Source organism: Escherichia sp. KTE172, assembly GCF_000408845.1.
Classification (GTDB): Bacteria; Pseudomonadota; Gammaproteobacteria; order Enterobacterales; family Enterobacteriaceae; genus Escherichia; species Escherichia coli.
In genome coordinates this window covers 1,707,804-1,810,425 of sequence record NZ_KE137316.1, presented here as the reverse complement: position 1 = coordinate 1,810,425, position 102,622 = coordinate 1,707,804, and the positions used below count along the sequence as shown (strand labels likewise).

Genomic DNA, 102,622 nt, shown 5'->3' with positions numbered 1-102,622 from the left:
CCGATGCATCCGTAGCTCAGCTGGATAGAGTACTCGGCTACGAACCGAGCGGTCGGAGGTTCGAATCCTCCCGGATGCACCATATTCTCCGTAACTTTCAGCAATGAAAGTATGGAAGAGATGGTGGTAATAACCACCAGCACCTGGGTGGATAACGTTGCGCCAGCAACGGCCTGAAGGGCGAACGCCAGTGAGTCATCCTCCCGGATGCCCATATTCTCCAAAAAATTTCCTTCAAAAATATCTCATTTCTAAATAACTACTTTATCCATTTCCTGAATTTTCTTCTCCTTCTCCATCAGCGACAAAATCAAGCAATTACGCTAAAGTAGCGTCATATTTTTCGACTTGCGAGAAGACCATGTACGAGCGTTATGCAGGTTTAATTTTTGATATGGATGGCACAATCCTGGATACGGAGCCTACACACCGTAAAGCGTGGCGCGAAGTATTAGGGCACTACGGTCTTCAGTACGATGTTCAGGCGATGATTGCGCTTAATGGCTCGCCCACCTGGCGTATTGCTCAGGCGATTATTGAGCTGAATCAGGCCGATCTCGACCCGCATGCGTTAGCGCGTGAAAAAACAGAAGCAGTAAGAAGTATGCTGCTGGATAGTGTCGAGCCGCTTCCTCTTGTCGAAGTGGTGAAAAGTTGGCATGGTCGTCGCCCAATGGCTGTAGGAACGGGGAGTGAAAGCGCCATCGCTGAGGCATTGCTGGCGCACCTGGGGTTACGCCATTATTTTGACGCCGTCGTCGCTGCCGATCACGTCAAACATCATAAACCTGCGCCAGACACATTTTTGTTGTGCGCGCAGCGTATGGGCGTGCAACCGACGCAGTGTGTGGTCTTTGAAGATGCCGATTTCGGTATTCAGGCGGCCCGTGCAGCAGGTATGGACGCCGTGGATGTTCGCTTGCTGTGAGTGAAGCGTTATCGCTTTTCTCGTTGTTTGCCAGTAGTTTTCTCAGCGCTACACTATTACCCGGCAACTCCGAAGTCGTGCTGGTGGCAATGTTGCTTTCCGGGATCAGTCATCCCTGGGTTTTAGTTTTAACAGCAACAATGGGTAATAGCCTTGGAGGGTTAACTAACGTTATCCTTGGGCGTTTCTTTCCATTGCGTAAAACATCGCGCTGGCAAGAGAAAGCTACCGGCTGGCTGAAACGCTATGGTGCAGTCACGCTATTATTAAGCTGGATGCCCGTGGTTGGCGATTTACTGTGTCTGTTAGCGGGATGGATGCGCATCTCCTGGGGGCCAGTAATCTTTTTTTTGTGCCTTGGTAAAGCGTTACGCTATGTTGCAGTTGCAGCAGCGACCGTTCAGGGCATGATGTGGTGGCACTAATTGTAGGCCTGCACATATGGTCACCATTACAGTTATGCTAATTAAAACGATTTTGACAGGCGGGAGGTCAATTTGATCCCGGACGTATCACAGGCGCTGGCCTGGCTGGAAAAACATCCTCAGGCGTTAAAGGGGATACAGCGTGGGCTGGAGCGCGAAACTTTGCGTGTTAATGCTGATGGCACACTGGCAACAACAGGTCATCCTGAAGCATTAGGTTCCGCACTGACGCACAAATGGATTACTACCGATTTTGCGGAAGCATTGCTGGAATTCATTACACCAGTGGATGGTGATATTGAACATATGCTGACCTTTATGCGCGATCTGCATCGTTATACGGCGCGCAATATGGGCGATGAGCGGATGTGGCCGTTAAGTATGCCATGCTACATCGCAGAAGGTCAGGACATCGAACTGGCACAGTACGGCACTTCTAACACCGGTCGCTTTAAAACGCTGTACCGTGAAGGGCTAAAAAATCGCTACGGCGCGCTGATGCAAACCATTTCCGGCGTGCACTACAATTTCTCTTTGCCAATGGCATTCTGGCAAGCGAAGTGCGGTGATATCTCGGGCGCTGATGCCAAAGAGAAAATTTCTGCGGGCTATTTCCGCGTTATCCGCAATTACTATCGTTTCGGTTGGGTCATCCCTTATCTGTTTGGTGCCTCTCCGGCGATTTGTTCTTCTTTCCTGCAAGGAAAACCAACATCGCTGCCGTTTGAGAAAACCGAGTGCGGTATGTATTACCTGCCGTATGCGACCTCTCTTCGCTTGAGCGATCTTGGCTATACCAATAAATCGCAAAGCAATCTTGGTATTACCTTCAACGATCTTTACGAGTACGTAGCGGGCCTTAAACAGGCAATCAAAACGCCATCGGAAGAGTACGCCAAGATTGGCATTGAGAAAGATGGTAAGAGGCTGCAAATCAACAGCAACGTGCTGCAGATTGAAAACGAACTGTACGCGCCGATTCGTCCAAAACGCGTTACCCGCAGCGGCGAGTCACCTTCTGATGCGCTGTTACGTGGCGGCATTGAATATATTGAAGTGCGTTCGCTGGACATCAACCCATTCTCGCCGATTGGTGTAGATGAACAGCAGGTGCGATTCCTCGACCTGTTTATGGTCTGGTGTGCGCTGGCTGATGCACCGGAAATGAGCAGTAAAGAACTTGCCTGTACACGCGTTAACTGGAACCGGGTGATCCTCGAAGGTCGCAAACCGGACCTGACGCTGGGTATCGGCTGCGAAACCGCGCAGTTCCCGTTACCGCAGGTGGGTAAAGATTTGTTCCGCGATCTGAAACGCGTCGCGCAAACGCTGGATAGCATTAACGGCGGCGAAGCGTATCAGAAAGTGTGTGATGAACTGGTCGCCTGCTTCGATAATCCCGATCTGACTTTCTCTGCCCGTATCTTAAGGTCTATGATTGATACTGGTATTGGCGGAACAGGCAAAGCGTTTGCTGAAGCGTACCGTAATCTGCTGCGTGAAGAGCCGTTGGAAATTCTGCGCGAAGAGGATTTTGTAGCCGAGCGCGAGGCGTCTGAACGCCGTCAGCAGGAAATGGAAGCCGCTGATACCGAACCGTTTGCGGTGTGGCTGGAAAAACACGCCTGACAGAAAAGAAAAAGGCCACTCGTGAGTGGCCAAAATTTCATCTCTGAATTCAGGGATGATGATAACAAATGCGCGTCTTTCATATACTCAGACTCGCCTGGGAAGAAAGAGTTCAGAAAATTTTTAAAAAAATTACCGGAGGTGGCTAAATGCCGTTGTTAGATAGCTTCACAGTCGATCATACCCGGATGGAAGCGCCTGCAGTTCGGGTGGCGAAAACAATGAACACCCCGCATGGCGACGCAATCACCGTGTTCGATCTGCGCTTCTGCGTGCCGAACAAAGAAGTGATGCCAGAAAGAGGGATCCATACCCTGGAGCACCTGTTTGCTGGTTTTATGCGTAACCATCTTAACGGTAATGGTGTAGAGATTATCGATATCTCGCCAATGGGCTGCCGCACCGGTTTTTATATGAGTCTGATTGGTACGCCAGATGAGCAGCGTGTCGCTGATGCCTGGAAAGCGGCAATGGAAGACGTGCTGAAAGTGCAGGATCAGAATCAGATCCCGGAACTGAACGTCTACCAGTGTGGCACTTACCAGATGCACTCGTTGCAGGAAGCACAGGATATTGCGCGTAGCATTCTGGAACGTGACGTACGCATCAACAGCAACGAAGAACTGGCGCTGCCGAAAGAGAAGTTGCAGGAACTGCACATCTAGTCAGTAAACTATCTTCACAATTAATTGAAAAAAGCCAGTTCAAATGAACTGGCTTAGTTGTACTTAGTGCGCACCACCTCCGCCGCCACCTGCGCCAAATGGCGGTTTAGCAAACCACACCAGCCCCAGCAAGACGAGGAATATCCCGGCAGACATCCAGAAGATCTCATTGGCGGAAATAATCAGCCCCTGATTGGTGATCTGCTGGGCAATCCAGCCTGATGCCTGCTGTTGCGTCATTCCCAGTCCTTCCAGTTGACTGTACATCGCCTGGGCATTCGGGTTGAACGGGTTTACCGACTCGGTTAACTGTGCGTGGTGCATCGACTCGCGGTTGGTCCACATGGTGGTGGTGATGGATGTGCCGATAGACCCCGCCAGCGTTCGCGTAAAGTTAGAGAGGCTCGATGCCGCCGCCAGTCGTTCCGGTGGCAAACCAGACAGCGTAATGGTGGTCAGCGGCATAAAGAAGCAGGCCACCGCAAAACCCTGGATAAACTGCGGCCAGGCCGACGCGCCAAAATCCATACCTGGTTCAAAGGTATAGGCACGCCAGTAGAAGCAGACGGCATACATAATAAAGCTGAAGGTTACCAGCCGCCGCATATCCAGTTTATGCGCGAAGCGGCCGATAATCGGCGACAGGATCACCGGAATAATCCCTACCGGCGCAGAGGCCAAACCTGCCCAGGTCGCCGTGTAACCGTAGACCTCCTGCAACAACTGCGGCAGCAGAACAATCGCGCCGAAGTAGAGCATATACGCGAGGCTGATACACAAGCAGCCGATGGTGAAGTTGCGCGACTTAAACAACGACAGATCGACTATCGGGTTATCGTCGGTCAGCTCCCAGACAATCAGGAAGCAGATAGCCACCACTGCCACCACGGTAAGGATGATAATTTCCTGTGATGAGAACCAGTCCAGCTCTTTACCGCGGTCGAGCATAATCTGCAGGCTGCCTATACCAATAACCAGCAGTGCCAGCCCCACGGCATCAATCCGCCGCCGTTCGGTGCGGGTTTCGCGTCCGCGCAGGGTTTGCAGTGTCATCAACACCACCGCCACGCCAATTGGCACGTTGATGAAGAATATCCAGCCCCAGTGGTAATTATCGCTGATATAACCGCCGAGGATCGGGCCGCAAATTGGCGCGACAATCACCGTCATTGACCACAACGCCAGCGCGATCGAGCGTTTGGCTGGCGGGTAGTTATTCAGCAATAGACTTTGCGAAAGCGGGATCAACGGTCCGGCGACAATCCCCTGAATCACGCGGAAGAAGATCAGCATATTCAGGCTGCTGGAGACACCACACGCCCACGACGCAATAGCAAAGGCGATGGTTGACCAGAGGAATAGTTTCACTTCCCCGACGCGCTTTGCCAGCCAGCCGGTAAGCGGGATCGAGATGGCATTCGCCACCCCGAAAGAAGTGATTACCCACGTTCCCTGGCTGAGCGATGAGCCCAGATTCCCGGCGATAGTGGGGATCGCCACGTTAGCAATGGTGGAGTCCAGCACCTGCATGAATGTCGCCAGTGACAGCGCAATCGTCATAATGACCAGTTGCGCGCCTTCCAGCGGTTTTTGCTGTTGCATCACACGCACCTCTGGATTAGCCAGCGTTAGCTTTTACGATATCGTCGATCAGTTTATTGACAGGTGCCAGGCTGATTTCACGCGCGGTGCTTACCGCTACCGGTGTGGAACGTACTTTATTTGCCAGTACCTGACCGTCACGGTTAGTGGTATTGACGCTCACCAGCGTGGATAAACCGATACGCAGCGGGTATTGCTCGAGCTGTTTCTGGTCCAGTTCAATACGAACAGGCAGACGCTGAACGACTTTGATCCAGTTACCGGTCGCATTTTGCGCCGGAAGCAGTGAGAACGCGCTACCTGTGCCCATATCCAGACCAACCACTTTACCGGTGTATTTCACATCATCGCCGTAAATATCGGTGGTGATAGTGACCGGCTGACCGATACGCATATTGGCAATCTGCGTCTCTTTAAAGTTGGCATCCACCCACATATTGGTGGCTGGAACGACCGCCATCAGCGGCGTCGTTGGGCTAATTTGTGCCCCAGGCTGTACCGCGCGGCGGGAGACATAACCGGTCATCGGACTGACAATACGAGTACGCTCCAGCGCCAGCCAGGCGTTACGTACTTCGGTGGCAGCCTGTTGCACGGCAGGCTGATCTTCCAGTTTAGTCCCCAGAATCATCGCCTGATTGGCATTGTATTGTTGAATAGCGACGTCCAGTTGTGCCTGGGCACTGGTAACGGCGTCGCGGGCGTGTTGCAGCTCTTCGCGACCAATCAGGTTGGCATTGCCCAGCGGCACACGGCGGTTGTAGTCGCTTTGTGCTTTCGCGAGGGCGATTTTTTGCACCTCAATATTCGCCTGCAACTGTTTGCTGTTAATCATCAGCTGGTGGGTTTGGCGAACGCTGGAAGCCAGTGCAGTTTTGGCTTTTTCAAACGCCTGGCGAGCATCTGTCGGGTCGAGGGTGACCAGCACATCGCCTTCTTTTACAAAGTCGGTGTTATCGGCCCAGACTTTCGTCACGCTGCCAGACACCTGAGACATAATTTGAATCTGATTCCCTGCCACGTATGCGTCATCGGTTTCTTCGAAATGACGCAGTACCAAAAACCAATAAATCCCTATCGCTACGGCAATAATTATAAAGAGCAAGGTGAGAAGGAGGAGCAGACGCTTACGTTTGCCGCTCTTCTTTACCGGTTGCTGCGGGGTTTGAGTCTCCGCATTTGCGCTCATATTGTTCTCCACGATCTTCTTAACTCATCGGCTGAGCCGACCTGCTTGCCAAAAAGGCCAGCATGTTGCGATGCTGGCCAGTCATTTTTTCTTTTATAAATCTGGATTTTTGAGCGAGATGACGCGTTAGCTCATCGCTTCGAGAACCACACCGTCTTGTTCCATCTGGTCGAGACGGGAGAGCAATTTGCGGGTGATTTGCTCGAGCTGATCTTTTTCTGTTGTACTGAGCGCGGACCAGAGTTGATGCAGGCAGTTATGCTGCGGTGGTAAAACCTCGCGCAAAAACTCGTGACCTTTTTCCGTTAATTGCAGATGCAGGCAGCGGCGATCGTTATCGCTTTCACGACGTTCGATCCAACCGCGTTTTTCCAGTTCATCGGCAATACGCGTCGCGTTGGTACGGGATGATCCAAGAGCACAACTCAATTCAGAAGGCTGAATACTGTGGTTTTCCTGAGACTCCAGCGTAATCAACGCCATAAACAACGTCTCGTTAATCCCCTGAGCCTTCAGCATTTTATTGCGGTTCTCCAGCAGCTTGCTTTGCATGTGCATGCAAAGACGGGTCAGAAGGATCTCCTGATAAGGAAAATCTTCGTGGCGGCTGGCGCGAAATTTTAGCATTTGTTCAATGGGCGTAAACGAACTATCCATTTGGGTATGACCTCATTAATTTCAGCCGATATAGTAACGACAGTGACAAATAAAGTAAATGTATTGTTTTAGAAAAATGATTCTTGTGGGTTATATAATCGCCATCACTTTCCAGGCGAGCCCGTAGGCCAGCGCACTAAGCAGTGTTGGGATGATAATGCTGCGTGTTTTATAGAAACTGGCACCCAGTACCGCGAAGCCGACCAGCGTGGGCACGAAACGGCGTGTATCGTGCATCACTTCTGGTGCGGTAGAGACAACCAGCAGAGCGCATATCGAGGCGATGCCAATGGTGTCGAGCAATATGCCTATCGCGCCACGTTTGGTTGGGCGGGCATTACCCACACGCAGGCGCAGCGGCAAATAGCGGAAGCAATAATTCGCCGCGCCAACCAGTAACCCAAGCAGCAGAACCTCATAGCTCATCGGGCGCTCCTTGCCAGAATGCCTGGATTAACGCAGTGAGGCAGCCACAGACAATGCCTGCCAGAATGGCGACGGGAATAGAAAATAGCGTTACGCCTGCAAGGGCACTAACTAACGCTGCGGTAACGCAAAGAGATTGTTTGCGCTGGAAAGAGGCGAGCAGGAAACTCATAAAGAGTGCCGGAAGCATAAAACCTAATGCTGCTTCAACGGCGGGATATCCTTGCAGCAAGCCGCTGCCGGAGAATGCCCCTATTACCGTACCAAATACCCACGATGACCATGAACTGAAGGCAATGCCGATCATCCAGTTCTCGCTCCAGCGGCGATTATTGCGTACCAGTTTTGCGGTTGCGGCGGCAAAAACCTCATCCGTCAGGCCAAATGCCCACAGGGCGGTTTTCGATTTTTGCAGACGCTGAATAATACGGCTACGCAGTGACGGGCCATACAAAACATGGCGAACATCCATTGCCATGACGGTCAGTGCAGCAACCCACAAACTACTCCCGGCTGCCAGCATCGCGGTAATGACGAACTGGCTCGCGCCTGCATAAATGATGCAGGAGAAAAAAACGCTTTCGAGAGGAGAGAATCCCAGACGGGTCGCATTCAGACCGAACGCAAAGGCCACCGGAATATAACTAATAACAATCGGTAAACTGTCTTTGCATCCTTCCATGAAGGTCGCCGAACCAGGAGCAGGCTGTGGAGTAGGGCTTTCCATAGAGTGTACGCTTAACGATTGTTAATATTATAAATAGACTGAATGAATATCTTAACCTTATCAGACTGATGGGCTTCTTAACACCCTTATAAGTGTAAAGCCACGAAAACGGTTGCTGATTGCTTAATTTGCGGCTTCCTGACGATGAAAACCTCGCCACCAGACCAGTAAGTTAACCAGGGCAATCGTCGCGCCAGCCAGACAAACGCCAGCCCAACCGCCATGTTGCCAGGCTGAGGCTGAAATTAGCGAACCGGCGGCACCGCCAATAAAGTAGCTGGTCATGTAACCTGCGGTCAGGCGATTACGCGCATCAGGATGTATTCGATAAATTACCGTCTGGTTAGTGATATGCACGCCCTGCACGGTGAGGTCCAGCACCAGGATGCCGATAATCAGCGCCAGTACGGAAGTGTGACCAAACCAGATTGCCAGCCATGAAAGTAACAGCAGAAGCAGACCGAAAGTTGTTGTGTGGTGCGATTTGCCCTTGTCGGCAAAACCGCCCGCCGGACGAGCGCCCAACGCTCCGGCAGCTCCCGCAAGTCCAAACAGACCAATTACACCATCGCTGTAGTTAAAAGGTGGAGCGGCAAGCAAAAAGGCCATTGAGGTCCAGAGAATGCTGAAGTTGGCAAAGGTCAGGCAGCCCAGCAACGCGCGGGTGCGCAGAATTTTATCGCTGATAAACATGCTGAAAACGGAACCAAGCAACTGTGGGTAGTTGAGGTGGGTTTCTGATTTCATTTGTGGCAGACCACGCCATAATGCCAGCGCCATCAGTGCCATTAACACCGAGGCAACCCAAAAGACGGTGCGCCAGCCGCCGAGGTTTGCCAGCAACCCGGCAACGGTTCGTGCCAGCAAGATCCCCAACAGCAGCCCGCTCATAATGGTGCCGACCACTTTGCCGCGTTTGTCTGGTGAAGCCAGCGTCGCTGCCAGCGGAACCAGAATTTGTGCCACGACCGAGAATAAACCGGTCAATGCCGTACCGAGGATCATCATCGCCAGCGACTGACTGCTGGCAGTAATTAACATGCCGCCTGCCGCCAGTAAGGTCATCGAGACAATCAGGCGGCGACGTTCAAACATATCACCGAGGGGAACAAGAAACAGCAGACCTGCGGCATAGCCCAACTGCGCGGCGGTAACAATAAAGCCCGCCGAACTGGCGGAAAGGGAAAAGTTACGCGCGATGGTGTCGAGTAATGGCTGGGCGTAATAGTTACTGGCTACCGCCAGACCGGTGGCGATAGACATCAGCACGATCAGCGCCGGGCTAAGCTCATGGTTTGTTTTAGTCATTATTTTTGTTCATCAGGTGATGATTAAGCTGGGAATCAATAATAGCGGATGTTTATGAATGTGGGGCGAAAGATAGATTGTTAAAATGTGCGGGTAATGGGGAGAGGGTATTTGAAGGTGAAATATGCCACTAAGGCAAATGTTACGTTCACTTCCAGATTATAGCTACTTTGTCACTATTTTGCTGGTGAACGTGCCAGGGTGGCTCAGTCGCCACCACCCTGGCGACCCAGGCTTTTGGCACAAAATCGCCGCTACGCGGTACATTCGACTTATTTCTTACGGCTATCGGGTACGGGCGCGAGGTAACATCCCTGTAAGACGCGCCCTCGCCGCGCATCCCTGCGCGTCGCCCCGGCCTTCAGAAAACGTCTCATCGATTTTCAGCGGGATTAAAACCATCGCTGCAATTGTTTTACTCACATGAGCATTATCTGCGCGGTTATCAATATTTACTTCTGCGCTGCCAGCGCCTCATTCACCCAGCCATCGAACTGCTGCTGGTGGGCTTTGATCCAGCCATCAACGTGGCCCTGAATATCGCCTTCTGAGGCTTTGCCGTCATGCATAATGGCGTTCTGGGCGTTAATATCTGCCACTGGTAACTGCATAATGGCAAACAGTTTCGCTGCTGCCGGGTTTTTCTCGGCCCAGGCTTTGTTGGCAACGATATGCATGGTACTGACCGGGAAGCCGTAATTCGCGCCATTCGGCAGTTTGGTATCGGCATTTTTATCGCCCGGCAGTGCGGAGAACGGCACCTGCAACCAGACCACATCTTTCCCCGGTTTCAGTTCGTTACTCACCCAGTACGGCGTCCAGGTGTAGTAAAACACCGGCTTACCCTCTTTGTAACGACTGATGGTGTCAGCCATCATCGCTGCGTAGTTCCCCTGATTATGCGTCACGGTATTGGTCAGTCCATACGCGGCAAGCTGGTGGTTGATCGCACCTTCGCAGCCCCAGCCTGGGTTACAGCCGGTTAAATCCGCTTTACCGTCGCCGTTGGTATCGAACAGTTTGGCGATCTTCGGATCTTTAAGTTGCGCGATGTTGGTGATTTTGTACTGGTCGGCAGTTTTCTTATCGATCAGGTAACCCTGTGCCGCGCCGTTAACAAATACTCCTTCACGATAAAATTTCTTATCGCCACCGGCAGCTTCGTACATGTTGTCATGCAGTGGCGTCCAGTTCACGGCGGTGAAGGTTGCATCGCCGGAAGCAAGCGAGGTGTAGCCAACGTTGTAATCCACTTCGCTGGGTTTATTGACGGTATAACCTAATTTCTCCAGCGCACGACTGACCAGCAGTGTCTGGAAGGTTTCTTCGGTGATGGTGCTTTGAACTGGATTAACTGTAATGCCTTTGCCCGGCAGGTCGGCAGCAAAAGTTTGTGTAGAGATAAGCGTGGCAAACGCTGTCGCAAAAAGTACGCTATGTCGCATTGTTATTCCTTTTTTTGGCAGGGTGATATGCCCGGCGTTACCGGGCAAGTGCAGAGTTACTTAATGAATGGGCGGGTCAGCAAACCAACAGGGCCAGTGGTGTACCAGCGACGGTTGCCGCGACTGCGTGAGTCGCGCCCAACGGCCTGCGTCAGGCGGTCGAGGATAATGGCGAGGATCACAATCCCGACGCCGCCAACGGTGGCAAGCCCCATATCCAGACGACCGATACCGCGAAGCACCATCTGACCCAGCCCGCCGACGGCAATCATCGAGGCGATGACCACCATAGAAAGGGCCAGCATCAGCGTCTGGTTAACGCCCGCCATAATGGTCGGCATCGCCAGCGGTAACTGAACTTTGAACAGCATCTGGCGCGGGCTGGCACCGAATGAGCGCGAGGCTTCAATCAGATCCGCCGGAACCTGGTTAATTCCCAGAATCGTCAGACGGATAATCGGCGGCAGCGCAAAGATGATCGTCACCACCACGCCCGGCACGTTACCGATACCAAACAGCATGACGATTGGCACCAGGTAGACAAACGCTGGCGTGGTCTGCATGGCATCAAGCAGTGGACGAATAATTTTCGCCGCTCGTGGACTTCTCGCCAGCCAGATCCCCAACGGCAAACCGATGACGATACAGAACAGCAGGGCGGTTAGCACCAGCGCCAGAGTAACCATTGCCTGTGACCAGGCACCGATTGCGCCGATGGCAATCAGCGAAACCAGCGTCGCCACGCCCATTCCGACACCGGAAATTTGCCAGGCGATGAGAGCGAAAACGATAATCGCCACCGGAGCGGGCATACCCAGCAGCAATTGCTGGAAACCGTTGAGGATGTAATCAACCGGAACGCGCACGCCCTGGAAGACGGGACGGAAATGGGTAACGACCCAGTCGATCCCTTCAGTGACCCAACTGTCGAGCGGGATCAGCGTTTTATGGAACGGATCGAGAATATTAAAATGCTCGACGTTTGGCGCTGGCGTACTGGTCAGCCAGTCAGCACCACCGCCGTCAGTCGGTGCAGTCGCCGGTGTACCCCAGGCGTCTGCGGACTGTGCGGCACTGTCCGCCGCTGGCGTGGTATCCCACGGATTATTTTGATCAGCCATTATTTACCCCCTCACGATCTAAAGCGCGCAGCAGCATTCCTTTCGAAATGATGCCGACATACTGTTGGTCCTCGTCGACCACGGGCACCGCACAGGGGGCCTGTCCGACATGAGAGAGCAACTCGCTAAGAGGCGTTTGTGCATCGACCGCTAACGGCGCATCAATCAGCGCCGCATCAAGACCTTGCTGCTGCGTTAACGCGGCTTTAAGCGAATCGATAGACACAGCGCCGACAAACTTATTACCGCGTTCGATGACGTAGCCATATTCGCGATCTTCATCCTGCAATAATTTCAGTGCCGAACGCGGGCCGAAGCCGGGGGTTTTACGAATTAAGCCGTTCGGTGTACGACGGGCAATATCTTTCGCACTGAACACCTGGCTAATATCGACGCCACGGAAGAAGGTACGGACATAATCATTCGCCGGATTATTAAGAATTTCATCCGGTGTACCAACCTGCACCACTTCACCATTTTGCATAATGGCAATTCGGTCGCCAATACGCATGGCTTCATCGAGATCGTGGGAAATAAAGACAATGGTGCGCTGATGTTTCGCCTGTAATTTTACCAGCTCATCCTGCATCTCGGTGCGAATTAATGGATCGAGCGCCGAGAAGGCTTCGTCCATTAATAATATATCCGGATTAATCGCTAACGCGCGGGCTAATCCCACACGTTGACGCATCCCGCCAGAGAGTTCATCCGGGTAGCTGTGGGCATAATTTTCCAGCCCGACCTGACGCAGTGCATCAAGGGCTTTTTCCCGGCGTTCTTCGGCATTAATTCCGGCCAATTCCATACCGAACGCAGTATTGTCCAGCACGGTCATATGCGGCATTAAGGCAAAGGACTGGAAGACCATCGCAATCTTTTTTCTGCGCACCTCACGGAGTTCGGCGTCGGATATTTTGGCAATATCCACACCATCAATCAGCACTTGCCCGCGGGTGGGTTCAATCAGGCGATTGAGAAGGCGTACCATTGTGGATTTACCCGAACCGGATAATCCCATGATGACAAATATCTCGCCTTCTTCAATGGCCAGACTGGCGTCTTTTACGCCAAGCGATAGCCCAGTTTTTTCCAGAATTTGTTCTTTTGAAAGTCCTTGTTCGATATATTTGAAAGCTCGCTGTGGATGCTCACCAAATATTTTATAAAGATTTTTAATTTCTAATTTAATTGCCATGCAATAGAAAGATTCCTGTTATTTGTTTATGTCGATACATTACCCAATGGAAATAGTCACTTTTTTCTACCCTAACATACTGAGAATCTGAGGCAACCCCTGATGGCAAATGTGGCATGAATATTGATGTGAGCAAATCGCCGGAATTTCCCATGATATAAGGGCTGAGAGCAAATCGAGAAAAGTTGATATTTTTTGTCAAAGATAGCAAAAAAACGCCTGAATATTGTGGTTTCAGGCGAATAATGCAACAGAGTATCAGTGTAGATCACCACAAATTATTTGCGTGATATAAAGCTATTTGGCGGGAATTATTTCCCTGCTGCGGGTAGTGATATTTTTGAAAAATAACACCCTCAGAAATTCCAGTCTTCATCTTCTGTTTCGACCGCTTTTCCCATCACATATGAAGAGCCTGAACCGGAAAAGAAATCATGATTTTCATCGGCATTCGGCGAAAGCGCGGCGAGGATTGCCGGATTCACTTCCGCCATTTCTGCGGGAAATAACGGTTCGTAGCCCAGATTCATCAACGCCTTATTGGCGTTGTAACAGAGAAACGCTTTCACATCGTCAGCCCACGGGGTTTCGGCGTACAGCTCATCGGTGTATTGCAACTCGTTGTCATAAAGTTCCAGCAACAAATCGAAGGCGAAACTCTTCAACTCTTCACGTTGTGCCTGGGAGATCTTTTCCTGGCTTTTCTGATATTTATAGCCGATGTAGTAACCGTGGACTGCTTCATCGCGGATAATCAGACGGATCAGGTCTGCGGTATTGGTCAGCTTTCCGCGGCTGGAAAAATACATCGGTAGCCAGAAACCGGAATAGAACAAAAAAGATTCAAGAAACACACTGGCGATTTTCTTTTTCAGCGGATTATCACCGCGATAATGTTGCTGAATAATCTGAGCTTTTCGCTGCAACGGCGCGTTTTCTTCACTCCAGGCGTAGGCGGCATCGACATCTTTGGTCTGGCACAGCGTCGAGAAAATCGAACTGTAAGAGCGGGCATGAACCGCTTCCATAAAGCTGATATTCGATAATACCGCCTCTTCATGAGGCGTGAGCGCATCGGGCATCAGCGAAGGCGCGCCGATAACATTTTGCAGCGTGTCGAGCAGCGTCAGGCCAGTAAAAACGCGCATCGTCAGTTGTTGTTCTACGACACTTAATGTCTGCCATGCAGGAATATCGTTCGACAGCGGCACCTTTTCTGGTAGCCAGAAATTGCTGGTCAGGCGATTCCACACCTCCAGATCTTTATCGTCAGATATCTTGTTCCAGTTGATGGCGCTGATACGTGAGAGTTTCATAGATATTCCTTAAAGTGCACAGGAGACGCAGCCTTCAATTTCAGTGCCTTCCAGCGCCATCTGACGCAGGCGGATGTAGTAGAGCGTTTTGATACCCTTGCGCCAGGCGTAAATCTGCGCTTTGTTGATATCGCGAGTGGTGGCGGTATCGGGGAAAAACAGCGTCAGCGACAGCCCCTGATCGACATGGCGAGTCGCTTCCGCGTAGGTGTCGATGATCTTTTCTGCGCCGATTTCGTAAGCGTCCTGATACAGCGCCAGATTTTCGTTAGTCATAAACGGGGCAGGGTAGTAAACGCGCCCTGTTTTGCCCTCTTTGCGTATCTCTACTTTCGCCACAATTGGATGAATACTCGACGTAGCATGGTTGATATAAGAGATAGAACCGGTGGGCGGCACCGCCTGAAGATTCTGGTTGTAAATGCCGTAGCGCATCACGTCGTCGCGCAGCTGCGCCCACATCTCACGGGTAGGTAACGTAATACCGCTACGGGTAAACAGTTCGCCAACTTTCGCCGTTTTCGGCTGCCAGTTCCCTTGCAGATATTGGCTAAAATATTCACCACTGGCATAGCGTGACTGTTTGAACCCGGCGAAGGTTTCACCGCGTTCGCGCGCCAGCAACATCGAGGTACGCAGTGCGTGCCAGGTGATGGTATAGAAATAGAGATTGGTGAAATCCAGTGCTTCCGGCGAACCATAAGCGATGCCTTCTCGCGCCAGATAGCCGTGTAAATTCATCTGCCCCAGTCCGATGGCGTGTGAGGCGGCATTTCCGGCTTCGATGGACGGCACGCTGCGGATATGACTCATATCTGACACCGCCGTTAAACCGCGCACGGCAGTCTCTACCGTGCGGGCAAAGTCGGGGGAATCCATGGTGTGGGCAATATTCAACGAACCTAAATTGCAGGAAATATCATGGCCTGTGCGGGCATAGTCGAGATTCTCGTCATACTCTGAGGCGCTGTTAACCTGCAAAATTTCTGAGCAGAGATTGCTCATATTTATGCGCCCGGCGATAGGGTTAGCACGGTTAACCGTGTCTTCATACATGATGTAGGGATAGCCGGACTCAAACTGGATTTCTGCCAGTCGCTGGAAGAAATCACGGGCGTTGAGGTATTTTTTGCGGATGCGTTCATTGGCAACCAGTTCGGCATAGTGTTCACTGATGGCGATATCAGCAAACGGCTTGCCATAAACCCGCTCAACGTCATAAGGCGAAAACAGTGCCATCTGCGCATTCTCTTTTGCCAGATGGAAAGTGATATCCGGGATCACCACGCCCAGCGACAGTGTTTTAATGCGGATTTTCTCGTCGGCATTTTCCCGTTTCGTATCGAGAAAACGCAGAATATCGGGATGATGGGCATGTAAATAGACTGCGCCAGCACCCTGACGCGCGCCGAGCTGGTTGGCATAGGAAAATGCGTCTTCCAGCATTTTCATCACCGGAATCACGCCAGATGATTGATTTTCAATACGTTTAATTGGCGCGCCCGCTTCTCGCAGATTCGACAGCAAAAATGCTACGCCGCCGCCGCGTTTCGACAGTTGCAGTGCGGAATTTACCGCCCGACCAATCGACTCCATATTGTCTTCAATACGCAGCAAAAAACAGGAAACCAGTTCGCCGCGCTGCTGCTTACCGCAGTTGAGGAATGTTGGCGTGGCTGGCTGAAAGCGTCCTGACAGCATCTCATCGGTCAGTTGCGTCGCCAGAGTTTCATCGCCTTGTGCCAGCGTCAGCGCCACCATCGTGACTCGATCGGCAAAATCTTCCAGATAACGCTTACCGTCGAATGTCTTCAACGTATAGCTGGTGTAAAACTTCCATGCTCCGAGGAATGTCTGGAAACGAAAACCGCTGGCGTGCGCGTGGGCAAACAGCGTAATGACAAAATCGCGAGAGTAGCGGTTGAGGACGTTTTCATCATAGTAACCTTCGTTGACCAGCCAGTTCAGGCGCTGCTGCTGGCTACTGAAGGTCACACTGTTCGGACGCACATGTGTCGCCATAAAGGCGTCAACGGCCTGGCGATCTTTATCGAACTGAATGCGACCTGCGCTATCGTAAAGGTTAAGCATCGCATTCAGCGCGTGGTAATCCATCGTTTCCTGCGTCAGGCGTTCTACGGTTGTCGTTGCCAAAATTCGGTTACTCCTTTACGAACGTTTTCGATATCGCTTTGCGTACCCATGAGTTCAAAGCGGTACAGCCACGGCACGCCGCATTTCCGGGCTATCACATCTCCGGCGCGGCCATACGCCTCACCAAAGTTGCGATTACCCGAAGCAATAACGCCGCGCAGCAACACCCGGTTGTGCTCGTCGTTTAAAAAGCGAATGACCTGTCGTGGCACTGCGCCAGCCGTACCGCCGCCGCCGTAAGAGGGCACGATCAGGATGTAAGGCTCGTCTACCTGAATCCGTTCCCGCTCATTGAGCGGGATGCGCACCGCGGGCAGTCCTAAACGTTCGATAAAACGCTGCGTATTTTCGGAGCTACTGGAAAAGTAGACGAGCTGGCTCATGCACTGGCCGCGTGTGGCGCTGGATGCAGACGATTGATCATGTCCGGGCGGAAACCAGACCAGCTAAGATCGCCAGCAATCACTACCGGCAACTGACGAAAGCCCTGAGCACGCAACGCTTCCGCCGCTTCAGGAACGTGATCGACATTAATCATTTCAAAATCAAAGCCCCGGTTTTCCATCGCCCGTTTGGTGGCGTGGCACTGAACGCAATCGTTACGAGTGTAAATAGTAATGCGCATGATTCGTATTTCCGTTTAAAATGAAGATACGGCGCGATGATACGCGTCGGGTTGTCTCTCTGTTGATACAGAGATACTAGATGTAGTTGAAAAAAGATTCAACCATACAAGATATGGGAATTTTAGATTGATTACGCCACCGATGAATGGCTCAACGGGGTAGGGGATTTTGTGTTTTTTTGCCGGGTGAATACCCGGCATCAAGAAGTTACATCCGCATGGAAACGGCCAGACGGTTAAAACAATTCATCAGCCCGATGGCAAACGTTAAGTCGCTGATCTCTGCTGCGCTGAAATGCTCAAGCAAAGGCTGATAAACCTCGTCTTCCGCATGGGTTCTGGCAATTTCGGTTACCGATTCCGCCCATGCCAGCGCCGCCCGCTCGCGTTCATCAAAATGATGGCTTACGCGCCAACCTGCCAGGGCGTCCAGTTTGTGCTGTGGCACGCCGGATTTGCGCAATGCTTTGCTGTGCATCTCCAGACAAAATGCGCAGCCGTTGATTTGCGAGACGCGCAAATAAACTAACTCCATCAACGTGGTATCCAGCGTGCTATTTTCCAGTGCCGTTTTGGCCTGCACTAGTGCGTTATACACTGCCGGGCTAAGTTCGTAGTAAGGCTGACGTAATGTAGTCATACAGTTTCTCCTCTTATTAACGCCCGCAATGTAGCACTATAATGGACTGCTAAAGAGAGCCATAAATTACCTAAAAAAGCAGACCATATGCCGCGCTATCAGGATATCGCCCGTCAGTTAAAAACGGCTATTGAGCAAGGGGAACTGAAACCCGGCGCAAGGCTGCCTTCAAGTCGTACCTGGTCGCAGGAGCTGGGGGTGTCTCGATCCACTGTCGAAAATGCGTATGCTGAGCTGGTGGCGCAAGGATGGCTGATCAGGCGGGGACAGGCTGGCACATTTGTCAGTGAGCGGATATATCCGCAACAATCTACTGTACAAGTTGTAGCTTTTGCCGGTGAAAGTCAGCAACCGTTGCCATTTCAAATGGGATTACCCGCACTCGATCTCTTTCCGCGAGAGCTGTGGGCGCGGGTGATGGGGCGTCGCCTTCGTACCCAGACGCGCTTTGATTTGGCGTTAGGCGATGTCTGCGGTGAGGTGGCGTTGCGCGAGGCAATAGTTGATTACTTACGCGTTTCACGTGGGATTGATTGTCAGCCAGAGCAGGTCTTTATCACTCACGGTTATGCGGCCTCAATAGCTTTAATTCTGCACGCGCTGGCGAAACCGGGAAACGGGATGTGGATAGAAGATCCCGGCTTTCCACTGATTCGCCCGATTGTCACTCGCCATGATGTGGAAATTTTGCCTGTGCCGGTTGATGACAATGGACTGGATATCACATGCGGAATACAAAATTATCCTGATGCGCGTTTTGCCCTGATAACACCAGCACACCAAAGTCCGCTGGGTGTGGCGCTCTCTTTAGCGCGCAGGCATCAGATACTGGAATGGGCAGATCGTAGTCAGGCATGGATTATTGAAGATGATTATGACAGTGAGTTTCGCTATCACGGTAAGCCGTTACCGGCGTTAAAAAGTCTCGACGCACCGCAGCGGGTAATTTATGCCGGAACATTCAGCAAAGCGCTATTTCCTGCATTGCGCTGTGCGTGGCTGGTGTTGCCGGTGAAGCAAATTGCACAATTCCGCCACCAGGCGTCACTGGCTCCATGTGCGGTACCTGTTCTATGGCAGAACACACTGGCAGACTTTCTTCGCGAGGGGCATTTCTGGCGGCATCTGAAGAAAATGCGTCAGCATTATGCTCAACGTCGGCAATGGATTGAGCAAGCGTTGACGCAGCAAGGATTTCAGGTTGTGCCGCAGAAAGGTGGTATCCAGATGGTGATCAGAATGATAGGCGATGATATTGCCCATGCGCGTAAAGCCAATGCTGCAGGCCTTGCGGTGCAGGCACTTAGCGACTGGCGTATCCGTTCAAGTGGGGAAGGTGGATTACTGCTCTCGTTTACTAATATCGTTAACGAAGGTATGGCGCGACAGGTAGCACAACAATTACGTAAAGCCTTAAGCTAAAAAACCCCGAAGCCAGGCTTCGGGGTCAAAGACGCGTATTTATTATCATTTTTGCACTACGATTTGCGCATGCTTAACAGTGCGCCGATAAAAATACCTACCGCAGCTGCTGTACCCACGCTACACCAGGGTCTTTCACGAACAAAAGAATCCGCGCAGCCAACGGCATCGCGTGCGGCTTGCTGGACGCGAGTACGACCATGCATTCGCGCCCTGGTTTCTTTCAGTAGAGCCTGCGCTTTACTGCGAGCGGCTTCTGCTTCCCCTTTGGCGTCGCTGCCCCAGGACTTCAACACAGACTCGAGGCTGTCAGCTAATTGATTGACATCATTCTGGATATCCTGCACGCCATCATCAACGTCGTTGCGGTTCGGTCGGTTAAACATATGATCCCCCATTAGAATTCGATGTAATTTTCAGTGTAGACCATAATTTTCTTAACTGAGGTTCATCGCGGCTTTATGGACTTTTCTGAAAGCGTTGTGAATGCGCAATCAGGTAAGGTAGGCCCGCGGTTGATAATAACGAGGATCAAATATGTATTTACGACCAGACGAGGTGGCGCGCGTACTTGAAAAAGTCGGTTTTACTGTCGATGTGGTAACCCAGAAAGCTTATGGTTACCGCCGTGGGGAAAATTATGTCTATGTTAATCGCGAAGCGCGAATGGGACGTACCGCCCTGGTGATTCATCCAACATTAAAAGAACGTAGTTCAACACTGGCTGAACCCGCTTCCGATATTAAAACTTGCGATCATTATCAACAATTTCCGCTCTATTTAGCGGGTGAACGTCATGAGCATTACGGTATCCCGCATGGCTTTAGTTCGCGTGTTGCGCTTGAACGTTATTTGAATGGTTTATTTGGCGAAGCCAGTTAAAGACGCGACTGGCGATGCCAGTCGCGAAAAGAAGGGTCAGGCTTTTACCTGCTGGTAACGGCTAACTTTAAACAGTCGGCGGCAATAATCGAGGAAGTAGCCATAAACCGCCCCCATCAACATCGAAACAACGATGTTTGAACTGACCGCCGCCATAATCTGATGCCAGTCTGCGCCCACCACTAACAAGATCGCCACATACACCGGTGACTGGAACGTCACATAAGCCATGATATCCGCCAGATTTTTTATCCAGCCCGACGGGCTAACTTTGCGTGCTGCGCGCATAAACAGATCGCGGTACATACCGTATGGCCATGCAATTAAGATGTTCACCGGAATCGCTACCAATCTGGAATAAAAAGACTGTTCGAAGCTCATTCCGGAGAGGAAAACTTCAATACACATGTTCACGACAGAACAGTAAACAACCATCGCGAACGTATCTGCAACTGCATGACGCAAGCGTGACTGCGGTGAGAACATGCTAATGCTCCTTAATAAAAGCGTAATGGGATGTGAATGGAGATGAAAGCAGTGGATCTCATTGCCATCTGCATTTTCGCATAGCGTATATCGCTGGCTATGACTAATCAATTAGTGAAAAATTTTTATTTAAACTGTTTTTGTAGATAAAATATTCCGTAACGGCGCGTTTTTTGTACATTGTGGATTTTTACATGCCGATATGGTTTATTTTCAATTGAATCAATTAGATATGATCCTGCCTTTAATTACACTAATGAAAGTTTGGGGGTGAGGTAACGCTATAAGCGTAGAGAATTCGGTGTATGTCGTGACCGGGTCATTTTCAGCATTTTTTATGCCAGAAAATGTACATTGACAGCAGAAAGCACCAGTGAGGGGTGTTTTCATTTATTCGGTTAAATTGCATTTTTATTCACTTTGGTTTTGTCAGGCTTGCGGAATTAGCGAGCAGAGAGCGCCGCTCTGTTCACCAATAACCGAAATTACTCATCAAAATGGCTAATATATAATCTTGAAATTATTCTGAGAGTTTCAGAAAATAACAGCTGAAATAATCTCGTGCAGGACTGTAAATAGATTAAATTTTGTGGAAATATAATAAGTGATCGCTTACACTACGCGACGAAATACTTTTTTGTTTTGGCGTTAAAAGGTTTTCTTTATTATGTCCGTAATGTTACAAAGTTTAAATAACATTCGCACTCTCCGTGCGATGGCTCGCGAATTCTCCATTGACGTTCTTGAAGAAATGCTCGAAAAATTCAGGGTTGTCACTAAAGAAAGACGTGAAGAAGAAGAACAGCAGCAGCGTGAACTGGCTGAGCGTCAGGAAAAAATTAGCACCTGGCTGGAGCTGATGAAAGCTGACGGAATTAACCCGGAAGAGTTATTGGGTAATAGCTCTGCTGCTGCACCACGCGCTGGTAAAAAACGCCAGCCGCGTCCGGCGAAATATAAATTCACTGATGTTAACGGTGAAACTAAAACCTGGACCGGTCAGGGCCGTACACCGAAGCCAATCGCTCAGGCGCTGGCAGAAGGTAAATCTCTCGACGATTTCCTGATCTAATTACTGAGGCCGGATGCCGCCGCTATGGCGCGTCCGGCGTCGCTTCTCAAGCTCGTTGGTTCCACGGCATCTTATCTAACAACCTTGCCATCCCACAAAAACCGCTAATTCCTGCAAACAGTAACCCGGCACCAACAAAGCCGCTTAATAAGAAGAAACCGCTATTTACGGTATAGCCCAGTATAACGCCGATTAATATTAAACCACCCGCAGCGATCTGCACCTGGCGCATTAACGGCAAGGGTTGAGATTTATTTACCGCTACTGGTAATCCTGCTTTTTTCCAGCCATCAATCCCATCTTCGAGTAAAAAGATTTCTGCGGGGGCGGCAATCGCTGCTAATTTATCGGCGTTATTACTGGTGCGTTTACCTGCCTGGCAGTGGAATATAATTTGCTCGCGACGTAATTTAGCCGGAAGACCTGACTGTTCCAGCACGGATAATGGAGCCAGATCTGCTTCAGGAATATGTTCACGAAGATATTCATCAGCGTCACGAATATCGATTAACTTTGCGCCGCGTGCGATTAATTCTTGTGCATCATGCGGCGAAATGGTTGTCAAAGCCATAGTGACTCCTTACGGACAATAGACATTTTTCAGGGTGGCGATAATGGCATTTACCGCCTCATTTTTAATGGAATATAGAATGCGTTGGGCATCCCGTTGGCTGTCGATAAGCCCTTCGTCCCGCATACGAGCGAGATGCTGTGATGTCGCAGAGGCACTCAGTCCGGTAATGCGCGTCAGCTCTCCCGCGCTGGTGCCGGGGGAACCGCTAAGCATGCACAGAATCAGCAACCGTTTAGGGTGGCTCATTGCTTTCAATAAGGCCGCTGCCTGTTCGGCACTGGCCTGTAATTGCGCGAGTTCAGTCATAGTTATTTAAGCATTTTCTAAATTAAGTAAACTCTAAACTAAAAATATAACATATGCCAGCATCAGCAGCGTAAATGAGAGTAAAAGCGTAAGCTGAAACTGGCAGGCTCCGCTAAAATTACTACGCTTAAGAGATAAAATCTCTTTTTAAACAATGAGTAATTTTCTTATAGGGAGTACATATGGGTTTCTGGAGAATCGTCATCACCATCATTCTGCCGCCGCTCGGCGTGCTGCTCGGTAAAGGGTTCGGTTGGGCGTTCATTATTAATATTCTGCTGACACTGCTTGGATATATCCCCGGTTTGATTCACGCTTTCTGGGTGCAAACCCGCGATTAAACCTGTCCTCACCCCCGCGGCGTTAACGCGCCGCGTTCCTCTGCTACACTTTCTGAGTGTTTCCGTTAACGAATGAGGTAGCTATGGGTCTGTTCAATTTTGTGAAAGATGCCGGAGAAAAACTCTGGGACGCGGTTACAGGTCAGCACGATAAAGACGATCAGGCGAAGAAGGTGCAGGAGCATCTGAACAAAACCGGTATACCTGATGCCGATAAAGTGAACATTCAAATCGCCGACGGCAAAGCGACGGTCACGGGTGATGGCCTGAGTCAGGAGGCGAAGGAGAAAATCCTTGTTGCGGTGGGGAATATTTCCGGTATTGCCAGTGTCGATGATCAGGTGAAAACGGCGACACCAGCCGCTGCCAGCCAGTTTTATACCGTTAAGTCTGGCGACACTCTGAGTGCCATTTCCAAACAGGTCTACGGTAACGCCAATCTGTACAATAAAATCTTCGAAGCGAATAAACCGATGCTCAAAAGCCCGGATAAAATTTACCCGGGGCAAGTGTTGCGTATTCCTGAAGAGTAGTTAATTGCCAGCCATCGCCTGCTGGATAATGGGAATTGGCGTCAGTAAATGCTGGCGCATTAACTCACTGGCGCGCGCGGTATCTCGCGCCAGTACCGCCGCTGTCAGGGTCTGGTGCTGATCGTGTTTATCCTCCAGCATCTCCACCGAAAGCACTGTTCGCCGCAGCCAGATAAATCGATAGCGCGCCGCCAGATCAAACAACCGTTCACGCATTTGCAGCAAATAGTGAGAACCACAGCCCGCCACAATTGCCGTATGAAACGCCTGATGACGCAGATCCCACTCATCAAGCATTTTCTCACTGGCGTCACAGGCCTCCAGCTTACTGAGCAGATGCGCTTTTGCGAGAACGTCTGCCTCCCATTCATCGCCACCGCGGGCAATCGCCAGACTGACCAGCATCGCTTCCATATTGGCGCGGGCGTCGAAAATATCGAGCAGCTCCTGCTCTGACATAGACGCCACCCGATACCCTTTTTGATTCACCACCGTGACCAGCCGTTCCGCCACCAGTTGCGAAAGAGCTTCCCGTAACGGCCCAACGCCAAGTGCATAACGCGATGTAAGCAAACTCATCCGTAATTTTTCATCCGGTTGAAAATTACCGCGAATAATATCGTTCTTCAGCCAGCGATAGCCATCCAGAGACGTAATGGTCATGGTGTGACTCCTGATCATTATCAGCGCGTATTATGAACGGGTGTTTTTTGCCACAATACCAGCTTTTTCCAGCGAGCCATAATTGGCACGGTACAGATAATCCCTATCGCTAATAAGCCGGTGGAGATCACTTCTAACTGTTGCGCCGGGCGGAATAGCATCACTACCAACACAAAGGTAATAAAGCCGATGACCAGCCAGGTGAGCCACGGATAAAGCCACATCCGCAGGCGAATTTCGCTTCCTTCTGCTCGCAGAATTTTGCGCATCCGCAATTGTGAAACGGCGATGACTAAATAAACCAGCAGGGCGATAGCGCCGGAGCTGTCGATCAGAAATTTAAACACTTTCGCAGGCGCGTAATAATTCACCACCACCGTTAAAAATGCCGCACCGGTCGAGAGTAATACCGCCACATACGGGGTTTTACTGCGGTTGATTTTACCCATTACCGCGGGAGCATCACCGCGACGGCTTAAGGAGTAGAGCATTCTGGAAGCGGTATACAGCGCCGAGTTCAGGCAACTGGTTACGGAAAGTAATATCACGCAGTCCATGATTAATTTCGCATGGGGAATATTGAGCAACTCCAGAACCGAGCGATAAGATCCAACGGCTTTCAGCCCCGGCATATTCCACGGTATTAATGCCACGACGACAAAAATAGAGCACAAATAGAAGATAGAAATACGCCAGATAACCGAGTTGGTGGCGCGGACAATATGTTTTTCCGGCGTGTCAGATTCCGCGGCGGCAATGGTGACAATTTCTGCGCCCATAAACGAGAACATGGTGATCAACATCGCGGTTAATACTGCGCCGAAGCCGTTGGGCATAAAGCCGCCGCTATCCCACAATCTTGAGATCCCGCTCACTTCGGCATAAGGGTAAAAACCGCTAATTGCGACTGCACCAAGGAAAATAAAGGCCAGGATAGCGATGACTTTGCACAGCGCCAGCCAGAACTCAAATTCGCCGTAGTTTTTAACGCTTAATAAATTACTGCCAGTTAAGGCGAGGGTAATGACGAGGGAAAATAACCAGATGGGAATGCCTGGAACCCACGAGTGCAGGATCATGGCGGCGATGTTGGCTTCCAGCGGGATAACCAGTACCCAAAACCACCAGTACAACCAGCCGATGGTATAGCCCGCCCAACGACCAATAGCTTTATCTGCATAGGTGGAAAACGAACCCGTGTCGGGCGTGGCAACCGCCATTTCCGCCAACATCCGCATAATCATAACCACCAGTAATCCGGCGAACAGATAGGCCAGTAATACCGCCGGGCCCGCTTCGGCGATGGCGACGCTGGAACCGACAAACAGACTTGCGCCGATAACACCGGCAATAGACAACATGGTGACGTGGCGTGACTTCAGCCCGCCGCCTAACTCATGTGGTTGCGATGATTGCCCCATCCTGAATCCTCTCGAAAGTGTGTCACTTGGGAGAGCGCCCCGACATTTCCCGCGTCGGGTCACGCGTGTAATTGAGACGGTCAACAAAATCTTAAAAACGAAAGCGGGATGGTTTTCTCCTTCTCCCTCAGGGATAGGGCCGGGGGAGGGGTTAGTCGCGTTTTTTACCCCTCACCCTAACCCTCTCCCCAGAGGGGCGAGGGGACTGTCCGCAGTCGTTTTTAACTTTGTCGTTCGCCTCATCGTTATTATTTTTTACTGCATCGTTATCATTCCCTTAGCAACGGTTAACTCTTACGAACGGACATGACTACTGCTTCGCCTCTGCAAAACACTGGCTGATGATCTCCAGACCCTGACGGATCTGAGCGTCTTCAATGGTGAGCGGTACAAGGATGCGCAGCACGTTGTAATACGGGCCGCAGGAGAGAAGAATCAAGCCCTTATCGCGAGCACGCGCCACGATCTCGGCGGTGAGTTTTGCGTCTGGTTTGCTGTGATCGCCATCTTCAAACAGCTCGATGGCAATCATCGCTCCCAGCCCGCGTACGTCGCCGATCTCAGTATGTTTTTCGGCTATCGCCAGCAATCCGTCTTTCAGTTTCTGCCCCAGATCGTTGGCTTTTTGCAGCAGATTTTCCTGCTCAAACACCTTCAACACTTCCAGCGCAGCCACGCAGGCAATCGGGTTACCCGCATAGGTGCCGCCCAGACCGCCTGGAGCGACGGCATCCATCACTTCCGCGCGCCCGGTGACGCCCGCCAGCGGGAAGCCGCCTGCGATCGATTTCGCAAAGGTGGTAAGATCCGGCGCAACGCCCATCTGCTCCATCGCAAACAGCGTGCCGGTACGCCCCGCGCCGCTCTGCACTTCATCGGCAATCAGCATGATCCCGTGCTCGTCACACAACGCGCGTAAACGCTGCATAAAGGCTGGCGTCGCGGCGTAGAAACCGCCTTCACCCTGAACCGGCTCAATCACGATGGCGGCGATATCTTCCGGCGCGGCGTCATTTTTGAAGATCCGGTGGATGCTGGCGATAGCGTCATCCTCGCTTATGCCGTGCAGTGGACACGGATAAAGTGCGCGATAAACATGCCCTGGCATCAGGCCCATGCCCGCAGAGTAAGGATTCACCTTGCCGGTCAGCGCCAGCGTGTAATGCGTGCGCCCGTGATACGCGCCGCTAAAGGCGATGGTCCCGCTGCGTTTGGTGGCGGCGCGGGCGATTTTCACCGCGTTCTCCACCGCTTCAGAACCGGTCGTTACCAGCAGCGTTTTTTTGGCAAAATCGCCCGGCACCTTCTGATTCATTATTTCGCACAGCTCCAGATACGGCTCGTAGGCCAGCACCTGGAAGCAGGTGTGCGACAGCTTTTTCAACTGCGCTTCCACCGCCGCAACCACTTTCGGATGCAGGTGCCCGGTATTGAGCACTGCAATGCCGCCCGCGAAATCAAGATACTCACGGCCTTCAACGTCCCACACCCGGCAGTTTTCCGCGCGATCAGCGAAAATGGGGTGAATTTGCCCAACGCCACGAGGAACTGCCTGACTGCGGCGCTGCATTAATTCTTTATTGCTGCTCATTCGCGTTCTCCAGTTAAAGACCGATGCACATATATTTGATTTCTAAGTAATCTTCGATGCCATACTTCGAACCTTCACGACCCAGACCCGAGGCTTTAATGCCGCCGAACGGGGCCACTTCATTGGAAATAATGCCAGTATTAATGCCGACGATGCCGTACTCCAGCGCCTCGCCCACGCGGAAGACGCGGCTTAAATCACGGGCGTAGAAATAGGCGGCAAGGCCAAACTCGGTGTCATTGGCCTGCGCAATCACATCGGCTTCATCTTTAAAGCGGAATAGCGGGGCAAGGGGGCCGAACGTCTCTTCTTTCGACACTTTGGCGTTGGCCGGAACGTCCACCAGAATGGTCGGCTGGAAGAAGTTGCCGCCGCGGTCATCCGCTTTACCGCCGCAAACCACACGCGCACCTCTCTCCAGCGCATCGGCAATATGCTCTTCCACTTTTGCTACCGCTTTTTCATCGATCAGCGGCCCGATGGTGACGCCATTCTCCAGCCCGTCGCCGATGTGCAGTTTGCTCACCGCCTGCTGTAATTTTTCGGCAAAGCGGTCATACACGCCGTCCTGCACGTATAAACGGTTGGCGCAGACGCAGGTTTGCCCGGCGTTGCGGAATTTCGAGGCCAGCGCGCCTTCCACGGCTTTGTCGAGGTCGGCATCCTCAAAGACGATAAATGGCGCGTTGCCGCCCAGCTCCAGCGACACTTTTTTAATATCTTTCGCGCACTGTTCCATTAACTGGCGACCAATTTCGGTCGAGCCGGTAAACGACAGCTTGCGCACCAGCGGATTGCTGGTCAGTTCGTTACCGACCGCGCCCGCCGAACCGGTGACCACGTTAAATACGCCAGCCGGAACGCCTGCGCGAATCGCCAGTTCCGCCAGCGCCAGCGCAGAGAACGGCGTCTGACTGGCAGGTTTCAGCACCATCGTGCAGCCTGCCGCCAGCGCCGGACCGGCTTTACGGGTAATCATCGCCGCCGGGAAGTTCCACGGCGTGATGGCGGCGGTAACGCCAATCGGCTGTTTGATAACAATCAGGCGTTTGTCGGCCTGATGACCGGGAATGGTGTCGCCATAAATACGTTTGCCTTCTTCGGCAAACCACTCAATAAAAGAGGCAGCGTAGCTGATTTCGCCTTTCGCTTCGGCCAGTGGTTTGCCCTGTTCGAGGGTCATCAGGCGCGCTAAATCGTCCTGATGCTCCATCATCAAATTGAACCAGTTGCGCAGAATGTTGGCGCGTTCTTTGGCGGTGAGCGCACGCCAGGCGGGCAGGGCGCGGTTGGCGGCGTCGATAGCGGCGCGGGTTTCATCAGCGCCCATTTTCGGCACGCTACCCAGCTTGTCGCCGTTCGCCGGATTGGTGACGTCGATGACCTCGCCATTGTTGGCGTCCAGCCATTCCCCGTTAATCAACGCCTGCTGGCGGAATAAGTTACTGTCGTTAAGTTTCATTGTTACGTCCTGTTTTCAAAGGTTATTGATTAAATGCGGCGTGTAAGGCATCCACACTACGTGCCGCTCGCAGCGTGCGTCCGGGGTTACTCTGGCTTGCCAACAGCGTTTGTACCTTGCTGACAATATGCGCACCAATAGGAATTGCTGATGTCGCTGCCGGGGAGGGCGCATTGCAGGTGTGGATCGTGCGTGGGGTGGTGACAAACAGAAAATCGTCAATCAGCTTGCCGTCCGGCGATACTGCCTGCGCCCGCACACCGGCGGGCCAGGGCTGGAGATCGCTTAACGAAAGCCGGGGACAATACTTTTGCACCAGCCGCAGATAGCCGCTTTTGCACAGCGAGTTTTTCATCTCGCCCAGTCCTGAGCGTAGATGGTTTTGCAGCACCCGGCGAATCCCCGACGAGCCCAAAATTTCCAGCGTGTCGCTAAATGAGAAGTCGCGCTTGCGATAGCCTTCGCGTTTGAAAGCCAGCACCGCGTTTGGCCCGACGGTCACGCTGCCGTCGATCATGCGGGTGAGATGCACGCCCAAAAATGGCATCGCGGGGTCGGGAATGGGGTAAATCAGGTGGTTAACAATCTGGTTATGCTCCGGCGCAAGGCGGAAATACTCGCCGCGGAACGGGCAGATAATAAAGCCCGGCTCGAGGCCGAGCATTTTCACCAGCCGGTCAGCCATCAGCCCGGAACAGCTAATCAGCGTCGATGCTTCATATTCGCCGCCTTGTCGGGTACGTATCACCACACCGTTTTTATGCTCACTAAGGCCGCTGACTTCGGCGTTATAGATAATCTCACCGCCTCTGGCCTGGAAGATTTTTGCCATTGCCGCTGTCACTTCGCGGTAGCTGACAATGCCGCTGGACGGCACAAAAATACCGCCGAGCCCGGTGATATTCGGTTCGCGCTCTCGCAGTTCCTCAGCGTTTAACCACTCGCGCTCGATCCCGTTAGCCGCCGTGCGTTCCCACAACGCGCGCATCCGTTCCATTTCGAGTTCAGAGGTGGCGACCAGCATCTTTCCGCAGTTGTCATAGCGAATGCCGTTTTGATCGCAAAAGGCTTTGGTGGCGCGGTTTCCCGCCAGGCAAAACTGTGCCTTCAGGCTACCGGGCGTGTAATAGACCCCGGCATGGATCACGCCACTGTTGTGGCCCGTCTGGTGACAGGCCGGGCCGGACTCTTTTTCCAGCAACGCAATGCGGGCATCCGGATAAACATCAATCAGTTGCATGGCGGTCGACATGCCGATGATGCCGCCGCCAATAATCACAAAATCATACATCCGCTCAATTCCTTTGCGCTTACTGATGCGTCTGGTAGTGGTGAGTGGCGTAAGCGAAATAGCCACGCTGGCGCATCAGTTCACGGCGCAGATCCGGGTGCGGAGTAAAGCGGTCGCGACCGTGCAGCCAGAACAGGTTGTTTATCAACAGGAATTTGCCAACGGGAACAGGTACAGAAAGAATGCCTTTGCTGGTTTCAATGGCATCGGATAGCTCGCTCAACCACACGCCTTCTTCAAAATCTTTTGGCTGGACGAACTGGTCGATATAGCGCATCACCGGGCGACCCTGTTGATCAACGTCGAACACTGGATGGAAAACATCTTTGCTGACGTTTTTGCTCGGCGGCGCGGCAAAGCGCATCGGGCGACGCGCCAGTGGATGGCGGAAATAGTGGTCCAGATGTTCCCAGTCATCGAGATGCAGCAGCAACGAATTTCCACCCTGCATGTTCTGCTCATCGATTTTCATCATCAGCACGTAATCGGTGATCTCTTCGACATACGTGCCGTCGTTGTGCAGTTCCATCACGCGGTGCGGCTGGCGCAGATAGCTGTCTGAGTTATCGACATTTTTCACTACAAAACGCGCGTAATACTGACCGCTCATCGCATCGAAATTGGAGCGACCAATCAGATGCGCCACCGCCGTCGCCAGCTTCACCATCTCATCCGCTTGCTTCACATCATCGACACCCACCGCATTGATCAACAACGCACCTTCAGCGCGGTTTAGCAGGGTCTTTAACAGCAACGGTTGCAGCTGATTCGCACACAGATCGTCAAGAATTTTTCCTACCCGAAAACGCAGAAACGATTTGTACTCCAGCGCCTGTACGGGCCATTCGGCAACCTGCTCGAGAAACTGTTTGGTCGTCTGTTCAGTGAAGGTGAGTTCCAGCAGACGCGGGGATTGCGCCGACGGGATGAGAGTGAATCCGCTATAGTCCTGGCCTGAATCGACAGCGTTATTTTGTACGGCGGTCAGTGCATTCATCAGAAGCGATCCTCTTATGAGATGTAGGGTGACATGGCGATGCTCATTTCGTAGCCATAATCTAAAAATATCTACATTTCTGAAAAATGCGCACAAAAGCGACATATTGTTTTCTTATTGTGATCAAAGACAACAAATTAGTAACATTTAATGTGGGGTATTAAGGCAAAGTGAGACAGGAAATGAATAACTAAAGCAACAGGTTAGGGGGAGCTACCATCAGAGAACAGATTATCTGGTCGATAAAAAACAGTAAATGGCTTCACTGCAAAATGACCGTTAGTAAACTAAACATATTATCTGCCCCGTTTTAGCGGGGCAGATATAACATTAAATTACAAATAGAAATAGTTCGGCGGTTCTCCTGTTTTCCCTAAAAGAAGAGCGCTGCGCCCAGGAATATTGATATTTAGAGCTCCACCTCTAAGCGTAAATACTTTACCAGGGGGAATACTTTTGCGTGTATTATTATTAATAATGGTAACGCTATTACTCCCCATGTTTTTATATATTCCTGGTTGCAATTTGTTAGGCCAGGTACCTTCAACTTCTTCGTTTCCTTTATTTATTATAACTAGTCCATCATGAGGAGAGTGATTAATGTTCACAGAATCCCCACGACTAAAGGCCAGAACATTTTTAGTTGCAAATACACCCTCAAATGCGCTCCATATTCCTTCTTTATCTATATATAATGCGTGGAATTCATTGTAGAGCTGCTGATAGGTAGAGCAACCTTTATTAAGCCACGCTTCACCGCCGACACGAGTGGACCCATCATCATTTTTAATCTCAGTCGTTGATTTTAATACCTGACCATCCCAGTAAACTAAAGGCCTGCTGAACGGGAGAGCGGCCATATATGCCATTGCTAATTGTTCATCTTGCTGATGGTTAAATAAAAAGTCATTGAAAAGATTACCATTGTTAGGGAAATCGTGGTTGATGTTAATCAATATCCGTCTTTCTGATGGGATGCTTGAGATTGTGGAGCCCGGTTTTGATGCAAGGGCTTGGAGATCTCCACCGAATGAAAAGGCTTTTATCGTCTTCATGAGCAATGAAAAATCAATGGCGCTTAAATCATCTCTTTCATAAAGCAGCGATGACATTTGTTGTTCATCTAACGGACAAGTTACCAGGTATTCCATGTAATTCATAACAGCTTTTTTTTGATATTTTGGATTAAATAAATTTGTATTGTGCAACCGCTCATTATAATTTTTAAGCGGTGGGGTTATCGACCTCTCTATTTGTTCATGTTTTGAGTGTTTTGCTGCATCATAACGTAAACCTCGTACGCCATATTTTCGCATTTCACGAACGTATTGATTTTGCAACATAATAACCTGGTCACTTTTGGGGGTTGTTTTAGGCATTCCATTTAAACGCTTTTCTTTTAATGCATGGAGGTTTTCCCATTCATCCTTAGAAATATTATCTTTACTTGCTTCGAAGTCTTTTGCAGTGAGATGTATATCTTCTGGATGGATTTGGTCACGTTCTTTTGTTACTGGATCTATAATAAAGGGAATCAAGACCTGACCTTGCCAATAGCCAGGGATACCACTTTCTATATCTTTACTGATCTTCGCTCGTATATCGGCAGAGGGATAATCCAGATCATTTTTACCACTACCCCCGATTCCCATAAAGTTAAATGTATAATCAGGGATGATATCGATACCAAATTTTTTGGCATCTTTAACCAATGCGATAAAATCCTGCAAATCTCCCATTGGATTATGGATAGTACAAAGATCTTCGGGTTGATAAGCGTGAAACCAGTAACCTTTTTCTTCTTCGGGAGTTTCTGGTCCGTCGGCGCGGAAAGTGGTTACGGGAGGGATTTGTATATACCCATAATGACAACGTGCAAACTCAGATATATTTTTCCTGATTTGTTGATAGGTGGCATTAAAAGCATGAAGAATCGCTTCGCCAGGTTTTTTGGGGGTGATGATTTCACATTGTGATTTCTGAACAGCAGTAAGAGATTTACGCTCAAGTGTTTGCCGTAGATGTTCTGGATTGATTAATATTTTAAATGTTTCTTGCTGGCCGGTAGGTGACGTTACGTTAATATTATATACATCAGCTGCCAGTTCATAGTCAGGAATGTTAATAGCATATGCAACATACTTATCTTTTGGGGACGGTTTGTCAGATATAATGTGAGTAAAATGTTCAGCTGGACCATACTGATGAACACCGCTGTTATCACCTCTTTCAACCATTGTATCTCGTTGATAAACCCATGTTTTTCCTTCTCCTATCCTGTCTGGCGCTGTAATGCTACGCTGTGCTGCTTTATTCAACTCTCGGTAAGTTGTATCTGGAAAAAGGGAAATTTTATAATTGTTTTTTAACAGATCATTAATAACTTTTTCTGCGTGAAAAGTTGATATAATTTCTCTGTCTTTTAAATCCTGAGGATAAACTCCACAAGAATTAATAATATTTGTTATACAGTTTAGATATTCTAATGTATTTAATTTGGAATTTAGATCCCCGTCAGTAATGTTCCATGATAACAATGTGGGGTTGTCGATAGGTAAATTTCTTGGTCCTGGTTTTATAGAAAACATAATAAAGTTCCTCTAATGGTAGAGTAATATGGTGTATACGGAAACATAAAAATGTTTAATTGTTGTGAAAGTAATTGCAAACAGATGTCCTACTTTTATCCAATATTTATATGGAAAAGGATAATGCTTAAATCTGTTTTTTTAATTATCGATGTGGTCTGGAGAGGCAACTGTCAAAAATCGCTCATACGAAACTAATGATTAGCAGAATAAGATCTATGAAAGAATATATTGCTATATGAAGTTTATTTTTATGGGGTGAAAAGTAACAGATATCATAATGATGCGAAAACTCTTCAGTTAATGTAATAAAGTTATATTATTAGATACAAAATCATTACAAACTATCATTGAATCGATGGTAACTATAAATAGTGCTAAGTATTAGCATTTGCTTGTTGACTGAGAGTATCGACTTTGTGAATGGAATCGGTGTCGGGTTTTATGTCGCAGGTAATGACGACCCAGGATGAATGAGAACGTATAAAAATCTGTTATTTACATCATAAGATCATCATGTTTATTGCGTGGTATATAAGTATTGTTATTGCATACTCAAGGCCCTTTAGCTCAGTGGTTAGAGCAGACGACTCATAATCGTCCGGTCGCTGGTTCAAGTCCAGCAAGGGCCACCAAATCATTATTCACGTATCAGGAAGAGTTAAGGTTACAAGGGGGACTCGATGGCGGTCAATATTTCACGACTAACGCCATTTTAAAGAAGCAGTGCGGTAGGTAGTTTCGAATGAGGGCTGGTGTTTTGGTACGTGGCACGCCACTGCAATGTATTTATCCATCAGTACTCATTCAAAAGTACCTGGAAAAAATGCCCGCTATGCCAAGCGGGCAAATTGCTTACATGTGGAATTAAGTAATTAACGATAAAGCCAGAGTATTATCATTTATCATGCCTCTTCATTTAATCAGGTTAATTACTCAAATCACTGAACTATTCTCTGTTCGCTCACTGATGATAAGTGAAGTGTCACAACCACGATTTGTATGTGGACCAATGCTGTAGAGTAAGGATGAAATGTCTCTGCCACGCCTTAAACATCTACTACTGACTAGGGAAGGTGCGAATAAGCGGGGAAATTCTTCTCGGCTGACTCAGTCATTTCATTTCTTCATGTTTGAGCCGATTTTTTCTCCCGTAAATGCCTTGAATCAGCCTATTTAGACCGTTTCTTCGCCATTTAAGGCGTTATCCCCAGTTTTTAGTGAGATCTCTCCCACTGACGTATCATTTGGTCCGCCCGAAACAGGTTGGCCAGCGTGAATAACATCGCCAGTTGGTTATCGTTTTTCAGCAACCCCTTGTATCTGGCTTTCACGAAGCCGAACTGTCGCTTGATGATGCGAAATGGGTGCTCCACCTTGGCCCGGATGCTGGCTTTCATGGATTCGATGTTGATGGCCGTTTTGTTCTTGCGTGGATGCTGTTTCAAGGTTCTTACCTTGCCGGGGCGCTCGGCGATCAGCCAGTCCACATCCACCTCGGCCAGCTCCTCGCGCTGTGGCGCCCCTTGGTAGCCGGCATCGGCTGAGACAAATTGCTCCTCTCCATGCAGCAGATTACCCAGCTGATTGAGGTCATGCTCGTTGGCCGCGGTGGTGACCAGGCTGTGGGTCAGGCCACTCTTGGCATCGACACCAATGTGGGCCTTCATGCCAAAGTGCCACTGATTGCCTTTCTTGGTCTGATGCATCTCCGGATCGCGTTGCTGCTCTTTGTTCTTGGTCGAGCTGGGTGCCTCAATGATGGTGGCATCGACCAAGGTGCCTTGAGTCATCATGACGCCTGCTTCGGCCAGCCAGCGATTGATGGTCTTGAACAATTGGCGGGCCAGTTGATGCTGCTCCAGCAGGTGGCGGAAATTCATGATGGTGGTGCGGTCAGGCAAGGCGCTATCCAGGGATAACCGGGCAAACAGACGCATGGAGGCGATTTCGTACAGAGCATCTTCCATCGCGCCATCGCTCAGGTTGTACCAATGCTGCATGCAGTGAATGCGTAGCATGGTTTCCAGCGGATAAGGTCGCCGGCCATTACCAGCCTTGGGGTAAAACGGCTCGATGACTTCCACCATGTTTTGCCATGGCAGAATCTGCTCCATGCGGGACAAGAAAATCTCTTTTCTGGTCTGACGGCGCTTACTGCTGAATTCACTGTCGGCGAAGGTAAGTTGATGACTCATGATGAACCCTGTTCCATGGCTCCAGATGACAAACATGATCTCATATCAGGGACTTGTTCGCACCTTCCCTAGAACCGCCGTCGAATGCAGAAGAGTCTTGTGAGCATTACAGGAGTCTGGCTTTGGTCATTAATCAACGCTATTTAGATATAAATTTCTAACACTCAAAAAACGATTCTCACGAATAAATTATAACGGGTGGTTTTTATCATACAGTGAAATAACCTTTTGCTTATTAAATTTAACATTCTTGTGCTAAATTAATTAAAAGTACCATGTATAGCATATGAAGCTGTTAATGCCAGCAATTGTCTCAAATGAGCGATTTTTTATAGTGACAAACAATAATAACATTAAAAATAGCCATGTAGACATTAACTGAGGAAAAGACAATGTTAGTTAGTAAAAGCAACGAAATTAACACTAGCACATTTATAAATAGTGGAAATTGTAATGAAAGAAAATCTTCTAAATCCATGGAGTTACTAGCTTATAGTATTATAAAATTAATTTGTAAAGAAGCTGCCTCAGGGACGTATAACGGTGCTCTTGAAATTTTACAAAAAATGATGTCTGAATGTAAATATCATGAAGGCAATGCTTTTGTCATTATGGGAGCCGGAGAACAATTAAAACGTATTAAATATGATGCTAATGAAAATAAATTAAAAGTATACAACGTACACTTTGATAATAATCAAGAGTTAGTTGCTGATGGTGAGCCTGACGTAGTATTTTTAAAAAAAACGGTGTGGGAAGACCTTCTCGTTAAACTAAAGCTGGAGAACAAAGAAAATGCGGTTTCTGAAATTAACCTGTCATCTAATAAAAATAATGTTGATCAGTTTATTGAATGCGCTAAGAGAAATGAACAGACCCTATTCGGCAATATAAGAAAAAGTGATTTTCATGTTGCTTCACTTCAGCCAGGTAGAACGCGTAGTGTTATTTCAGAAACGCCGCCAAATGACTGTATGGAATCACATAATTTATATGAAAACCACACAGATAAGGTTTCAACTGTAACTAAAAATTCTCAGCAAGTTAAAGGTCACTATGGAGATAAGTTGAAAGAAATGCAGTTGTTCCTCAACCAGATGAGCAATGCACTTCAACAGGATTCATCTTTGTTAGAGTCAAAGGAACACACCATAGATATTCAAGAAAAAACGAATAAGTTTGTGCAGCATTTTCAGCGGGTATTATTTGATAAAAATGGAAGGTCATCAGAGTTTCTACTTAATTTTTATGAGTGTTGCTATAAGTTTTTACCAAGAGCGCAGCCTCAAGATAAAATCGATAGCTATAATTCAGCACTGCAAGCTTTTTCCATCTTTTGTTCATCTACGTTGACACATAATAATGTAGGGTTTAATTTCAAATTATTTCCAGAAGTCAAGTTGTCTGGAGGAGAGCTTGAAACGGTATTCAAATACAAAAATGGCAATTTTGTCTGGGAGATAGCCAGAATTAAAATTGCTCTCCCAAAAGAAGAGGGTAGTTTATATAATTTACGTGGATTGGATTTTAAGGGATGCTTCTTTTCTGGACAGAACTTCAGTAACTATGATATTCAATATGTGAACTGGGGAACGTCATTGTTTGATGTTGATACTCCGTGTATTTTTAATGTGCCTGATGACAATAAGAGTTATGATAAATTATTAAAATCCGTCAGCGAAAATGGTTTAAATGGAGTCTTGACTGATCGTAATAATAAAATAAAACTAATCACGGGCGTGGCACCATTCGATGGTATTTCATCTATGGATGATGACTTTGATGATAGTTCCTCTGAGGAAAATTCCCCTGAGGATAGTCCCATTGAGAATCGTCCCCTTGTATAAAGTTCTAAAAGCAGTTTTCAATGATAAATAAACTGCAGGTTTTACAAAGAGATAATAACGTAGATTGAAACAATATGTATTATTGATTGATTAAACGGGATTATTTTTTACACTACAACCATTTTGCTGCTACTACCAAAGAAAAAGGGGCTACGCTTTCACGTAACCCCTTGATCTGCGCTGTGATTTACTGAGTTTAAATTGGTGCTGTAATTGGTTGAAATATTTCATCTAATGTCTGATTCAACTTTCCTTAGCTGCCTGAAAGTTTTTTGATCTTACCCAGCAACAACAGCGTTATGGTGCACCATGCCTGACTGATGAACTGCGTGCTCAGGGTTACCACTTCAACGTAAAACCGTGGCAGCAGGGCCGGACTGAACAAACGGCTCAGGACATTATCGGTAGGTGACACACTGGTTGTCTGCAAACTGAACCTACTGGGGCGCAGTATGCGGCATCTTGCCGTGCTGTTGGAGGAGCTGTGCGAACGTGGTATTAACTTTCGTGCTCTGACTCTACCAATATTTGCCCAACAATGAGGGGACGAAAGCTGTAAAAGTAAAACAATCTGCAATCTCAATGTTATTGTGTGATTTTTATGTGAGCAGAAGATATTCATCAGAAACGATTATGTAAATCATTTTATTTTTCCGATGGCTTCAATGTCGAAAGAAAAGAATACGCCGTATTTCCTGAAAAGATTGACTTTTTTATCCAATCATCCTTCAGCACAATGTCTTAAAAAAATGCCTCATTCTTATGCGGAATATCATCATTTCATCATGATGTCTTTGATGAGCGGTGAACACAATACACTTGCGCTGTCTCTTCAGGATGAATCCCCTGGTCTGGTGCCTGTGGGCTGATGTTGCAGCAAAGCTAAGGTCGCTTAAACGCTACTCAGTATTCACTTTTCAGAGGATGAAATTTATGAACAGGACCAGTCCCTATTATTTTCGCCGCTCAGTACTTTCCTTATTGATATCTGCCTTAATATATGCCCAGCCCGGGATGGCGGCCTTCACTACTAATGTTATTGGTGTGGTAAACGATGAGACTGTAGATGGCAACCAACGAGTAGATGAACGAGGTACAACAAATAACACACATATTATCAACCATGGCCGGCAGGAGGTCTATGGTGGGATATCTAATAGTAGTATTATTGAAACTGGTGGCGAGCAACTAGTATCAATCCATGCCGATATTAACGGGCAAGCTAATAATACAACCATTAATGGAGGCAGACAGTCAATTGAGTACGGAGGAATTTCTACTGGCACGATAATCGAAAGTGGCAATCAATATGTTTATAAAGGTGGTACCAGCAATGACACGACAATTAAGGGCGGTACTTCACGCATAGAGGGGGGGACTGCAAATGGAACAATCATTGATGGTGGAGGCCAGTCAGTATCAACTCAGGGGCATGTTGACGGTACGACGATAAATAAGTCTGGTTATCAGGACATCACGCAAGGAAGTCTGGCGACGAACACAACCATAAATGGTGGGCGACAGTATGTTGAACAGAGCACAGTAGAAACAACCGCCATTAAAAATGGCGGTGAGCAAAGAGTATATGAGAGCCGTGCGCTGGACACGACGATTGAAGGCGGAACTCAGTCTCTGAATAGTAAGTCAACGGCAAAAAATACGCAGATCTATTCTGGTGGTACGCAAATTGTTGATAACACGAGCTCCTCGGATGTTATTGAAGTTTATTCCGGCGGCGTGCTTGATGTTAGAGGTGGTACGGCAACTAATATTACTCAGCACGATGGAGCCGCTTTAAAAGTAACGACTTACGATTTGACGGTGAGCGGTACGAATAGTGAAGGGGCATTCTCCATCCACAATAACGTGGCAGAGAATGTGTTGCTGGAAAACGGTGGTCATTTAGACATAAACGCATATGGTTCGGCAAATAAGACGATTATTAAAGATAAAGGAACAATGTCAGTTTTAACGAATGCTAAAGCTGATGCGACCCGAATAGATAATGGCGGCGTTATGGATGTTGCCGGAAACGCGACAAATACCATAATTAATGGTGGCACACAGAATATTAATAATCATGGTATTGCCACGGGCACCAATATCAACAGTGGAACGCAAAATATCAAGAGCGGCGGGAAAGCTGACACGACAAATATATCCTCTGGGAGCCGGCAGGTTGTTGAGAAAGATGGTACGGCAACTGGCAGCAATATTAGCGCCGGAGGCTCGCTGATTGTCTATACCGGCGGTATTGCACATGGGGTTAACCAGGAGACGGGCAGTGCTTTAGTTGCCAACACGGGCGCAGGGACTGATATCGAAGGATACAACAAGCTCTCTCACTTCACTATTACCGGAGGAGAGGCTAATTATGTTGTGCTGGAAAATACCGGCGAACTGACGGTAATGGCTAAAACCTCGGCGAAAAATACTACCATTGATGCTGGCGGTAAGCTGATTGTCCAGAAGGAGGCTAAAACAGATAGCACCAGACTTAATAATGGTGGCGTTCTGGAGGTTCAGGACGGTGGTGAGGCTAAGCATGTTGAGCAACAATCCGGCGGCGCATTAATTGCTTCCACGACCTCCGGAACACTTATCGAAGGAACCAACAGTTATGGTGATGCTTTCTACATCAGGAATTCAGAAGCTAAAAATGTAGTGCTGGAAAACGCTGGCTCATTAACAGTCGTCACTGGTTCCCGGGCAGTTGACACGATTATTAATGCCAACGGCAAAATGGATGTTTATGGAAAAGATGTTGGTACTGTACTTAATAGTGCTGGTACCCAAACAATATATGCCAGTGCCACTTCTGAAAAAGCAAATATCAAAGGTGGCAAGCAAACGGTATATGGTTTAGCCACTGAGGCAAATATCGAAAGTGGTGAACAAATTGTTGATGGTGGGTCAACAGACAAAACGCACATCAATGGCGGTACGCAAACCGTTCAGAATTATGGTAAGGCGATCAATACCGATATCGTCTCAGGCCTACAACAAATTATGGTAAACGGGACAGCGGAAGGTTCCATTATTAATGGCGGTTCACAGGTAGTTAATGAGGGCGGTCTGGCTGAAAACTCGGTGCTTAATGAAGGCGGCACTCTCGATGTGCGGGAGAAAGGCAGCGCAACGGGGATACAGCAAAGTAGCCAGGGCGCGTTGGTTGCAACCACCAGAGCGACGCGGGTCACAGGGACACGCGCTGATGGCGTCGCGTTCAGCATTGAGCAGGATGCGGCGAACAATATCCTGCTGGCAAATGGCGGCGTGTTAACCGTGGAGTCAGACACCACTTCCGCCAAAACACAGGTCAATGCGGGCGGGCGGGAGATCGTCAAAACAAAAGCCACTGCGACAGGCACGACGCTCACCGGCGGCGAACAAATCGTCGAGGGGGTGGCGAATGAGACAACGATTAACGACGGCGGAATACAAACAGTTTCGGCTAACGGTGAGGCAGTAAAAACAACGATTAATGAAGGCGGTACGCTGACAGTCAACGATAATGGCAAAGCGACAGATATCATCCAGAACAGCGGTGCCGCTCTCCAGACGAGCACGGCTAACGGTATTGAAATCAGCGGTACTCACCAGTACGGCACCTTTTCCATTGCCGGAAATTTAGCGACCAATGTGCTGCTGGAAAATGGCGGTAATTTATTGGTATTAGCAGGTACCGAAGCTCGCGATTCCACGGTTGGCAACGGTGGGGCAATGCAAAACCTGGGTCAGGACTTCGCCACAAAGGTTAATTCCGGTGGGCAATATACCCTCGGTCGGTCAAAAGATGAGTTTCAGGCTCTGGCCCGGGCAGAAGATCTACTGATCGCTGGCGGGACGGCAATCGTCTACGCAGGTACGCTGGCGGATGCATCGGTCAGTGGCGCGACAGGAAGCCTGTCGTTAATGACGCCACGGGATAATGTTACGCCAGTTAAACTTGAAGGGGTGGTCCGGATTACCGATAGCGCGACATTAACTATCGGAAATGGCGTCGATACGACGCTTGCCGACCTGACGGCTGCCAGTCGGGGCAGTGTCTGGCTTAACAGCAATAATTCCTGTGCAGGCACCAGCAACTGCGAATATAGAGTAAACAGTTTACTCCTCAACGACGGTGATGTTTATTTATCAGCACAAACAGCAGCGCCTGCCACAACTAACGGTATCTACAATACGCTGACCACCAGTGAACTTTCCGGCAGCGGTAATTTCTACCTGCATACCAACGTTGCAGACTCCCGGGGCGATCAACTGGTCGTCAACAACAACGCCACTGGCAATTTTAAAATCTTTGTTCAGGATACCGGCGTCAGCCCTCAGTCTGACGACGCGATGACGCTGGTGAAAACAGGGGGAGGGGATGCTTCGTTTACGCTGGGTAATACCGGCGGTTTCGTTGATCTTGGGACCTATGAGTATGTCCTGAAAAGCGACGGCAACAGCAACTGGAACCTGACCAATGATGTCAAACCCAACCCGGACCCCAACCCAAATCCGAAACCGGATCCAAAACCAGACCCAAAACCGGATCCGAAACCAGACCCGACTCCCGCTCCAACGCCGACACCCGTCCCGGAGAATCGCATCACGCCTTCTACAGCAGCCGTACTCAATATGGCAGCAACATTACCGTTGGTCTTTGATGCTGAGCTAAACAGTATTCGCGAGCGGTTGAACATAATGAAAGCGAGTCCACACAACAATAATGTCTGGGGGACGACGTATAACACCCGTAATAATGTCACCACCGATGCGGGTGCCGGGTTTGAGCAGACGCTGACCGGAATGACGGTGGGGATCGATAGCCGTAATGATATTCCTGAGGGGATTGCGACGCTGGGCGCTTTTATGGGTTATTCCCATTCACATATTGGTTTTGATCGTGGAGGACATGGCAGTGTGGGCAGTTATTCTCTGGGGGGCTATGCCAGCTGGGAACATGAAAGTGGTTTCTATCTGGACGGTATCGTGAAGCTGAACCGCTTTGAAAGTAACGTAGCCGGTAAAATGAGCAGCGGTGGAGCCGCCAACGGCAGTTATCGCAGCAACGGGCTGGGCGGTCACATTGAAACCGGGATGCGATTTACGGATGGTAACTGGAACCTGACGCCGTATGCATCGTTAACGGGGTTCACCGCTGATAACCCCGAATATCATTTATCCAATGGCATGGAATCGAAATCAGTCGATACCCGCAGTATATATCGTGAACTGGGCGCAACGCTGAGTTACAACATGCGTCTGGGGAACGGTATGGAAATTGAGCCGTGGCTGAAGGCGGCTGTGCGCAAAGAATTTGTCGATGATAACCGGGTGAAGGTGAATAATGACGGTAATTTCGTCAATGATTTGTCGGGCAGACGTGGAATATACCAGGCAGGTATTAAAGCCTCATTCAGCAGTACGTTAAGCGGACATCTCGGGGTGGGGTATAGCCATGGTGCCGGTGTGGAATCCCCGTGGAACGCGGTGGCTGGTGTGAACTGGTCGTTCTGACCATCAACGAAAAAGCCCACATCTGTGGGCTTTCATATCACCAGGAGCCGCGGCTCCTTTGCGTATCCTTTTATGTCTCCTCACCGTCTGGTCGGTGTCTTGCTGAGACTGCTAACTTCCTGTTTTTGTTGGTGTTGTCCTTGCACCGTCCAATCATGATTGGCTGGCGTCCTTGTAATTGGTGGGGTAGGTGATTGGGTTTGTTGAGGATTTTGATTTTTTGCGCGAAGGGGAAGGCGCAAAAAGAGTGGTGATGAAGTTGATATGGAAGGGATTTTAATATCCGATTGATTTTTAAGTTGATTGTTGGGGGCTGGGTTTTGCGTGTTGGTTGAGGCTTTGGTGGACGTTATATGCTTGTCGTTCGTTTCCAGAAGTGAGCGTTTCTGTCGAATAATTCACTCTCTTTAAATTTCCGGGCGGAAAAACATGCTTATCTAATACACACTAACAACCGAAGGCGATACCGGTATCGAAGACGCTATAAAGCAACACCCTTCGTGGTTGTCTTACATGCCAGAAACTACACCTAAGCCGATTGCAGAATATCAAGGAGATACTTATTGCTGTGATCTAAAGGCAGTATCAGAAGCAATTCGCTTAAGTGGTAGGCCGATGATGCCAGGTCAATATCTATTTCATGGCGGAAAGTGGCCCGCTGAATATAAATACGGCGCTATGTTTGAAACCACTCGGCCATTGTCAACAACATTATGTCCCAATATCGCGATGGGAGTTCCACAGTGGCATGATAGGGCATATCGTAATAATGCAATTGAACTATTTGTACTTCGGGTTAGTGAACCACATTCAAAAGTTTTTTCTTTAACAGTGAAGATATAGATACAGGACACGAGAAATAACTGGTTTTTGAGCAAGGGGTAATAATAACACTGACAAGCTTCGAGGATATTCAAAAAATTTCTGTTGCCGAATTTGCTCTTAGTCGCTCAGTACAAAACACCAAAGACGTACCTGTACGAGTTTTAGCTATCGAAATATCCTGATTTCAAAATATTGGTCAGGGGATGGGGCTACGAAATACAGCTCGGCTTTTTTTCATTGCCCCGTTCTCTTCACAATGCTTAACAGTTTTGTTTACAACTGTCATAAAAATTAAAAATGCAAATATAATAATTGTATCTTTAATAAAGTATAATTAAATGCCCGAAGGATTAAATGAATTGATTAATTACCTCCTTATCAGGATTACTTTTCAATGGATTGTACGTTATCAGTTTTTCAGGGTCTAGTATCCACATATCTCGCGGACCATAATTAGTAAGCCTCCGGCCAGATAAATATATGTTCGGTTCACTATCCATCCTGTTCTTCCACAGAACACCAAGTTTTTGACTTGATAAATGTTCATAGATTTTTAGGATTTGGGGCGCGCCTCCAATTGATGAGTTTTTAAATTCATAAGAACTTTCATTAACTTTGTAAAACATGTCTCGAATAACTTCAAATGGTTCTCATTCAAATTTAACAGTATTTTTCATGCCTTTTTCTAAATTATCCAGCTTCCCTCTTGATTTTAATTTTTCACGAAGCATAGCATTAGCTACAATTACATGTTCTTCATCACCAGTAAATACAACAGGTGATCCATATATTTCACGTGCAGGATCCGCACGAAAAGAGTTGGTACTCTTTTGGTAGGTGATGTGCCAAATCATGAATTTTTTTCTTATCCATGAATATCCCCCGAATATGAATTTTGCATCGGGTATATCCATGTCACCTATGGCATCGTGAATTTGCTCTCTCAGTCGTTCAAAAATTTTAAGAATATGGGTTTTGAGTTCTTTAATATCTTGGGCTCGTGAGGAGCAACGATCATATATATCAATTGCTGATGCCACTTGATGCATCAAAGGATATGCCCAACTAGTATCACCTGCGAAACATATGAAAGCATCTGAACGAGGCAGAGTTATTATCTTCTGCCCACAATCCATTTTCATACCACCATTTAATCTACTATCTGATACTACAATCAATTCTTTGCAATTTCTTAAAGTTCTTACCCAAGCTGCGGCTATAGTCATCTCAAGATCCTTAATTAATTGATTTTGTAGTCTACTCCAGTTGTTAAACATAACACAATGCTTGGTTAGATTCTCACTCAGGACAGGCTTTCACCCCAAATGCTTGCCTGACTCGTACCAGATTGTGGTGCAAGATTGCGATCTGACCGCGGCTGTGTGAAAACGTTTTTGAGTGCAGAAATGGCCTAAAACAGAGCTGAAAATATCTTCCCTACGTAAAATTCGACTCTGATAATCAGCTGATTGATTCCAGATTTTGCATAACCTCATACATTTTAGTATTTGGTGAGTGTTTTCACACAGCCTGCGCTCATAAGGGACAACCATACTCAAATCTCCCACATTGCAGGAGATTTGAGTATGAACACGTCACCGTGGAACAAAGACCGTATCATCGGCCAAAAAAGACCACTTCAGATATCTCATATCTGGGGGACCCGAATCCGGCTTGAACTGGAAGGCAAAACGCGCGATTTAGCTCTGTTCAATATGGCCCTGGACAGTAAGCTTCGAGGCTGTGATCTGGTCAAACTCAAAGTATCTGATGTGGCATATGGTCGCTTGGTTTCAAGCAGAGCAACGGTGTTGCAACAGAAAACCGGTAGCCCTGTGCAATTTGAGATAACCAAAGGAACAAGAGAAGCTATTGCTGCATTGATAAAGCTTGATTATTTGCACAATAAAGACTTCTTGTTCCGGTCTCGTATCGGAACTAATCAGCACATATCAACCCTACAATACAACCGAATCTTTCATGGGTGGGCAGGAAAGCTTGGTCTCGAAGATTCGCTTTACAGCACACGTTCCATGAGAAGAACAAAACCCTACTTTATCTACAAGAAAACTAAGAATCTTCGGGTGATCCAACTTCTGTTGGGCCATAAGAAACTGGAAAGCACAGTCCGTTATCTGGGTATTGAAGTAGATGATGCATTAGAGATCTTTGAATCGATTGAAGTCTAAGGTTTTCAGGGCTGCAACAGCAGCCCTGTGCCAGAAACGGACGGTGGGCCTCGAGTGGAAAAATAACGATTAATATTGCAGCTTGTTGTCCGAGTCTTGTATTTTTATCAAATTCTAAATGAATAAGGCATCTACTAAACTCAACGCGCTGGCACTAGCGGTAAGGGCAATTCGTATTCTGGCCTCCTTATACTGAACATTAGGAATCTGAGCTATGTGTATGGGATGGTGCAATCTGAGGTGAGCTGAAAAAGTCAGTGCAGCCTCGTTGTCCAGATTTTAAAAAAAGCGTGAGAAGCCTGAATCAAGATTGAAACCTAACAGTAGCCGACAACCTACATGGAGAAAATTTTATGGCAGTAGAAAATCGAGAAAGACTTAACGAAATCCTTCGTGAACTAAAAGACGGTATGTCCTCAAACCCAGTATCAGTGCGAGAATTCATAAGCTGGTTTGGCGCAGAGCGTCGAGGCTACATGGTTGCGTACAAAATTCGCAAAGCATTAGAAAGCTTAGGAGTTAAAACCGAACCTGATTTTGATAGTGTGCCGCTGGATGCAAAAATTACTATCTATGCACCTCCGGGGAATGACGCAACGCCCCATGAAGCAGGTGAATGTTTACATGAAGAAACCGAATCAAGTAACGCCGAATTGGCTACACCTGAAACAGTATTTCAGCCGCATGATGAACTAATTTCCGGTGCAGTTTCCGAGCCAGCCTTCCGTGTTAGTCGACTCGAAGCATCGGATGTTAAACTAGTGACCGTGAAACCTGACGCTACATTAACAGAAGCCATCACATTGATGTTGCGGCATGACTACTCTCAACTACCCGTTATGACCAGCGAGCGAGATGTTAAAGGTGTTATTAGTTGGGAAAGCATTGCTCCAATACTAGCGTTGACCCAATCAGAATCTGCGGTTGTGCGTGATTATATGAAGCCACACAGGGAAATAAACGCCAGTGACTCTATTTTTTCTGCACTACCTAGAATTATTGAGTATGCTTACGTATTAGTGCGATCTTCTGATCAAAGAATTAGTGGGATTATAACTACTACCGATCTTAGTTCTCAGTTCAGACAGTTGTCAGAACCTTTTCTTTTACTATCTGAAATCGAAAATCATATTCGTAAGCTGATAGATGGAAAATTTACGAAAGATGAGCTTGTTAGCATCGTTAATCCATTTGACAGCGAACGGGTTATAGAGTCGGTCGCAGATTTAACCTTTGGGGAATATATACGACTTTTTGAAAATCCAGAATTGTGGAAAAAAACCGAACTTCAAATAGATAAGAAAATATTTACTAAAGAGCTCGACAAGGTCAGAATAATTCGTAACGACGTGATGCACTTTGACCCAGATGGTATATCAGAGGAAAATCACGAGCTTCTTCATAACTTTGTAAGGTTTATTCATACTATACAAAGCCTATCAAGAAAATAAGAGTGACCTGCTGCCTGTTGATTAACACGCAGCAATGTTAGTAATGCGACTATTTGGGTGTGAGATCAACTGTGAACTTCCGTTCCTCGCTCATAACGGACCTTCTGCTCAGTTAGTTCGGTCGCTTCGTGGTCAAAGTGGACTAAATGGCTATTCGGTGACCTGTTTTAATCAACCAAGTCTTTTAGAGGGAAACAGGAATCTCGTCAGTCGAACTAACGGTTACGGAAGCAGGCCGGACAACCACTCTAAATCATAGGTAGTTGAGTTTAAAGGAAGTGCCATCTTTAGACTTTATCTATGTAAAGTAAATAAATATGACCATATTTACTAATCTTTAAGATTGAATGATTGTAAAAAACGCAATAAAAGAAAATCCTCTGGCGCTACAAAATTGACGTATCCATCAGATTCAACATAACCTTGTGCTACTCTAGGGTGGCTTAGCGTCTCTTTAGGCAACGGATACTTGGCAAATGGGTTATGTAAAATATACAATCCATCTGCCAGATGCTCTATATAATCATTTTTTTTGGCTTGATGAACTTTAGGATATAATGAATTTTCTCTTGGGGTAAAGGTTGTATAAATTGTTAGAGCTGAAGGATTGTCCGCCAAAGCTCTTACTTTTCCCCAAGTAGCTAAACTACTATAAATCACAGCACTTACATCCGAATAATCAGGCGTGCAAAATAACCCCATGGCTATATTAACATTTTCTTTTTTTACCGCAGCCTCAACGTTATAAGAAATTATGCTCTTTGATCCTGATTCAATGGTTGCTTCTTCATCATGATATAAACCATATAATGTTGCAAGTATGGGTCTGGCTGCGGCAAAGTGCGCAAAAGGTCGGTCGAAGGAAGCTATGGCGATAACAAAAGGTTTTTCTTTACATTGAGGAAGTTGAGAATATCTCGATCTTAATTTTTTTACCTTTGATATAAAACTATTGCTAAGTCGAATAGATGCCTCAGAATTAAACTTATTAAAATCTCTTGGCATATCTTCCGTACTGAAACCATGCGCTCCAGGGGCTCCTTGTGCCGGAAGGGCTATGGTTGCCTCAATGCAAAACCCAGGTTCATTGACGATGAAGTCAGGTGCATCGTATGAAAAGTCGTTCCTTAAACCCAATTCTTTAAGATAAGCAAAAAGATATAACTCCCATAGGCAAGGTTCAAAACTTGTTTGAAATTCTTTTGTAAACTTATTATCCCTGTCTAGAAATCCTTTTGCCCATTGGTTAATTACTTCTCTCTCCGGTTCATAGCGTTCCTTTTTCATCATTATATATATTGGATGCTGTTTTTCTAAAGGTACGACATCATCGAATAAATTAAGACTAGACATTTTCACCTCATATATCTGATTTATTTTTAAAAGGGTATGATATTGCATTGGAAAATATGTAAAAGCAAGTTATCTCCCATTTTAAAACTTACTTCATGATGTGCTTCGAACTTCTGCTCCTCGCTCCCTGCGGACCTTCAACTTAGGTAACTTGCTCGCTTCGTGCCTGGAGCGAACATTGCTAAACTCAACGAGATATATGCAACCTGAAAACGGAGCACTTGATGGTCACCACACATGTTTTCATCGCGGTCAGTCTTGATGGTTATATCGCCCGACAGGATGGCGATATCGACTGGCTGTTAAAGCGCGATGACCCGACAGAAGATCATGGCTATGCCGCATTCATCGCGGACAAAGATTGGATCATTATGGGACGAGGCACCTATGAGAAGGTGCTGACTTTTGACGAATGGCCTTATGATCGGCCCGTGCTGGTGCTTTCCCGGCAGCTAACCGATACCCCCGTGCCCAAGGCGCTGAAGGGTAAAGTACAGTTTTCATGCCGCACGCCAAGGGAGGCTCTTGCTGACCTTATGGAGAAGAACGTGCACCGGGTTTATATCGATGGCGGGCAGTTAATACAGTCGTTCCTGCGCGAAGGTCTGGTTGCCGATATCGTTATCACAACTGTTCCTGTTCTGCTCGGTTCGGGAAAACCGCTATTCGGAGTATTACCCCATGATATCGATTTGACGCTATTATCCAGCCGCAGCTTCCCTTCGGGTCTGGTGCAGTCGCACTATCGGCTGACGGCATAAACTGAATCTAAGCATACTGTTGGTCTCCGCTAAAGCGAGAAAATGCCCAGTTGCCAGCGGTACTGTTTTACTTCTATGGCCTTGCTTCAGTTCGCTGAAAAAGCAGTGCATCAGAAAACGGGCCTACAAAACCCAGGATCTGGATCGTGCAGATATCTTCGATGACATTGACGTGTTCAACAATCGGAGACGGTGGTAAAGCCATATTGGGGCGTCAGTACAGAGACATTTGAACAGTCTCCGTCGTGAGGACTGAATTTGTCTACCGTTCCCCGCCCCAAATCCCGCACTTCCCTCCCTTACCCTTAAAGGCCTTTAAAGGCCCTTTAGCGAGCTTTTGCGGGCGTAGCATTATTCGAGCCAAAGTTGGCTAAAATCCGGCCATCCCAGCGTATTTAAATCGCGCCAGGTAAATGACTTCTCGGTCGCAAATTCCATCCAGTGATGTAGCAAAGGAATGACATATCGCTGGTGGGTCATCTCATGGAAAAAGGCGGCAATGGTTGCGAACGCCTGTTCATTATCGCTGTTCAGAATGGTCGGCAGCAGGGCGTTCAGGTTTTGTCGCTGGGTTTCAGGCAGTCGCGTAAACAGCGTGGTGGAAGCCAGCCATTCCAGAAAAGCCGGAACCGAAAGGGTATCGAGCATAAAGTTGCTGAGCCAGATATCCGCAGGAGGGCGCGGCTGGCTGTTGAAGCTGTCAAATGCGTCGATCCGTATCTCGGCGCGAATATGCCAGCGTTCAAGCAGGATGCGAATCGCTCCGGCAAGCTCCACCAGTTCCGGCTGCTGAAAGGTGCTGATGATAACCGGCTGACGCAGGTTAAACGGCGCGGTGATCCCGCCGAAATCCACCGGGCGGTGATTCCACTGCGGCAGCATGCCCTGAGCAACGGAGAGGATGCGTGCGTATTCGTCAGGAAGCTGCGTCTGGCTGAGGAGTTCGACAGGTTGCAGCAGGTAATTGATAAACCGTCTTCCGGCCTCATCCGCAAAGGCACCTTCACCGTCGAGCAGCACAAAACAGCAGCCCTGCTCCAGACTACGCTCGTTGAGCGGGCGGTCATCCTGCGCCTCTTCGCCCCGCAGCAGGGGAATAAAGCTCATGCTGATATGCTCCGGAGCCCAGGTGAAAATGGTGATCTCATCCAGTCCGGGCCTCGCCTGGTGCCAGTGTTGATTGCGCCGCAAAACCATAAAGTTGTCACTGTGTTCCTGCAGGTGGAAAGCGCCGGTACAGCGGATGTGTCCGTGCTGGTAATCGAACAGCATCGTCGGCTGAGTGGCGAGCAGGCAGTCGAGCCGTCTGACCGGATGGTACGTTTCAATCACCAGATGCCAGGGGGCGTCAGCGGTGATGGTTTTGATTGGGCTGAAAAGCGGCGCGAACTGCGGGCTCTGGCTGGCGGCGAGCAGGCAGCGCTGAACGGCGCTGGCATTCAGTTCGCTGCCATCGGCAAAGCGGGCGGTGGATTTCAGCCAGAACTCCCAGCGGGTAAAGTCGTCGTTGTGGGTCCAGTAGTGGGCGATATCGGGGATGATCCTGCCCTGAACGGCGTCATAGCGCGTCAGCCCGCTGAGGCACTGTCGCAGGAGATGTCGTTCGGTCCGCCGCAGGGGGACGAGCGGGTTAAGCGGATCCAGATTGCGATAGTAGGGGATGCGCACCCGCGTTTCACTGCTTTTATCCTGTACCCCAAAGCGCCACAGGCTCAGGCGATCCAGCAGATACTTGTCGTTGCCGATAAACCGCAGCACGTTGCCGTAATCCTGCTTCTCCAGTAGCTTATTGACGTTCTGGCTGAACAGCTTTTCCGGCGAGGTTAACAGGTGGAGCCGTGAGCGCTTGCCACGCCCGCGCTGGGGCTGCCAGTCGAGCCATTTTTCCTGATGCATCTTTTTCAAAGCAATCCGGCAATTACGCACTGAACAGCCGAAGATGGCGGCGATCTCCTGCATCTGTAATTCGTGCGTCTGACCTGCGCCGTAGCGGGCGTGCAGCCTGCGAAAATGCGCCTCGAAGATACTCATATGATGGCCTCCCACCGAACGCGATTTCCTCTTTTATCCCTTTCTCACGGTTTCCGGCGTGATTGTCCTCATAAATTTTCCGGTTTTAAGCGAAAACCGGAAATAACTTTCGTTGTCGGTTGCTGTTTTTTTAATCATCTCCGGTTCGGATACTGAAGGTGTTCGGAGCAGAACCTGCTGTTGTGCGAATCCCTGTCATAAAGACGCGCTCAGGAGATCGAGATGAAAAGATTCAACCTTCTGCAAATGTTACAAAGCATCGGGCGATCGTTAATGATCCCCATTGCCATGCTGCCTGCCGCCGGTATTTTGCTGGCCTTCGGCGTCAGCTTTCAGGATCCCAATATTGTCGCCAGCCTGCCGTTTCTCGGCGCTGACTGGCTGGTTCACGTGCTGAAGCTGATGGCTGAAGCGGGCAGTGCGATTTTCGCTAACCTGCCGCTGCTGTTTGCGGTCGGCGTGGCGGTAGGACTGAGTGACGATCAGGGGATTGCCGGGTTGTCGGCGATCGCCGGTTTTCTGATTATGAACGTCACCATCGGCCAGTTTCTGGGGATCACGCCCGAGTCGGTGGCGCAGGTACGTGACTACACGATGGTGCTGGGCATCCCTTCGCTCCAGACCGGCGTGTTTGGCGGCATCATTATCGGGATTATCGCCGCCTGGCTGTATAAACGCTATTACCGCATCCAGCTTCCTTCATGGCTGGAGTTCTTCTCCGGCAAGCGATTTGTGCCGATAGTGACCTCCTTCGCCGCGCTGTTTGTCGGGCTGGTGATGACGGTGGTCTGGCCGCCGGTTCAGCATCTGATTAATGGCCTGTCGAATACTATGACGGTGCAGGGGCCGGGCGTGTCCGCCTTCCTGTTCGGTTTTGTCGAGCGGCTGCTGATTCCGTTTGGTCTTAACCATGTCTGGTGGCCGACGTTCTGGCTGCAGTTTGGCGAGTACGTGAACAAAGCCGGGCAGGTGGTGCATGGCGACCAGCTTATCTTCTTTGCCCAGTTGAAAGATCAGGTGCCGATTACCGCCGGAACCTTTATGGCCGGGCTGACGCCGATCAAGATGTTCTGCATTCCGGCGATTGCGGTGGCGATCTACCGCTGCGCCAGCCCGGAAAACAAAGCGCGGGTGAAGGGCATTATGCTCTCTGGCGCGATCACCTCCATCGTCTGCGGCATCACCGAGCCGATTGAGTTCTCCTTCCTGTTTGTTGCGCCCGTGCTATATGGCATTCACGCCGTCCTGGCGGGGCTGGTGTTCCTGCTGATGGAGTGGTTCAGCGTGCACATCGGGCTCTCTTTCTCCGGCGGGCTTATCGACTATTTGTTCTTTGGCGTCCTGCCGCGCGCGCCTCACTGGTACATGGTGTTCCCGGTCGGGCTGGTGATGGGAGCGGTGTACTACGCCCTGTTTACCTTTGCCATCCGCCGCTGGAATTTGCTGACGCCGGGGTGTGAAGTCGAAGAAAGCACTGTGGCGCAGGAAAACGAACAGAACGACCTGGTGAGCGGCATCATTCTGGCCTATGGCGGGCTGGGGAATATGACCCGCATCGAAGCCTGCATGTCGCGTCTGCGCATTGACGTGACGGATAAGTCGCTGGTGGACAAAGCGCTGCTGAAACAGCTTGGTGCGGCGGGTGTCGTCGAGGTCGGGAACAACATTCAAAGCGTCTTTGGCATGAAATCCGATCGGCTGAAAGAGGCGATCCGCGCAGCTAACGCGTATACACAGGAGGCAAAATGAAACAGCTACACCACAGCGGCTTACCGCTGTATCTCGATGACGACGGCGTGATGGTGCTGAAACCCCCGCTGAACTATCTCGGCTTTGGCCGCAAAAGCGCCGGGCAGATGGCGGTGGTCTTACCGGAGTTCACCGAAGCGCAGCGTGATGAACCGGCTTACGATGTTTATCGCGGGCTCAGTTTTGCGGAGGATCAGGAACGGCTTGCTGCCGACCAGTATCAGTACGACATCACCATCATCATGTCGGGAACGATTGGTAGGGAGCGCAAGAAAACCAGCGGTCATTATCACGGCTATAACGACACGCGGCGCAACACCCATCCGGAATTATATGAAGTGATTAAGGGGACTGCGGCATATATCCTGCAAAAGTCGCCGGATTTTGCAGTCGCGCCAAAAGATCTGCTGGTGGACGATCTTATCGTGGCGGTGGTGAAGGAGGGGGAAAGCATTATCGTGCCGCCGAATTACGGCCACTGCTCCATCAATATTGGCGACGGGCCGCTGGTGTTCAGCAATCTGGCCTATAAACCCTGCGCGGTTCACTACGACACGGTGCAGTTTTATCACGGTATGGCCTGCTACATCGTGGAAGAGAACGGGCAGCTCTGCGTGCGCAAGAATCATTACTACCCGCATATTCCGCGCATCAAATTCGCCACCGTCAAAGGGAACCCGCATCTTGGCATCACCTTCGATACGCCGCTTTATCAACGCTATCGCGCCGCACCGGAACGTTTTCACTTTCTGGGGCATGTCGATAACTATGTCCGGGAAATCATGGGGATGCTCCAGTATGAGGATGATTTATTCCCGCTCTGTCAGGAGGACGCATGATGGAAACGCAATCTGTTGCAGGTGTCGCCTGTACTGACCTGCATCAGGCGATGTCGCGGATTGATGGCGCTGCGCTGGCACGTCTGGAGCAGGCCATCGCTGAAGCGAACACGGTGTTTGTTTTTGGCGCAGGGCGTTCGCTATTAATGCTGAAAGCTTTTGCGATGCGCCTGATGCATATCGGCCTGAAGGTGCATGTGGTCGGCGATGTGGTCACGCCTGCGCTGAAAAATGGCGACCTGCTGTTACTGGCCAGCGCATCGGGTGAAACGGCTTCGCTGGTGAATGTGGCAACGAAAGCGAAGCAACTGGGTGGCACTGTGGCCTTGCTGACCATTTTCCCCGAGTCCACGCTGGGGAATCTGGCGGAGGTAGTGGTCAGGATCCCGGCCTATACCGACAAACTGCCGGATGGACTCGATAACGTGAAAGGCATTCTGCCCGGCGGCAGCCTGTTTGAAGAGGCGGTCATGGTGCTGGGCGATGCCATGATTGTGAATCTGGCGCAGTCGACGGGATATCGCTTAACCAAAGGTTTTGCGCTACACGCCAACCTCGAATAGTCATTCGACACAAGGAAACCAACATGAAATTACAGCTTGCCCTGGACGAGTTAACCCTGCCTGAAGCGCTGGTATTTATCGATAAGGTGGTTGACGACGTTGATATTATTGAAGTGGGTACACCTTTTCTTATTCGGGAAGGCGTGAACGCGATTAAAGTCATTAAAGAGAAATACCCGCATAAGGAAGTACTGGTGGATGCGAAAATTATGGATGGCGGCCATTTTGAATCGCAGCTGCTTTTCGACGCCGGAGCAGACTATGTCACGGTGTTAGGTGTGACCGACCTGCTGACGATCCAGTCATGCATCTGTGCGGCGAAGGAGGCTGGAAAGCAGGTGGTGGTGGATATGATCTGCGTCGACGATCTCCCTGCGCGGGTCCGCCTCCTGGAAGAGGCGGGCGCGGATATGCTGGCGGTACACACAGGCACCGACCAGCAGGCGGCAGGGCGCAAGCCGATTGATGATTTGATAACAATGCTGAAGGCGCGCCGGAAAGCACGGATTGCCGTAGCAGGCGGCATCAGTAGCCAGACGGTGAAAGACTATGCGCTGTTAGGCCCGGATGTGGTGATTGTGGGATCAGCGATCACGCATGCAGCGGATCCTGCTGATGAAGCGAGGAAGATTTCGCAGGTGTTGTTGCAGTATCACTGAGATGAAGGCTCAGGTGACTCTGCGCCTGATTTCACACTTTTAAAGTTATGAGTCGGAGGTTGTCGAAACTATTAAGCAGGTTCTTCCAGATCGAACCTAACAACGTAAGCACAAGGGGTCATTTCACTATTAGTGTAAAGATCTTGAGCATGTTTTACATATAGATTGCATGGCTCTCCATCTTTCCCATACTGTACAAGATAAAAATAATAGTTTTTACGGTGGTTACTTAAATTAGAAACGGTGAGTTCATTTCCTGAGAGGAAAAAACGGAATGCTCCCTCTTTTCCATCTCGGCCAATTGATTTTACTTCGATGTATCGCTCATCACCTGGGGCATTAAAAGAAAGAAAGTCGTAACCATAAGTTGGACGATTACGGCGATCATCTATTTCCTCAGCTAGTTTTGAATAGCCGAGACCGATTAGGCGGTTTTTTTCCCAGTTTAATGCATATTCTTCGCTTTTTTTGCCTATTAAATCACGATTGTCCGTTATTTCTTCGAAATTGACTTCGGGATGGTTTCTTTTTTGTGGTTTTTTAACTATCACAGCAGGAGCGCTGCTAAGATCCTTACGTATGAACTGGGCATAAAGGAAGGACATATATTTTGGATTGCTCCAGTTTCGGGTGATTTTATGCTCTAGTTTTTTCTTGAATAACAAATGTTGATATTTACTAATAAACTGTTGCTCTTTTATACCCATTTTCATAGCAATTTCTTTAAGATGATCTTTGCTGCAAATGTTTATAAAGTGTTCTGGAAAGTAAAGGCTCAATATTTTAGCCTTAAACATTTGGGATAGGGGGTTCTCGTCAATCGCTCTAAAATCTAATTCTTTCCCTGACTGTATTAGGTCTAGTAAAGCGTCTTTAACATTAGCGAAAACTTCTTTATTAGTACTATCATCATCGCCAAATTTCTGAGTAAAACGATAGCGGACGGCTGGATCTGATTTTGATTTTCCATAATAAATACCAAATTTGAGCGCCGTCGCACCTTGCATATTTGCCCATGTTCTGGTTTTTACTTCAACACAAGCACAAAATGAGGCCGTGCCTTTGCCGATGACATAGTCATCAAGCGTCATTTTTTTTAGGCGATTAAGGGGGTAAAGTTGCAGAAATTGTCCGCGTGCACTTAAGGCATTATCTTCTTTGGCTGTATCGTAATCTTTTTCAAAAAGACGAAGAATATCATTAAAATTTGTAGGGAGGGACATAATAGCTCTTCTTAAAATGGTTTTTAAAGGGACATTATGAAACTCCAGCATTATAATTTGCTTGGGACTTTTTTGAAATACTTGTTGACTATTATGGCGCAATAAACATAGATGAGAGGTTTAGCATGATACTATTGGCAGGGAGGTGAAAAAGGTCATAGCCATAAAATACCTCTATTCACCTTGATGACTAAAAAACATACAATCGTGTGTGGGGTTTTGTTGCGGCAGGATGGAAAACATTAATATATCTGCGGGCCAAAGCCTAACGAGTGAATATACCAGTGAGTAGAATTAGCAAAATCATATGGAACTGGCACAGGGAGCTACCCTGCGCCGTTTGTTTAAACATCTTCAGGTTTCCCGCTCTCCAGACTGCGGTGCACCGCCTCGCAAATCCGGCTGACCGCCAGCCCGTCCTCTGCCGTCACCGGGTACGGCGAACGGTTCCTGACCGCGCGAACAAAGTCGTTTATCGGATCGATACCGAAACCGCTGGCGACACCGTTGCGGTAGTTGATGAAGTAGCTGTTGGGCGTGAGCGTCATGCCTGGCGTGGTGATTTCCAGCCCGCGATGCTGCGAGGTGCTGCGGATATACGTTGCCTCACAGAGAATATCAATGCGCCCGTCGTTGTCCTTCGGGAAGCCCTCCGGCAGCACCCACGAGTTTTCCACCACCCACGAACTGCCGTCGGCCATCGTCAGAAGGCTCTGCACGCTGTCGAAGGTGTCGAGGCCGCATTCGGTCATCAGCCGTTTCTGCCCGGCGGCATACACCGACACCACTTCCTGACCGGAAAGGTGGCGCACCAGGTCAAAGCAGTGTGAGCCGAGAAACCACACAGGGGAGCTTGCGCCCGCCCAGTCCAGCCAGTCCGTCGGCACGGTAATCACGTCGTCCATACTGATATGGCCGCGCAGGATCCGCCCGGTCTCCGGTTTCTCCAGTTCGGCTTTGATGCGCATCACCGCCGGGTCCCAGCGTTTGTGGAAATCGACGCCGACCAGCAGGCCGCGCTGTTGCGCCATCTCCACGATAAGCTCGCACTCGCGTACTGAGGTGGCGAGCGGTTTCTCCGCCAGCACATGTTTGCCGTGGCGCAGGGCGGTGAGGATGGATTCAGTGTGGTACGGGTCAGGTGTCGCCACCGAGACCACGTCGATGGCTTCCTCCTGTAACAGGACATCCAGCCGGGTATAACCCATCACGCCACAGGTCATGGCGAGGTCGTCGCAGCGTTCTGTATCGGTGTCGCAGATGGCGACCAGCACGGTGTCCGGGTTATGGAGGTACGCATTCATATGGTGTTTGCCGTAGATACCTGCGCCGACCACGGCGGCTCTGATTTTGTTCATCGTTATGTCCTCAGAATAAGCCCAGGGAAAACAGCCAGCCGACTATTACCGCAAGCGGTCCGGTCAGTTGTCTCGACAGCAGAAAGGCGGGTACACCTTTTGCGATGGTCTCCGGCTTTGCCTCCTGCATCGAAAGGCCAACAGGCACGAAGTCGCAGCCGACCTGCACATTGATCGCAAACAGGGCGGGCAGGGCGAAGGCCGGAGATATCGCCCCTGCGCCAATCTGTGTGCCAATCATCACGCCAATCACCTGCGAGATAGCCGCACCCGGCCCTAGCACCGGGGAGAGAAACGGAATGCCGCGGATGAGCGACAGCAGCACCAGTCCCCACAGTGAGTTCGCCAGCGGCGTCAGGGCGTGGGCAATCAGGCTGCCGAGCGCGGTCTCCTGCACCAGGGCAATCAGCAGCGAGACAAAGGCCATAAACGGGATAACGTTGCGCAGCGACACGTCCACCGCCTCACGGCTGGCGGCGAACAGCAGGGCGATAACGTGGCCGACGGCGGTGCCGGTCTGCTCGACCATGCGCACCAGTTTCTCCGCACCGCGCGGAGGTGGAGGAGCGGTGGTAATGACTGGCTCCGGAGCTGGAACTGACTCAGGCTGACAGTCCGGCGCTTCGGCGGTATCCACCAGAACCAGTTGCTCTATCGTCACACCGGAGACGTAGTTCTCTTCGCTAATAAAGTGCGCCAGCGGTCCGGCCCGCCAGGTAGGCAGCACGTTGATGGTCGGGATACCCTTCTGCGGATACAGGCCGCAGCGCAGGGACCCGGCACAGTTAATCACCACGCACAGGATGTCGTTATCCGGCGGGATATCGGCAAAGCCATTCACCACTTCCGATTCGGTAAGTGCGCCGATTTCTATCGCCACCGGATGAATCTCGCGCCCGGTCAGCGACAGTACCTTTTTGCCGCTCCCTGTGGGTAGCCAAAGCCCCTTACCATAGCCGCCGGGACCGGGGGGAATGAGCACCGTGTTCATGGCCGCCCCTCCTCAATCACCAGATTGCCGTGGAGGTCGCGCAGGTTCGGCACCGGGCCGGAGAGATGAACCGCGCCGACATGGCAGGGATTCAGGTCACCATTGAACACCAGCGTCAGGTGGCCGAGTTCAAACAGCGCCTGCTGTGCCCCTTTGCCGACGGCAGTCACCAGAAAATCGTGGCCCGCCAGCAGCAGGCGGTCGCCGGGGAGTATCATCAGGCTCTCTTCCCGGAACGACGGCTCCAGCGATAGCGAGTAATCGAGACAGTCCTTCGGCCCGTTGCTGTCGAAGGTGATAAGCATTTTGTCGGTGAGACCATCGGCGACAAACAGCCCGATGGCGACGATACGTGCTCAGTAAATCATCATGGCGCATTCCCCCGCTTGCTGAGCCGCAGGAACAGGTACTCGGTGATAATCCCGCGGATTAAACCAATCAGCATGGCGGCGGCGATATAGCGCAGCGCCAGCGAGGTGACGGGCAGGCCGAGCGCCTTAACCCCGGCAGCCACGCCGAGCCAGACAAACAGCTCTGATGGCACTACGTGGGGAAACAGGCTGGTGAGGGGATGGGCGGGGGTGCCGAGCGCATCCTCATAGCCGGGCTTGCTCTTTTCGGGCAGGAGTTTGCCTAAAGTGAGCGCGCCGGGGCTGCTCATAAAGAACCAGCCGAGCACCGGCAGCACGCCGTAGGTGAGAATGCGCGAGCGGCCGAGCAGGGCGGCAACTTTCTCCATCCGCACGGTACCAACCAGCTTCATCAGGAAGTTGATGGCCAGCAGCAGGCAGATGAGCATCGGGATAAGCCCGGTCATCATGTCGAGGAAGATTTTGCCTGCGACCTGGAATACATGAATAAACGCCTCAGCGAGGCTGACTGTCCACATAAGGAGTCCTCCGGGTAAAAGGCCCGGAGCGCACAGACTTATCGGACAGAGGTTAAGACATGACAGGCGTAAGCGTCTGGGGCTCCGGTAATGGCGATAAACAGCTATGGCTCATACTGCTTTCTTTGTTATCCCCGCTTGTGGCGTGTTTTTGTGAACTGAGCGGTTTTCAGGACGAGCGGATGCGTGGCAATTCTGCCCTGAGTATGCGATGCTCAGCAGTTGGGTTTGCAGAGGGTGATTGTCTGCAATGTGTACAGATAGATTAGATCGAAAATTAGACAAATTAAAGTGATAAATATCTAATTTTCGATAGTTCATCTGTTTTTCTTATCATTCATATGGTTACAAAATCGGAGTATGATGATTAAGAGTGAATTTAGTGCCAGATTAGAGAAACTTCTCGCTATGACAGGCGATTCCATGCGTGATCTGGCACAAAAATGTGATATCCCGTACTCTACGATCCGTGGATATGTTGCCGGAGATTCGCTTCCGAATGGAATTGAGCAACTTCAGAAGATCGCTCATGCTACTGGAGTTAGTCCGGCTTGGTTACTAGGTGAGGAAACAGGTCAATCTCAAGATAGCGAACGAGTAAAAAGGGAATTAGGTCTACTAATGACTTTGGCTGAACATTTGTCTGATGAACAGCGAGGTATATTTATAAAAAAGATGCTAAATGCTTTGCTCTACCAAGTTGAAGGTGTTGAACGAACTTCAGATGAAGAAAGAAAGATGTTATCGGCATCCTCTATCGAGTTGGCCTTAAAAATCAATAAATTACCAATCAACAAGCAACTGGCTATTTACCATGATTATAATTTAGATGATGATTAATCATTCGGTTAGGTTACCAGTATACCGCGTTAAATATAAAATGATATTTTATACCCCGTATAAAAATCCTTATGAAATTCATGTAACGAGAAGATAAATAGGTTATATCATTACAACCTATTTATCTTTCAAATTATTATTTATCATGGCTGAATTATAAATTCAACCATGATAGTTCTCTATCAATTACACTGTGCTTTTCAATCTTAGCTCTTAATTTCTGAGTGTTTATTTGCAATGATGTCTCATTTGTTTTGAATGTAACACACTCTTTGTGCTTTGCTATAATTTCAATTGCGGCTAAACGAGAGAAACCAAACTCTTGAAGTTCTATGATGTTAGTATCTAATGTTCCATATTCTAAATAAGGTGAAAGATTAATGCCTGCATTTTCATCGCCGTGAATTGATTGACATAGCTGATAAAAATGAGCAATACATGTTTCAAGTTTAAAAGTAACTTCAGATTCAATGCATTGTATTGCCTCCATTATTTTTGCGTTTATATGATCAGGATTGGTTTTATCAAATTTAACCCATCTATAGCTAATAGGATCTCTAACTGAATTGCTATATTTAATAGCGTTTGATATTAATAAATTCAGCGTATTACCCATGAGCCACGAATAAGTCACAATGCACAGTTGGTTTAATGAATCAGGGGTGTTACGCAGGCCATATATTTCATTTATTGTTTCCAAATAATTGAAAACATCCTCTCTGCTATAAGAACGCAATAATTTTTCTTTGTTTTTAGCATTGAGTTGGGCTTTAGCGTGTATGGATGTTGAGAATATATGATTTTCTGAAAAGGTCACTTTATCTATTTCAATAATTCTATTACGATCAAGATGTTTTTTTCCTGAATCAATAAGCATAAACCGAATCTTTTCATTAAAGGTATTTAAAATTCGCCCTATATAACCTTTATCTAAATAAGTTAATATTTCTGATAGAATAAGTGAGCTGAGTTGAATAATGTCATTAGTTGGAGATTTAACTTTACCATCAAAATAATTTAATATTTTTTGATGGCGTAGTAATGTTGAGTTTATTTCATCCTCTATAATAACATTATTACCTAGGCTAATTTTAGCATCTGCATTGCTCCAGTTATTATCAGCGGTATTCAGGCATACTATGTTACCAGTCAATTCACTTCTGTATCTTCCAGCTCGCCCCGCCAGATTCCAAAAATCTAATCGGCATTTTTTTTCATCGTTAACAGTCTTTTTAGGGAATGGATAAATAAAAACATTCTTTGTGGGTAAGTTTACCCCTTCAAGTAAAGTTGATGTGCAAAAGATAAAATTTATTTTCTTTTTGGAATATAAGTCCTCTATTCTTTTTCTTATAAATAGAGGTAGTGAACCATGGTGAAATGCTATACCATATTTTAATACATGAGCTAAGTTAAAATCTTTATGAATATACTCCATGATTATTTTTGACTCGGAAATAAGTTCATCGTCTGTTGTTATCGATACTTTTTTTCCCGAATTAAATACTCTAGAAATTCGTTACATTTCCTTATACATTCTGTTTTACTTGATACGTAGATAAGGTTTGACTTGGATTGTTGTGCTAATCCTCTGATTATTTCAAAGTCATTTTGATAAGCATTATTTACATTGAAATTAATTTTTTTATTTAAAATAGAATCAAAATAGACAAAATTATTATCTTGATAATTTGCAAAGTACAAATCTTGATTTACCGGAGATTCTTTAATACATAAACTTCTTGTTTTCTTGCTATTCGGTATATTAAATGTTTTGAAAAACACATCAGGATTGGAAATTACTGGGCAGGAAAAAATGACTTTTAATTTACCATATTTTTCTATGGAGTTATTTATTACTTTATATAGGGTTATAGCTCTATTATTCTTTTTGTCAAGTACTTTATGAGCTTCATCAATAAATAAAAAGTCAACATCCATATTATCATAAGACTTTTCATATAAAAATGAGTTATATCTTTCTTGTGTAAACACCAATATATTTTTACTTTCTTTGTCAACTTGTGATACGGATTTACTTACATTTATATCTTTCACGCCTTTTTCATTGAGTATAGATTTTAAGTCAATTAGATATTCTTCTAATAAAGCTTTTGTTGGAAGGATGAAAATAATTAGTTTATTATTTTCAATAAGATCAACGGCAGCATGTTTAATCAAGAATGATTTGCCGAGGGATGTCGGGCCAGAAAAACTAAAATAATCATTCTGCATGATCTCACTGTACACATCACATTGTCGATTAGTGAATATGTACTCAGAACCATTTATACGATTTTTTATTTTTCTGTATTTGCTAGAAATTTCATAGGATAATGGTAGTTTTATATCACTATCAGTAAATACTTCCTCAGCGGCAAAAAGTCCAAGTTTGCTAAGGATGGATTTTGTCAGTAATTGGCAACTATGATCTTCTTTATAAAGATCATATATTGCAGATATTATTTTTAACGCTAGGTTTCGATCTTCTTCTTTTTCGGAATTAGATAAAAAATCGCTGAATTTTAGCAATTGTTGATATTCACGCTGAGTAATGGGGTTGCTGCTAGTTGGATTGAATAGATTCTTTGAAATAGATATCAATAGTTTTTCATAACAGTAACTAAATCCGTCACTATTTTTTATTCTATTGCAGATATAATTAATAGCATCATTCATAATTATTTATCAACCTTTGCATTAACCCTGATAATTCATCTTTATTATTAGTTGGAAATATTAATAGATTTATAGATATTCCATGCTCAAGATAATCTAAAATGTTGCTGTCTAATTCTTGACACGCTTTCTCAACAATGGTAATAATTTCATTTTTAATTTCTGATTTATCTTTTATTAAATAATGGTCCAAAGGAATTACATGCAATAATGAAATTCTGTCGATTGAATCAGTTAATCGCTCAAAAAAATCTCATATAAAATTTCGCATTGTGCATCTGTAAATTTTTGATTAAGAAAAGACCTCTCAATTATTGAATTTTTATTTAAGTTATAAGTATTTATATTGTGTAACAACTCAGTTAAAGTGCCATTTATATCTTTAGGAAGATCATCTCCTCCACCATAACATGATATTATGAGCTCAATATCACCAGAAGTCATTTGTTTAAAATGAATATGATGATAATTATTATCATCAATGCTAGTGGAATAAATATGAGGTGCTGATAATATCGATTCAGTTAATTTGCTAGTTAATAATTTATTAGCTGGTTCTAAATGAGATTTGTTGAGTATAATGTTTGATGCAGCGATTATATTTATATGATCACTTCTACTAACATTTCCAAAAACATAATAAAACTTACTTTGAATTAATGCATCAGCAATTGGTGTCAAATTAAAATATGGTATACCTTTATAAGATGAAATAAATATTTCAATTTGGAGTTTGTCGCTAACAAGCACTTCTCCAATCTTTGAAAAATTTTTACTAAAAGTATCATCTAGTTGAAATTGGAGTTTTTTACCCAAGAATACTTCACAGCCGAAAAAGTTATTAATTTCTTTGAAATCAATATCATGTAATATTTCTGAACCTAAGTCATTATTGGTTTCATTAGTTGTTATTACTGCATGTGCGGTTAAAACATCTTTTTCTGGAGAATCAAAAACTAATGAACCTGAAATTCCATAATATTCTTCACTTTTCTCAATCAACTCAGGTGTTGCATCGGAACATATATTGAAATAACAAATCCCATCTAATAAATCTGGCTCATTTAATAAAATTCTGCCAGGCTTATCACATTTACTCTTGTAACCATAAGTATAATACTTTTCTTTTTCTATCTTTCCTATCCTTAAAGGATAATTAGATACCCCATCCACTTTGGTGATGACAATATCTTTGTTTTCAAGACTGAAATAACTTATTGGCTTTAGCTTCTTATTTCCTTCAATTTCAAAAGATATATTGTCAATATTTAAATCTTGAGTGCATAAACGGCAACAATTCTGAACATTATCAAGAAATTCTTCACAATCTGACTGTCTAGAACAAAGGCCGTGCTTGGATGAAATTACAAAAGAATCATCCTTGGAGCTTGCTTTGAAAAAATAGCCACTTGATTCCGAATCATTGACTTTTATTTTTACAGCATTTTTTCTACTCATAGATTAAAGTATTAACTCCATTTTCAGAATGGGTTGCAGTAATGCCGAAGCCTAATAAATTTATTTGATTGAGTAAATTTATTATCTCCTGATTGCTGCTACTCATATGAATTTTAGGTTCTTGTTCATGTATTAAAATTCTTGCAAGAGTTAAATTATTTGGATGATTATGCTTGGTTTTATTCGCACATATGATATATTCTGTTGTACCAATTAACTTCAATAACCGTGAACTCGTGTTTTTTTCACTACCATGATGTGCTAACTTAACAACGTTAAATGATATTTTTCTATTGGCACAATGATTAGCCATATATGAGTAGATGTCTTCTTCGTGTGCATCACCAAGGAATAATCCACAAAAATTCCCATACTCAATCATAAATGATAAACTGGTTTTATTAGTTGCCGATGGATCCTTTACAAACATATCATTTCCATTGCTTAGCAACTGCAGTGCTTCTTTAATACTATATTTTTCAGATGAAGATGATATTTTAATTTCTGTGTTTTTACGCTCTTGTTGTTCTAAATATTTTAAAAGGATATTTTTTGAAGGAGTAATAGGTGTTATTTTTATATTTCTGATTAAAATAGGAGAGTCATCTGAAGTTAGTGTCGAAAAGACAAAACTTCCATCTTTCACTATTCTATCAAGATTTATATCTTGTTTGGTCGATATTTTATTGCTTGAATTCTTTATTACATGTTTAATGTTAGATAAACTATTGAATACAAATCTCTTGATGTTTATTTTATTTTCAATTAGGTATTTGAAACCACCGATATGGTCATCATCATTGTGAGTTACAAAAGCGATATCAACAGACTCGCCATTCAGAAGTTCAGCTAACTTGGCTGAAATTTTTTTTCTATACCTAAATGTACTTGGGCCAGCGTCAATTAACAATTTGACACCATCGCAGTCTACTAACAAGCAATCACCATGTCCGGCATCTAAAATGTGAATTTTAACCATTACTTGGTTTCCAGAAAGATGTATAAGGTTATTTTATTATATAAATCACAATGAGTCCTCCTGTGTTTTTATACACTATATTGGGTGTCGATATTTGACATGTGGCGTCCTGAAATTAATACAACACAATGATTTTTAACTCAAAAATTTTAAAAGGATTTCTGGGCAAAACTTGGTTTTCTGTATATTTTTTGACCGATTTGTGATTTGTGAGATAAGCTATCGTTAAATCCCTCTGAAATCTAGAAAACATTCTATAGAGAATTTTGCTATCTAATCCAAATCATGTTGAATGGTAACTTTGCACTCCATCATGTAAATGGTACGAATATAAAAATATAGGTTATCCATTTAAGAGTAAGTCCGTTCCCCTTATTCTCTCTTCCTTTCAGCCTTTGCTTTTGCAGTCCCTTTTCGCCATTTTCATTTCTTCTGTTTTTAAGGTGGTACAGGTGGGACAAGTGGTACAACCGCGCCAGCCGTGGCTTTGCGCTGTACCACCTGAAAAATACCAGTCAGAAAAGTGGGACAGATTCAGCAACGGCTGTCCCACTCTGTACCACTTTTTTTAAACCAAATTATCTAAAGTGGGACGCTGAAACCCGCGCCAGCTCTGCGTGTACCACTTGTCCCACCCTGTACCACCTTTTTTTAAGACACGCGAGATGGCACTCAGATACTGAGGATGCGGGAGGTGAGGCGGTAGACTCTGGCTTTGCCGATCTCCGGCAGGCGAACCTGCGACTGGTATTTCCCGTCGCTGCCGGGCAGCAGGCATTCCGCTTCCTGGCATAATCTGGCCGCTCTGGCAGGACTGAATCCCCGGCATATTTCCCGCCAGCCCTCAGGCAGGATGAAGAACAGCGTGTGTTCCTCGCCCGTCAGCGGATCTTTTTCCACCCGGCGAAAGCCTGCCATATTCAGCGGGCGGTCCGGGCCATCCCACGAGGCAAAGCGGCTGTACTGGTGCGCGGTAATGAACCGCTTGATCTGCGCCAGCACGCCTTCATCTTCCTGGTTGGCAATATGGCCGCGCTCGTTCAGCCAGGCGTGAAGGCAGATCTGCACCGCCCCATACGCCGAGCCTTCCTGCCAGCCCGTGATACCGTTCAGTGTCGCTATCTCCCCGGCCACCGCCAGCAGGGCAAAACGGGCCACGATGCGCTGCACCTGGTTTCCGGCGTTGTCCGGCATCAGGGCGGTCTGGTAGCGGCGAAGTAACTCTCTCGCCAGCGTGGTGCTGGCGTCCAGGTCGCTGGTGAGGAAGGCCAGCCAGGCACGAAAGGCGGTGCCGTGGAAGCGGGCCACCCGGTCGCAGAGAGTATCGGCGAACTGCTGGCCGCTGGCAAACCCGTGCAACTGCTCAAACGAACCATGCTGCCCGGTGTCGCTGGGGATTTGTACCATGCGCACGTCCATCCCGGCGTAGAGGCGCTCCCCGGCGCATTCGGTGTGTTCCGCCAGCGACAGCTCCCCGGTGGAGAACAGCAGCAGCGTCCAGTGCCTGCGGTTACGCACTTCGCCATCGGTGCGGGCGCGCCCCTTGCCCTGTCCGTTCGCCAGCATATAGGCAATCATCCCGGCCTCACGCGGGTCCACTTCGCGCAGTTCATCAAGTGGCAGCAGGGCATCGTTGTGGCGGCTGGCAATTCCTTCCAGCGCATTCCCGGTGGCCCGCCAGGAGTGCCAGTAATCCGTCCCGCCACAGACGGAAGCGGCCACTTTCATCACCGTGGTCTTACCGTCAGTGGACTCACCGCGCAGATGAAAGCCTCCGCCGCCCGTTCCTGTCAGGCGCAGCAGCGGGGCGGCCAGCGCACAGCAGACGGCAAAGACCAGCCGTGAATTGCCTGCACAGAGCGCGGCGACCTGCTCCTGCCACTCTGCCAGCGTACCGGATTGTGCAAAGCCGCCAGTCAGGTAGTGGCTGCCCTGGAGAATGACGTTGTCGCCATCGGGACCGATAACCTCATCCGGCAGCACGTACACGCCGTTGTGCCAGCCGGTTTTCTCCGCGCAGGTGACCCGGCGTCCGGGGAGTGACCGCGAGATATATTCGCACAGCAGACTGCGCAGGGCAGGGCGGGTGGAGATATAGGTCAGGCCGTTCTCCAGCAGAATGCGCCTCAGCTCCTCGCCGTTGCCGCTGAGCATCGCCATCGGCATGGCCCAGCGCCGCAATTGCCCGGTGGTGGTGTGCCATTCCAGCAGGCGGCCATAGCTGCCGTCATGGCTGTCGCAGGTGATGGCAGTGACGCGCAGAGGGGAACAGATGCGCTGGGGCTGGACATCGCTTTCACCGTCGCGCCGTTCGGTGAGCTTATCAAACCACAGTGCTTCTTCATCGAGGCGGAAGTGATCCGGCAGGATGTCAGAAGGTCTTTCCTGTCGCAGGCGTTCAAGCTGTCCGGTCCAGTTCTCCAGTAACTCACCGTCAGGGGTCATCAGCCGGGCCATCTGCACGCCCGCGTGCGCCAGTTTTACGGCAATTTTCAGCAGCTCTTCTTCACTGATATCGCCGGTGCGAAGTACCCGGACGTAGAGCGTGTCGGGCCTGATAATGGTCAGATTGCTCAGATCGGCCAGTTCATCCGGGCCGAGTACCATCGGGGGAACATCATCTTCCCGGTCGGGATCTTTTCGCCACACGTGTGAGGTCTCCCATGCCAGGCTTCCGGCAAGGATCACCACTTCGAGCGTGCGGTCCGGAGACTGCTTACAGAGAAAAGGGGCGCGTTTCATGACGGGGTATCAGTCGGCTCATCCCTGAGCGTGGATTAACGGATGGCGGCGCGGCGCTGTTGCCACTGACGGATTTCAGCAGCATCGAAGACCACCAGTCGGGAAGAGAGGTGGACGGGGCGGGGAAAGTCGGTGTTTTTAATCAGGCGGTAAACCGACGATTCACTCATCGCCAGAAACTGGACTACCTGCCGCATACGCACGTTGCCGCTTTCGGGAAAAGCATCGTTACTGTCTGCACTGGTTTTCATGATTGCACCTCACGGGACGGGAACAGAGTGTCGGAGCGGTTATAGCGCGGAACGATGAGGGGAGGTATAGGCCCGGATAAAAAAGTGGAGTCCGGATAGAAAATCATTAGTCCGGGAAGATATTATTTCCCATCAGGACTAATGATTTTTCGATAACAAATTGAAAATGCAAATGTTGTATTTTATCCCCATCCTGTGGGAGTCAGATATGTTTAGGCCTACGGATGGCAATGCACGAGTACAAACATGTTACAACAGGTGTTGCTGTCTCACCGTTAACTGTCATCGGCTACGTTGCATAGATAAAAGGCCGGGCACAGCCTTGGTGTTAATTCTATCCATGGCGCACCTTCAATCCACCTTCTGTTTGTAACTCGTTAAGAGCCGACACATTGAGCGGATGACGGAAGAAGTTATACGTATTGACAGCTACTGCCTCATTAAGAAGGTTATAACTCATCAGAGAATCTATGCTGGCACCATACAAGGCCTCAAGATTACTGAATCTTTTAGCTAGTAACCAGGCTTCTTCTTCTTCCACACCATAGATACCGCAGGCAAAAAGTAACTCTCCGAGTTGTACATCTTTGGCCTGCTCTATCCCTCTGCATATGATGGAAGCCAGTTTAGGCCCAGATTGATCAAGCCCAGTTAGTTTGCCTGCTGTCATCGAGAACATGTCCAGTGGTTTTTGCACATAGCATTTCTCGACAAGTTGTTTGAGCATGGTCTGGCCTAATTGGTGTATATGGACGCCACGAGGCTCAAAGAAGCGCCAGCAAGCGGAGTAGGGACTTCCTGAATTTAGAAGCCCATAAGTGTTTTGAGTACACGTAAGATGGATGCTCATGTGATAACTCGATGATTTCATCTGGATATAGTTACTAAAAAGGCACTCCGCCAAAAATTTGGAATGCCTCCTACTGTTATATGTCTTAATCGTACCAGTCATTATCGACATTTGAATTAACAGAGGTCAATTCCAGACTATTTTCTACGAGGCTCCATACATTGTCGCGAAGAAGTAGCTCCATTTTCGCAACAATTTCAAAGGACGAACCAGAGAAAGGGCGTTCAGAATCTTGTTCACCCTGATAATCAAATATGACTTGGACGACCAGAATGCCTCGCTTTGGGTCGTAATTTATGCTTGTTGCCTCCAGATTCTCTATGCTAAAACCATAGGCGTTTGTTTCCGCTATGTCGCCGGAGAGCATATCTTCCACCTCGCGGTCTATGGCATAAAAAATCTCATCGCGATAAATCACATCCTCTTGAGTATCTTCGCCTATTGCAGCGAAAACCAGCCGTTGTTCTAGCGGGGCACGTTTTGCGACTTCGGACAGCTCATGGTAGCTGGTGAATTTCGCGTCACGGGCAACGATTTCGAGTGCTTTGGAAAGCTTAATTTTCTGAATGCGAGCCAGCTTTTTAGCGCACGTTTTAAGAATGCTTAGGTATGAATAGTCAGACATGGCTGTACCTCCAATAAAGTAACGCTTTGGATACCGATAGCCTGCTAACCGGGCAGCGTCATAATGGATGGCGGCCAAGTATTTGGTATACTTCTGAACGATGGGCTATTGCTTTGCGAGACAGGCGCCAGGTGACCATCACCACCTAGATTCATCCTATCTAAGTCATAGTTTCGCGTCAAATTTGTGTTCGCATATTTTCTTTGTGCTATTAGGGAAGGTGCGAACAAGTCCCTGATATGAGATCATGTTTGTCATCTGGAGCCATGGAACAGGGTTCATCATGAGTCATCAACTTACCTTCGCCGACAGTGAATTCAGCAGTAAGCGCCGTCAGACCAGAAAAGAGATTTTCTTGTCCCGCATGGAGCAGATTCTGCCATGGCAAAACATGGTGGAAGTCATCGAGCCGTTTTACCCCAAGGCTGGTAATGGCCGGCGACCTTATCCGCTGGAAACCATGCTACGCATTCACTGCATGCAGCATTGGTACAACCTGAGCGATGGCGCGATGGAAGATGCTCTGTACGAAATCGCCTCCATGCGTCTGTTTGCCCGGTTATCCCTGGATAGCGCCTTGCCTGACCGCACCACCATCATGAATTTCCGCCACCTGCTGGAGCAGCATCAACTGGCCCGCCAATTGTTCAAGACCATCAATCGCTGGCTGGCCGAAGCAGGCGTCATGATGACTCAAGGCACCTTGGTCGATGCCACCATCATTGAGGCACCCAGCTCGACCAAGAACAAAGAGCAGCAACGCGATCCGGAGATGCATCAGACCAAGAAAGGCAATCAGTGGCACTTTGGCATGAAGGCCCACATTGGTGTCGATGCCAAGAGTGGCCTGACCCACAGCCTGGTCACCACCGCGGCCAACGAGCATGACCTCAATCAGCTGGGTAATCTGCTGCATGGAGAGGAGCAATTTGTCTCAGCCGATGCCGGCTACCAAGGGGCGCCACAGCGCGAGGAGCTGGCCGAGGTGGATGTGGACTGGCTGATCGCCGAGCGCCCCGGCAAGGTAAGAACCTTGAAACAGCATCCACGCAAGAACAAAACGGCCATCAACATCGAATCCATGAAAGCCAGCATCCGGGCCAAGGTGGAGCACCCATTTCGCATCATCAAGCGACAGTTCGGCTTCGTGAAAGCCAGATACAAGGGGTTGCTGAAAAACGATAACCAACTGGCGATGTTATTCACGCTGGCCAACCTGTTTCGGGCGGACCAAATGATACGTCAGTGGGAGAGATCTCACTAAAAACTGGGGATAACGCCTTAAATGGCGAAGAAACGGTCTAAATAGGCTGATTCAAGGCATTTACGGGAGAAAAAATCGGCTCAAACATGAAGAAATGAAATGACTGAGTCAGCCGAGAAGAATTTCCCCGCTTATTCGCACCTTCCTTAGTGCTTGAGGTTCCCTCTTTATAGCGCAGTCGTAGGTATTTAGGCTATATTAGAGAAGTTCATCTGTTCAGACATGATTCATGCGGCTATTTTTCGGTGTAAATAAATTTAATGAGGAAAATATAAAAGAGGTTTTTCTGATGTAGAATACCGCATTACAATTTGAAGCATATGTTCGACAATCAGCGCAGTAAAATACACATGTTTAGTTTTACAAAGTGTTTATAGAGGTAAATAATGGATCTCTTCTCAACAAAAATAGCTAGAAATAAACTAAATCACAATTTTAAAACAATCTACACAGATCCTAAACTTGCTCCTGTTAGGGCGGTGATCCAATCATGGGGACGCGGATTACTGGAACGCAGTGGTGAACAAACTAAATTTATTAACGAATTTCAGACTACCTTTAATTCTTCTATGTGGGAATTATATCTAAATGAGATGTTTATTCGTTTGGGGTATTCGGTTGACTATACAAAAGACAGTCCTGATTTTTGTGTTAGCACGCCATTAGGTTATAAATTTAACGTAGAGGCTATGGTCTCTGACAAGCCCCATAAACCGCCAGTCAGTGAAATTTTCAGTGAAGCTAAGTTTAAGCATCAATCTACGCTAAAACTTCTTGGGAAAATTAAAGATAAGCGCGATCTCTTTACCGGAATTAATGGTAAGAAGTTCCCATACTCAACAATGGAACATGTAATCGGTAAGCCTTTTGTGTTAGCATTGGCCCCATTTGATTCAGATCTATCTTTAACCCAGAATAATACAATCATTAACCGGGTATTGTTTGGCATTGAAGAACCTACGATGAGAGATTTAGTAAATGGTAGGCAAAGAAGGGTTTTATCGATTAAAAAAAATGAAGACACTGAAATACCTTTAGGTATTTTTACAAATGACTCATACAAAGAAATCAGTGCTATCGTGTTTTCAACGACAGGTACTTTTGGTAAGGCTATCGTTCAGAGTCGGGTCGATCGATATGTCCGATATACGAGATTCCGAGCTCTTGATGTGAATGTTTTTATTGCCAATGAAGGTATGAAGAACGAAGGTTCTCATACGAGAAAACTTGGTCCTGACCATTATGTTACTACGAAGCGACAATTCTACAACAATGAGGTTGTTGGCGCGGATATTGTAATGTGCCGAACAAGGGACTACAAGGAAACTCATTTTGATGGTTTGCATGTGTATTATAATCCCTATGCAAGCGTGCCTTTAGACAAAAACGTTTTCTTTCCCCCAGAAATAACGCATAATTTTTATGACATAGAAAATGACATACCTGACCAGCGCCATCCTGATGGTGCATTAGTGTCACGACAGGTATTTGAAATATCTAAAGTCTGTCGAAGACATATAATTAATAACTGGTTCCCAGAACAGTCTAAGGTTCTCTAAGTCGGTCTGGAGAACTTTTTAAGGATATGTAACATACACCGTCAGTGCTGGTATCACACAAGACTTATGGTGTGTGGAAAGGTGCATTCGCTGGAAGCTTGTGCTTTAGTCAGTAAAACGGCTCTGGCTCTGCCAGAGCAGAGTAGGTGATTGATCAAAAATCACTTTAACGTTGTGCTGGGGCGAACTGTCAGATAATTAAATGGCGAACCTTGTCTTTAATTCGAAGAGTTTCAACAGTTAAGCAAGAGAGTGTCTGTTCACATTCTTTCGAGGGGTATTACCGATTAATTTCACATTCCATAGGGAAAGTGGCACTGTGTTCACGTGCGATCTGCAGTGTTATTACCTAAACTTCCTTCTCCCTTCCCATCTTCAAAACCTCATAAAACGTCCCTCGCCCAAGCCCGTCTGACGGTAATTCCCGCTCCTGCGCCAGCTCCTTCAGCTTCCGAAGTATCCGATCCGAAGCCGGTTTATCAGACGTGCCATACCGTCCGTCAGTCTCATCAACCAGAAGCTGAACCAGTAACCAGCAGAGCCTGGCAGTATTCTCCCGTGCTTTGTCGCGCTTATGCATCCCACGCAGGGAAGGTTGTGTGGAAGCAGTGAGATCCGGCAGCGCATCGTCGCCGAGCGTCTTCAGCCACTTGCGGCCACGGCTGTTGCGTGACAGTTTCATCACTGCCTTCAGGCTCCGGGCCTTAATTTCTGGCGGCGTGAGTTCGTCATCAATAAGCCGCCAGGCCAGCGCGAACATTTCATCGGCATAGAACATGCGTTTGTTCGCCGGGGCGCTGACCATGCCCGTTGCTTTGATGGTGCGACTGATGGCGTCGTGCAGGATACGGTAATTTTCCTGATGTTCTTCCGGCAGGGCGTTTGCAGGTTGGGAAGCATCAAGGCCGAGAAGCAGAAGGGCGAGATGCCGCGCTTCCAGCAGCGGCATATCGCATTCCCGTTCAAACAGATTCTGACGAATGGGACTGGTCACATTATTCTCCTTCCACGATCCGCAGCGGTTCTTCTTCACCGAGCAATGCCTGCCGTCTGGCGGCATCAACGTAGTTTCCCCACCACTGCATGAGCGGTCGCCTTTGTTCCAGATAGTCGCTGCGATTGTAGGCCGCTTCGATCTCGTCTTCTTTCTGGTGTGCCAGTGCAGATTCCAGAACTTCACGGGGAAAATGACCTGCGCCCGCCGTTCTGGCGATGCTGCGCATGCCGTGGGCGACCAGCTCACCGCCGAACCCCATGCGGATAAGCGCGGCGTTCGCGGTCTGCTGGTGCATGTGCTCCAGCGGTTTGCGGATGCTGGGGAAGACCCACGGACGATGGCGGCTGACGGGCTCCATGATCTGAAGAACACGCAGCGCCTGTTTGCTGAGCGGCACCGTGTGTGAACGGTTCATCTTCATAAAGGTGTCAGGGATACGCCATTCCGCTTTTTTCATATCGATGTCGCACCAGCGGGCGCTAACGGCTTCGCCGGGGCGAACCCAGGTCAGTAGCTCCCATTCGATAAGGCAGCGTGTTTCCTTGCGGATAGAGGCGTTTTGTAGTGCCAACATTAGTCTGCCCAGTTCGCTGGGGGGAAGGGCGGGCATGTTCTGCTTTTTCGGTTTCTTGAAGCGGGCGACCAGGTTGTCTGCTGGGTTAAACTCGATAAGCTCTTCGGAGATGGCGAAGCGGAAGATTTCATTGAGCCGTGAGATAACCCGGCGCAGCGTTTCGAGGATGCCCTGTTCTTCCAGCGGGGTGAGGTGTTCCTTGAGCATCTTCGGGCGGATCTCGGTGACGGGCGTACTGCCCAGAGAAGGGAAGACGTGCATCTCCAGCGAGCGCCAGACATCTTTGGCGTGATCTTCGCTAAGGTCGCTGGTCCGTTTCTTCTCTTTGAGCCACTGTTCCGCAACTTTTTCCAGCGTGCATTCATTCTGGAGGCGTTTTTCTTCGGCTATTCCTGCTAAGTGTTGACGGGGATCGATGCCCTGCCAGAGCAGTCGTCTGTATTTCGTGCGAGTTTCGCGAGCCATGGCCAGTGTAACGACCGGGTAAGGGCCAAGGCTGGTTTTGGTGCGCTTTTTGGTGACGGGATGATAATACTCGAAATGCCAGGCCTTCCTCCCTGAAGTCTTAACCAGCAAGTACAGGCCTTCACCGTCCCGTAGCTCATAATCCGTGCTACGGGGCTTCGCGCCAGCGATCTCCACATTTGTTAAGGGTTTCAGTTGCTTAGGCATGTTTTAGCACCACGCTTTTTTAGCCCCACGATACCGTGGTGCTAAACATGGTGCCAAAAGGTCAAGATTCATACAGAGATCATGACCACACATGCAACAAAAAAGCCTGCAACTCGTTGAAGTTACAGGCTTTTTTAAGGTTCATGATGCATCATGAATGAATGTTTGGTGGAGCTGGCGGGAGTTGAACCCGCGTCCGAAATTCCTACGTCCTCGGTACTACATGCTTAGTCAGTCTTTACATTCGCTTGCCAGCTGCGGACGGACACGCCACTAACAAACTAGCCTGATTAAGTTTTAACGCTTCAACCCCAGGCAGGGCTTCCACGCGATCTCTTTTGGGTTTGACCTCTCTTGATCCCCGTCCTAAGAGCGGAGGCTAGGGAGAGAGGGCTCTAAGCAGGTTATTAAGCTGCTAAAGCGTAGTTTTCGTCGTTTGCGACTATTTTTTGCGGCTTTTTACGAGGCCAACCGCCCCTCGGCATGCACCTTGGGTTTCGCAAATCCCGTCGAATCCAGAATCAGCCCCAATGTGTAATGGTAAGTATACCAGATTTATGAGCGCCATGACCAGCCTCAATGGCGTTATCGTTAAAGATTTAGCACCCATGTAGCCTGATTTTTATTCGATTAAGCAATGGGATGGCAACATTTGTGTCGGATGTGATAGCCAATAAGATGTTCATTCGCGCCGCCGGAGAGGGAGGCGCGGTGAGGAACTGGTCAATAATTGGAGTGCAGGTTTAACGGTGGGCGTTTTTCATGATACGCGCTTTATCCACCTGCCATTCGCGTTCTTTGATGTCTGAACGTTTATCGTGCTGTTTCTTACCTTTGGCGACGCCGATTTTCACTTTGCACCAGGCATTTTTCCAGTACAGGGAGAGCGCCACTACGGTATAGCCTTCTCGATTGACGCGACCGTACAATGAGTCCAGTTCGCGCTGGTTGAGAAGTAATTTGCGGGTACGGGTAGGATCGCACACTACATGCGTGGAGGCCACTGCCATTGGTGTGATGTTTGCGCCAAACAGGAACGCTTCTCCGTCACGCAGAAGGACGTAGCTGTCGCTGATATTGGCTTTTCCTGCGCGCAGGGATTTAACTTCCCAGCCTTGCAGGGCAAGTCCCGCTTCGAACTCTTCTTCGATAAAGTATTCGTGACGGGCGCGCTTGTTAAGCGCGATGGTCGCTGAACCAGGTTTATGTGCTTTTTTCTTCGTCATAAGCGTCGTGAATCATCGGTAATCTGAAATCGAAAACACCCCATATCAATCCTGCGGGGGACAAGGCTCTATCTTAGCATGAACCCGATGTTACCCAGCGCCGGGATAGCGTTTTTTTTACAGCAGGATAAATGATATTATTTGTTGGATTTTTGTTGATGGAAATTGTTATGCCTCAGATTAGCCGGACCGCACTGGTACCCTACAGCGCGGAGCAAATGTATCAGTTAGTGAATGACGTTCAGTCTTATCCTCAGTTTTTGCCGGGTTGTACCGGAAGTCGGATTCTGGAGTCCACTCCTGGGCAGATGACTGCGGCGGTAGATGTCTCTAAGGCTGGGATCAGCAAAACGTTTACTACCCGCAACCAGTTGACCAGTAACCAAAGTATTCTTATGAATCTGGTGGATGGGCCGTTCAAGAAATTGATTGGTGGATGGAAGTTTACGCCGCTGAGCCAGGAGGCGTGTCGTATCGAGTTTCATCTCGACTTTGAGTTTACCAATAAGTTGATTGAACTCGCCTTTGGTCGCGTGTTTAAAGAGCTGGCGGCTAATATGGTCCAGGCTTTTACGGTTCGTGCGAAAGAGGTTTACAGTGCCAGGTAAAATTGCCGTTGAGGTGGCTTATGCGCTACCTGAGAAGCAGTACCTGCAGCGCGTGACGCTGCAGGAGGGCGCGACGGTTGAAGAAGCTATTCGCGCCAGTGGCTTGCTGGAATTGCGTACCGATATCGATTTAACTAAAAACAAAGTCGGCATTTACAGCCGTCCGGCAAAACTCAGCGATACCGTGCATGATGGCGATCGGGTGGAGATTTATCGTCCTCTCATTGCCGATCCGAAAGAGCTGCGCAGGCAACGAGCAGAAAAATCAGCGAATAAATAACAGACAGAAAAAAGGTGCTCATTGAGCACCTTTTTTAACGTCTTTGAGGGCAACTTTATGATTAGTTACCACTCAGCGCGGGTTTGTTATCAATGTTGGTCAACACTCCGCTACTGTTAAAGGTCAGCGTCAGCGTTTGCTGCGTTACACCTTCATGACCTGGTTGCTGGCGGAAGACATAGAACCAGGTATTCGTACCAAATGGATCGGACATCAGCGGTGTACCCAATGCGTACGCAACTTGTTGTTGCGTCATGCCAACACGTATTTTGGATACGTCGTTAGCGGTCAGATAGTTCCCCTGGTTGATGTCAGGACGGTAAACCACTCGCTCCAGAGTGGAACAGCCTGCGGTCAACATCAATAGTACTGCTGCTGCAGCAGTCAGCGTTTTACAGCGCATAGTGATTTGATTCCTTTTCGGGCCCGAGCAGTACGTGGCTCATCTGTAATATGCCGATGATAATAGACCTTTCATCACTTTAAAACCTTTTGCTTTCCGGTCTTACGGCGTTTTGCTGTTTACTCTGACCGTGAAGCAGGAAAAAAGTTTACGCCGCAAGCAGTTCTTTCGCATTCGCCAGTGTGTTACGTGTGACTTCACTGCCACCAAGCAGGCGCGCCAGCTCTTGTAACCGCGCTTTTTTATCCAGGGATTGCATATGCGTTTCTGTCATCGCACCATCGGTTTCTTTGCTGACAAAATAGTGTTGATGACCACATCCCGCGACTTGTGGCAGGTGGGTAACACACATCACTTGAGTTGATTCGCCGAGTTGACGCAGCAGTTTGCCGACAACTGCCGCTGTTGGACCGCTAATCCCTACATCCACTTCATCAAAAATCAGTGCCGGGGTTTCCATTTTACGCGCCGTGATGACCTGAATTGCCAGTGCGATGCGGGACAATTCACCACCGGATGCGACTTTGGCAATAGGCTGCATTGGCTGACCTGGGTTGGTGGTTACCCGAAATTCAATACGATCAGCGCCGTCAGCGCCCAGGTGATGCTCGTCAAATTTAACATCAATCGTAAACTGCCCATGCGGCATAGAGAGTGCATGCATACTGTCGGTGATCAGCTGTGCAAGTTCTTCTGCATAGTGCTGGCGTTGCTGGTGTAACGCGCGCGCCGTTTCCAGTGCCTGCTGATGATGTTTCGTTACCGCCAGCGCGAGCGTTTCTTGTGAGTCGGCCTGATCGTCCAGTTGCTGCTGTTCTTCCAGTAGCGACTGGTAATACTGTGGCAATGCCTCAGGGCTGACGTGATGTTTACGTGCCAGCGAAATCTGTTTTGAGATGCGTTGTTCAAGTTCAAACAGCCGGTTGGGATCGAGATCCAAACGATCGCAGTAGTGGCGCAGTTCGTCGCTGGCTTCAGCAATCTGGATGGTAGCTTCTTCCAGCATATCAAGTACGCCGGACAGTTTGCTGTCCATGCCAATCAATTCGCTCACCAGTTGTTTAGCCGTGTAAAGCTGACTTTGCAGGTTTGCGTCTTCACCGTCGGCCATTAATGCCAATGCATTCTGGCTGGTGGTCAGCAATTGACCGCTGTTCGCCAGACGTTTGTACTCTTCGTCGATTTGCTCAAACTCTCCGGGCTGCGGATTAAATTCGTTAAGTTCTTTTAATTGGTATTGCAGCAGTTCCGCACGGGCAGCGCGTTCCTGACTTAACTGTTGATGATGCGCGAGGTCACGGCAGCTTTGATGCCACAACTGATAACGTGCGGTCATTTCCTGGAGTAGAGAGGTTTCATTGGCATAGCCATCAAGCAGGAATTTTTGGTGCTCGGGTTTGGTGAGTAACTGATGAGCGTGCTGACCATGGATCTGAATCAGCAACTGACCCAGTTCGCGCAGTTGTGACAGAGGAACCGCTGTACCGTTGATAAAACCTCGTGAGCGACCATCGCTGCTGATTACGCGACGAAGCAAACATTCATGCCCGTCTTCAAGCTGGTTTTCTTCCAGCCAGCGCAGGGCCGCTGGCGTATCTTTCAGAGAAAAACGGGCGCACAGGTCGGCACGAGCAGCGCCGGTACGCACCATGTCGGCTTCAGCGCGACCACCGAGACAAAGGCCGAGGGCATCTATTGCAATAGATTTACCCGCGCCGGTCTCGCCAGTTATTACGGTCATGCCGCTATGAAAATCAATCTCAAGCTCACGAACGATAGCAAAGTTGCTGATGGTCAGTTGTGCCAACATAGTTGTTTTCCTGTATGAAAAACCATTACTGTTATTGTGTACAGTATAAACTGGTTTTATATACAGTAAAGAGGCTGGCGTAAAATTAGAATAATTTTTTTGACCAGCCGAGCTTGGTGCTTAATGTATTGAAATAACTGTAATCTTTCGGATGAATCAGATTCAGATGGTAATCACAGCGACGAATCAGGACATCTTCACCTTCCTGAATCGGCAGTGCTATCTGGCTGTCGCAACTGATTTCCAGGTCGTTACGGCGATGCGAAAAACGCAGACGGATCGTGCTGCTGCTGTTTATCACCAGCGGTCGCGCTGACAACGTATGCGGGAACATGGGCACCAGGGTAATCGCATCCAGAGAGGGGGTCAGAATAGGACCGCCCGCAGAGAGGGAATAGGCGGTGGAGCCTGTTGGCGTCGAAATAATCAGGCCATCAGAACGCTGAGAAAACGCAAAGATCTCGTCGATATACACTTCGAACTCTATCATATGCGCCACTTTGCCTGGATGAAGTACCACTTCATTTATCGCGGTGCTGATGCGCTTTTGGCAATCTTGCTGACAGACTTGCGCTTCCAGCAAAAAACGTTTCTCGCTTATGTAGTGACCTTCCAGCACATCGGCTAACTGTTGCTGGGCGTTATCGGGGTCAAGGTCAGTCAGGAAACCCAGGTTGCCACGGTTGATTCCAATAACTTTAATATCGTAACGGGCGAGCGTGCGCGCCGCGCCCAGCATATTACCGTCGCCACCAACGACTACCGCGAGATCAGCCAGTTGCCCAATCTCCGCGAGCGTGCCAGTTTTCACATTCTTCAGTTGCAGTTCGTGAGCGATTTGTTGCTCAACGATGACCTCGTAACCTTTTGTGCACAGCCAGCGGTAGAGCATTTCATGTGTTGTCAGTGCAGTAGGGTGCCGTGGGTGTCCCACAATGCCAATACACTTGAAATGATTATTCATTTTTCCGAGGTCCTTGTTGCGAAGATTGATGACAATGTGAGTGCTTCCCTTGAAACCCTGAAACTGATCCCCATAATAAGCGAAGTTAGCGAGATGAATGCGAAAAAAACGCGGAGAAATTCATGAGTAGTAAAGAACAGAAAACGCCTGAGGGGCAAGCCCCGGAAGAAATTATCATGGATCAGCACGAAGAGATTGAGGCAGTTGAGCCAGAAGCTTCTGCTGAGCAGGTGGATCCGCGCGATGAAAAAATTGCGAATCTCGAAGCTCAGCTGGCTGAAGCTCAGACCCGTGAACGTGACGGCATTTTGCGTGTAAAAGCCGAAATGGAAAACCTGCGTCGTCGTACTGAACTGGATATTGAAAAAGCCCACAAATTCGCGCTGGAGAAATTCATCAACGAATTGCTGCCGGTGATTGATAGCCTGGATCGTGCGCTGGAAGTGGCTGATAAAGCTAACCCGGATATGTCTGCGATGGTTGAAGGCATTGAGCTGACGCTGAAGTCGATGCTGGATGTTGTGCGTAAGTTTGGCGTTGAAGTGATCGCCGAAACTAACGTCCCGCTGGACCCGAATGTGCATCAGGCCATCGCAATGGTGGAATCTGATGACGTTGCGCCAGGTAACGTACTGGGCATTATGCAGAAAGGTTATACGCTGAACGGTCGTACGATTCGTGCGGCGATGGTTACTGTAGCGAAAGCAAAAGCTTAATTTCTGCTTTCGTAATAAATCACGGCCCTGCATGCGAATGCAGGGCCGTTTTCGTTACTCCGCCACACTCTCGCGCAGCGGTTTCACAGGAAAAACTTTTACCTGCTTAATCATATTGTCCTGTACGTCGAGAATATCAATATCGTACTCGCCAATACGCACGCGGGTGCCTGCGACAGGGATCTCTTCCAGCGCTTCCAGAATGACGCCATTAACCGTTCGTGCATCATCTTCCGGTAGATGCCAGTTAAAGGCTTTGTTGATTTCCCGCACGTTGGCGGTGCCATCAATAATCACCGAACCGTCGTTTTGCGGAGTGACTTCTTCGGCAAGTGTTGGCGACATCGACGTGGTGAAATCACCAACTATCTCTTCCAGAATATCTTCAACCGTCACCAGCCCTTGAATGTCTCCATACTCGTTGACGACCAGGCCGACTTTCTTTTTGTTGCGCTGAAACTTCACCAACTGCGTGCTGAGGGGCGTACCTTCCGGGACAAAATAGATCTCGTCCGCGGCGCGCAGCATGGTTTCTTTGGTGAACTCTTTTTTCTCCGACATCAACCGCCAGGCTTCACGTACTCGCAGCATACTGATGGCGTCGTCCAGCGAATCACGGTAGAGCACGATGCGCCCGTGAGGTGAGTGGGAGAGTTGGCGCAGAATCGATTTCCAGTCATCGTTGATATCAATACCGATAATTTCACTGCGCGGCACCATGATGTCATCAACGGTCATCTTTTCCAGATCGAGCACCGACAGCAGCATATCCTGATTGCGACGGGAAATTTGTGAGCGCGATTCGTGCACGATAGTGCGCAACTCTTCTTTGCTCAAAGAGCCGCTAACCACGATATCGGTTTTGATACCCATCATGCGCATCAGCATACGGGTGATAGCATTCAGCAACCAGACCAGCGGCATCATCAAAATTTGCAGCGGAGCCAGCAGAAAACTACTCGGATAAGCGACTTTTTCCGGGTACAGCGCGGCAATGGTTTTCGGCAATACCTCAGCAAAAACCAGTACGACAAAAGTCAGCACACCAGTCGCAATTGCCACGCCCGCATCGCCGTACAAACGCATCCCAACAATAGTGCCGAGCGCGGAGGCAAGAATATTGACCAGGTTATTGCCGATTAACACCAGGCTAATCAGGCGGTCTGGCTTACGCAGCAATTTTTCGACGCGTTTGGCCGAGCGATTACCCTGTTTCGCCATATGTCGCAGACGATAGCGGTTGAGGGTCATCATTCCGGTTTCGGACCCGGAAAAATAGGCTGAAATGACCACCATGATGATCAGAATAATGATCAACGTAGTAGTAGAAATGTGTTCCAGGGGAAACTCCTTTTCTGGGTTTAGCTGATTAACTGCTGGACAATTCGGCTGCCGAAGTAGGCCAGTGTCAGGATGACTGCACCCGCAACGTTAAACCAGACGACGCGGCGTCCACGCCATCCTTCATGATAATGTCCCCACAGCAGCACAATATAGACAAACCACGCCACGATAGAGAGCACGGCCTTGTCGATATTTTCCATGCTAAATAAGTTGTGCATGTAGAACAGGCCAGTGCAAAGCGTGAGCGTTAGCAGCACCACGCCAATCTGCGTGATGTGGAACATTTTACGCTCGATACTCATTAATGGCGGCATTTCCTGGTTAAACGCCAGCTTCTTGTTCTTCAGTTGGTAATCAATCCACGCCAGTTGCAGCGCGTACAGGGCGGCGATAATCAGCGTGGCATAGGAAAAGAGCGATAAGCCAATGTGCACCAGCATCCCAGGCGTTGCTTCCAGATGAGTGATGTATTCATTGGGCATGAAGGTCGCCAGCGCCAGGTTGATAAGCGCAAAGGCATAGACAATGGGTAGCAGCAACCAGCCACGATTGCGAGAAGCCACAATGGTCATTACCGTACAGATCATCAAACTGACCAATGAACCAACGTTCAGCAGGCTGAGGTTTTGTCCGCTATCACCGTCGGGCAGGATGCGGGCTTCCAGAGCGATTGCGTGGCAGACCAGCGCGATGACCGCAGAAATAATAGCCATGCGCCGCCAGCCGCCGTTTTTTTGCAGCAGACCGGGAACAATCAGCGCAAGACTGACGGAGTAGGCGACAAGCGCGAGCAGAGCAAAAACGGGCATAGTAATGTCGACAGTTTGAGCAATAAGAAAGAGAAGCAGTATAGCGTTAGGTGAACGCTGCTCCAACCGTTGCATAACAACAAAGACGCCTTCATGTTATACTGCGGCAATATACTGATGATGTGTCGCGATTGCGGCCAACCGTTTCCACCCCAGGCGAGAGACAATGTTTGATAATTTAACCGATCGTTTGTCGCGCACGCTGCGCAATATCAGTGGCCGTGGACGCCTCACTGAAGACAACGTAAAAGATACGCTGCGCGAAGTGCGCATGGCGCTGCTGGAGGCGGACGTCGCTCTGCCGGTAGTGCGTGAGTTTATCAATCGCGTAAAAGAGAAAGCGGTTGGTCATGAAGTTAATAAGAGCCTGACGCCGGGGCAGGAGTTCGTCAAAATCGTCCGTAACGAACTGGTTGCGGCGATGGGCGAAGAGAACCAGACCCTGAACCTGGCTGCGCAACCGCCAGCGGTCGTGCTGATGGCGGGCCTGCAAGGTGCCGGTAAAACAACCAGCGTTGGTAAACTCGGTAAGTTCCTGCGCGAGAAGCACAAGAAGAAAGTGCTGGTGGTTTCCGCCGACGTTTATCGCCCGGCGGCAATCAAACAGCTTGAGACGCTGGCAGAGCAGGTGGGCGTTGATTTCTTCCCTTCTGATGTTGGTCAGAAGCCGGTAGATATCGTTAACGCGGCGCTGAAAGAAGCCAAACTGAAATTCTACGACGTGCTGCTGGTGGATACCGCTGGTCGTCTGCACGTTGACGAAGCGATGATGGATGAGATCAAACAAGTCCATGCGTCGATTAATCCGGTTGAAACCCTGTTTGTGGTTGACGCCATGACCGGTCAGGATGCGGCCAATACGGCAAAAGCATTTAATGAAGCGTTACCGCTTACCGGCGTAGTGTTGACCAAAGTGGACGGCGATGCCCGCGGCGGTGCGGCACTCTCTATTCGTCACATCACTGGCAAACCGATCAAGTTTCTCGGTGTTGGCGAGAAAACTGAGGCGCTGGAGCCGTTCCATCCGGACCGCATCGCGTCGCGTATTCTCGGCATGGGCGACGTACTGTCGCTGATCGAAGATATCGAAAGCAAAGTTGACCGCGCGCAGGCAGAGAAATTAGCCAGCAAGCTGAAAAAAGGCGACGGCTTCGATCTCAACGACTTCCTTGAGCAGCTGCGGCAGATGAAAAATATGGGCGGCATGGCCAGCTTGATGGGCAAACTGCCGGGCATGGGGCAGATCCCGGATAACGTCAAGTCGCAGATGGACGATAAAGTGCTGGTGCGTATGGAAGCCATCATCAACTCAATGACGATGAAAGAGCGCGCTAAGCCAGAAATCATCAAAGGTTCACGTAAGCGTCGTATCGCCGCCGGTTGCGGGATGCAGGTACAGGACGTTAACCGCCTTCTGAAGCAGTTCGACGACATGCAGCGCATGATGAAGAAAATGAAGAAGGGCGGAATGGCGAAGATGATGAGAAGCATGAAGGGTATGATGCCGCCGGGATTTCCTGGTCGCTAATCGGCCTGGCTTGTTTGCCATTTTGGCACCGGGGTGTGCTCGTCATCCTCACGTACTGCGTGTACGCTCCGGTGACTGCGCGCACTCCGGTGCCAAACTGGCTGCACCGCCGACGGCCTTTTACAGCAGAGTTAGCAACTGTTGATTGCAATTTCCGCAAAAATGAGTAAAATTTTCGGGCTTTTAATATGACACCGGACTCCGTTCCTCGATGGGGTCCGGTTGTTTTATTCACACAAGAGGATGTTATGGTAACTATTCGTTTAGCACGTCACGGCGCTAAAAAGCGTCCGTTCTACCAGGTTGTTGTCGCTGACAGCCGTAATGCACGCAACGGTCGCTTCATCGAGCGCGTTGGTTTCTTCAACCCAATCGCTAGCGAAAAAGAAGAAGGCACTCGCCTGGATCTGGATCGCATCGCTCACTGGGTTGGCCAGGGCGCAACTATTTCTGATCGCGTTGCTGCGCTGATCAAAGAAGTAAACAAAGCAGCTTAATCTGTCACGGTGGTCATGATGAGCAAACAACTCACCGCGCAAGCACCTGTTGATCCCATCGTTTTGGGAAAAATGGGTTCGTCTTACGGTATTCGTGGGTGGCTCAGAGTGTTTTCTTCCACCGAAGACGCCGAAAGCATTTTTGACTATCAGCCCTGGTTTATCCAGAAGGCGGGTCAGTGGCAGCAAGTCCAGCTGGAAAGCTGGAAGCACCACAATCAGGACATGATCATCAAGCTGAAAGGCGTTGACGATCGTGATGCGGCGAACCTGCTGACGAATTGTGAAATTGTCGTGGATTCATCGCAGCTGCCTCAGCTTGAAGAGGGTGACTACTACTGGAAAGACCTGATGGGCTGCCAGGTAGTAACCACTGAAGGCTACGATCTCGGTAAAGTCGTCGATATGATGGAAACCGGATCTAATGACGTTCTCGTCATTAAGGCAAACCTGAAAGATGCGTTTGGTATCAAGGAACGTCTCGTACCGTTCCTCGATGGGCAGGTTATCAAGAAAGTCGATCTCACTACTCGTTCAATCGAAGTAGATTGGGATCCTGGTTTTTAAACCACCGGATAAACGGTAAAAGACGGCGCTATGTGGATTGGCATAATTAGCCTGTTTCCTGAAATGTTCCGCGCAATTACCGATTACGGGGTAACTGGCCGGGCAGTTAAAAATGGCCTGCTGAGCATCCAGAGCTGGAGTCCTCGCGACTTCACGCATGACCGGCACCGTACCGTGGACGATCGTCCTTACGGCGGCGGACCGGGGATGTTAATGATGGTGCAACCCTTGCGGGACGCCATTCATGCAGCAAAAGCCGCGGCGGGTGAAGGCGCAAAGGTGATTTATCTTTCACCACAGGGACGCAAGCTTGATCAAGCGGGCGTCAGCGAACTGGCAACGAATCAAAAATTGATTCTGGTGTGCGGTCGCTACGAAGGTATAGATGAGCGCGTGATCCAAACCGAAATTGACGAAGAATGGTCAATCGGCGATTACGTTCTCAGTGGTGGTGAGTTACCAGCAATGACGCTGATTGACTCCGTTTCCCGGTTTATTCCGGGAGTACTGGGACATGAAGCCTCAGCAACGGAAGATTCCTTTGCTGAAGGATTGCTGGATTGCCCGCACTATACGCGGCCTGAGGTGTTAGAAGGGATGGAAGTTCCGCCAGTGTTACTGTCGGGCAACCATGCCGAGATACGTCGCTGGCGTTTGAAACAGTCGCTGGGCCGTACCTGGCTTAGAAGACCTGAACTTCTGGAAAACCTGGCTCTGACTGAAGAGCAAGCAAGGTTGCTGGCGGAGTTCAAAACGGAACACGCACAACAGCAACATAAACATGATGGGATGGCGTAAGCCCCCGAGATATCAGTTTACCCAGGATAAGAGATTAAATTATGAGCAACATTATTAAGCAACTTGAACAAGAGCAGATGAAGCAGGACGTACCTTCCTTCCGTCCGGGTGATACCGTGGAAGTGAAAGTATGGGTTGTTGAAGGTTCCAAAAAACGTCTGCAGGCATTCGAGGGCGTGGTTATCGCTATTCGTAACCGCGGTCTGCACTCTGCATTCACTGTTCGTAAAATTTCCAACGGCGAAGGCGTTGAGCGTGTCTTCCAGACTCACTCTCCGGTAGTTGACAGCATTTCTGTCAAACGTCGTGGTGCTGTTCGTAAAGCTAAACTGTACTACCTGCGTGAGCGTACTGGTAAGGCTGCTCGTATCAAAGAGCGTCTTAACTAAGGTTTCGCTTAAGCGACATCCTGTTAAGAAGGGCTGGCCAATTGGCTGGCCCTTTTTTATCTGTTTGCTCGTGTTTTAAGGGGTTGTAATCACCACTGCGACGCGGCGGTTCTCGGCGCGGCCCTGGGCGGTCTTGTTACTGGCTATGGGATATTTTTTTCCTAAACCCTGTGTGGTGAGATTGCTGCGTGGAATTTGTCCACCAATAGCCCATGCATCGGCCACGACATTCGCCCGTTTCAATGATAAGCCTTCGTTGTAACTGTCTTCACCATAGTTATCGGTGTGTCCATCCATACGGGCATGTGTTAGCCCTGTCGAGGCCAATTTGGCTGCCATGGTTTGGATCTGTTGCTGGCTTTCCGGGAGCAATTTGTAGTCATTTTTTGCGAACAGAATGGCATCTGATAAGCCCAGCGACCAGTCGCCGGCGGATTCAGTAAATCCATAAGATTGCATAGCGGCGACTTGCTCAGGAGTAAACTTTCCCTGAGGGGACTGGCAGCCAGTCAGTATTAGTGAGGTGAAAATCAGGGGTGCTACCAGGTGCTTTATCATATCGATATATCCTTGTTATCTCACCAGCTTTTCGGCACGCTGGTGTTTGGCCTGATACATATTGTGATCGGCAAGCTCTTGTAATTTTTCCGCAGAGGCGTGCTCAATGGTCATCGCGTAACCAATGCTTAATGTCATGGTGGTCTGATGGCCATTATGAAGATCAAACGGGAGATTAAAGATTTGTGTCAGTGCTGAGCATATCTGCTGCACTTCAGATTCCGACTGTACATCATAGAGCACCATCGCGAATTCATCGCCGCCCAGGCGGTATGCTTTATGTCGCAGCCCGCCAAATTCAGCTAACCGTTTTGCTACCTCAATCAAGACACGATCGCCCGTCGCATGACCCCAGGTATCATTGATATATTTGAAATTATCGCCATCAAGAAATAGTAACGCCGACGTTTTTCGGGCATCGGAATTGTTCATCAACGTATTGATACCGCTACGAAACGCTGCGCGGTTAGCCAGCCCGGTTAATGGGTCATGTAGCGCGGTACGCAGAAGCTGCGCATTTTTGGCCTGTAAACGAAGCTGCCACTCTTCCATTTCATCCAGCAGACTGTTGAAGTCGAGAGCGAAGCGGTGAAACTCTGCGATACGTTCTTCCGAAACTCGTCGGGAAAAATTGCGGTTGGAACGCACATCATGTACGACATCGGTGATGTTTTTTAACGCTTCAACCAGACCATTGTGCAAATGGCGGGTGAGGGTAATTGCGATGCCTGATGCCAGCAGAATGCAGGCGGTCAGGACAGCGAGCGAAAACCAGATGAAATGGCTGATTGAACTGTCGCGAGCGGTTAAGCGAACTTCGCCAATGGTTTCACCATTGTGACGAATCGGCTGAACGATGGGGGCAGGGAAGAGCCAGTGGCTTATGAAATTACTGAAAGTATCGCCTGGATCCTTACGGGTGTAATGCCAGGATGCCAGAATATTTTGCTGCTTATCACGCACTTCTGCAGTTGAAAATTGCCCTTGCTGCCCCAGCGCCGCCAGTGTTTCAGTTGCTGCAGGGCCATCGGCAAAAACGACCGCTGCTTCCAGACTGTAAGTCATTGTTGCTGCTGTCAGTGCCAGGTTTTTTTGCGCGTACTGTTTCAGGGTCAGCACCGAGGTCACTGAAAGCAGCAACCAGATCAGCATCATAGTGATAAATATGCTGGTCATACTGATGTTGCGTAATGCTCTTTTAAACGTGGGGCGCTTATTAAGAGAATTATCGTTATCCATCATTTTTCTTCCGTGCGAGCATTAAGACATCCGGGTTGACCTTTACACCGCTACGCGATAAGGCATCCAGGTTTACGGCAAATCTGACGTCATTATTGTGGATGATCAGACAAAAGGCGCTACCAATAATGCAATCGGTATTTTGTTCGGCAATTAATAATAACGCCTTTGACGGATATTGTTCGGTTAATTCCATCTGGAATGTCGGTGACTCGTTGCCAAAATAAAAACCATTGCAGCCTGAAATCATCGCCTCTTGTTGAGTGTGAATGATGACAGGCAGATAAGGCAAAGATGTCGCGGCATTCTCTTGTAGGGCGGTACTAAAACGTGAAGATGAAAAGATACATAACTTTGGTGGCCCTGATAGCGCAGGCCAGCGGGTGTAACTGACAATACCGGAAACCATCATACGCACGTTTTTCGCAACGTCAGAAGGTTCCTGAGCGAGTATTGGTGCTCCCGTCAGCAGGAGAATCAGCAGTAAGAACAGTCGGTGAGAAAAACGCATTCAGGGATCCTCACCATCTTCGCTCGAAATGCATCGATATTTTTTCAGAATGCTCATTAAAATATCATTTTTTCATGCAGTCGTCATCAATGTGAGAAATAAAACATAATGAGTAAAATCTCATGCTTAATTTATTTGGGGGGTAATTAATTTAATCGTATTGTGCTGGCATTTTCATCAGCCCCTTTTCGCCATACTTCATGCAGTTGGCTGGCATTTTCAACATTATTGCAGCTGGCAGGAAAGCTTTTACCAGAAAGTCCTCGGGCATAAGTAAAATCGGTCTGGCAAGTTTTCTTTTGTCCTTCGGCATATCCTTTAAGGTATAGACCGCGATCCGCCTGTGAATCGCTAAATGCATCGTCATCTTTTATGGCGCTGCCCGATATCGCATCTTCCATACCGACATCATACCAGTCGGTGCTGGTCAAGGTTGGCGCGTGAGTATAAGGATCAATCTGACATCCGCTAACCAGTAAAGCCAACAAGGGGGCGATAAACTTTTTCATCATTTCTTTCTCCTTTTTCAAAGCATAGCGGATTGTTTTTAAAGGAGGTGTAAATTTATTTGTACAAAATAAGCATCAAAAGCGCGAGTAAATTGTTCCTGTAAAGAAAAATGTACGAAATATGGATTGAAAACTTTACTTTATGTGTTATCGTTACGTCATCCTCGCTGAGGATCAACTATCGCAAACGAGCATAAACAGGATCGCCATCATGCAAAAAGACGCGCTGAATAACGTACATATTACCGACGAACAGGTTTTAATGACTCCGGAACAACTGAAGGCCGCTTTTCCATTAAGCCTGCAACAAGAAGCCCAGATTGCTGACTCGCGTAAAACCATTTCAGATATTATCGCCGGGCGCGATCCTCGTCTGTTGGTAGTATGTGGTCCTTGTTCCATTCATGATCCGGAAACTGCTCTGGAATATGCTCGTCGATTTAAAGCCCTTGCCGCAGAGGTCAGCGATAGCCTCTATCTGGTAATGCGCGTCTATTTTGAAAAACCCCGTACCACTGTCGGCTGGAAAGGGTTAATTAACGATCCCCATATGGATGGCTCTTTTGATGTAGAAGCCGGGCTGCAGATCGCGCGTAAATTGCTGCTTGAGCTGGTGAATATGGGACTGCCACTGGCGACGGAAGCGTTAGATCCAAATAGCCCGCAATACCTGGGCGATCTGTTTAGCTGGTCAGCAATTGGTGCTCGTACAACGGAATCGCAAACTCACCGTGAAATGGCCTCCGGGCTTTCCATGCCGGTTGGTTTTAAAAACGGCACCGACGGCAGCCTTGCAACGGCAATTAACGCTATGCGTGCCGCCGCCCAGCCGCACCGTTTTGTTGGCATTAACCAGGCAGGGCAGGTTGCGTTGCTACAAACTCAGGGGAATCCGGACGGGCATGTGATCCTGCGCGGTGGTAAAGCGCCGAACTATAGCCCTGCGGATGTTGCGCAATGTGAAAAAGAGATGGAACAGGCGGGACTGCGCCCGTCTCTGATGGTAGATTGCAGCCACGGTAATTCCAATAAAGATTATCGCCGTCAGCCTGCGGTGGCAGAGTCCGTGGTTGCTCAGATCAAAGATGGTAATCGCTCCATTATTGGTCTGATGATTGAAAGTAATATCCACGAAGGTAATCAGTCTTCCGAACAGCCGCGTAGCGAAATGAAATACGGCGTGTCTGTAACCGATGCCTGCATTAGCTGGGAAATGACCGATGCCTTACTGCGTGAGATCCATCATGATCTCAACGGGCAGCTGACGGCGCGCGTGGCTTAAGAGGTTTATTATGGTTGCTGAGTTGACCGCATTACGCGATCAAATTGATGAAGTCGATAAAGCGCTGCTGAATTTATTAGCGAAGCGTCTGGAACTGGTTGCTGAAGTGGGCGAGGTGAAAAGCCGCTTTGGACTGCCTATTTATGTTCCGGAGCGCGAGGCATCTATGTTGGCCTCGCGTCGTGCAGAGGCGGAAGCTCTGGGTGTACCGCCAGATCTGATTGAGGATGTTTTGCGTCGGGTGATGCGTGAATCTTACTCCAGTGAAAACGACAAAGGATTTAAAACACTTTGTCCGTCACTGCGTCCGGTGGTTATCGTCGGCGGTGGCGGTCAGATGGGACGCCTGTTCGAGAAGATGCTGACACTCTCGGGTTATCAGGTGCGGATTCTGGAGCAACATGACTGGGATCGAGCGGCTGAAATTGTTGCCGATGCCGGAATGGTGATTGTTAGTGTGCCAATCCACGTTACTGAGCAAGTTATCGGCAAATTACCGCCTTTACCGAAAGATTGTATTCTGGTCGATCTGGCATCAGTGAAAAATGGGCCATTACAGGCCATGCTGGCGGCGCATGATGGTCCGGTGCTGGGGCTACACCCGATGTTCGGTCCGGACAGCGGTAGCCTGGCAAAGCAAGTTGTGGTCTGGTGTGATGGACGTAAGCCGGAAGCATACCAATGGTTTCTGGAGCAAATTCAGGTCTGGGGCGCTCGGCTGCATCGTATTAGCGCTGTCGAGCACGATCAGAATATGGCGTTTATTCAGGCTCTGCGCCACTTTGCTACTTTTGCTTATGGGCTGCACCTGGCAGAAGAAAATGTTCAGCTTGAGCAACTTCTGGCGCTCTCTTCGCCGATTTACCGCCTTGAACTGGCGATGGTTGGGCGACTGTTTGCTCAGGATCCGCAGCTTTATGCCGACATTATTATGTCGTCAGAGCGTAATCTGGCGTTAATCAAACGTTACTATAAGCGTTTCGGCGAGGCGATTGAGTTGCTGGAGCAGGGCGATAAGCAGGCGTTTATTGACAGTTTCCGCAAGGTGGAGCACTGGTTCGGCGATTACGCACAGCGTTTTCAGAGTGAAAGCCGCGTGTTATTGCGTCAGGCGAATGACAACCGCCACTAATAATCCAGTGCCGGGTGATTCACATCATCCGGCACCTTTTCATCAGGTTGGATCAACAGGCACTACGTTCTCACTTGGGTAACAGCCCAATACCTTCATCGAACGGGTGATGTCCCCTAACTCTTTCAATGCTTTTTGCATTTCCGCTGATTCAAGATTGGCCTGAATATCCAGATAAAACATCTCTTCCCATGGATTACCGTGAATCGGGCGTGACTCCAGACGGGTCATAATCAGATTGTGGTTGCGCAGTACCAGCAACGCTTCAACCAGCGCACCAGCTTGTTGCCCGGTCGCCATTAACAACGTCGTTTTCGCTGGAACCTGGTCAGACACGTTAATGGCTTTACGTGCCAACACCACAAATCGGGTGAAGTTTTGTCGCTGATTCGCTTCAATACGCTCCAGTACCTGCAAACCGTACAAAGTGCCGCCAGCTTCGCTTCCCAACGCAGCAACATGCGGTGATTTTGCCTGTGCAACCTTTTCCATTGCCGCAGACGTACTTTCGGTATATTCAATCTTCCAGTGCGGATAACGATTAAGGAATTTGCTGCATTGCTGGAATGGCTGCGGATGGCTGTAGACCGTATTGATGGTGGATAAATCAGTAGTGCCGGAGACCAACAAACAATGGTCGATAGTTAACGTCATCTCGCCAACAATCGACAAACTGGTATGTTGCAGCAGATCGTAAACGTCATTTATGGCACCGGAGCTGGTATTTTCAATCGGTACGACGGCATAGTCGGCCTGGCCGGTTTCCACCTGATTAAAAATATCGGCAAATTTGGCGCAGCCACTTTCAATGAATTGCTCAAAGTGACGGGCAGCGTACTGACGAGCGGCAAGATGTGAATAGGAGCCTTTGGGGCCGAGAAAAGCAATGCGGGCAGAGTGTGGATTAATTTTATTGAGATGTTGCTGGAGCAAAGCCTGCTGAGTTAATACGGAATCTTCAATGATGAGCTGGAACAGGCGAGTAATGTAATGGGCGTCCAGATGGTGCGCTTTACCGAGCGTAATTAATCTTTCCAGTAAATCGCGTTCACGATCAATATCACGTACCGGGCGATGCGAGAGCAGTTTGGCTTTTCCCACCTCGACGGCCAGTTCGCGCCGCTCTGCGAGTAATGCTAATAATTTTTCATCCAGCGCGCTGATTTTCTCTCGCAGCGCCAGTAATGGATTTTCCGATGTCATAGTGTTGCCTTTTTGTTATCAATAAAAAAGGCCCCCCGATTTGGGAGGCCTTATTGTTCGTCTTCGCATTCTGTTTCACACGACGAAACGCCTCCCATTCAGGGGAAGGTAAAAAAGAATGCGAAGAAAAACGGTGTGTGTTTCATGTTTGTTTCCTTAAGTGACTTCAGTACAGTACCCGTACTGTTTTCACGCTGTCAACAAAAAACGCGCCCGAAGGCGCGTTGGCGATACACTCAATATAAAGGACTACTCTTCTTCAACTTCTTCGACGAAGTTGGCGTCTTTCACCGATGTTGCGGCACGACGTGCTTCGCCTTTGTGCTGCAGTTTATTGAGCTGCCGTTCCAGCTTGTTGATCAATTCGTTAATTGCGGTGTACATATCTTCATGTTTACCACTGGCAACCAGAACGCCGTTAGGTGTATTGATTGTGGCGTCAGCAACAAACCCTTGTGGCTCTTTGGACAGAATAATATGTGGATTAATCAGATGTGTTTGCCATTTTTCCAGTTTGGCGAGACGGTCTGCGACATGTTGGCGGATGGTCGGAGTAATTTCCATTTGTTTGCTGGTAATGTTCATTGTCATAAATTTTACCTCTTGTCTTCCCGTCTTGGTGAATTCAGCATACCGTTCCTGATGTCAAAATGTGTGATGGAAATCTCATAATTTTGTCACTTTTTGTCAACGAATCTTTTTTGTGAGAAATCGCAGGAAGAGGTGTTTTTTTACTTGAGGAATATCTCAAAGCGAGCCATATTTGATGAGATCGATAGTGACTAAATCGCTTCAGTTTCACAACTAACAGAATAAAAAAACGGCAGCTCAAGGGCTGCCGTTTTGTGTTTCAGGTTTTTGTTATGTATTGCTGCTGTTTGCAGCGATGATTTTCGCTACTTTTTCAGCTTGCGCATTCATCTGCATCTGACGGTATGCATTTTCCATCAGCGGCAGCGCATCACGCGTAGCCTGGGTATCCGGGTAGTCGCGCAACATGCCTTCTACGCGGTTAACGACGGCAACCCATGCACCACGTTCTGTATAGTACTCGGCAACGGAGTATTCATATTTCGCCAGACGATCTTTCAGGAATACCAGACGTTTGGTGGCATCGGTGGTGTACTGACTGTTCGGATAGCCGCGCACCAGTTTGGAAAAGTCACTAAACGCAGCTCGTGCATGTTGAGGATCGCGATCGCTACGGTCAACGCCAAAGAACCCTTGCAGTGCACTGTCATCGAGCGCCATATTGGTCAGGCCACGCATGTACATGACATAATCGATATTCGGATGGGTCGGGTTAAGGCGAATAAAACGATCGATGGCAGCCTGTGCTAACGGCAAATCGGCGTTTTTATAGTAGGCGTAGATGAGATCCAGCTGCACCTGCTGCGAATACGGACCAAACGGATAGCGATTATCTAACGCTTCCAGTTGCGTTATTGCCTGTCTCCAGTTACCGTCCTGCAGCTTTTGTTGTGCAGTCGCGTAAATTTCATTTGGCGGGTTATCAGGTACTTCTTCCTTTGACCCCGAGCAACCCGCCAAAAACAGGCTTAGTGTGGCGGCTGCCACCAGATATTTCATGCGCGTCATGACGTTTTGACTTTCCTCAAAATGTAATACGGGAGATTCTCTGTTCCTGCTCCCGGTTAAGACCAGCTACAATAGCACACTATATTAAACGGCAAAGCCGTAAAACCCCAACGATAAACGAAGAAGCAGTATATATGGCACAACGAGTACAGCTCACTGCAACGGTGTCCGAAAACCAACTCGGTCAACGCTTAGATCAGGCTTTGGCCGAAATGTTCCCGGATTATTCACGTTCGCGGATAAAAGAATGGATCCTCGACCAGCGCGTGCTGGTTAACGGCAAAGTTTGTGATAAGCCGAAAGAAAAAGTATTGGGTGGCGAGCAGGTGGCCATCAACGCTGAGATTGAAGAAGAAGCGCGTTTTGAACCGCAGGATATCCCGCTGGATATCGTCTATGAAGATGAAGATATCATCGTCATTAATAAACCACGCGACCTGGTGGTACATCCTGGCGCGGGTAACCCGGATGGCACGGTACTGAATGCGTTGCTTCATTACTATCCGCCCATTGCCGATGTACCGCGTGCGGGCATCGTCCATCGTCTGGATAAAGACACCACTGGCCTGATGGTTGTGGCAAAAACCGTTCCGGCTCAGACGCGTTTAGTCGAATCTTTGCAACGGCGTGAAATTACTCGTGAGTATGAAGCTGTCGCAATTGGTCATATGACCGCTGGCGGTACGGTGGATGAGCCAATCAGTCGCCACCCGACCAAACGTACTCACATGGCGGTGCATCCGATGGGCAAACCAGCGGTGACTCACTATCGCATCATGGAACACTTCCGTGTGCACACGCGTCTGCGGTTGCGTCTGGAAACTGGACGTACGCACCAGATCCGCGTGCATATGGCCCATATCACTCATCCGCTGGTGGGCGATCCGATTTATGGTGGCCGTCCGCGTCCTCCAAAAGGTGCTTCGGAAGCGTTTATCTCCACGCTGCGTAAGTTTGACCGCCAGGCGCTTCATGCAACCATGCTGCGTCTTTATCACCCGATCTCCGGCATCGAAATGGAATGGCATGCGCCTATTCCACAAGATATGGTGGAGCTGATTGAGGTGATGCGCGCCGATTTCGAAGAGCATAAGGATGAAGTGGACTGGTTATGAGTAAGCTGATTGTCCCGCAGTGGCCGCTGCCAAAAGGTGTTGCGGCCTGTAGCTCTACTCGTATCGGCGGCGTGAGCTTGCCCCCGTATGACTCGCTCAACCTCGGTGCTCATTGTGGCGATAACCCGGTTCACGTTGAGGAGAATCGCAAGCGACTTTTTGCTGCGGGCAATTTGCCTTCTAAACCGGTCTGGCTTGAGCAGGTACACGGCAAAGATGTGCTTAAGCTTACTGGCGAACCTTATGCCTCAAAACGAGCAGATGCCTCTTATAGCAATACGCCCGGCACGGTTTGCGCAGTGATGACTGCCGACTGCCTCCCTGTGCTGTTTTGCAATCGAGCGGGAACGGAAGTCGCCGCCGCTCATGCTGGCTGGCGTGGACTGTGCGCAGGCGTGTTGGAAGAGACAGTTTCCTGTTTTGCTGATAATCCAGAAAATATTCTCGCCTGGTTAGGGCCGGCAATTGGTCCACGCGCGTTTGAAGTGGGGGCGGAGGTTCGCGAGGCGTTTATGGCAGTAGACGCCGAAGCGAGTACAGCTTTCATTCAGCATGGTGATAAGTATCTGGTGGACATTTATCAGCTTGCCCGGCAGCGTCTGGCGAGCGTTGGTGTTGAACAAATTTTCGGCGGCGACCGTTGTACATATACGGAAAATGAGACTTTCTTCTCTTATCGTCGCGACAAGACCACCGGTCGTATGGCAAGTTTCATTTGGCTGATATAACCTAAAGAATCAAGACGATCCGGTACGCGTGATTTTCTTTTCACATTAATCTGGTCAATAACCTTGAATAATTGAGGGATGACCTCATTTAATCTCCAGTAGCAACTTTGATCCGTTATGGGAGGAGTTATGCGTCTGGATCGTCTTACTAATAAATTCCAGCTTGCTCTTGCCGATGCCCAATCACTTGCACTCGGGCACGACAACCAATTCATCGAACCACTTCATTTAATGAGCGCCCTGCTGAATCAGGAAGGGGGTTCGGTTAGTCCTTTATTAACATCCGCTGGCATAAATGCTGGCCAGTTGCGCACAGATATCAATCAGGCATTAAATCGTTTACCGCAGGTTGAAGGTACTGGTGGTGATGTCCAGCCATCACAGGATCTGGTGCGCGTTCTTAATCTTTGCGACAAGCTGGCGCAAAAACGTGGTGATAACTTTATCTCGTCAGAACTGTTCGTTCTGGCGGCACTTGAGTCTCGCGGCACGCTGGCCGACATCCTGAAAGCAGCAGGGGCGACCACCGCCAACATTACTCAAGCGATTGAACAAATGCGTGGAGGTGAAAGCGTGAACGATCAAGGTGCTGAAGACCAACGTCAGGCTTTGAAAAAATATACCATCGACCTTACCGAACGAGCCGAACAGGGCAAACTCGATCCGGTGATTGGTCGTGATGAAGAAATTCGCCGTACCATTCAGGTGCTGCAACGTCGTACTAAAAATAACCCAGTACTGATTGGTGAACCCGGCGTCGGTAAAACTGCCATCGTTGAAGGTCTGGCGCAGCGTATTATCAACGGCGAAGTGCCGGAAGGGTTGAAAGGCCGCCGCGTACTGGCGCTGGATATGGGCGCGCTGGTGGCTGGGGCGAAATATCGCGGTGAGTTTGAAGAACGTTTAAAAGGCGTGCTTAACGATCTTGCCAAACAGGAAGGCAACGTCATCCTGTTTATCGACGAATTACATACCATGGTCGGCGCGGGTAAAGCCGATGGCGCAATGGACGCCGGAAACATGCTGAAACCGGCGCTGGCGCGTGGTGAATTGCACTGCGTAGGTGCCACGACGCTTGACGAATATCGCCAGTACATCGAAAAAGATGCTGCGCTGGAACGTCGTTTCCAGAAAGTGTTTGTTGCCGAGCCTTCTGTTGAAGATACCATTGCGATTCTGCGTGGCCTGAAAGAACGTTACGAATTGCACCACCATGTGCAAATTACTGACCCGGCAATTGTTGCAGCGGCGACGTTGTCTCATCGCTACATTGCTGACCGTCAGCTGCCGGATAAAGCCATCGACCTGATCGATGAAGCAGCATCCAGCATTCGTATGCAGATCGACTCAAAACCAGAAGAACTCGACCGACTCGATCGTCGTATCATCCAGCTTAAACTGGAACAACAGGCGTTAATGAAAGAGTCTGATGAAGCCAGTAAAAAACGCCTGGATATGCTCAACGAAGAACTGAGCGACAAAGAACGTCAGTACTCCGAGTTAGAAGAAGAGTGGAAAGCAGAGAAAGCATCGCTTTCTGGTACACAGACCATTAAAGCGGAACTGGAACAGGCGAAAATCGCTATTGAACAGGCTCGCCGTGTGGGTGACCTGGCGCGGATGTCTGAACTGCAATACGGCAAAATCCCGGAACTGGAAAAGCAACTGGAAGCCGCAACGCAGCTCGAAGGCAAAACTATGCGTCTGTTGCGTAATAAAGTGACCGATGCCGAAATTGCTGAAGTGCTGGCGCGTTGGACGGGGATTCCGGTTTCTCGCATGATGGAAAGCGAGCGCGAAAAACTGCTGCGTATGGAGCAAGAGCTGCACCATCGCGTTATTGGTCAGAACGAAGCGGTTGATGCGGTATCTAACGCTATTCGTCGTAGCCGCGCAGGGCTTGCTGACCCGAATCGCCCGATTGGTTCATTCCTGTTCCTCGGCCCAACGGGTGTGGGGAAAACTGAGCTTTGTAAGGCGCTGGCGAACTTTATGTTTGATAGCGACGAGGCGATGGTCCGTATCGATATGTCCGAGTTTATGGAGAAACACTCGGTGTCTCGTCTGGTTGGTGCGCCTCCGGGATATGTCGGTTATGAAGAAGGTGGCTACCTGACCGAAGCGGTGCGTCGTCGTCCGTATTCCGTCATCCTGCTGGATGAAGTGGAAAAAGCGCATCCGGATGTCTTCAACATTCTGTTGCAGGTACTGGATGATGGGCGTCTGACTGACGGGCAGGGGAGAACGGTCGACTTCCGTAATACGGTTGTCATTATGACCTCTAACCTCGGTTCCGATTTGATTCAGGAACGCTTCGGTGAACTGGATTATGCGCACATGAAAGAGCTGGTGCTCGGTGTGGTAAGCCATAACTTCCGTCCGGAATTCATTAACCGTATCGATGAAGTGGTGGTCTTCCATCCGCTGGGTGAACAGCACATTGCGTCGATTGCGCAGATTCAGTTGAAACGTCTGTACAAACGTCTGGAAGAACGTGGTTATGAAATCCACATTTCTGACGAGGCGCTGAAACTGCTGAGCGAGAACGGTTACGATCCGGTCTATGGTGCACGTCCTCTGAAACGTGCTATCCAGCAGCAGATCGAAAACCCGCTGGCACAGCAAATACTGTCTGGTGAATTGGTTCCGGGTAAAGTTATTCGCCTGGAAGTTAATGAAGACCGGATTGTCGCCGTCCAGTAATGATAAAACGAGCCCTTCGGGGCTCGTTTTTGTCTATAAATTAGACGGAAAAGACTATATTTAAGATGTTTTGCCTGAAAAATGAGCGAACGATAAAGTTTTTATATTTTTCGCTTGTCAGGCCGGAATAACTCCCTATAATGCGCCACCACTGACACGGAACAACGGCAAACACGCCGCCGGGTCAGCGGGGTTCTCCTGAGAATCTCAACAGGGAAAAGCAAAAAAATGCTTGACTCTGTAGCGGGAAAGCGTATTATGCACACCCCGCGCCGCTGAGAAAAAGCGAAGCGGCACTGCTCTTTAACAATTTATCAGACAATCTGTGTGGGCACTCGAAGATACGGATTCTTAACGTCGCAAGACGAAAAATGAATACCAAGTCTCAAGAGTGAACACGTAATTCATTACGAAGTTTAATTCTTTGAGCATCAAACTTTTAAATTGAAGAGTTTGATCATGGCTCAGATTGAACGCTGGCGGCAGGCCTAACACATGCAAGTCGAACGGTAACAGAGATCAGCTTGCTGATTCGCTGACGAGTGGCGGACGGGTGAGTAATGTCTGGGAAACTGCCTGATGGAGGGGGATAACTACTGGAAACGGTAGCTAATACCGCATAACGTCGCAAGACCAAAGAGGGGGACCTTCGGGCCTCTTGCCATCGGATGTGCCCAGATGGGATTAGCTAGTAGGTGGGGTAACGGCTCACCTAGGCGACGATCCCTAGCTGGTCTGAGAGGATGACCAGCCACACTGGAACTGAGACACGGTCCAGACTCCTACGGGAGGCAGCAGTGGGGAATATTGCACAATGGGCGCAAGCCTGATGCAGCCATGCCGCGTGTATGAAGAAGGCCTTCGGGTTGTAAAGTACTTTCAGCGGGGAGGAAGGGAGTAAAGTTAATACCTTTGCTCATTGACGTTACCCGCAGAAGAAGCACCGGCTAACTCCGTGCCAGCAGCCGCGGTAATACGGAGGGTGCAAGCGTTAATCGGAATTACTGGGCGTAAAGCGCACGCAGGCGGTTTGTTAAGTCAGATGTGAAATCCCCGGGCTCAACCTGGGAACTGCATCTGATACTGGCAAGCTTGAGTCTCGTAGAGGGGGGTAGAATTCCAGGTGTAGCGGTGAAATGCGTAGAGATCTGGAGGAATACCGGTGGCGAAGGCGGCCCCCTGGACGAAGACTGACGCTCAGGTGCGAAAGCGTGGGGAGCAAACAGGATTAGATACCCTGGTAGTCCACGCCGTAAACGATGTCGACTTGGAGGTTGTGCCCTTGAGGCGTGGCTTCCGGAGCTAACGCGTTAAGTCGACCGCCTGGGGAGTACGGCCGCAAGGTTAAAACTCAAATGAATTGACGGGGGCCCGCACAAGCGGTGGAGCATGTGGTTTAATTCGATGCAACGCGAAGAACCTTACCTGGTCTTGACATCCACAGAACTTTCCAGAGATGGATTGGTGCCTTCGGGAACTGTGAGACAGGTGCTGCATGGCTGTCGTCAGCTCGTGTTGTGAAATGTTGGGTTAAGTCCCGCAACGAGCGCAACCCTTATCCTTTGTTGCCAGCGGTCCGGCCGGGAACTCAAAGGAGACTGCCAGTGATAAACTGGAGGAAGGTGGGGATGACGTCAAGTCATCATGGCCCTTACGACCAGGGCTACACACGTGCTACAATGGCGCATACAAAGAGAAGCGACCTCGCGAGAGCAAGCGGACCTCATAAAGTGCGTCGTAGTCCGGATTGGAGTCTGCAACTCGACTCCATGAAGTCGGAATCGCTAGTAATCGTGGATCAGAATGCCACGGTGAATACGTTCCCGGGCCTTGTACACACCGCCCGTCACACCATGGGAGTGGGTTGCAAAAGAAGTAGGTAGCTTAACCTTCGGGAGGGCGCTTACCACTTTGTGATTCATGACTGGGGTGAAGTCGTAACAAGGTAACCGTAGGGGAACCTGCGGTTGGATCACCTCCTTACCTTAAAGAACCGTTCTTTGAAGTGCTCACACAGATTGTCTGATAGAAAGTGAAAAGCAAGGCGTCTTGCGAAGCAGACTGATACGTCCCCTTCGTCTAGAGGCCCAGGACACCGCCCTTTCACGGCGGTAACAGGGGTTCGAATCCCCTAGGGGACGCCACTTGCTGGTTTGTGAGTGAAAGTCACCTGCCTTAATATCTCAAAACTCATCTTCGGGTGATGTTTGAGATATTTGCTCTTTAAAAATCTGGATCAAGCTGAAAATTGAAACACTGAACAACGAAAGTTGTTCGTGAGTCTCTCAAATTTTCGCAACACGATGATGAATCGAAAGAAACATCTTCGGGTTGTGAGGTTAAGCGACTAAGCGTACACGGTGGATGCCCTGGCAGTCAGAGGCGATGAAGGACGTGCTAATCTGCGATAAGCGTCGGTAAGGTGATATGAACCGTTATAACCGGCGATTTCCGAATGGGGAAACCCAGTGTGATTCGTCACACTATCATTAACTGAAT

The 102,622-nt window shown here is 48.7% G+C and carries 95 protein-coding genes, 3 tRNA genes, 1 rRNA gene, 1 other RNA gene, 2 pseudogenes and 1 other annotated feature; of the genes and pseudogenes, 42 read left to right on the top strand and 60 right to left on the bottom strand.

From position 1 onward, the window contains the following. Positions 1-5 precede the first annotated feature (5 nt). The 5 genes from G434_RS15120 (at position 6) to luxS (ending at position 3,647) form a co-directional block, all read left to right on the top strand. Positions 6-82 (top strand) — tRNA-Arg (locus G434_RS15120). A gap of 279 nt (positions 83-361) precedes the next feature. Continuing rightward, positions 362-928 (top strand): fructose-1-phosphate/6-phosphogluconate phosphatase, encoded by a 567-nt coding sequence (gene yqaB, locus G434_RS15125; RefSeq protein WP_000273303.1) that lies wholly within the window; start codon positions 362-364, stop codon positions 926-928. Continuing rightward, positions 925-1,353 carry a YqaA family protein gene (locus G434_RS15130; RefSeq protein WP_001287454.1) on the top strand — a complete coding sequence of 143 codons (429 nt, stop codon included), beginning with the start codon at positions 925-927 and terminating at the stop codon, positions 1,351-1,353. The genes yqaB and G434_RS15130 overlap by 4 nt, the downstream gene beginning before the upstream one ends. 72 nt (positions 1,354-1,425) lie before the next feature. Next, positions 1,426-2,982, top strand: coding sequence for a glutamate--cysteine ligase (gshA, locus tag G434_RS15135; protein WP_000611791.1), 1,557 nt, complete (start codon positions 1,426-1,428; stop codon positions 2,980-2,982). Positions 2,983-3,131: 149 nt separating this feature from the next. Beyond that, positions 3,132-3,647 carry an S-ribosylhomocysteine lyase gene (gene luxS, locus G434_RS15140; protein ID WP_001130211.1) on the top strand — a complete coding sequence of 172 codons (516 nt, stop codon included), beginning with the start codon at positions 3,132-3,134 and terminating at the stop codon, positions 3,645-3,647. A 63-nt stretch (positions 3,648-3,710) separates the two neighbouring features. On the opposite strand, the gene emrB is transcribed toward luxS, so the two are convergent. The 14 genes from emrB to G434_RS15210 form a co-directional block, all read right to left on the bottom strand. Beyond that, positions 3,711-5,249: a multidrug efflux MFS transporter permease subunit EmrB gene (gene emrB, locus G434_RS15145; protein ID WP_001295176.1), complete on the bottom strand. Its 1,539-nt coding sequence runs from the start codon at positions 5,247-5,249 to the stop codon at positions 3,711-3,713. A 16-nt stretch (positions 5,250-5,265) separates the two neighbouring features. Further along, positions 5,266-6,438, bottom strand: coding sequence for a multidrug efflux MFS transporter periplasmic adaptor subunit EmrA (gene emrA, locus G434_RS15150; protein ID WP_001295175.1), 1,173 nt, complete (start codon positions 6,436-6,438; stop codon positions 5,266-5,268). Positions 6,439-6,564: 126 nt separating this feature from the next. Beyond that, complete coding sequence (gene emrR / locus G434_RS15155) at positions 6,565-7,095, bottom strand: multidrug efflux transporter EmrAB transcriptional repressor EmrR (RefSeq protein ID WP_000378442.1); 531 nt, start codon at positions 7,093-7,095, stop codon at positions 6,565-6,567. A gap of 90 nt (positions 7,096-7,185) precedes the next feature. Beyond that, a complete protein-coding gene (ygaH, locus tag G434_RS15160; RefSeq protein WP_000119745.1) occupies positions 7,186-7,521 on the bottom strand; it encodes an L-valine transporter subunit YgaH in 336 nt (111 codons plus the stop codon). Further along, a complete protein-coding gene (ygaZ, locus tag G434_RS15165) occupies positions 7,511-8,248 on the bottom strand; it encodes an L-valine exporter subunit YgaZ (protein WP_000445659.1) in 738 nt (245 codons plus the stop codon). Before ygaZ ends, ygaH begins: the two co-directional genes overlap by 11 nt. A gap of 123 nt (positions 8,249-8,371) precedes the next feature. Next, complete coding sequence (locus tag G434_RS15170) at positions 8,372-9,556, bottom strand: MFS transporter (protein WP_000169332.1); 1,185 nt, start codon at positions 9,554-9,556, stop codon at positions 8,372-8,374. 452 nt (positions 9,557-10,008) lie between these two features. Further along, on the bottom strand, positions 10,009-11,001 hold the full coding sequence (gene proX, locus G434_RS15175; protein WP_001216531.1) for a glycine betaine/L-proline ABC transporter substrate-binding protein ProX: 993 nt from the start codon (positions 10,999-11,001) through the stop codon (positions 10,009-10,011). A gap of 56 nt (positions 11,002-11,057) precedes the next feature. Continuing rightward, the gene (proW, locus tag G434_RS15180) at positions 11,058-12,122 is read right to left on the bottom strand and encodes a glycine betaine/L-proline ABC transporter permease ProW (RefSeq protein WP_000774978.1); all 1,065 of its coding nucleotides are present in this window, start codon (positions 12,120-12,122) and stop codon (positions 11,058-11,060) included. Then, positions 12,115-13,317: a glycine betaine/L-proline ABC transporter ATP-binding protein ProV gene (gene proV, locus G434_RS15185; RefSeq protein WP_000985490.1), complete on the bottom strand. Its 1,203-nt coding sequence runs from the start codon at positions 13,315-13,317 to the stop codon at positions 12,115-12,117. The genes proW and proV overlap by 8 nt, the downstream gene beginning before the upstream one ends. 356 nt (positions 13,318-13,673) lie before the next feature. Continuing rightward, positions 13,674-14,633 carry a class 1b ribonucleoside-diphosphate reductase subunit beta gene (nrdF, locus tag G434_RS15190; RefSeq protein ID WP_000777951.1) on the bottom strand — a complete coding sequence of 320 codons (960 nt, stop codon included), beginning with the start codon at positions 14,631-14,633 and terminating at the stop codon, positions 13,674-13,676. 9 nt (positions 14,634-14,642) lie between these two features. Further along, entirely contained in the window at positions 14,643-16,787 is a 2,145-nt protein-coding gene (gene nrdE, locus G434_RS15195) for a class 1b ribonucleoside-diphosphate reductase subunit alpha (RefSeq protein WP_000246634.1), read from the bottom strand. Continuing rightward, positions 16,769-17,170 (bottom strand): class Ib ribonucleoside-diphosphate reductase assembly flavoprotein NrdI, encoded by a 402-nt coding sequence (gene nrdI / locus G434_RS15200; RefSeq protein ID WP_000080954.1) that lies wholly within the window; start codon positions 17,168-17,170, stop codon positions 16,769-16,771. The genes nrdE and nrdI overlap by 19 nt, the downstream gene beginning before the upstream one ends. Continuing rightward, on the bottom strand, positions 17,167-17,412 hold the full coding sequence (nrdH, locus tag G434_RS15205) for a glutaredoxin-like protein NrdH (protein ID WP_001223224.1): 246 nt from the start codon (positions 17,410-17,412) through the stop codon (positions 17,167-17,169). Before nrdH ends, nrdI begins: the two co-directional genes overlap by 4 nt. Before the next feature lie 208 nt (positions 17,413-17,620). Further along, positions 17,621-18,052, bottom strand: coding sequence for a carboxymuconolactone decarboxylase family protein (locus G434_RS15210; RefSeq protein WP_000209797.1), 432 nt, complete (start codon positions 18,050-18,052; stop codon positions 17,621-17,623). Between the two features lie 87 nt (positions 18,053-18,139). Between G434_RS15210 and G434_RS15215 the strand changes: the two genes are divergently transcribed. Next, positions 18,140-19,474, top strand: a complete 1,335-nt coding sequence (locus tag G434_RS15215) for a MocR-like pyridoxine biosynthesis transcription factor PdxR (protein WP_001138431.1) — start codon at positions 18,140-18,142, stop codon at positions 19,472-19,474. A 56-nt stretch (positions 19,475-19,530) separates the two neighbouring features. On the opposite strand, the gene G434_RS15220 is transcribed toward G434_RS15215, so the two are convergent. Then, a complete protein-coding gene (locus G434_RS15220; RefSeq protein ID WP_001295174.1) occupies positions 19,531-19,860 on the bottom strand; it encodes an ElaB/YgaM/YqjD family protein in 330 nt (109 codons plus the stop codon). Between the two features lie 151 nt (positions 19,861-20,011). Here G434_RS15220 and G434_RS15225 point away from each other — a divergent pair, with 151 nt between their 5' ends. Further along, complete coding sequence (locus G434_RS15225; RefSeq protein ID WP_000281320.1) at positions 20,012-20,356, top strand: DUF2002 family protein; 345 nt, start codon at positions 20,012-20,014, stop codon at positions 20,354-20,356. 36 nt (positions 20,357-20,392) lie between these two features. Here G434_RS15225 and alaE read toward each other — a convergent pair whose 3' ends face one another. Continuing rightward, entirely contained in the window at positions 20,393-20,842 is a 450-nt protein-coding gene (gene alaE / locus G434_RS15230) for an L-alanine exporter AlaE (RefSeq protein WP_000492658.1), read from the bottom strand. 667 nt (positions 20,843-21,509) lie between these two features. On the opposite strand from alaE, the gene stpA reads away from it, so the two are divergent. After that, positions 21,510-21,914: a DNA-binding protein StpA gene (stpA, locus tag G434_RS15235; protein ID WP_000115383.1), complete on the top strand. Its 405-nt coding sequence runs from the start codon at positions 21,510-21,512 to the stop codon at positions 21,912-21,914. A gap of 46 nt (positions 21,915-21,960) precedes the next feature. Here the strand turns inward: stpA and ygaP are convergent, their stop codons facing one another. Both ygaP and G434_RS15245 read right to left on the bottom strand, forming a co-directional pair. Next, the gene (gene ygaP / locus G434_RS15240; RefSeq protein ID WP_001229449.1) at positions 21,961-22,485 is read right to left on the bottom strand and encodes a thiosulfate sulfurtransferase YgaP; all 525 of its coding nucleotides are present in this window, start codon (positions 22,483-22,485) and stop codon (positions 21,961-21,963) included. Between the two features lie 9 nt (positions 22,486-22,494). Then, complete coding sequence (locus G434_RS15245) at positions 22,495-22,794, bottom strand: ArsR/SmtB family transcription factor (protein WP_000137280.1); 300 nt, start codon at positions 22,792-22,794, stop codon at positions 22,495-22,497. A gap of 182 nt (positions 22,795-22,976) precedes the next feature. Between G434_RS15245 and G434_RS15250 the strand changes: the two genes are divergently transcribed. Both G434_RS15250 and kbp read left to right on the top strand, forming a co-directional pair. Then, the gene (locus tag G434_RS15250) at positions 22,977-23,135 is read left to right on the top strand and encodes a YqaE/Pmp3 family membrane protein (protein WP_000508177.1); all 159 of its coding nucleotides are present in this window, start codon (positions 22,977-22,979) and stop codon (positions 23,133-23,135) included. Positions 23,136-23,218: 83 nt separating this feature from the next. After that, positions 23,219-23,668, top strand: a complete 450-nt coding sequence (gene kbp, locus G434_RS15255; RefSeq protein WP_000522413.1) for a potassium binding protein Kbp — start codon at positions 23,219-23,221, stop codon at positions 23,666-23,668. On the opposite strand, the gene csiR is transcribed toward kbp, so the two are convergent. The 7 genes from csiR to G434_RS15290 all read right to left on the bottom strand — a co-directional run bounded on the left by csiR (position 23,669) and on the right by G434_RS15290 (position 33,681). Beyond that, complete coding sequence (csiR, locus tag G434_RS15260; protein WP_000156811.1) at positions 23,669-24,331, bottom strand: DNA-binding transcriptional regulator CsiR; 663 nt, start codon at positions 24,329-24,331, stop codon at positions 23,669-23,671. Between the two features lie 20 nt (positions 24,332-24,351). Then, complete coding sequence (gene gabP / locus G434_RS15265) at positions 24,352-25,752, bottom strand: GABA permease (RefSeq protein ID WP_001309688.1); 1,401 nt, start codon at positions 25,750-25,752, stop codon at positions 24,352-24,354. Positions 25,753-26,062: 310 nt separating this feature from the next. Next, the gene (gene gabT / locus G434_RS15270) at positions 26,063-27,343 is read right to left on the bottom strand and encodes a 4-aminobutyrate--2-oxoglutarate transaminase (protein ID WP_000097677.1); all 1,281 of its coding nucleotides are present in this window, start codon (positions 27,341-27,343) and stop codon (positions 26,063-26,065) included. A gap of 13 nt (positions 27,344-27,356) precedes the next feature. After that, the gene (gene gabD, locus G434_RS15275; protein WP_000772868.1) at positions 27,357-28,805 is read right to left on the bottom strand and encodes an NADP-dependent succinate-semialdehyde dehydrogenase; all 1,449 of its coding nucleotides are present in this window, start codon (positions 28,803-28,805) and stop codon (positions 27,357-27,359) included. 22 nt (positions 28,806-28,827) lie between these two features. Then, positions 28,828-30,096, bottom strand: a complete 1,269-nt coding sequence (gene lhgO, locus G434_RS15280) for an L-2-hydroxyglutarate oxidase (RefSeq protein WP_000271983.1) — start codon at positions 30,094-30,096, stop codon at positions 28,828-28,830. A 19-nt stretch (positions 30,097-30,115) separates the two neighbouring features. Further along, on the bottom strand, positions 30,116-31,093 hold the full coding sequence (gene glaH / locus G434_RS15285) for a glutarate dioxygenase GlaH (RefSeq protein ID WP_001309687.1): 978 nt from the start codon (positions 31,091-31,093) through the stop codon (positions 30,116-30,118). Positions 31,094-31,428: 335 nt separating this feature from the next. Further along, positions 31,429-33,681 (bottom strand): alpha amylase C-terminal domain-containing protein, encoded by a 2,253-nt coding sequence (locus G434_RS15290; protein WP_000491430.1) that lies wholly within the window; start codon positions 33,679-33,681, stop codon positions 31,429-31,431. 559 nt (positions 33,682-34,240) lie between these two features. Between G434_RS15290 and G434_RS15295 the strand changes: the two genes are divergently transcribed. Next, positions 34,241-34,316: transfer RNA gene (locus tag G434_RS15295), tRNA-Ile, on the top strand. A gap of 582 nt (positions 34,317-34,898) precedes the next feature. On the opposite strand, the gene G434_RS15300 is transcribed toward G434_RS15295, so the two are convergent. Further along, on the bottom strand, positions 34,899-35,879 hold the full coding sequence (locus tag G434_RS15300) for an IS5-like element IS5 family transposase (RefSeq protein WP_000019400.1): 981 nt from the start codon (positions 35,877-35,879) through the stop codon (positions 34,899-34,901). Positions 35,880-36,271: 392 nt separating this feature from the next. Between G434_RS15300 and G434_RS15305 the strand changes: the two genes are divergently transcribed. Further along, on the top strand, positions 36,272-37,726 hold the full coding sequence (locus G434_RS15305) for a YpjCB family protein (RefSeq protein ID WP_000961340.1): 1,455 nt from the start codon (positions 36,272-36,274) through the stop codon (positions 37,724-37,726). A 253-nt stretch (positions 37,727-37,979) separates the two neighbouring features. Here G434_RS15305 and G434_RS30315 read toward each other — a convergent pair whose 3' ends face one another. After that, complete coding sequence (locus tag G434_RS30315; RefSeq protein ID WP_000075277.1) at positions 37,980-38,141, bottom strand: hypothetical protein; 162 nt, start codon at positions 38,139-38,141, stop codon at positions 37,980-37,982. Between G434_RS30315 and G434_RS30310 the strand changes: the two are divergent. The 4 genes and pseudogenes from G434_RS30310 to G434_RS0125180 form a co-directional block, all read left to right on the top strand. Next, positions 38,086-38,244: pseudogene (locus G434_RS30310) on the top strand (recombinase family protein); the annotation flags it as partial. The gene G434_RS30315 and the pseudogene G434_RS30310 sit on opposite strands and share 56 nt — an antisense overlap. A 231-nt stretch (positions 38,245-38,475) precedes the next feature. Further along, complete coding sequence (locus G434_RS27385) at positions 38,476-38,595, top strand: hypothetical protein (RefSeq protein WP_001120794.1); 120 nt, start codon at positions 38,476-38,478, stop codon at positions 38,593-38,595. Positions 38,596-38,659: 64 nt separating this feature from the next. Continuing rightward, the gene (gene ypjA / locus G434_RS27380; protein WP_001082377.1) at positions 38,660-43,234 is read left to right on the top strand and encodes an adhesin-like autotransporter YpjA/EhaD; all 4,575 of its coding nucleotides are present in this window, start codon (positions 38,660-38,662) and stop codon (positions 43,232-43,234) included. Between the two features lie 513 nt (positions 43,235-43,747). Further along, entirely contained in the window at positions 43,748-44,077 is a 330-nt protein-coding gene (locus G434_RS0125180) for a hypothetical protein (protein WP_223380521.1), read from the top strand. A 632-nt stretch (positions 44,078-44,709) separates the two neighbouring features. On the opposite strand, the gene G434_RS15310 is transcribed toward G434_RS0125180, so the two are convergent. Then, on the bottom strand, positions 44,710-45,285 hold the full coding sequence (locus G434_RS15310; RefSeq protein WP_000150283.1) for a hypothetical protein: 576 nt from the start codon (positions 45,283-45,285) through the stop codon (positions 44,710-44,712). Positions 45,286-45,645: 360 nt separating this feature from the next. Here G434_RS15310 and G434_RS15315 point away from each other — a divergent pair, with 360 nt between their 5' ends. Together G434_RS15315 and G434_RS15320 are read left to right on the top strand one after the other, a co-directional pair. Continuing rightward, entirely contained in the window at positions 45,646-46,248 is a 603-nt protein-coding gene (locus G434_RS15315) for a tyrosine-type recombinase/integrase (RefSeq protein ID WP_001305755.1), read from the top strand. A gap of 353 nt (positions 46,249-46,601) precedes the next feature. Then, the gene (locus G434_RS15320; protein ID WP_000257686.1) at positions 46,602-47,699 is read left to right on the top strand and encodes a CBS domain-containing anti-phage protein; all 1,098 of its coding nucleotides are present in this window, start codon (positions 46,602-46,604) and stop codon (positions 47,697-47,699) included. A gap of 330 nt (positions 47,700-48,029) precedes the next feature. Here G434_RS15320 and G434_RS15325 read toward each other — a convergent pair whose 3' ends face one another. Further along, a complete protein-coding gene (locus tag G434_RS15325) occupies positions 48,030-49,052 on the bottom strand; it encodes a hypothetical protein (protein WP_001376998.1) in 1,023 nt (340 codons plus the stop codon). A 224-nt stretch (positions 49,053-49,276) separates the two neighbouring features. Here G434_RS15325 and G434_RS15330 point away from each other — a divergent pair, with 224 nt between their 5' ends. Together G434_RS15330 and G434_RS29750 are read left to right on the top strand one after the other, a co-directional pair. Further along, entirely contained in the window at positions 49,277-49,813 is a 537-nt protein-coding gene (locus G434_RS15330) for a dihydrofolate reductase family protein (RefSeq protein WP_000258888.1), read from the top strand. A gap of 85 nt (positions 49,814-49,898) precedes the next feature. Then, positions 49,899-50,062 (top strand): annotated as a pseudogene (locus G434_RS29750) (IS3 family transposase); the annotation flags it as partial. Positions 50,063-50,164: 102 nt separating this feature from the next. Here the strand turns inward: G434_RS29750 and G434_RS15335 are convergent. After that, on the bottom strand, positions 50,165-51,844 hold the full coding sequence (locus G434_RS15335; RefSeq protein WP_000021513.1) for an SgrR family transcriptional regulator: 1,680 nt from the start codon (positions 51,842-51,844) through the stop codon (positions 50,165-50,167). 222 nt (positions 51,845-52,066) lie between these two features. On the opposite strand from G434_RS15335, the gene ptsG reads away from it, so the two are divergent. Genes ptsG through hxlA form a run of 4 tightly spaced genes read left to right on the top strand, consistent with a single transcriptional unit; the run spans position 52,067 to position 55,654 of the window. Continuing rightward, positions 52,067-53,593, top strand: a complete 1,527-nt coding sequence (gene ptsG, locus G434_RS15340) for a glucose-specific PTS transporter subunit IIBC (protein WP_000819712.1) — start codon at positions 52,067-52,069, stop codon at positions 53,591-53,593. Continuing rightward, complete coding sequence (locus G434_RS15345) at positions 53,590-54,432, top strand: glucose-6-phosphate isomerase family protein (protein ID WP_000811367.1); 843 nt, start codon at positions 53,590-53,592, stop codon at positions 54,430-54,432. Before ptsG ends, G434_RS15345 begins: the two co-directional genes overlap by 4 nt. Further along, entirely contained in the window at positions 54,432-54,995 is a 564-nt protein-coding gene (gene hxlB, locus G434_RS15350; RefSeq protein ID WP_001309678.1) for a 6-phospho-3-hexuloisomerase, read from the top strand. The genes G434_RS15345 and hxlB overlap by 1 nt, the downstream gene beginning before the upstream one ends. A 23-nt stretch (positions 54,996-55,018) precedes the next feature. Next, a complete protein-coding gene (gene hxlA / locus G434_RS15355) occupies positions 55,019-55,654 on the top strand; it encodes a 3-hexulose-6-phosphate synthase (protein ID WP_000776031.1) in 636 nt (211 codons plus the stop codon). 71 nt (positions 55,655-55,725) lie between these two features. On the opposite strand, the gene G434_RS15360 is transcribed toward hxlA, so the two are convergent. From G434_RS15360 to G434_RS15380, 5 genes are all read right to left on the bottom strand, one after another. Beyond that, a complete protein-coding gene (locus G434_RS15360) occupies positions 55,726-56,928 on the bottom strand; it encodes a protein NO VEIN domain-containing protein (protein ID WP_000889014.1) in 1,203 nt (400 codons plus the stop codon). Positions 56,929-57,221: 293 nt separating this feature from the next. Beyond that, positions 57,222-58,235: a Gfo/Idh/MocA family protein gene (locus G434_RS15365; RefSeq protein WP_001033831.1), complete on the bottom strand. Its 1,014-nt coding sequence runs from the start codon at positions 58,233-58,235 to the stop codon at positions 57,222-57,224. 10 nt (positions 58,236-58,245) lie between these two features. Beyond that, positions 58,246-59,226 carry a PTS glucitol/sorbitol transporter subunit IIB gene (locus G434_RS15370; RefSeq protein ID WP_001098982.1) on the bottom strand — a complete coding sequence of 327 codons (981 nt, stop codon included), beginning with the start codon at positions 59,224-59,226 and terminating at the stop codon, positions 58,246-58,248. Further along, positions 59,223-59,576 carry a PTS glucitol/sorbitol transporter subunit IIA gene (locus tag G434_RS15375; RefSeq protein WP_224110663.1) on the bottom strand — a complete coding sequence of 118 codons (354 nt, stop codon included), beginning with the start codon at positions 59,574-59,576 and terminating at the stop codon, positions 59,223-59,225. The genes G434_RS15370 and G434_RS15375 overlap by 4 nt, the downstream gene beginning before the upstream one ends. Before the next feature lie 17 nt (positions 59,577-59,593). Further along, the gene (locus tag G434_RS15380; RefSeq protein WP_000269917.1) at positions 59,594-60,115 is read right to left on the bottom strand and encodes a PTS glucitol/sorbitol transporter subunit IIC; all 522 of its coding nucleotides are present in this window, start codon (positions 60,113-60,115) and stop codon (positions 59,594-59,596) included. 360 nt (positions 60,116-60,475) lie between these two features. Between G434_RS15380 and G434_RS15385 the strand changes: the two genes are divergently transcribed. Further along, a complete protein-coding gene (locus G434_RS15385; RefSeq protein ID WP_000972910.1) occupies positions 60,476-60,955 on the top strand; it encodes a helix-turn-helix domain-containing protein in 480 nt (159 codons plus the stop codon). 154 nt (positions 60,956-61,109) lie between these two features. Here G434_RS15385 and G434_RS15390 read toward each other — a convergent pair whose 3' ends face one another. The 8 genes from G434_RS15390 to G434_RS15425 form a co-directional block, all read right to left on the bottom strand. Further along, positions 61,110-62,393 (bottom strand): helicase-related protein, encoded by a 1,284-nt coding sequence (locus G434_RS15390; protein WP_001323185.1) that lies wholly within the window; start codon positions 62,391-62,393, stop codon positions 61,110-61,112. Positions 62,394-62,431: 38 nt separating this feature from the next. Further along, positions 62,432-63,634 (bottom strand): DEAD/DEAH box helicase, encoded by a 1,203-nt coding sequence (locus tag G434_RS15395; RefSeq protein WP_001323186.1) that lies wholly within the window; start codon positions 63,632-63,634, stop codon positions 62,432-62,434. 234 nt (positions 63,635-63,868) lie between these two features. After that, positions 63,869-65,092, bottom strand: a complete 1,224-nt coding sequence (locus G434_RS15400; protein ID WP_000087769.1) for a hypothetical protein — start codon at positions 65,090-65,092, stop codon at positions 63,869-63,871. Then, positions 65,085-66,071, bottom strand: coding sequence for a ComEC/Rec2 family competence protein (locus G434_RS15405; protein ID WP_000238828.1), 987 nt, complete (start codon positions 66,069-66,071; stop codon positions 65,085-65,087). Before G434_RS15405 ends, G434_RS15400 begins: the two co-directional genes overlap by 8 nt. A gap of 672 nt (positions 66,072-66,743) precedes the next feature. Then, positions 66,744-68,813 carry a DUF927 domain-containing protein gene (locus G434_RS15410; protein ID WP_001305743.1) on the bottom strand — a complete coding sequence of 690 codons (2,070 nt, stop codon included), beginning with the start codon at positions 68,811-68,813 and terminating at the stop codon, positions 66,744-66,746. Positions 68,814-68,848: 35 nt separating this feature from the next. Then, on the bottom strand, positions 68,849-69,064 hold the full coding sequence (locus G434_RS15415) for an AlpA family transcriptional regulator (protein WP_000857967.1): 216 nt from the start codon (positions 69,062-69,064) through the stop codon (positions 68,849-68,851). Between the two features lie 334 nt (positions 69,065-69,398). Continuing rightward, positions 69,399-69,761, bottom strand: a complete 363-nt coding sequence (locus tag G434_RS29745) for a helix-hairpin-helix domain-containing protein (RefSeq protein ID WP_224110749.1) — start codon at positions 69,759-69,761, stop codon at positions 69,399-69,401. Positions 69,762-69,999: 238 nt separating this feature from the next. Then, the gene (locus G434_RS15425) at positions 70,000-70,539 is read right to left on the bottom strand and encodes a hypothetical protein (protein WP_001287065.1); all 540 of its coding nucleotides are present in this window, start codon (positions 70,537-70,539) and stop codon (positions 70,000-70,002) included. A 283-nt stretch (positions 70,540-70,822) separates the two neighbouring features. On the opposite strand from G434_RS15425, the gene G434_RS15430 reads away from it, so the two are divergent. Together G434_RS15430 and G434_RS15435 are read left to right on the top strand one after the other, a co-directional pair. Continuing rightward, positions 70,823-71,803, top strand: coding sequence for an IS5-like element IS5 family transposase (locus tag G434_RS15430; protein ID WP_000019400.1), 981 nt, complete (start codon positions 70,823-70,825; stop codon positions 71,801-71,803). Between the two features lie 386 nt (positions 71,804-72,189). Further along, a complete protein-coding gene (locus G434_RS15435) occupies positions 72,190-73,362 on the top strand; it encodes a hypothetical protein (protein WP_000362947.1) in 1,173 nt (390 codons plus the stop codon). A gap of 349 nt (positions 73,363-73,711) precedes the next feature. On the opposite strand, the gene G434_RS15440 is transcribed toward G434_RS15435, so the two are convergent. The 4 genes from G434_RS15440 to smpB form a co-directional block, all read right to left on the bottom strand. Further along, complete coding sequence (locus G434_RS15440; RefSeq protein WP_000203580.1) at positions 73,712-74,356, bottom strand: hypothetical protein; 645 nt, start codon at positions 74,354-74,356, stop codon at positions 73,712-73,714. 1 nt (position 74,357) lies between these two features. Continuing rightward, positions 74,358-75,605, bottom strand: coding sequence for an integrase domain-containing protein (locus G434_RS15445; RefSeq protein ID WP_001125947.1), 1,248 nt, complete (start codon positions 75,603-75,605; stop codon positions 74,358-74,360). A gap of 166 nt (positions 75,606-75,771) precedes the next feature. Continuing rightward, positions 75,772-76,134, bottom strand: a transfer-messenger RNA (tmRNA) gene (ssrA, locus tag G434_RS27360). Positions 76,135-76,348: 214 nt separating this feature from the next. Then, complete coding sequence (gene smpB, locus G434_RS15450) at positions 76,349-76,831, bottom strand: SsrA-binding protein SmpB (RefSeq protein WP_000162574.1); 483 nt, start codon at positions 76,829-76,831, stop codon at positions 76,349-76,351. A gap of 170 nt (positions 76,832-77,001) precedes the next feature. Here smpB and ratA point away from each other — a divergent pair, with 170 nt between their 5' ends. Continuing rightward, entirely contained in the window at positions 77,002-77,439 is a 438-nt protein-coding gene (gene ratA / locus G434_RS15455) for a type II toxin-antitoxin system toxin RatA (RefSeq protein WP_001300750.1), read from the top strand. Continuing rightward, positions 77,429-77,719 carry an RnfH family protein gene (locus G434_RS15460; protein WP_001117840.1) on the top strand — a complete coding sequence of 97 codons (291 nt, stop codon included), beginning with the start codon at positions 77,429-77,431 and terminating at the stop codon, positions 77,717-77,719. Before ratA ends, G434_RS15460 begins: the two co-directional genes overlap by 11 nt. Before the next feature lie 61 nt (positions 77,720-77,780). Here G434_RS15460 and bamE read toward each other — a convergent pair whose 3' ends face one another. The 3 genes from bamE to nadK all read right to left on the bottom strand — a co-directional run bounded on the left by bamE (position 77,781) and on the right by nadK (position 80,896). Further along, positions 77,781-78,122 (bottom strand): outer membrane protein assembly factor BamE, encoded by a 342-nt coding sequence (gene bamE, locus G434_RS15465; protein WP_001203437.1) that lies wholly within the window; start codon positions 78,120-78,122, stop codon positions 77,781-77,783. Positions 78,123-78,270: 148 nt separating this feature from the next. Next, positions 78,271-79,932 (bottom strand): DNA repair protein RecN, encoded by a 1,662-nt coding sequence (gene recN / locus G434_RS15470; RefSeq protein ID WP_000880915.1) that lies wholly within the window; start codon positions 79,930-79,932, stop codon positions 78,271-78,273. Positions 79,933-80,017: 85 nt separating this feature from the next. Further along, positions 80,018-80,896 (bottom strand): NAD(+) kinase, encoded by an 879-nt coding sequence (gene nadK, locus G434_RS15475; protein WP_001059169.1) that lies wholly within the window; start codon positions 80,894-80,896, stop codon positions 80,018-80,020. Positions 80,897-81,018: 122 nt separating this feature from the next. Between nadK and grpE the strand changes: the two genes are divergently transcribed. Next, a complete protein-coding gene (gene grpE / locus G434_RS15480; RefSeq protein WP_001296310.1) occupies positions 81,019-81,612 on the top strand; it encodes a nucleotide exchange factor GrpE in 594 nt (197 codons plus the stop codon). Positions 81,613-81,666: 54 nt separating this feature from the next. Here the strand turns inward: grpE and G434_RS15485 are convergent, their stop codons facing one another. Further along, complete coding sequence (locus tag G434_RS15485) at positions 81,667-82,953, bottom strand: HlyC/CorC family transporter (protein ID WP_010723175.1); 1,287 nt, start codon at positions 82,951-82,953, stop codon at positions 81,667-81,669. A 20-nt stretch (positions 82,954-82,973) separates the two neighbouring features. Beyond that, the gene (locus G434_RS15490) at positions 82,974-83,765 is read right to left on the bottom strand and encodes a cytochrome C assembly family protein (protein ID WP_001338897.1); all 792 of its coding nucleotides are present in this window, start codon (positions 83,763-83,765) and stop codon (positions 82,974-82,976) included. A gap of 166 nt (positions 83,766-83,931) precedes the next feature. On the opposite strand from G434_RS15490, the gene ffh reads away from it, so the two are divergent. The 5 genes from ffh (at position 83,932) to rplS (ending at position 87,544) form a co-directional block, all read left to right on the top strand. Then, complete coding sequence (gene ffh / locus G434_RS15495) at positions 83,932-85,293, top strand: signal recognition particle protein (RefSeq protein ID WP_000460035.1); 1,362 nt, start codon at positions 83,932-83,934, stop codon at positions 85,291-85,293. Positions 85,294-85,541: 248 nt separating this feature from the next. After that, a complete protein-coding gene (gene rpsP, locus G434_RS15500) occupies positions 85,542-85,790 on the top strand; it encodes a 30S ribosomal protein S16 (protein ID WP_000256450.1) in 249 nt (82 codons plus the stop codon). An 18-nt stretch (positions 85,791-85,808) separates the two neighbouring features. Beyond that, positions 85,809-86,357: a ribosome maturation factor RimM gene (rimM, locus tag G434_RS15505; protein ID WP_000043335.1), complete on the top strand. Its 549-nt coding sequence runs from the start codon at positions 85,809-85,811 to the stop codon at positions 86,355-86,357. Positions 86,358-86,387: 30 nt separating this feature from the next. Next, positions 86,388-87,155: a tRNA (guanosine(37)-N1)-methyltransferase TrmD gene (gene trmD / locus G434_RS15510; protein ID WP_000264777.1), complete on the top strand. Its 768-nt coding sequence runs from the start codon at positions 86,388-86,390 to the stop codon at positions 87,153-87,155. A 41-nt stretch (positions 87,156-87,196) separates the two neighbouring features. Continuing rightward, on the top strand, positions 87,197-87,544 hold the full coding sequence (gene rplS / locus G434_RS15515; RefSeq protein WP_000065253.1) for a 50S ribosomal protein L19: 348 nt from the start codon (positions 87,197-87,199) through the stop codon (positions 87,542-87,544). Positions 87,545-87,619: 75 nt separating this feature from the next. Here the strand turns inward: rplS and G434_RS15520 are convergent, their stop codons facing one another. From G434_RS15520 to G434_RS15535, 4 genes are all read right to left on the bottom strand, one after another. Then, positions 87,620-88,102, bottom strand: coding sequence for an OmpA family protein (locus G434_RS15520; RefSeq protein WP_000589825.1), 483 nt, complete (start codon positions 88,100-88,102; stop codon positions 87,620-87,622). Positions 88,103-88,117: 15 nt separating this feature from the next. Next, positions 88,118-89,344, bottom strand: a complete 1,227-nt coding sequence (gene dgcN / locus G434_RS15525) for a diguanylate cyclase DgcN/YfiN (protein WP_000969050.1) — start codon at positions 89,342-89,344, stop codon at positions 88,118-88,120. Continuing rightward, on the bottom strand, positions 89,334-89,852 hold the full coding sequence (locus G434_RS15530) for a regulatory sequestration protein YfiR (protein WP_001212388.1): 519 nt from the start codon (positions 89,850-89,852) through the stop codon (positions 89,334-89,336). Before G434_RS15530 ends, dgcN begins: the two co-directional genes overlap by 11 nt. 146 nt (positions 89,853-89,998) lie before the next feature. Beyond that, positions 89,999-90,364: a DUF2799 domain-containing protein gene (locus G434_RS15535; protein ID WP_001296308.1), complete on the bottom strand. Its 366-nt coding sequence runs from the start codon at positions 90,362-90,364 to the stop codon at positions 89,999-90,001. Positions 90,365-90,572: 208 nt separating this feature from the next. On the opposite strand from G434_RS15535, the gene aroF reads away from it, so the two are divergent. Further along, positions 90,573-91,643, top strand: a complete 1,071-nt coding sequence (gene aroF, locus G434_RS15540; RefSeq protein WP_001168043.1) for a 3-deoxy-7-phosphoheptulonate synthase AroF — start codon at positions 90,573-90,575, stop codon at positions 91,641-91,643. Between the two features lie 10 nt (positions 91,644-91,653). Then, a complete protein-coding gene (tyrA, locus tag G434_RS15545; RefSeq protein ID WP_000225233.1) occupies positions 91,654-92,775 on the top strand; it encodes a bifunctional chorismate mutase/prephenate dehydrogenase in 1,122 nt (373 codons plus the stop codon). Positions 92,776-92,817: 42 nt separating this feature from the next. Here tyrA and pheA read toward each other — a convergent pair whose 3' ends face one another. The 4 genes from pheA to bamD all read right to left on the bottom strand — a co-directional run bounded on the left by pheA (position 92,818) and on the right by bamD (position 95,577). Then, positions 92,818-93,978, bottom strand: coding sequence for a bifunctional chorismate mutase/prephenate dehydratase (gene pheA, locus G434_RS15550; RefSeq protein WP_000200119.1), 1,161 nt, complete (start codon positions 93,976-93,978; stop codon positions 92,818-92,820). A 21-nt stretch (positions 93,979-93,999) separates the two neighbouring features. Beyond that, positions 94,000-94,125, bottom strand: a sequence feature (Phe leader region). Then, the gene (gene pheL, locus G434_RS29740; protein ID WP_001386991.1) at positions 94,077-94,124 is read right to left on the bottom strand and encodes a pheA operon leader peptide PheL; all 48 of its coding nucleotides are present in this window, start codon (positions 94,122-94,124) and stop codon (positions 94,077-94,079) included. It overlaps the preceding feature by 48 nt. A 102-nt stretch (positions 94,126-94,227) precedes the next feature. Then, positions 94,228-94,569, bottom strand: a complete 342-nt coding sequence (gene raiA, locus G434_RS15555) for a ribosome-associated translation inhibitor RaiA (protein ID WP_000178463.1) — start codon at positions 94,567-94,569, stop codon at positions 94,228-94,230. A gap of 270 nt (positions 94,570-94,839) precedes the next feature. Further along, positions 94,840-95,577, bottom strand: a complete 738-nt coding sequence (gene bamD, locus G434_RS15560) for an outer membrane protein assembly factor BamD (RefSeq protein WP_000197686.1) — start codon at positions 95,575-95,577, stop codon at positions 94,840-94,842. A 134-nt stretch (positions 95,578-95,711) separates the two neighbouring features. Between bamD and rluD the strand changes: the two genes are divergently transcribed. From rluD to G434_RS15585, 5 genes are all read left to right on the top strand, one after another. Next, the gene (rluD, locus tag G434_RS15565; RefSeq protein ID WP_000079106.1) at positions 95,712-96,692 is read left to right on the top strand and encodes a 23S rRNA pseudouridine(1911/1915/1917) synthase RluD; all 981 of its coding nucleotides are present in this window, start codon (positions 95,712-95,714) and stop codon (positions 96,690-96,692) included. Continuing rightward, positions 96,689-97,420 carry a purine nucleoside phosphorylase YfiH gene (gene yfiH / locus G434_RS15570; RefSeq protein WP_000040163.1) on the top strand — a complete coding sequence of 244 codons (732 nt, stop codon included), beginning with the start codon at positions 96,689-96,691 and terminating at the stop codon, positions 97,418-97,420. Before rluD ends, yfiH begins: the two co-directional genes overlap by 4 nt. A gap of 129 nt (positions 97,421-97,549) precedes the next feature. After that, on the top strand, positions 97,550-100,123 hold the full coding sequence (clpB, locus tag G434_RS15575; protein WP_001235102.1) for an ATP-dependent chaperone ClpB: 2,574 nt from the start codon (positions 97,550-97,552) through the stop codon (positions 100,121-100,123). Between the two features lie 441 nt (positions 100,124-100,564). Beyond that, positions 100,565-102,106 (top strand): 16S ribosomal RNA (locus G434_RS15580). 85 nt (positions 102,107-102,191) lie between these two features. Beyond that, a tRNA-Glu gene (locus G434_RS15585) sits at positions 102,192-102,267 on the top strand. The last annotated feature ends 355 nt before the right edge of the window (positions 102,268-102,622 follow it).

Bases quoted from the DNA above. Each gene is read 5' to 3' on its own strand.
- G434_RS15430 (WP_000019400.1), top strand. From the start codon at position 70,823: ATGAGTCATCAACTTACCTTCGCCGACAGTGAATTCAGCAGTAAGCGC.
- proV (WP_000985490.1), bottom strand. From the start codon at position 13,317: ATGGCAATTAAATTAGAAATTAAAAATCTTTATAAAATATTTGGTGAG.
- alaE (WP_000492658.1), bottom strand. From the start codon at position 20,842: ATGTTCTCACCGCAGTCACGCTTGCGTCATGCAGTTGCAGATACGTTC.
- ratA (WP_001300750.1), top strand. From the start codon at position 77,002: ATGCCTCAGATTAGCCGGACCGCACTGGTACCCTACAGCGCGGAGCAA.
- ygaH (WP_000119745.1), bottom strand. From the start codon at position 7,521: ATGAGCTATGAGGTTCTGCTGCTTGGGTTACTGGTTGGCGCGGCGAAT.
- rimM (WP_000043335.1), top strand. From the start codon at position 85,809: ATGAGCAAACAACTCACCGCGCAAGCACCTGTTGATCCCATCGTTTTG.
- G434_RS15520 (WP_000589825.1), bottom strand. From the start codon at position 88,102: ATGATAAAGCACCTGGTAGCACCCCTGATTTTCACCTCACTAATACTG.
- recN (WP_000880915.1), bottom strand. From the start codon at position 79,932: ATGTTGGCACAACTGACCATCAGCAACTTTGCTATCGTTCGTGAGCTT.
- gabT (WP_000097677.1), bottom strand. From the start codon at position 27,343: ATGAGCAGCAATAAAGAATTAATGCAGCGCCGCAGTCAGGCAGTTCCT.
- emrB (WP_001295176.1), bottom strand. From the start codon at position 5,249: ATGCAACAGCAAAAACCGCTGGAAGGCGCGCAACTGGTCATTATGACG.
- rplS (WP_000065253.1), top strand. From the start codon at position 87,197: ATGAGCAACATTATTAAGCAACTTGAACAAGAGCAGATGAAGCAGGAC.
- G434_RS15210 (WP_000209797.1), bottom strand. From the start codon at position 18,052: ATGACTACATTACGTCAGCCTTACTACGAACTTAGCCCGGCAGTGTAT.
- luxS (WP_001130211.1), top strand. From the start codon at position 3,132: ATGCCGTTGTTAGATAGCTTCACAGTCGATCATACCCGGATGGAAGCG.
- G434_RS15425 (WP_001287065.1), bottom strand. From the start codon at position 70,539: ATGTCTGACTATTCATACCTAAGCATTCTTAAAACGTGCGCTAAAAAG.
- bamD (WP_000197686.1), bottom strand. From the start codon at position 95,577: ATGACGCGCATGAAATATCTGGTGGCAGCCGCCACACTAAGCCTGTTT.
- G434_RS15405 (WP_000238828.1), bottom strand. From the start codon at position 66,071: ATGGTTAAAATTCACATTTTAGATGCCGGACATGGTGATTGCTTGTTA.
- G434_RS15215 (WP_001138431.1), top strand. From the start codon at position 18,140: ATGCCGCGCTATCAGGATATCGCCCGTCAGTTAAAAACGGCTATTGAG.
- G434_RS15250 (WP_000508177.1), top strand. From the start codon at position 22,977: ATGGGTTTCTGGAGAATCGTCATCACCATCATTCTGCCGCCGCTCGGC.
- hxlB (WP_001309678.1), top strand. From the start codon at position 54,432: ATGGAAACGCAATCTGTTGCAGGTGTCGCCTGTACTGACCTGCATCAG.
- G434_RS15390 (WP_001323185.1), bottom strand. From the start codon at position 62,393: ATGGAGTATATTCATAAAGATTTTAACTTAGCTCATGTATTAAAATAT.
- G434_RS27385 (WP_001120794.1), top strand. From the start codon at position 38,476: ATGCCTCATTCTTATGCGGAATATCATCATTTCATCATGATGTCTTTG.
- G434_RS15380 (WP_000269917.1), bottom strand. From the start codon at position 60,115: ATGTGGACAGTCAGCCTCGCTGAGGCGTTTATTCATGTATTCCAGGTC.
- bamE (WP_001203437.1), bottom strand. From the start codon at position 78,122: ATGCGCTGTAAAACGCTGACTGCTGCAGCAGCAGTACTATTGATGTTG.
- G434_RS15310 (WP_000150283.1), bottom strand. From the start codon at position 45,285: ATGACTATAGCCGCAGCTTGGGTAAGAACTTTAAGAAATTGCAAAGAA.
- G434_RS15345 (WP_000811367.1), top strand. From the start codon at position 53,590: ATGAAACAGCTACACCACAGCGGCTTACCGCTGTATCTCGATGACGAC.
- G434_RS15290 (WP_000491430.1), bottom strand. From the start codon at position 33,681: ATGTTTTCTATAAAACCAGGACCAAGAAATTTACCTATCGACAACCCC.
- nrdH (WP_001223224.1), bottom strand. From the start codon at position 17,412: ATGCGCATTACTATTTACACTCGTAACGATTGCGTTCAGTGCCACGCC.
- ygaP (WP_001229449.1), bottom strand. From the start codon at position 22,485: ATGGCTTTGACAACCATTTCGCCGCATGATGCACAAGAATTAATCGCA.
- nrdF (WP_000777951.1), bottom strand. From the start codon at position 14,633: ATGAAACTCTCACGTATCAGCGCCATCAACTGGAACAAGATATCTGAC.
- hxlA (WP_000776031.1), top strand. From the start codon at position 55,019: ATGAAATTACAGCTTGCCCTGGACGAGTTAACCCTGCCTGAAGCGCTG.
- clpB (WP_001235102.1), top strand. From the start codon at position 97,550: ATGCGTCTGGATCGTCTTACTAATAAATTCCAGCTTGCTCTTGCCGAT.
- G434_RS15535 (WP_001296308.1), bottom strand. From the start codon at position 90,364: ATGATGAAAAAGTTTATCGCCCCCTTGTTGGCTTTACTGGTTAGCGGA.
- G434_RS15435 (WP_000362947.1), top strand. From the start codon at position 72,190: ATGGATCTCTTCTCAACAAAAATAGCTAGAAATAAACTAAATCACAAT.
- proX (WP_001216531.1), bottom strand. From the start codon at position 11,001: ATGCGACATAGCGTACTTTTTGCGACAGCGTTTGCCACGCTTATCTCT.
- G434_RS15225 (WP_000281320.1), top strand. From the start codon at position 20,012: ATGTATTTACGACCAGACGAGGTGGCGCGCGTACTTGAAAAAGTCGGT.
- G434_RS15320 (WP_000257686.1), top strand. From the start codon at position 46,602: ATGGCAGTAGAAAATCGAGAAAGACTTAACGAAATCCTTCGTGAACTA.
- G434_RS15370 (WP_001098982.1), bottom strand. From the start codon at position 59,226: ATGAACACGGTGCTCATTCCCCCCGGTCCCGGCGGCTATGGTAAGGGG.
- pheA (WP_000200119.1), bottom strand. From the start codon at position 93,978: ATGACATCGGAAAATCCATTACTGGCGCTGCGAGAGAAAATCAGCGCG.
- raiA (WP_000178463.1), bottom strand. From the start codon at position 94,569: ATGACAATGAACATTACCAGCAAACAAATGGAAATTACTCCGACCATC.
- emrR (WP_000378442.1), bottom strand. From the start codon at position 7,095: ATGGATAGTTCGTTTACGCCCATTGAACAAATGCTAAAATTTCGCGCC.
- aroF (WP_001168043.1), top strand. From the start codon at position 90,573: ATGCAAAAAGACGCGCTGAATAACGTACATATTACCGACGAACAGGTT.
- G434_RS15445 (WP_001125947.1), bottom strand. From the start codon at position 75,605: ATGCCTAAGCAACTGAAACCCTTAACAAATGTGGAGATCGCTGGCGCG.
- emrA (WP_001295175.1), bottom strand. From the start codon at position 6,438: ATGAGCGCAAATGCGGAGACTCAAACCCCGCAGCAACCGGTAAAGAAG.
- gabP (WP_001309688.1), bottom strand. From the start codon at position 25,752: ATGGGGCAATCATCGCAACCACATGAGTTAGGCGGCGGGCTGAAGTCA.
- G434_RS15385 (WP_000972910.1), top strand. From the start codon at position 60,476: ATGATGATTAAGAGTGAATTTAGTGCCAGATTAGAGAAACTTCTCGCT.
- gabD (WP_000772868.1), bottom strand. From the start codon at position 28,805: ATGAAACTTAACGACAGTAACTTATTCCGCCAGCAGGCGTTGATTAAC.
- tyrA (WP_000225233.1), top strand. From the start codon at position 91,654: ATGGTTGCTGAGTTGACCGCATTACGCGATCAAATTGATGAAGTCGAT.
- G434_RS15305 (WP_000961340.1), top strand. From the start codon at position 36,272: ATGTTAGTTAGTAAAAGCAACGAAATTAACACTAGCACATTTATAAAT.
- G434_RS15335 (WP_000021513.1), bottom strand. From the start codon at position 51,844: ATGAGTATCTTCGAGGCGCATTTTCGCAGGCTGCACGCCCGCTACGGC.
- nadK (WP_001059169.1), bottom strand. From the start codon at position 80,896: ATGAATAATCATTTCAAGTGTATTGGCATTGTGGGACACCCACGGCAC.
- rluD (WP_000079106.1), top strand. From the start codon at position 95,712: ATGGCACAACGAGTACAGCTCACTGCAACGGTGTCCGAAAACCAACTC.
- yqaB (WP_000273303.1), top strand. From the start codon at position 362: ATGTACGAGCGTTATGCAGGTTTAATTTTTGATATGGATGGCACAATC.
- smpB (WP_000162574.1), bottom strand. From the start codon at position 76,831: ATGACGAAGAAAAAAGCACATAAACCTGGTTCAGCGACCATCGCGCTT.
- ptsG (WP_000819712.1), top strand. From the start codon at position 52,067: ATGAAAAGATTCAACCTTCTGCAAATGTTACAAAGCATCGGGCGATCG.
- G434_RS15220 (WP_001295174.1), bottom strand. From the start codon at position 19,860: ATGTTTAACCGACCGAACCGCAACGACGTTGATGATGGCGTGCAGGAT.
- ypjA (WP_001082377.1), top strand. From the start codon at position 38,660: ATGAACAGGACCAGTCCCTATTATTTTCGCCGCTCAGTACTTTCCTTA.
- ffh (WP_000460035.1), top strand. From the start codon at position 83,932: ATGTTTGATAATTTAACCGATCGTTTGTCGCGCACGCTGCGCAATATC.
- grpE (WP_001296310.1), top strand. From the start codon at position 81,019: ATGAGTAGTAAAGAACAGAAAACGCCTGAGGGGCAAGCCCCGGAAGAA.
- G434_RS15530 (WP_001212388.1), bottom strand. From the start codon at position 89,852: ATGCGTTTTTCTCACCGACTGTTCTTACTGCTGATTCTCCTGCTGACG.
- G434_RS15365 (WP_001033831.1), bottom strand. From the start codon at position 58,235: ATGAACAAAATCAGAGCCGCCGTGGTCGGCGCAGGTATCTACGGCAAA.
- G434_RS15325 (WP_001376998.1), bottom strand. From the start codon at position 49,052: ATGTCTAGTCTTAATTTATTCGATGATGTCGTACCTTTAGAAAAACAG.
- G434_RS15330 (WP_000258888.1), top strand. From the start codon at position 49,277: ATGGTCACCACACATGTTTTCATCGCGGTCAGTCTTGATGGTTATATC.
- G434_RS15490 (WP_001338897.1), bottom strand. From the start codon at position 83,765: ATGCCCGTTTTTGCTCTGCTCGCGCTTGTCGCCTACTCCGTCAGTCTT.
- G434_RS15315 (WP_001305755.1), top strand. From the start codon at position 45,646: ATGAACACGTCACCGTGGAACAAAGACCGTATCATCGGCCAAAAAAGA.
- G434_RS15410 (WP_001305743.1), bottom strand. From the start codon at position 68,813: ATGAAACGCGCCCCTTTTCTCTGTAAGCAGTCTCCGGACCGCACGCTC.
- kbp (WP_000522413.1), top strand. From the start codon at position 23,219: ATGGGTCTGTTCAATTTTGTGAAAGATGCCGGAGAAAAACTCTGGGAC.
- G434_RS15415 (WP_000857967.1), bottom strand. From the start codon at position 69,064: ATGAAAACCAGTGCAGACAGTAACGATGCTTTTCCCGAAAGCGGCAAC.
- stpA (WP_000115383.1), top strand. From the start codon at position 21,510: ATGTCCGTAATGTTACAAAGTTTAAATAACATTCGCACTCTCCGTGCG.
- lhgO (WP_000271983.1), bottom strand. From the start codon at position 30,096: ATGTATGATTTTGTGATTATTGGCGGCGGCATCATCGGCATGTCGACC.
- G434_RS15395 (WP_001323186.1), bottom strand. From the start codon at position 63,634: ATGAATGATGCTATTAATTATATCTGCAATAGAATAAAAAATAGTGAC.
- nrdI (WP_000080954.1), bottom strand. From the start codon at position 17,170: ATGAGCCAGCTCGTCTACTTTTCCAGTAGCTCCGAAAATACGCAGCGT.
- G434_RS15245 (WP_000137280.1), bottom strand. From the start codon at position 22,794: ATGACTGAACTCGCGCAATTACAGGCCAGTGCCGAACAGGCAGCGGCC.
- G434_RS15400 (WP_000087769.1), bottom strand. From the start codon at position 65,092: ATGAGTAGAAAAAATGCTGTAAAAATAAAAGTCAATGATTCGGAATCA.
- ygaZ (WP_000445659.1), bottom strand. From the start codon at position 8,248: ATGGAAAGCCCTACTCCACAGCCTGCTCCTGGTTCGGCGACCTTCATG.
- yfiH (WP_000040163.1), top strand. From the start codon at position 96,689: ATGAGTAAGCTGATTGTCCCGCAGTGGCCGCTGCCAAAAGGTGTTGCG.
- glaH (WP_001309687.1), bottom strand. From the start codon at position 31,093: ATGAATGCACTGACCGCCGTACAAAATAACGCTGTCGATTCAGGCCAG.
- G434_RS15360 (WP_000889014.1), bottom strand. From the start codon at position 56,928: ATGCTGGAGTTTCATAATGTCCCTTTAAAAACCATTTTAAGAAGAGCT.
- G434_RS0125180 (WP_223380521.1), top strand. From the start codon at position 43,748: ATGCCAGAAACTACACCTAAGCCGATTGCAGAATATCAAGGAGATACT.
- dgcN (WP_000969050.1), bottom strand. From the start codon at position 89,344: ATGATGGATAACGATAATTCTCTTAATAAGCGCCCCACGTTTAAAAGA.
- csiR (WP_000156811.1), bottom strand. From the start codon at position 24,331: ATGACCATTACGTCTCTGGATGGCTATCGCTGGCTGAAGAACGATATT.
- rpsP (WP_000256450.1), top strand. From the start codon at position 85,542: ATGGTAACTATTCGTTTAGCACGTCACGGCGCTAAAAAGCGTCCGTTC.
- G434_RS15170 (WP_000169332.1), bottom strand. From the start codon at position 9,556: ATGACTAAAACAAACCATGAGCTTAGCCCGGCGCTGATCGTGCTGATG.
- proW (WP_000774978.1), bottom strand. From the start codon at position 12,122: ATGGCTGATCAAAATAATCCGTGGGATACCACGCCAGCGGCGGACAGT.
- trmD (WP_000264777.1), top strand. From the start codon at position 86,388: ATGTGGATTGGCATAATTAGCCTGTTTCCTGAAATGTTCCGCGCAATT.
- G434_RS15300 (WP_000019400.1), bottom strand. From the start codon at position 35,879: ATGAGTCATCAACTTACCTTCGCCGACAGTGAATTCAGCAGTAAGCGC.